The sequence below is a fragment of the Hydrogenophaga atypica genome, assembly GCF_042665215.1.
GTDB lineage: Bacteria > Pseudomonadota > Gammaproteobacteria > Burkholderiales > Burkholderiaceae_C > Hydrogenophaga > Hydrogenophaga defluvii_A.
In genome coordinates this window covers 275,361-385,994 of the sequence record NZ_JBHTCA010000004.1, presented here as the reverse complement: position 1 = coordinate 385,994, position 110,634 = coordinate 275,361, and the positions used below count along the sequence as shown (strand labels likewise).

111 protein-coding genes, 2 tRNA genes, 1 other RNA gene and 1 pseudogene (2 of these 115 running past the window's edge) are annotated in these 110,634 nt (G+C 63.9%); 74 read left to right on the top strand and 41 right to left on the bottom strand.

Features of this window, described 5'->3' with window-relative positions; translation table 11 throughout:
• Together ACFQPB_RS08630 and ACFQPB_RS08625 are read left to right on the top strand one after the other, a co-directional pair.
• Window positions 1–562: the 3' portion of an AEC family transporter gene (locus tag ACFQPB_RS08630; RefSeq protein WP_382221901.1), read on the top strand. Its footprint begins 434 nt before the window's first position; the window shows 562 of its 996 coding nt (coding positions 435–996); the start codon falls outside the window, past its left edge; the stop codon is at window positions 560–562.
• Window positions 563–586: 24 nt separating this feature from the next.
• Window positions 587–952 carry a DMT family protein gene (locus ACFQPB_RS08625; RefSeq protein ID WP_382198480.1) on the top strand — a complete coding sequence of 122 codons (366 nt, stop codon included), beginning with the start codon at window positions 587–589 and terminating at the stop codon, window positions 950–952.
• Here the strand turns inward: ACFQPB_RS08625 and ACFQPB_RS08620 are convergent, their stop codons facing one another.
• Window positions 953–1,399 carry an NINE protein gene (locus ACFQPB_RS08620; RefSeq protein WP_382221898.1) on the bottom strand — a complete coding sequence of 149 codons (447 nt, stop codon included), beginning with the start codon at window positions 1,397–1,399 and terminating at the stop codon, window positions 953–955.
• 7 nt (window positions 1,400–1,406) lie between these two features.
• Window positions 1,407–1,928 carry a GNAT family N-acetyltransferase gene (locus tag ACFQPB_RS08615; RefSeq protein ID WP_382221895.1) on the bottom strand — a complete coding sequence of 174 codons (522 nt, stop codon included), beginning with the start codon at window positions 1,926–1,928 and terminating at the stop codon, window positions 1,407–1,409.
• 176 nt (window positions 1,929–2,104) lie between these two features.
• Here ACFQPB_RS08615 and rpsP point away from each other — a divergent pair, with 176 nt between their 5' ends.
• The 4 genes from rpsP (at window position 2,105) to rplS (ending at window position 4,298) form a co-directional block, all read left to right on the top strand.
• Window positions 2,105–2,359, top strand: a complete 255-nt coding sequence (rpsP, locus tag ACFQPB_RS08610) for a 30S ribosomal protein S16 (RefSeq protein ID WP_382221892.1) — start codon at window positions 2,105–2,107, stop codon at window positions 2,357–2,359.
• Between the two features lie 66 nt (window positions 2,360–2,425).
• Entirely contained in the window at window positions 2,426–3,022 is a 597-nt protein-coding gene (rimM, locus tag ACFQPB_RS08605) for a ribosome maturation factor RimM (protein ID WP_382198473.1), read from the top strand.
• Window positions 3,023–3,036: 14 nt separating this feature from the next.
• Window positions 3,037–3,831, top strand: a complete 795-nt coding sequence (trmD, locus tag ACFQPB_RS08600) for a tRNA (guanosine(37)-N1)-methyltransferase TrmD (RefSeq protein ID WP_382221889.1) — start codon at window positions 3,037–3,039, stop codon at window positions 3,829–3,831.
• Window positions 3,832–3,941: 110 nt separating this feature from the next.
• Window positions 3,942–4,298, top strand: coding sequence for a 50S ribosomal protein L19 (gene rplS, locus ACFQPB_RS08595; protein WP_382198469.1), 357 nt, complete (start codon window positions 3,942–3,944; stop codon window positions 4,296–4,298).
• A gap of 123 nt (window positions 4,299–4,421) precedes the next feature.
• Here rplS and lapB read toward each other — a convergent pair whose 3' ends face one another.
• The 9 genes from lapB to gyrA form a co-directional block, all read right to left on the bottom strand.
• The gene (gene lapB, locus ACFQPB_RS08590; protein WP_382221886.1) at window positions 4,422–5,567 is read right to left on the bottom strand and encodes a lipopolysaccharide assembly protein LapB; all 1,146 of its coding nucleotides are present in this window, start codon (window positions 5,565–5,567) and stop codon (window positions 4,422–4,424) included.
• Window positions 5,557–5,808 carry a lipopolysaccharide assembly protein LapA domain-containing protein gene (locus tag ACFQPB_RS08585; protein ID WP_382221883.1) on the bottom strand — a complete coding sequence of 84 codons (252 nt, stop codon included), beginning with the start codon at window positions 5,806–5,808 and terminating at the stop codon, window positions 5,557–5,559. The genes lapB and ACFQPB_RS08585 overlap by 11 nt, the downstream gene beginning before the upstream one ends.
• Window positions 5,809–5,841: 33 nt before the next feature.
• Window positions 5,842–6,171: an integration host factor subunit beta gene (locus tag ACFQPB_RS08580; protein ID WP_382221880.1), complete on the bottom strand. Its 330-nt coding sequence runs from the start codon at window positions 6,169–6,171 to the stop codon at window positions 5,842–5,844.
• Window positions 6,172–6,297: 126 nt separating this feature from the next.
• On the bottom strand, window positions 6,298–7,977 hold the full coding sequence (rpsA, locus tag ACFQPB_RS08575; RefSeq protein WP_382198462.1) for a 30S ribosomal protein S1: 1,680 nt from the start codon (window positions 7,975–7,977) through the stop codon (window positions 6,298–6,300).
• Between the two features lie 158 nt (window positions 7,978–8,135).
• The gene (locus ACFQPB_RS08570; protein WP_382221877.1) at window positions 8,136–10,172 is read right to left on the bottom strand and encodes a bifunctional 3-phosphoshikimate 1-carboxyvinyltransferase/cytidylate kinase; all 2,037 of its coding nucleotides are present in this window, start codon (window positions 10,170–10,172) and stop codon (window positions 8,136–8,138) included.
• A complete protein-coding gene (locus ACFQPB_RS08565) occupies window positions 10,172–11,053 on the bottom strand; it encodes a prephenate dehydrogenase (RefSeq protein ID WP_382221874.1) in 882 nt (293 codons plus the stop codon). The genes ACFQPB_RS08570 and ACFQPB_RS08565 overlap by 1 nt, the downstream gene beginning before the upstream one ends.
• A gap of 2 nt (window positions 11,054–11,055) precedes the next feature.
• Window positions 11,056–12,153 (bottom strand): prephenate dehydratase, encoded by a 1,098-nt coding sequence (gene pheA / locus ACFQPB_RS08560; protein WP_382198456.1) that lies wholly within the window; start codon window positions 12,151–12,153, stop codon window positions 11,056–11,058.
• A 13-nt stretch (window positions 12,154–12,166) separates the two neighbouring features.
• Window positions 12,167–13,258, bottom strand: coding sequence for a 3-phosphoserine/phosphohydroxythreonine transaminase (gene serC, locus ACFQPB_RS08555; protein ID WP_382221872.1), 1,092 nt, complete (start codon window positions 13,256–13,258; stop codon window positions 12,167–12,169).
• Between the two features lies 1 nt (window position 13,259).
• Entirely contained in the window at window positions 13,260–15,914 is a 2,655-nt protein-coding gene (gyrA, locus tag ACFQPB_RS08550) for a DNA gyrase subunit A (RefSeq protein WP_382198452.1), read from the bottom strand.
• 259 nt (window positions 15,915–16,173) lie between these two features.
• On the opposite strand from gyrA, the gene ompA reads away from it, so the two are divergent.
• The 17 genes from ompA to ACFQPB_RS08465 all read left to right on the top strand — a co-directional run bounded on the left by ompA (window position 16,174) and on the right by ACFQPB_RS08465 (window position 29,465).
• Window positions 16,174–16,827 carry an outer membrane protein OmpA gene (ompA, locus tag ACFQPB_RS08545; protein WP_382221869.1) on the top strand — a complete coding sequence of 218 codons (654 nt, stop codon included), beginning with the start codon at window positions 16,174–16,176 and terminating at the stop codon, window positions 16,825–16,827.
• 69 nt (window positions 16,828–16,896) lie between these two features.
• Window positions 16,897–17,613 carry a bifunctional 2-polyprenyl-6-hydroxyphenol methylase/3-demethylubiquinol 3-O-methyltransferase UbiG gene (ubiG, locus tag ACFQPB_RS08540; RefSeq protein ID WP_382198448.1) on the top strand — a complete coding sequence of 239 codons (717 nt, stop codon included), beginning with the start codon at window positions 16,897–16,899 and terminating at the stop codon, window positions 17,611–17,613.
• The gene (gene gph, locus ACFQPB_RS08535) at window positions 17,610–18,281 is read left to right on the top strand and encodes a phosphoglycolate phosphatase (RefSeq protein ID WP_382221866.1); all 672 of its coding nucleotides are present in this window, start codon (window positions 17,610–17,612) and stop codon (window positions 18,279–18,281) included. Before ubiG ends, gph begins: the two co-directional genes overlap by 4 nt.
• Before the next feature lie 13 nt (window positions 18,282–18,294).
• Window positions 18,295–18,683, top strand: a transfer-messenger RNA (tmRNA) gene (gene ssrA, locus ACFQPB_RS08530).
• A 194-nt stretch (window positions 18,684–18,877) separates the two neighbouring features.
• Window positions 18,878–20,122 (top strand): tyrosine-type recombinase/integrase, encoded by a 1,245-nt coding sequence (locus ACFQPB_RS08525; protein ID WP_382221863.1) that lies wholly within the window; start codon window positions 18,878–18,880, stop codon window positions 20,120–20,122.
• Window positions 20,123–20,747: 625 nt separating this feature from the next.
• A complete protein-coding gene (locus tag ACFQPB_RS08520) occupies window positions 20,748–21,026 on the top strand; it encodes a hypothetical protein (protein ID WP_382221860.1) in 279 nt (92 codons plus the stop codon).
• Window positions 21,019–21,243 carry a helix-turn-helix transcriptional regulator gene (locus tag ACFQPB_RS08515; protein WP_382221858.1) on the top strand — a complete coding sequence of 75 codons (225 nt, stop codon included), beginning with the start codon at window positions 21,019–21,021 and terminating at the stop codon, window positions 21,241–21,243. Before ACFQPB_RS08520 ends, ACFQPB_RS08515 begins: the two co-directional genes overlap by 8 nt.
• A 315-nt stretch (window positions 21,244–21,558) precedes the next feature.
• Window positions 21,559–21,798, top strand: a complete 240-nt coding sequence (locus ACFQPB_RS08510; protein ID WP_382221855.1) for a hypothetical protein — start codon at window positions 21,559–21,561, stop codon at window positions 21,796–21,798.
• Entirely contained in the window at window positions 21,795–22,052 is a 258-nt protein-coding gene (locus tag ACFQPB_RS08505; RefSeq protein WP_382221852.1) for a hypothetical protein, read from the top strand. Before ACFQPB_RS08510 ends, ACFQPB_RS08505 begins: the two co-directional genes overlap by 4 nt.
• On the top strand, window positions 22,049–22,327 hold the full coding sequence (locus ACFQPB_RS08500) for a hypothetical protein (protein ID WP_382221850.1): 279 nt from the start codon (window positions 22,049–22,051) through the stop codon (window positions 22,325–22,327). Before ACFQPB_RS08505 ends, ACFQPB_RS08500 begins: the two co-directional genes overlap by 4 nt.
• A gap of 3 nt (window positions 22,328–22,330) precedes the next feature.
• The gene (locus ACFQPB_RS08495) at window positions 22,331–22,612 is read left to right on the top strand and encodes a hypothetical protein (protein WP_382221847.1); all 282 of its coding nucleotides are present in this window, start codon (window positions 22,331–22,333) and stop codon (window positions 22,610–22,612) included.
• A 126-nt stretch (window positions 22,613–22,738) separates the two neighbouring features.
• A complete protein-coding gene (locus tag ACFQPB_RS08490) occupies window positions 22,739–23,446 on the top strand; it encodes a hypothetical protein (RefSeq protein ID WP_382221844.1) in 708 nt (235 codons plus the stop codon).
• Window positions 23,447–23,624: 178 nt separating this feature from the next.
• Complete coding sequence (locus ACFQPB_RS08485; protein ID WP_382221841.1) at window positions 23,625–23,849, top strand: helix-turn-helix transcriptional regulator; 225 nt, start codon at window positions 23,625–23,627, stop codon at window positions 23,847–23,849.
• Window positions 23,846–24,151 (top strand): hypothetical protein, encoded by a 306-nt coding sequence (locus ACFQPB_RS08480; RefSeq protein WP_382221839.1) that lies wholly within the window; start codon window positions 23,846–23,848, stop codon window positions 24,149–24,151. The genes ACFQPB_RS08485 and ACFQPB_RS08480 overlap by 4 nt, the downstream gene beginning before the upstream one ends.
• Complete coding sequence (locus ACFQPB_RS08475; protein WP_382221836.1) at window positions 24,133–24,417, top strand: helix-turn-helix domain-containing protein; 285 nt, start codon at window positions 24,133–24,135, stop codon at window positions 24,415–24,417. The genes ACFQPB_RS08480 and ACFQPB_RS08475 overlap by 19 nt, the downstream gene beginning before the upstream one ends.
• Window positions 24,414–27,368, top strand: a complete 2,955-nt coding sequence (locus ACFQPB_RS08470) for a DUF927 domain-containing protein (protein ID WP_382221833.1) — start codon at window positions 24,414–24,416, stop codon at window positions 27,366–27,368. Before ACFQPB_RS08475 ends, ACFQPB_RS08470 begins: the two co-directional genes overlap by 4 nt.
• Before the next feature lie 840 nt (window positions 27,369–28,208).
• Entirely contained in the window at window positions 28,209–29,465 is a 1,257-nt protein-coding gene (locus tag ACFQPB_RS08465; protein WP_382221830.1) for an Hsp70 family protein, read from the top strand.
• A gap of 18 nt (window positions 29,466–29,483) precedes the next feature.
• Here ACFQPB_RS08465 and ACFQPB_RS08460 read toward each other — a convergent pair whose 3' ends face one another.
• Genes ACFQPB_RS08460 through ACFQPB_RS08450 form a run of 3 tightly spaced genes read right to left on the bottom strand, consistent with a single transcriptional unit; the run spans window position 29,484 to window position 33,150 of the window.
• Window positions 29,484–31,658, bottom strand: a complete 2,175-nt coding sequence (locus ACFQPB_RS08460) for a TRAP transporter permease (protein WP_382221827.1) — start codon at window positions 31,656–31,658, stop codon at window positions 29,484–29,486.
• Between the two features lie 20 nt (window positions 31,659–31,678).
• Window positions 31,679–32,173: a DUF1850 domain-containing protein gene (locus ACFQPB_RS08455; protein ID WP_382221824.1), complete on the bottom strand. Its 495-nt coding sequence runs from the start codon at window positions 32,171–32,173 to the stop codon at window positions 31,679–31,681.
• Entirely contained in the window at window positions 32,170–33,150 is a 981-nt protein-coding gene (locus ACFQPB_RS08450; protein WP_382203581.1) for a TAXI family TRAP transporter solute-binding subunit, read from the bottom strand. Before ACFQPB_RS08450 ends, ACFQPB_RS08455 begins: the two co-directional genes overlap by 4 nt.
• 205 nt (window positions 33,151–33,355) lie before the next feature.
• On the opposite strand from ACFQPB_RS08450, the gene ACFQPB_RS08445 reads away from it, so the two are divergent.
• Window positions 33,356–34,354: a LysR family transcriptional regulator gene (locus tag ACFQPB_RS08445; protein WP_382221822.1), complete on the top strand. Its 999-nt coding sequence runs from the start codon at window positions 33,356–33,358 to the stop codon at window positions 34,352–34,354.
• An 83-nt stretch (window positions 34,355–34,437) separates the two neighbouring features.
• The gene (locus tag ACFQPB_RS08440; RefSeq protein ID WP_382221820.1) at window positions 34,438–35,622 is read left to right on the top strand and encodes an NAD(P)/FAD-dependent oxidoreductase; all 1,185 of its coding nucleotides are present in this window, start codon (window positions 34,438–34,440) and stop codon (window positions 35,620–35,622) included.
• Window positions 35,623–35,639: 17 nt separating this feature from the next.
• On the opposite strand, the gene ACFQPB_RS08435 is transcribed toward ACFQPB_RS08440, so the two are convergent.
• The 4 genes from ACFQPB_RS08435 to ACFQPB_RS08420 are packed head-to-tail and all read right to left on the bottom strand — an operon-like array spanning window position 35,640 to window position 37,496.
• A complete protein-coding gene (locus ACFQPB_RS08435) occupies window positions 35,640–35,786 on the bottom strand; it encodes a hypothetical protein (RefSeq protein WP_382203586.1) in 147 nt (48 codons plus the stop codon).
• 52 nt (window positions 35,787–35,838) lie between these two features.
• Entirely contained in the window at window positions 35,839–36,261 is a 423-nt protein-coding gene (locus ACFQPB_RS08430) for a DUF6691 family protein (protein ID WP_382221818.1), read from the bottom strand.
• Window positions 36,258–36,731, bottom strand: coding sequence for a YeeE/YedE family protein (locus ACFQPB_RS08425; protein ID WP_382203590.1), 474 nt, complete (start codon window positions 36,729–36,731; stop codon window positions 36,258–36,260). Before ACFQPB_RS08425 ends, ACFQPB_RS08430 begins: the two co-directional genes overlap by 4 nt.
• 9 nt (window positions 36,732–36,740) lie before the next feature.
• Window positions 36,741–37,496, bottom strand: a complete 756-nt coding sequence (locus ACFQPB_RS08420) for a pseudouridine synthase (protein ID WP_382221816.1) — start codon at window positions 37,494–37,496, stop codon at window positions 36,741–36,743.
• Between the two features lie 155 nt (window positions 37,497–37,651).
• Here ACFQPB_RS08420 and ACFQPB_RS08415 point away from each other — a divergent pair, with 155 nt between their 5' ends.
• Window positions 37,652–38,314 carry an SOS response-associated peptidase gene (locus ACFQPB_RS08415; protein ID WP_382221813.1) on the top strand — a complete coding sequence of 221 codons (663 nt, stop codon included), beginning with the start codon at window positions 37,652–37,654 and terminating at the stop codon, window positions 38,312–38,314.
• Window positions 38,315–38,330: 16 nt separating this feature from the next.
• On the opposite strand, the gene ACFQPB_RS08410 is transcribed toward ACFQPB_RS08415, so the two are convergent.
• Window positions 38,331–38,948, bottom strand: coding sequence for a pyridoxamine 5'-phosphate oxidase family protein (locus ACFQPB_RS08410; protein ID WP_382221810.1), 618 nt, complete (start codon window positions 38,946–38,948; stop codon window positions 38,331–38,333).
• 113 nt (window positions 38,949–39,061) lie between these two features.
• On the opposite strand from ACFQPB_RS08410, the gene ACFQPB_RS08405 reads away from it, so the two are divergent.
• From ACFQPB_RS08405 to ACFQPB_RS08395, 3 genes are read left to right on the top strand one after another with little or no spacing between them, the layout of a single operon-like run.
• Complete coding sequence (locus tag ACFQPB_RS08405) at window positions 39,062–39,814, top strand: tRNA-uridine aminocarboxypropyltransferase (RefSeq protein ID WP_382221807.1); 753 nt, start codon at window positions 39,062–39,064, stop codon at window positions 39,812–39,814.
• On the top strand, window positions 39,811–40,755 hold the full coding sequence (locus tag ACFQPB_RS08400) for a M14 family metallopeptidase (protein ID WP_382221804.1): 945 nt from the start codon (window positions 39,811–39,813) through the stop codon (window positions 40,753–40,755). Before ACFQPB_RS08405 ends, ACFQPB_RS08400 begins: the two co-directional genes overlap by 4 nt.
• Before the next feature lie 17 nt (window positions 40,756–40,772).
• Window positions 40,773–41,807, top strand: coding sequence for a sensor domain-containing diguanylate cyclase (locus tag ACFQPB_RS08395; protein ID WP_382221801.1), 1,035 nt, complete (start codon window positions 40,773–40,775; stop codon window positions 41,805–41,807).
• Between the two features lie 14 nt (window positions 41,808–41,821).
• Here ACFQPB_RS08395 and ACFQPB_RS08390 read toward each other — a convergent pair whose 3' ends face one another.
• Window positions 41,822–42,139: a DUF2322 family protein gene (locus tag ACFQPB_RS08390; RefSeq protein ID WP_382221798.1), complete on the bottom strand. Its 318-nt coding sequence runs from the start codon at window positions 42,137–42,139 to the stop codon at window positions 41,822–41,824.
• A 296-nt stretch (window positions 42,140–42,435) separates the two neighbouring features.
• Here ACFQPB_RS08390 and ACFQPB_RS08385 point away from each other — a divergent pair, with 296 nt between their 5' ends.
• Genes ACFQPB_RS08385 through ACFQPB_RS08375 form a run of 3 tightly spaced genes read left to right on the top strand, consistent with a single transcriptional unit; the run spans window position 42,436 to window position 43,550 of the window.
• Entirely contained in the window at window positions 42,436–42,738 is a 303-nt protein-coding gene (locus ACFQPB_RS08385; RefSeq protein ID WP_382203619.1) for an ElaB/YgaM/YqjD family protein, read from the top strand.
• A 13-nt stretch (window positions 42,739–42,751) separates the two neighbouring features.
• Window positions 42,752–43,225 (top strand): phage holin family protein, encoded by a 474-nt coding sequence (locus ACFQPB_RS08380; RefSeq protein WP_382221795.1) that lies wholly within the window; start codon window positions 42,752–42,754, stop codon window positions 43,223–43,225.
• The gene (locus tag ACFQPB_RS08375; protein WP_382221793.1) at window positions 43,215–43,550 is read left to right on the top strand and encodes a YqjK family protein; all 336 of its coding nucleotides are present in this window, start codon (window positions 43,215–43,217) and stop codon (window positions 43,548–43,550) included. The genes ACFQPB_RS08380 and ACFQPB_RS08375 overlap by 11 nt, the downstream gene beginning before the upstream one ends.
• A gap of 29 nt (window positions 43,551–43,579) precedes the next feature.
• On the opposite strand, the gene ACFQPB_RS08370 is transcribed toward ACFQPB_RS08375, so the two are convergent.
• Window positions 43,580–43,906, bottom strand: a complete 327-nt coding sequence (locus tag ACFQPB_RS08370) for a hypothetical protein (RefSeq protein WP_382221790.1) — start codon at window positions 43,904–43,906, stop codon at window positions 43,580–43,582.
• Window positions 43,907–43,993: 87 nt separating this feature from the next.
• On the opposite strand from ACFQPB_RS08370, the gene ACFQPB_RS08365 reads away from it, so the two are divergent.
• Window positions 43,994–44,998 (top strand): phosphotransferase enzyme family protein, encoded by a 1,005-nt coding sequence (locus tag ACFQPB_RS08365; protein WP_382221787.1) that lies wholly within the window; start codon window positions 43,994–43,996, stop codon window positions 44,996–44,998.
• Between the two features lie 49 nt (window positions 44,999–45,047).
• On the opposite strand, the gene ACFQPB_RS08360 is transcribed toward ACFQPB_RS08365, so the two are convergent.
• Together ACFQPB_RS08360 and ACFQPB_RS08355 are read right to left on the bottom strand one after the other, a co-directional pair.
• Window positions 45,048–45,311 carry a Txe/YoeB family addiction module toxin gene (locus ACFQPB_RS08360; protein WP_382221784.1) on the bottom strand — a complete coding sequence of 88 codons (264 nt, stop codon included), beginning with the start codon at window positions 45,309–45,311 and terminating at the stop codon, window positions 45,048–45,050.
• Complete coding sequence (locus ACFQPB_RS08355; protein ID WP_382221782.1) at window positions 45,308–45,556, bottom strand: type II toxin-antitoxin system Phd/YefM family antitoxin; 249 nt, start codon at window positions 45,554–45,556, stop codon at window positions 45,308–45,310. Before ACFQPB_RS08355 ends, ACFQPB_RS08360 begins: the two co-directional genes overlap by 4 nt.
• A gap of 259 nt (window positions 45,557–45,815) precedes the next feature.
• On the opposite strand from ACFQPB_RS08355, the gene ACFQPB_RS08350 reads away from it, so the two are divergent.
• The 3 genes from ACFQPB_RS08350 to ACFQPB_RS08340 all read left to right on the top strand — a co-directional run bounded on the left by ACFQPB_RS08350 (window position 45,816) and on the right by ACFQPB_RS08340 (window position 50,064).
• Window positions 45,816–47,639 carry a DEAD/DEAH box helicase gene (locus ACFQPB_RS08350; protein WP_382221779.1) on the top strand — a complete coding sequence of 608 codons (1,824 nt, stop codon included), beginning with the start codon at window positions 45,816–45,818 and terminating at the stop codon, window positions 47,637–47,639.
• A gap of 89 nt (window positions 47,640–47,728) precedes the next feature.
• The gene (locus ACFQPB_RS08345) at window positions 47,729–48,448 is read left to right on the top strand and encodes a hypothetical protein (protein WP_382221776.1); all 720 of its coding nucleotides are present in this window, start codon (window positions 47,729–47,731) and stop codon (window positions 48,446–48,448) included.
• A gap of 5 nt (window positions 48,449–48,453) precedes the next feature.
• Window positions 48,454–50,064, top strand: a complete 1,611-nt coding sequence (locus tag ACFQPB_RS08340) for an ORC-CDC6 family AAA ATPase (RefSeq protein ID WP_382221773.1) — start codon at window positions 48,454–48,456, stop codon at window positions 50,062–50,064.
• 82 nt (window positions 50,065–50,146) lie between these two features.
• Here the strand turns inward: ACFQPB_RS08340 and ACFQPB_RS08335 are convergent, their stop codons facing one another.
• Together ACFQPB_RS08335 and ACFQPB_RS08330 are read right to left on the bottom strand one after the other, a co-directional pair.
• The gene (locus tag ACFQPB_RS08335) at window positions 50,147–51,976 is read right to left on the bottom strand and encodes a glutamine--tRNA ligase/YqeY domain fusion protein (RefSeq protein WP_382221771.1); all 1,830 of its coding nucleotides are present in this window, start codon (window positions 51,974–51,976) and stop codon (window positions 50,147–50,149) included.
• 44 nt (window positions 51,977–52,020) lie between these two features.
• A complete protein-coding gene (locus tag ACFQPB_RS08330; protein WP_382221768.1) occupies window positions 52,021–52,635 on the bottom strand; it encodes a DUF924 family protein in 615 nt (204 codons plus the stop codon).
• Between the two features lie 80 nt (window positions 52,636–52,715).
• On the opposite strand from ACFQPB_RS08330, the gene ACFQPB_RS08325 reads away from it, so the two are divergent.
• From ACFQPB_RS08325 to ACFQPB_RS08295, 7 genes are all read left to right on the top strand, one after another.
• Window positions 52,716–53,771, top strand: a complete 1,056-nt coding sequence (locus tag ACFQPB_RS08325; RefSeq protein WP_382221765.1) for an acyltransferase family protein — start codon at window positions 52,716–52,718, stop codon at window positions 53,769–53,771.
• 107 nt (window positions 53,772–53,878) lie between these two features.
• Window positions 53,879–54,298 (top strand): hypothetical protein, encoded by a 420-nt coding sequence (locus ACFQPB_RS08320; RefSeq protein WP_382199238.1) that lies wholly within the window; start codon window positions 53,879–53,881, stop codon window positions 54,296–54,298.
• A 140-nt stretch (window positions 54,299–54,438) separates the two neighbouring features.
• Window positions 54,439–56,019, top strand: coding sequence for an efflux RND transporter periplasmic adaptor subunit (locus ACFQPB_RS08315; RefSeq protein WP_382221762.1), 1,581 nt, complete (start codon window positions 54,439–54,441; stop codon window positions 56,017–56,019).
• A 13-nt stretch (window positions 56,020–56,032) separates the two neighbouring features.
• Window positions 56,033–56,752 carry an ABC transporter ATP-binding protein gene (locus ACFQPB_RS08310; protein WP_382221760.1) on the top strand — a complete coding sequence of 240 codons (720 nt, stop codon included), beginning with the start codon at window positions 56,033–56,035 and terminating at the stop codon, window positions 56,750–56,752.
• A complete protein-coding gene (locus tag ACFQPB_RS08305; protein WP_382221757.1) occupies window positions 56,749–57,981 on the top strand; it encodes an ABC transporter permease in 1,233 nt (410 codons plus the stop codon). Before ACFQPB_RS08310 ends, ACFQPB_RS08305 begins: the two co-directional genes overlap by 4 nt.
• Window positions 57,982–58,008: 27 nt before the next feature.
• Window positions 58,009–58,617, top strand: coding sequence for a YceB family lipoprotein (locus ACFQPB_RS08300; protein ID WP_382221754.1), 609 nt, complete (start codon window positions 58,009–58,011; stop codon window positions 58,615–58,617).
• 3 nt (window positions 58,618–58,620) lie between these two features.
• Window positions 58,621–59,448, top strand: a complete 828-nt coding sequence (locus ACFQPB_RS08295; RefSeq protein ID WP_382221751.1) for an undecaprenyl-diphosphate phosphatase — start codon at window positions 58,621–58,623, stop codon at window positions 59,446–59,448.
• Here the strand turns inward: ACFQPB_RS08295 and ACFQPB_RS08290 are convergent.
• From ACFQPB_RS08290 to mutS, 4 genes are all read right to left on the bottom strand, one after another.
• A complete protein-coding gene (locus tag ACFQPB_RS08290) occupies window positions 59,402–60,409 on the bottom strand; it encodes a diguanylate cyclase domain-containing protein (RefSeq protein ID WP_382221748.1) in 1,008 nt (335 codons plus the stop codon). The two genes, ACFQPB_RS08295 and ACFQPB_RS08290, sit on opposite strands and share 47 nt — an antisense overlap.
• An 88-nt stretch (window positions 60,410–60,497) precedes the next feature.
• Window positions 60,498–61,370, bottom strand: coding sequence for an alpha/beta hydrolase (locus tag ACFQPB_RS08285; RefSeq protein WP_382221745.1), 873 nt, complete (start codon window positions 61,368–61,370; stop codon window positions 60,498–60,500).
• Between the two features lie 5 nt (window positions 61,371–61,375).
• Entirely contained in the window at window positions 61,376–62,200 is an 825-nt protein-coding gene (locus ACFQPB_RS08280; RefSeq protein ID WP_382221743.1) for a proteasome-type protease, read from the bottom strand.
• The gene (gene mutS / locus ACFQPB_RS08275) at window positions 62,197–64,812 is read right to left on the bottom strand and encodes a DNA mismatch repair protein MutS (protein WP_382221740.1); all 2,616 of its coding nucleotides are present in this window, start codon (window positions 64,810–64,812) and stop codon (window positions 62,197–62,199) included. The genes ACFQPB_RS08280 and mutS overlap by 4 nt, the downstream gene beginning before the upstream one ends.
• Window positions 64,813–64,974: 162 nt before the next feature.
• Here mutS and ACFQPB_RS08270 point away from each other — a divergent pair, with 162 nt between their 5' ends.
• Together ACFQPB_RS08270 and ACFQPB_RS08265 are read left to right on the top strand one after the other, a co-directional pair.
• Complete coding sequence (locus ACFQPB_RS08270; protein ID WP_382221738.1) at window positions 64,975–66,504, top strand: integrase arm-type DNA-binding domain-containing protein; 1,530 nt, start codon at window positions 64,975–64,977, stop codon at window positions 66,502–66,504.
• Complete coding sequence (locus ACFQPB_RS08265; protein WP_382221736.1) at window positions 66,494–67,150, top strand: hypothetical protein; 657 nt, start codon at window positions 66,494–66,496, stop codon at window positions 67,148–67,150. Before ACFQPB_RS08270 ends, ACFQPB_RS08265 begins: the two co-directional genes overlap by 11 nt.
• Window positions 67,151–67,161: 11 nt before the next feature.
• On the opposite strand, the gene ACFQPB_RS08260 is transcribed toward ACFQPB_RS08265, so the two are convergent.
• On the bottom strand, window positions 67,162–67,530 hold the full coding sequence (locus ACFQPB_RS08260) for a hypothetical protein (RefSeq protein WP_382221733.1): 369 nt from the start codon (window positions 67,528–67,530) through the stop codon (window positions 67,162–67,164).
• 187 nt (window positions 67,531–67,717) lie between these two features.
• Between ACFQPB_RS08260 and ACFQPB_RS08255 the strand changes: the two genes are divergently transcribed.
• The 8 genes from ACFQPB_RS08255 (at window position 67,718) to repC (ending at window position 82,139) form a co-directional block, all read left to right on the top strand.
• Window positions 67,718–71,251 carry a helicase-related protein gene (locus tag ACFQPB_RS08255; protein WP_382221731.1) on the top strand — a complete coding sequence of 1,178 codons (3,534 nt, stop codon included), beginning with the start codon at window positions 67,718–67,720 and terminating at the stop codon, window positions 71,249–71,251.
• A 159-nt stretch (window positions 71,252–71,410) separates the two neighbouring features.
• Entirely contained in the window at window positions 71,411–72,838 is a 1,428-nt protein-coding gene (locus tag ACFQPB_RS08250; protein WP_382221728.1) for an AAA family ATPase, read from the top strand.
• A 2-nt stretch (window positions 72,839–72,840) separates the two neighbouring features.
• The gene (locus ACFQPB_RS08245; protein ID WP_382221725.1) at window positions 72,841–73,431 is read left to right on the top strand and encodes a retron system putative HNH endonuclease; all 591 of its coding nucleotides are present in this window, start codon (window positions 72,841–72,843) and stop codon (window positions 73,429–73,431) included.
• A gap of 18 nt (window positions 73,432–73,449) precedes the next feature.
• Window positions 73,450–76,398 carry a DUF1156 domain-containing protein gene (locus tag ACFQPB_RS08240; protein ID WP_382221723.1) on the top strand — a complete coding sequence of 983 codons (2,949 nt, stop codon included), beginning with the start codon at window positions 73,450–73,452 and terminating at the stop codon, window positions 76,396–76,398.
• Between the two features lie 20 nt (window positions 76,399–76,418).
• Complete coding sequence (locus tag ACFQPB_RS08235; protein WP_382221720.1) at window positions 76,419–77,567, top strand: AAA family ATPase; 1,149 nt, start codon at window positions 76,419–76,421, stop codon at window positions 77,565–77,567.
• A gap of 23 nt (window positions 77,568–77,590) precedes the next feature.
• Window positions 77,591–78,091: a hypothetical protein gene (locus ACFQPB_RS08230; protein WP_382221718.1), complete on the top strand. Its 501-nt coding sequence runs from the start codon at window positions 77,591–77,593 to the stop codon at window positions 78,089–78,091.
• Window positions 78,092–78,103: 12 nt separating this feature from the next.
• Complete coding sequence (locus ACFQPB_RS08225) at window positions 78,104–80,941, top strand: ATP-binding protein (protein ID WP_382221716.1); 2,838 nt, start codon at window positions 78,104–78,106, stop codon at window positions 80,939–80,941.
• A 100-nt stretch (window positions 80,942–81,041) separates the two neighbouring features.
• The gene (gene repC, locus ACFQPB_RS08220) at window positions 81,042–82,139 is read left to right on the top strand and encodes a replication protein C, IncQ-type (protein WP_382221713.1); all 1,098 of its coding nucleotides are present in this window, start codon (window positions 81,042–81,044) and stop codon (window positions 82,137–82,139) included.
• Window positions 82,140–82,332: 193 nt separating this feature from the next.
• On the opposite strand, the gene ACFQPB_RS08215 is transcribed toward repC, so the two are convergent.
• Window positions 82,333–82,782, bottom strand: coding sequence for a conjugal transfer protein TraD (locus ACFQPB_RS08215; RefSeq protein WP_382221710.1), 450 nt, complete (start codon window positions 82,780–82,782; stop codon window positions 82,333–82,335).
• Between the two features lie 151 nt (window positions 82,783–82,933).
• On the opposite strand from ACFQPB_RS08215, the gene mobQ reads away from it, so the two are divergent.
• The 3 genes from mobQ (at window position 82,934) to ACFQPB_RS08200 (ending at window position 86,366) form a co-directional block, all read left to right on the top strand.
• On the top strand, window positions 82,934–84,046 hold the full coding sequence (gene mobQ / locus ACFQPB_RS08210; protein ID WP_382221707.1) for a MobQ family relaxase: 1,113 nt from the start codon (window positions 82,934–82,936) through the stop codon (window positions 84,044–84,046).
• Between the two features lie 229 nt (window positions 84,047–84,275).
• A complete protein-coding gene (locus tag ACFQPB_RS08205; RefSeq protein ID WP_382221704.1) occupies window positions 84,276–85,040 on the top strand; it encodes a hypothetical protein in 765 nt (254 codons plus the stop codon).
• 183 nt (window positions 85,041–85,223) lie between these two features.
• Entirely contained in the window at window positions 85,224–86,366 is a 1,143-nt protein-coding gene (locus ACFQPB_RS08200) for an ArdC family protein (protein ID WP_382221702.1), read from the top strand.
• Here ACFQPB_RS08200 and ACFQPB_RS08195 read toward each other — a convergent pair.
• The 4 genes from ACFQPB_RS08195 to earP form a co-directional block, all read right to left on the bottom strand.
• Window positions 86,363–86,806 carry a hypothetical protein gene (locus ACFQPB_RS08195; RefSeq protein ID WP_382221699.1) on the bottom strand — a complete coding sequence of 148 codons (444 nt, stop codon included), beginning with the start codon at window positions 86,804–86,806 and terminating at the stop codon, window positions 86,363–86,365. The genes ACFQPB_RS08200 and ACFQPB_RS08195 overlap by 4 nt on opposite strands.
• A gap of 327 nt (window positions 86,807–87,133) precedes the next feature.
• Window positions 87,134–88,006, bottom strand: coding sequence for an LOG family protein (locus ACFQPB_RS08190; protein WP_382221697.1), 873 nt, complete (start codon window positions 88,004–88,006; stop codon window positions 87,134–87,136).
• A gap of 91 nt (window positions 88,007–88,097) precedes the next feature.
• Window positions 88,098–88,652, bottom strand: coding sequence for an elongation factor P (gene efp, locus ACFQPB_RS08185; protein WP_382199220.1), 555 nt, complete (start codon window positions 88,650–88,652; stop codon window positions 88,098–88,100).
• Between the two features lie 71 nt (window positions 88,653–88,723).
• Entirely contained in the window at window positions 88,724–89,785 is a 1,062-nt protein-coding gene (gene earP / locus ACFQPB_RS08180) for an elongation factor P maturation arginine rhamnosyltransferase EarP (protein WP_382221695.1), read from the bottom strand.
• 17 nt (window positions 89,786–89,802) lie between these two features.
• Here earP and uvrC point away from each other — a divergent pair, with 17 nt between their 5' ends.
• Genes uvrC through ACFQPB_RS08165 form a run of 3 tightly spaced genes read left to right on the top strand, consistent with a single transcriptional unit; the run spans window position 89,803 to window position 93,251 of the window.
• Window positions 89,803–91,785 carry an excinuclease ABC subunit UvrC gene (gene uvrC, locus ACFQPB_RS08175; RefSeq protein ID WP_382221693.1) on the top strand — a complete coding sequence of 661 codons (1,983 nt, stop codon included), beginning with the start codon at window positions 89,803–89,805 and terminating at the stop codon, window positions 91,783–91,785.
• A gap of 15 nt (window positions 91,786–91,800) precedes the next feature.
• Window positions 91,801–92,367 (top strand): CDP-diacylglycerol--glycerol-3-phosphate 3-phosphatidyltransferase, encoded by a 567-nt coding sequence (pgsA, locus tag ACFQPB_RS08170; protein ID WP_382221690.1) that lies wholly within the window; start codon window positions 91,801–91,803, stop codon window positions 92,365–92,367.
• Complete coding sequence (locus tag ACFQPB_RS08165) at window positions 92,364–93,251, top strand: DMT family transporter (RefSeq protein ID WP_382221688.1); 888 nt, start codon at window positions 92,364–92,366, stop codon at window positions 93,249–93,251. The genes pgsA and ACFQPB_RS08165 overlap by 4 nt, the downstream gene beginning before the upstream one ends.
• Here the strand turns inward: ACFQPB_RS08165 and ACFQPB_RS08160 are convergent.
• Window positions 93,208–94,200, bottom strand: a complete 993-nt coding sequence (locus ACFQPB_RS08160) for a LysR substrate-binding domain-containing protein (protein ID WP_382221685.1) — start codon at window positions 94,198–94,200, stop codon at window positions 93,208–93,210. The genes ACFQPB_RS08165 and ACFQPB_RS08160 overlap by 44 nt on opposite strands.
• Before the next feature lie 66 nt (window positions 94,201–94,266).
• On the opposite strand from ACFQPB_RS08160, the gene ACFQPB_RS08155 reads away from it, so the two are divergent.
• The 6 genes from ACFQPB_RS08155 (at window position 94,267) to ACFQPB_RS08130 (ending at window position 98,994) form a co-directional block, all read left to right on the top strand.
• Window positions 94,267–95,145, top strand: coding sequence for an alpha/beta fold hydrolase (locus ACFQPB_RS08155; protein WP_382221682.1), 879 nt, complete (start codon window positions 94,267–94,269; stop codon window positions 95,143–95,145).
• An 11-nt stretch (window positions 95,146–95,156) separates the two neighbouring features.
• Entirely contained in the window at window positions 95,157–96,257 is a 1,101-nt protein-coding gene (locus ACFQPB_RS08150; RefSeq protein ID WP_382221679.1) for a tartrate dehydrogenase, read from the top strand.
• Window positions 96,258–96,503: 246 nt separating this feature from the next.
• Window positions 96,504–96,776 carry an HU family DNA-binding protein gene (locus ACFQPB_RS08145; protein ID WP_382199202.1) on the top strand — a complete coding sequence of 91 codons (273 nt, stop codon included), beginning with the start codon at window positions 96,504–96,506 and terminating at the stop codon, window positions 96,774–96,776.
• A 22-nt stretch (window positions 96,777–96,798) separates the two neighbouring features.
• Window positions 96,799–96,874, top strand: a tRNA-Val gene (locus tag ACFQPB_RS08140).
• Window positions 96,875–96,949: 75 nt separating this feature from the next.
• Window positions 96,950–98,860 (top strand): SurA N-terminal domain-containing protein, encoded by a 1,911-nt coding sequence (locus ACFQPB_RS08135; RefSeq protein WP_382221675.1) that lies wholly within the window; start codon window positions 96,950–96,952, stop codon window positions 98,858–98,860.
• Between the two features lie 58 nt (window positions 98,861–98,918).
• Window positions 98,919–98,994 (top strand) — tRNA-His (locus ACFQPB_RS08130).
• Window positions 98,995–99,159: 165 nt separating this feature from the next.
• Here the strand turns inward: ACFQPB_RS08130 and ACFQPB_RS08125 are convergent.
• The 3 genes and pseudogenes from ACFQPB_RS08125 to ACFQPB_RS08115 form a co-directional block, all read right to left on the bottom strand.
• A pseudogene (locus tag ACFQPB_RS08125) lies at window positions 99,160–99,294 on the bottom strand (helix-turn-helix domain-containing protein); the annotation flags it as partial.
• Window positions 99,295–99,367: 73 nt separating this feature from the next.
• Window positions 99,368–100,102: a GntR family transcriptional regulator gene (locus ACFQPB_RS08120; RefSeq protein ID WP_382221669.1), complete on the bottom strand. Its 735-nt coding sequence runs from the start codon at window positions 100,100–100,102 to the stop codon at window positions 99,368–99,370.
• 9 nt (window positions 100,103–100,111) lie between these two features.
• A complete protein-coding gene (locus tag ACFQPB_RS08115) occupies window positions 100,112–101,215 on the bottom strand; it encodes a glutathione S-transferase N-terminal domain-containing protein (RefSeq protein WP_382221666.1) in 1,104 nt (367 codons plus the stop codon).
• A 107-nt stretch (window positions 101,216–101,322) separates the two neighbouring features.
• Between ACFQPB_RS08115 and ACFQPB_RS08110 the strand changes: the two genes are divergently transcribed.
• From ACFQPB_RS08110 to ACFQPB_RS08100, 3 genes are read left to right on the top strand one after another with little or no spacing between them, the layout of a single operon-like run.
• Window positions 101,323–103,443, top strand: a complete 2,121-nt coding sequence (locus tag ACFQPB_RS08110; protein WP_382221663.1) for an acetate--CoA ligase family protein — start codon at window positions 101,323–101,325, stop codon at window positions 103,441–103,443.
• Window positions 103,440–104,438 (top strand): Bug family tripartite tricarboxylate transporter substrate binding protein, encoded by a 999-nt coding sequence (locus ACFQPB_RS08105; protein WP_382221660.1) that lies wholly within the window; start codon window positions 103,440–103,442, stop codon window positions 104,436–104,438. The genes ACFQPB_RS08110 and ACFQPB_RS08105 overlap by 4 nt, the downstream gene beginning before the upstream one ends.
• On the top strand, window positions 104,435–105,805 hold the full coding sequence (locus tag ACFQPB_RS08100) for a DUF1254 domain-containing protein (RefSeq protein WP_382221657.1): 1,371 nt from the start codon (window positions 104,435–104,437) through the stop codon (window positions 105,803–105,805). Before ACFQPB_RS08105 ends, ACFQPB_RS08100 begins: the two co-directional genes overlap by 4 nt.
• Before the next feature lie 54 nt (window positions 105,806–105,859).
• Here ACFQPB_RS08100 and ACFQPB_RS08095 read toward each other — a convergent pair whose 3' ends face one another.
• Window positions 105,860–106,015 (bottom strand): hypothetical protein, encoded by a 156-nt coding sequence (locus ACFQPB_RS08095; RefSeq protein ID WP_382221654.1) that lies wholly within the window; start codon window positions 106,013–106,015, stop codon window positions 105,860–105,862.
• 63 nt (window positions 106,016–106,078) lie between these two features.
• Window positions 106,079–106,810: a phosphatase PAP2 family protein gene (locus ACFQPB_RS08090; RefSeq protein ID WP_382221651.1), complete on the bottom strand. Its 732-nt coding sequence runs from the start codon at window positions 106,808–106,810 to the stop codon at window positions 106,079–106,081.
• Between the two features lie 185 nt (window positions 106,811–106,995).
• Here ACFQPB_RS08090 and ACFQPB_RS08085 point away from each other — a divergent pair, with 185 nt between their 5' ends.
• The 6 genes from ACFQPB_RS08085 to ACFQPB_RS08060 form a co-directional block, all read left to right on the top strand.
• Window positions 106,996–107,247: a phosphopantetheine-binding protein gene (locus ACFQPB_RS08085; RefSeq protein ID WP_382221649.1), complete on the top strand. Its 252-nt coding sequence runs from the start codon at window positions 106,996–106,998 to the stop codon at window positions 107,245–107,247.
• Window positions 107,247–108,500 (top strand): beta-ketoacyl-[acyl-carrier-protein] synthase family protein, encoded by a 1,254-nt coding sequence (locus tag ACFQPB_RS08080; protein WP_382221646.1) that lies wholly within the window; start codon window positions 107,247–107,249, stop codon window positions 108,498–108,500. Before ACFQPB_RS08085 ends, ACFQPB_RS08080 begins: the two co-directional genes overlap by 1 nt.
• Before the next feature lie 24 nt (window positions 108,501–108,524).
• Window positions 108,525–108,806 carry a phosphopantetheine-binding protein gene (locus ACFQPB_RS08075; RefSeq protein ID WP_382199195.1) on the top strand — a complete coding sequence of 94 codons (282 nt, stop codon included), beginning with the start codon at window positions 108,525–108,527 and terminating at the stop codon, window positions 108,804–108,806.
• A 52-nt stretch (window positions 108,807–108,858) separates the two neighbouring features.
• Entirely contained in the window at window positions 108,859–110,208 is a 1,350-nt protein-coding gene (locus ACFQPB_RS08070; protein ID WP_382221643.1) for an AMP-binding protein, read from the top strand.
• On the top strand, window positions 110,195–110,500 hold the full coding sequence (locus tag ACFQPB_RS08065; RefSeq protein WP_382221640.1) for an ApeI family dehydratase: 306 nt from the start codon (window positions 110,195–110,197) through the stop codon (window positions 110,498–110,500). The genes ACFQPB_RS08070 and ACFQPB_RS08065 overlap by 14 nt, the downstream gene beginning before the upstream one ends.
• An 83-nt stretch (window positions 110,501–110,583) precedes the next feature.
• A protein-coding gene (locus ACFQPB_RS08060) for an LpxL/LpxP family acyltransferase (protein ID WP_382222020.1) crosses the window boundary here: on the top strand, window positions 110,584–110,634 show its start. It continues 786 nt past the right edge of the window; 51 of the gene's 837 nt are visible here — the first part of the coding sequence; its start codon is at window positions 110,584–110,586; the stop codon falls past the right edge of the window.

The following is a 110,634-nucleotide window of genomic DNA, read 5'->3' as shown; positions in this document are numbered from 1 at the left end:
TTCGGTGCATGCGCTGGTGCTGCTGACGGTGATCACCATCGTCTTCGAACTGGTGGTCGCCCGAGAAGCGAGGGCGTCGGGGGCGGCTGCCACGTCGCTGTGGGTGACGGTCGGTGCGGCCGTCAAGAGCACCGTCATCCACCCGATTCCGCTGCCCATTCTGTGTGGGCTGTTGTACGGCCAGACGGGTTGGGGGCTGCCCGTCGTGGTGGACAAGCCGCTGCAATTGCTGGCCAATGCGTTTGGCCCCATCGCGCTGTTGCTGGTGGGGGTGACCATGGCGCGCACCCGCGTCGCGGGCCTGTGGCGACACACCTTGTGGGTGACCGCGCTGAAGAATTTGGCGCTGCCCGCCTGTGTGGCGTTCAGTGGCTGGGTGTGGGGTTTGACCGGCCTGCCCTGGACGGTGATGGTGGTGGCCGCCGCGCTGCCGGTCGGCGCCAATGTGTTCTTGTTTGCGCAACGCTACCAGGTGGCCGAAGACGTGGTGACCGCCAGCGTGGGGGTGTCCACCGCCATGGGTTTGGTCACGCTCAGCGTGGTCATGTGGTTGGTGTCCTGAGGGCGTCGTTTCACTGGAGTGGCCATGATCACCTTTTTGCAATCCCTGCCCGTGTCGGTGCAGACCGTGGGTCTGCTGATCGCCTCCAACGTGTTCATGACCTTTGCCTGGTATGGCCATCTGCGCAGCCACGCGGCATCACCGTGGCTGGTGGCTGCGCTGGTGAGCTGGGGTATTGCGCTGTTCGAGTACCTGCTGCAGGTGCCCGCCAACCGCATTGGCCACACCCAGTTCAGCGTGGCCCAGCTCAAAATCATGCAAGAGGTGATCACGCTCAGCGTGTTCGTGCCTTTTGCTGTTTTCTACATGAAGGAGCCACTCAAGCTCGACTTTCTGTGGGCCGGCCTGTGCATGGTGGGCGCGGTGTACTTCATGTTCCGCAGCAACTGATCACTGGCTTATTTTTCGCGCTTCCTCAACTTGGTATTCGAAGTAGTGCTGGAAGCTGAAAGCCAGGCTGGCCATCAGCGAGCCGGCACCCACCAGCAGCGACACCACAATGGCCGTGATGGTCAGCCCGTTGGTGTTGCCGGCACCACTCTCAGCCGAGGTGCTGTAGCGCGCATTCCAGCGTGCACGGTCTGTCAGCGCGTAGACGATGGCCGTCAGACAGGTGCTGGCCACGGTGAAGCCCAGCAGCGGGATCAGCAGCCATGACAGTTTGTCGTCCTGCCCCAGGCTTTGCAGGCGCTCCACGCCCCACAGACCCAGCGCGGTGGGCAGCGGGTAGAGCCAGCCCAGGGTGTCGCCCAGGCCTTTGAGGTAGAAGCGGTGCAGGCCCAGCGGGCCACCCAGCAAGGCCAGCCAGGCGGCGACGGTTTTGTTCTTGGTGTGCATGGTGTGCTTATTCTGGACGCGTGCTGTCGCCTTCGCCCAGGCTTTTCTCCATCAGCACGATGTCCAGCCAGCGGTCAAATTTCCAGCCGCAGGACTTGACGACGCCGACCCGTTCGAACCCGAGCGCGGCGTGCACGCCCACCGAGCCGGCATTGGACGAGTCGCCGATGACCGCCATCACCTTGCGCACGCCACCGGCTTGCAGCTTGGCCAGCAGCTCGGCCAGCAGCGCGCGGCCCAGGCCTTTGCCGGCCGCTTCGGGGGCCAGGTAAATCGAATCTTCAACCGAAAAGCGGTAGGCCGGGCGGGGCTTGAACCAGTTGCCGTAGGCAAACCCGATGACGTTGCCTCCGTCTTCCAGCACCAGCCAGGGCAAGCCTTTGGACAACACGTCCGCGCGGCGGGTGAGCATGTCGGCCTCGGTCGGTGGCGTGGTCTCGAAGGTGCCCGTGCCGTGCAGCACATGGTGGGCATAGATGCGGGTGATGGCGGCAATGTCGTGGTCGGTGCTCGGGCGAATCAGGGGCATGGCAGGTGGTCGTTCGGTCGGTATGGCGCACAACGCCGGTGAAGGCTATAATCGCGGGCTTTGCGGCGTTTCGCTGACCGGGTGGTCAGTCGTGTGTCTCAAGCGTTGCAAAATTTTGCGGTGCCAGGTCCTCTCCGAAAGAGTTGCGTCTGTCACCACCACCCGAAGGATAAATCATGGTCGTCATTCGACTCTCCCGCGGCGGCGCAAAAGCCCGTCCGTTCTACAGCATTGTTGTGGCCGACAAGCGCGACCGCCGCGATGGCCGCTTCATCGAGCGCATCGGTTTTTACAACCCGCTGGCCCGTGGCGGCGAAGAGCCCCTGCGCATCGCCCAAGACCGCCTGACCTACTGGACCGGCGTGGGTGCACAAGCCTCCGACACCGTGGCCCGCCTGGTCAAGCAACACGCTGCCAAGGCCGCTGCCTGATCGTGTGATCCCACAGGCCCCGTGCTTTTCGCCCGGGGCCTGTTTCTTTTTGAGCGCCCCACACGCATGATTGCCGGTTTGACCCCAGCCTCCTTGCCCGCCGACGCGGTGGAAGTGGGCCGCCTGGCCGAAGCCTGGGGCATCAAGGGGTGGTTGCATGTCCACTCCCACAGCGCCGATCCGCAGGCGCTCTTCTATTCCAAAGACTGGTTTCTGTGCCCACCCGAGGGCCGCTACGCCCGTGGCTTTGCCGCCTTCGACGGCGTCGTTTCGGCGCGCGTGGATGAGATCAAGGAACACGCCAAGGGCCTCGTGGCTTTGCTCGCCGGCCTGCCAGACCGAACGGCCGCCGAAGCCCTCAAAGGCGCCCGCATCTTCATCTCGCGGCAGCACTTTCCGCCTGCCGAAGATGGCGAGTACTACTGGGTCGATTTGTTGGGGTTGGACGTGGTGAACCGTGAAGGGGTGCACATGGGGGTGGTCAAAGACCTCATGCCCACAGGTCCTCATTCCGTCTTGTGCCTGGACTACACACAAGGCCCCGACGCGGGCGAGGACGCCGGCAAGCCTGCCGAGCGTTTGATTCCTTTTGTGTCGGTTTACGTCGACAAGGTCGACCTCGCCGCGCGCTGCATCACGGTCGATTGGCAGACCGACTACTGAGGCTGGAACGCGCCATGCGCTTCGACATCCTCACCCTGTTTCCCGAACTGTTCACGCCGTTTCTGCACAACGGCATCAACCGCCGTGCGTTCGAGTCAGGCCAGGTGGAGGTGCACTTCTGGAACCCGCGCGATTTTGCCGATGGGCAGTACCGCCGCGTGGACGACCGCCCATTTGGCGGCGGCCCCGGCATGGTGATGATGGTCGAGCCCTTGTCGCGCTGCCTGGACGCCATCCGCATGGCGCGCCAAGCAGCCGAGGCTGAACCGTCCGATGCGCCTGCGCCTGTGGTCCTCTTTTCACCTGCGGGCCAACGCCTTGATCACCCGCAGGTGGCGCGTTGGGCCGAGGGGCGGGGGGCTGTTTTGGTGTGTGGCCGCTACGAGGGCTTGGACCAGCGTTTCATCGACACCTATGTCACGCACCAAATGAGCCTGGGGGATTTCGTTTTATCGGGGGGCGAGATCGCCGCGCTGGCTTTGTTGGATGCGGTGGCGCGCCTGTTGCCCGGCGTGCTGGGCGATGCCGGCAGCCACCAGCAGGACAGCTTCAACCCGGCCTTGAACGGCTTGCTCGACTGCCCACACTACACCCGGCCCGAGGTGTGGCAAGGGCCTCATGGCGCTCAGGCCGTGCCCGAGGTCTTGCTCTCGGGGCACCATGCCCGCATCGAACGTTTTCGGCGCGAAGCCAGCTTGGCGGTGACCGCTGAGGCGCGGCCCGATGTGCTGGCGGCCGTTCGTGCCCAAGGTGGGCTGAGCAAAGCCGACGAGTTGTGGCTTGCCGGGCGCCAGTCAGACAGGCTATAATCGCGGGCTATGCGGTCCTCTGCTCGGCCGCCCTGACCGTTGTCCGTGTGTTCATGGCTTTGGATTTGGGGCCTTTTGTGCAGCGCGTGCATGACCATCAACAGGAAACCATGAACCTCATCCAGACCCTTGAGCAAGAAGAAATTGCTCGCCTGAACAAGGAAATCCCCACTTTTGCGCCTGGCGACACCGTGATCGTCAGCGTGAGCGTGGTGGAAGGCACCCGCAAGCGTTTGCAGGCTTACGAAGGTGTGGTGATCGCTCGCCGCAACCGTGGCCTGAACTCCAGCTTCATCGTCCGCAAGATCTCCAACGGCGAAGGCGTGGAACGCACCTTCCCGCTGTACAGCCCTCGCATTGCCAAGATCGAAGTCAAGCGCCGCGGTGATGTGCGCCGCGCCAAGCTGTACTACCTGCGCGATCGCAGCGGCAAGTCGGCCCGCATCAAGGAAAAGCTGGGCGCGTAAGCAACCCGGTCCTCAGAAAAAACCGCTGCATCGCAGCGGTTTTTTTTTGCCTTCTCACCCAGCACACGGAGCGTTGTGTTATGGCCGGGGATGCCGCCGAAGGCGGCGCGGGGGGCGGTTACCTCACAGTTCTTCCACCCGGCGGGTGGGGTAACTGTCCCAGTTCTGGCAGCCGGGGCATTGCCAGAAATACTGCTTGGCCTCAAACCCGCAGGCGGCGCAGCGGTAACGTTTGAGGGGTTGGGTGGCCTGGTCGAGCGCGCGCAACACCAAGGCTTGCTGCTGGGTGCCGCCCAGCGATTCGCCCGCCAGCCAGCGCGCCGCCATCACCAACGAAGCTTCGCTTTCGAGATGGCGCAGGTAGGTGCCGCGTGCGATGGTGGGGTCGGTGCTGAGGCCGGCAATGGCCTCGGTGACATCAATGGACGGTGGCGTGGGTTGCAGCTGTTCGAGCCGCGCCCGCACAGCCTGGCTTCGCCCGGTCTGCTGCGCCAGTTGGGCCATGGGATGGGCCACCAAGGGCAGGGTTTGAGGGTGGGTGGCGGTCAGGGCCAACAGCGTGTCCAGCGCCGCATCCGGTTGTTGTTGCGATTGCTGCAGCGCGGCGATTTCCACGTGGGGGCGGGGCGCATCGGGCGCGCGTGTGCGGGCTTGCTCCAGCAGTTGCATGGCCTCGTCCGTGGCTTGGCGTTTGCTGGCCGTCGCGGCCATTTCGCACAAAAAATGGCTCAGGCGCAGTTGGTAGGCGCCGGTGTGTTCCTTGTCGAGTTGCTCGGCCATGGCGATGGCCTGTGGCCAGTCGCGTGCGCGCTCGAAGATGCCCAGCAGCGCCTGTCGCGCTTCGTCAGCGAAGGCGGAATGTTCCAGTTGACGCAGGGCGGCTTCGGCGCGGTCCAGCAGGCCGGCTTTGAGGAAGTCCAGCGCCAGCGCGTGCTGGGCGCGGTCGCGGTCTTTTTGGGACAGGTCACCCCGTGCCAGCAGGTGTTCGTGCACGCGCACCGCGCGGTCGTAATCGCCTCGGCGGCGGAAGAGGTTGCCCAACGCAAAGTGCAGTTCGGAAGTGTCGGGGTCGTTTTGTACCGCTTCGATGAAAGAGTCGATGGCGCGGTCTTGTTGCTCGTTGAGCAGTTGGTTGAGCCCGCGAAAAACCGCCTTGGGGGCACGCCTGCCCTCCAGCCGCCATTGGTGCAAGTCAAAACGCGAGGCGAGCCATCCGGCGGCAAAGGCCAGGGGCAGGCCCCACAGGAGCCAGGTCAGATCAAGATCCATGGAGCGGCTTGGCGGGAGGTGGGGCCGTTCGGGTGCGCCGGGCCTGCAGCCAGACGGGCAGCATCACCAGCACGCCCATAGCCACACCGAGCACCAGCGCAATGAGCAGCACCAGCACCAGTGGCGCCTGCCAGTAGGCGCCAAAGAACAGGTGCACATGCACCGGCGCCTGGTTGTTCAGCGCAAAGGCGAAGAGGGCAAAAAAAATGGCTGCCTTGAGCAGCCACATGAGGTATTTCAAGTCATCCCTTTCGTGGCGGGATGATTGTAGTCGTCAGGCGTTCACCAGGGTCGTGTCGGCGACGGTGTTCAGCATGGCCGACGTCCGGGCATCGACCTGCTCGCGCAAGGCTTTGCCGGGTTTGAAATGGGGCACACGTTTTTCGGGGATGGCCACCTTCTCGCCCGAGCGTGGGTTGCGGCCCATGCGAGGCGAGCGGTGGTTGACCGAAAAGCTGCCGAAGCCACGGATCTCGATGCGGTGGCCGTTGACGAGGGCCTCGCTCATCGCGTCCAGGATGGACTTGACAGCGAATTCCGCATCGCGCTGGGTCAACTGGCCAAATCGCTCGGCCAGGGCTTCAACAAGATCGCTACGGGTCATGACGTTCGCTTGGCGCTCACATGACCTGGCCGCTGCGCGGCTCGATGACCAAATGACGATGGGGTCATGGGGTGCACAGAGGGCACCTGGTCATTCGAGCTGCGCCGCAGCGAGGTCATTGCGTCATCACTTCTCGTTGTTGTCCAGCTTGGCGCGCAGCAGGGCGCCCAGGCTGGTGGTGCCGGCGTTGCCCGAAGACTGGCTCAGGGTGGCCATGGCTTCTTGCTGGTCGGCTTGGTCCTTGGCCTTGATGGACAGCTGGATGTTGCGGGTCTTGCGGTCGATGTTGACCACCACAGCCGTCACTTCATCGCCTTCTTTCAGCACGTTGCGTGCGTCTTCCACACGGTCGCGGCTGATTTCGGAGGCACGCAGGTAGCCCAGGATGTCTTCACCCAGGTCGATTTCAGCGCCCTTGGCATCCACGGTCTTGACCTTGCCTGTCACCACGGCACCCTTGTCGTTGATCGACACGAAGGTGGTGAAGGGATCGCTGTCCAGCTGCTTGATGCCCAGGCTGATACGCTCGCGCTCGACGTCCACGGCCAACACGATGGCTTCGACTTCCTGGCCCTTCTTGTAGTTGCGCACGGCGGTTTCGCCAGGCTCGTTCCAGGACAGGTCGGACAGGTGCACCAGACCGTCGATGCCGGCGGCCAGGCCGACGAACACGCCGAAGTCGGTGATCGACTTGATGGGGCCCTTGACGCGGTCGCCGCGCTTGGTGGCTTCGGCAAACTCGTGCCAGGGGTTGGCACGGCACTGCTTCATGCCCAGCGAGATGCGGCGCTTGTCTTCGTCGATCTCCAGGACCATGACTTCGACTTCGTCACCCAGGGAAACCAGCTTGGAGGGCGCAACGTTCTTGTTGGTCCAGTCCATTTCGGACACGTGCACCAGGCCTTCGATGCCCGGCTCCAGCTCGACAAACGCGCCGTAGTCGGCGATGTTGGTGATCTTGCCGAACATGCGGGTGCCTTGCGGGTAGCGGCGCGAAACGCCCATCCACGGGTCGTCGCCCATCTGCTTGAGGCCCAGCGAGACGCGGTGCTTCTCGGTGTCGAACTTGAGGATCTTGGCGGTGATTTCCTGGCCGGCCTGAACGACTTCGCTCGGGTGGCGGACACGGCGCCATGCCATGTCGGTGATGTGCAGCAGGCCGTCGATGCCGCCCAGGTCCACGAAGGCACCGTATTCGGTGATGTTCTTGACCACGCCCTGGACAATCGCGCCTTCGCGCAGGGTTTCCATCAGCTTGGCGCGCTCTTCGCCCATGGAGGCTTCCACCACGGCGCGGCGGCTCAGCACCACGTTGTTGCGCTTGCGGTCCAGCTTGATGACCTTGAATTCCAGGGTCTTGTTTTCGTAGGGGGTCAGGTCCTTGGTCGGACGGCTGTCCACCAGCGAGCCCGGCAGGAAGGCGCTGATGCCGTTGACCATGACCTTGAGGCCGCCCTTGACCTTGCTGGAGGTGGTGCCGGTGACGAACTCGCCGGATTCCAGGGCCTTTTCCAGGGCCATCCAGGAGGCCAGACGTTTGGCCTTGTCGCGGCTCAGCAGGGTGTCACCAAAGCCGTTTTCAACGGAGTCGATGGCCACGGACACGAAGTCGCCCACTTGGACTTCGAGTTCGCCCTGGTCGTTCTTGAACTCGGCGAGCGGAACATAGGCTTCCGACTTCAGGCCAGCGTTGACGACCACGTGGCTGTGTTCGATGCGAACCACCTCGGCGGTGATGACCTCACCGGAGCGCATTTCGGCGCGCTTGAGGGATTCTTCAAACAGGGCGGCAAAAGATTCAGACATGGGGTTTCCTAATCTGCAGACGGGCCAGCGTTTTTGAGGTGCCGGGGTGACCGGATGCAGCGTTGACAAATGCGCGGGATGCGCGGGTTGGTTGAATGAACCATCGGGCCTGCGGGCGGTGTGAATACCCGGCGGGGCTTTCTGGGCCGGTGCGGCCCTTACTTTTGCAAGTTAAAAGGCCGCGTGCCTTGCCACCACAACAGCACCTGCGCCACCGATTGCTCGACGTCCAGGCTGGAGTTGTCCAGCAGCTTGGCATCTTCGGCGGGCTTGAGGGGGGCGTCTTTGCGGGTGCTGTCCCGCAGGTCGCGCGCTTTCAGGTCTGCCAAAAGACTGTCGAGTGTAGCCGAAATCCCCTTGGAAATCAACTGCTTATGGCGCCTGTCGGCACGTTGCTCGGCGCTGGCCGTGAGGAAGACCTTGAGCGGCGCCTGGGGGAAGATCACCGTGCCCATGTCGCGGCCGTCGGCCACTAGGCCGGGCAGGCGCGCAAAACCGTGTTGCAGGGCCAGCAAGGCCTGGCGCACGGCCGGTACGGCCGACACGCGGGACGCGGCCATGCCGGCGGCCTCGGTCCGGAGGGCGTCGGTGACGTTGTCGCCGTCCAGCCAGATGCTGTCGCCATCAAAACGCACCTGAAGCGCCTGCGCCAGGGCGCCCATGCGGACGCCGTGTTCGGGGTGGGCCAGGTCTTCGCTGGCGGTGGAGAGCCCGGCGCGTTCCGCGGCCAGGCCCACCAGACGGTACAGCGCGCCCGAGTCCAGCAGGTGGTAACCCAGGGCCTGTGCCACGGCGGCGCCCAACGTGCCTTTGCCCGAGGCGGTGGGGCCGTCGATGCAGATCACCGGCACGGCGCCCGCCACCGGTGTGACCACCTCGAACAGGGTTTCAAAGTAGTCGGGGAAGGTTTTGGCCACACATTTGGGGTCTTCGATGCGCACCGGCACCCGGTCGGGGTTGAAGGTGGCGAGCGAGAAACACATGGCCACGCGGTGGTCGTCGTAGGTGTGGATGGACGCGGGCTTCCAGCCGCCCGCCGCCAGCGGTTCGATGCGGATGAAATCCGCACCTTCTTCCACCGTTGCGCCCAGCTTGCGCAGCTCGGTGGCCATGGCGGCGATGCGGTCGGTTTCTTTCACGCGCCAGCTGGCGATGTTGCGCAACCGGGTCGGGCCGTCGGCGTAGAGCGCCATCACGGCCAAGGTCATGGCGGCGTCGGGGATGTGGTTGCAGTCGAGGTCGATGGCTTTCAAGGGCCATGCACCGCGCCGGATGTGCAGGTGGTTGGGGCCGCCCGTGATCTGTGCGCCCATGGCCTGTGCGGCTTCCACAAAACGGATGTCGCCCTGGATGGACGCCAGGCCCACGCCTTGCACGGTGATGCCGGTGTCGCTGGCGATCGCGCCCAGGCCGATGAAGTAACTGGCCGAGGACGCATCCCCTTCCACGAACACGTCGCCCGGCGAGCGGTAGCGGCTGCCGGCCGGGATGGTAAAGCGTTGCCATCCGTCGCGCTGCACCGCCACGCCAAATTGCGCGAGCAGCTTGAGCGTGATGTCGATGTAGGGCTTGGAGATCAGTTCGCCAACGACGTCGATCACCACATCCTTGCTGGCCACCAGCGGAAGCGCCAGCAAGAGGGCGGTCAGGAACTGGCTGGACACGTCGCCGCGCACGCGGATGGGTTGACCCAACTGGAGCGTTCCCGTCTGGCCTGTGCCCAGGCGCAGCGGTGGGTAGCCCTCGTTGCCGAGGTAGTCCACCGGGCAGCCCAGTTGGCGCAGTGCGTCCACCAGGTCACCGATGGGGCGTTCGTGCATGCGGGGCACGCCGCGCAGATCGAACTGACCCCCGTGCTGGGTGGCCAGCAAAGCCAGTGCGGCGCACAGCGGGCGCATGGCTGTGCCGGCGTTGCCCAAAAACAAATCGGCGCTGCGCTGGGGCAAGCTGCCGCTCAGGCCGGTGATGGCCAGCGTGCCGTCAGCTTGTGCGTCCACGCCGCAGCCCAGGGTGCGCAGGGCCGTCAGCATCACCTGGGTGTCGTCCGAGTCCAGCAGGTCGTGCACCGTGGTGCGGCCTTCGCTCAAAGCGGCCAGCAGCAGCACGCGGTTGGAAATGCTTTTGGAGCCGGGCAGGCTCACGGTGCCAGCGGCACTTTGCAGGGGCGGCAGGTCAAGGAACGGTATGTCGTACATCAGTCGTCGGTGTTCTTTGTGGCTGGCATCTGCCACGGGCTGCGCAGCGAGCGGGCCTGTTCGATCAGGGGCACCAGCAGGTCGGCACGTTGTTCGCTCACCGCCTGCTCCAGCACGTCGAGTGCGGCGCGGAAGTGGCGGCTCTGGGCCAACACCTCGTCGCGGTTGGCCAGCAAAATGTCACGCCACACGCTGGGGTCGCTGGCGGCTATGCGGCTGAAATCCCGAAAGCCTGGCCCTGCCATGGCCATGAACTGCTGGCCCTGCGGTTGCGAGGCCAGGCCATTGATGTAGGCAAAGGCCAGCAGGTGGGGCAGGTGGCTCACCGCCGCGTAGGTGGCGTCGTGCTGTTGCGGGCTCATGCGCAACACCTGCGCCCCCAAGGCGCGCCACAGCTGTTCTGCCCGGTCGGCGTGTGTTGGGCTGGTGTGTTCGGTGGGGGTGAGGATGACCTGGCGGTTCACGTACAGGTCGGCGTCGGCATGTTCTACGCCGGCCACTTCCTTGCCCGCAATCGGGTGGGCGGGCACAAAGCCGGTCAGGTGGTCGCGCAGCACGCGTTGGGCGGCCGCGACCACGTCGCTTTTGGTCGAGCCCACGTCCATCAGCAGTGTCTGGGGTGTGAGCAGGTGGCGTATGGCCTTGAAGGTGTCTTCGGTGGCGGCCACCGGCACGGCCACCAGCACGATGTCGGCGCCCGACACCGCCAGCAACGCCGACGGTGCCTCCACGTCGATCACGCCCAGTTGCCGGGCCTTGGCTGTGGTGGTGGGCGACTTGCTGTAGCCCACCACCTGCTTGACCAAGCCGGCCCGCTTCAGTGCCAGGGCGAACGAGCCGCCCATGAGGCCGCAGCCGATCAGGCCCAGCTGTTCAAACATGTTCAGTCTTGCACCGGGTAGGCCCCGAGCACCTTGTAGAAGGCGCACAGGCCCTTCAATTCGGCCAGCGCCGCTGCCACATTGGGCTGCGACGGGTGACCGGCGATATCGATGTAGAAGTAATACTCCCACTGGCCCGATTTGGCCGGGCGCGACTCGAAACGGGTCATGGACACGCCGTTGTTCTTGAGCGGTACCAGCAGATCGTGCACGGCGCCCGGGCGGTTGGGCACCGACACCACCAAGCTGGTGCAGTCTTTGCCCGAGGCGGGAGGCATGGCCAGCGTCTGCGGCAGGCAGATGATGGCAAAACGGGTGCGGTTGTAGGCTTCGTCCTGGATGGCGTGGGCCACGATGTGCAGGCCGAACTGGGCGGCGGCGCGTTCGCTGGCCAGGCCGGCCCAGGCCGGGTTGGTGGCGGCCAGACGCGCACCTTCGGCGTTGCTCGACACCGCGCGGCGCTCGGCATGTGGCAGATGCTGCGACAACCAGCCTTGGCACTGGGCCAGCGCCTGCGGGTGGGCCATCACGACCTCGATGCCGTCCAGGCTGTTGACTTGGCGCAGCAGGTTGTGGCGGATCAGCAGACTGACTTCGCCCACCACATGCACGGGCGAGCGCAGGAACAGGTCCAGCGAGCGCGCCACCACCCCTTCGGTGGAGTTTTCCATCCCCACCACGCCGTACTGCGCGGTACCGGCCGCCGTGGCGTGGAAGACCTCGTCGAAGTTGGCGCAGTAGATCATGTTGGCCGCGCTGCCAAAAAATTCGATGGCGGCCTGTTCGGTGAAGGTGCCTTCCGGCCCCAGCACGGCCACACGCTGCGGTGCTTCGAGTGCGAGGCAGGCCGACATGATTTCGCGCCAGATGGCGGCCACATGCTGGTTGAGCAGCGGGCCCTGGTTGGCGTTCTGTATCTTGTCGATGACCTGCGCCACGCGGTCGGGGCGGAAGAAAGGCGAGCCCTCGGCCTTTTTGATTTCACCCACCTGCTCGGCCACATGGGCGCGCTGGTTGAGCAGGCTCAGCAGCTGTTTGTCGATGCTGTCGATTTGCACGCGCAGGGCGCCCAGCGCTTCGGACTGGATGGGTTGGCTCATGGCAGTGTTTTGGTCAAGCCTGTTCTTTTTCGAAATCGCGCAGGTAGTCCACCAGCGCCTGAACGCCTTCTATGGGCATGGCGTTGTAAATGCTGGCGCGCATGCCGCCCACCGACTTGTGGCCCTTGAGTTGCAGCAGACCGCGCGCTTTGGCGCCGGCCAGGAAGGCCTCGTTGCGGCTTTCGTCGCGCAGGAAAAACGGCACGTTCATGCGCGAACGGCAGGCCTTGTCCACCTTGTTCACGTAGAACGAGGAGGCATCGAGGTAGCCATACAGCAGCTCCGCCTTGGCGATGTTGCGGCGCTCCATTTCGGCCACGCCGCCCTGGGCCTTGAGCCACTGGAAGGTGAGGCCGGCCATGTAGATGGCATAGGTGGGCGGGGTGTTGTACATGGAGCCGTTGTCGGCCACCGTCTTGTAGTCAAAAGCCGTGGGGCAGGCGGGCAGGGCGTGGCCCAGCAGATCTTCGCGCACCACCACCAGCGTCACGCCGGCGGGGCCCACGTTCTTTTGCGCGCCGCCGAAAGCCAGACCCACGCGGCTCCAGTCGACGGGACGCGACAAGACGTGCGAGGAGAAGTCGATCACCAGTGGCGCGTCGCTGCCCAGGGCTTTCAGGTCGGGCAGGCTGTGGAATTCGACACCATGGATGGTCTCGTTGCTGCACAGGTGCACGTAGCTGGCGTCACGGCGCAGTTGCCAGGTGGCCGGATCGGGCAAGGTGGTGAAGTGGCTGTCCTCAGCGCTGGCGGCCACGTGCGCCTGGCAATAACGCTGCGCTTCCTTGGCCGATTTCTGGCTCCAGCTGCCCGTGAGCACAAAGTCCACCGCGCCGCCGCGCGAGAGGTTGAGCGGCACGATGGCGTTTTCGGCCAGACCACCACCCTGCATGAACAGAATTTTGAAATGAGTCGGCACCGCCAGCAGCTCGCGCAGGTCGGTTTCGGCCTGCGCGTAGATGGCACCAAATTCTTTGCCGCGGTGGCTCATCTCCATCACGCCCATGCCGCTGCCGTGCCAATCCAGCATTTCGGCGGCGGCGGTGCGCAGCACGGCCTCAGGCATGGCGGCCGGGCCGGCCGAGAAGTTGTAGGGGCGCGTCATCTCAGGCCTCCGGCGTGGCAGCGGCATCGTCGTCGCTGCCGCCTTCTTCGGGCGCGGTGTCATCGCGCACGTTGGCGTCGTTTTCCACAATGCGCTGCAAACCGCTGAGCGACGAGCCCTCGTCCAGCGCGATCAGCGTCACGCCCTGGGTAGCGCGGCCCAGTTCTCGGATTTCGCTCACCCGGGTACGCACCAGCACCCCCTTGTCGGTGATCAGCATGATCTCGTCGTCGGCATGCACCAGGGTGGCGGCCACGACCTTGCCGTTGCGTTCGCTTTGCTGGATGGCGATCATGCCTTTGGTGCCCCGGCCGTGGCGCGTGTACTCGCCAATCGGGGTGCGTTTTCCGTAGCCGTTGACGGTGGCGGTCAACACGCTTTGCTGCTCGTCCTCGGCCACCAGCATGGCGATCACGCTTTGGCCGTCTTCGATCATCATGCCCCGCACGCCGCGCGCGTTGCGGCCCATGGGGCGCACGTCGTTCTCGTCAAAACGCACGGCTTTACCGCCATCGCTGAACAACATCACGTCGTGCTGGCCGTCGGTCAAGGCAGCACCGATCAGGAAGTCGCCCTCGTCCAGGTCCACGGCAATGATGCCGGCCTTGCGCGGGTTGCTGAATTCGTCCAGCGCCGTCTTCTTCACCGTGCCCATGCTTGTCGCCATGAACACGTAGCGGTTGTCGGGGAAGCTGCGCATTTCGCCGGTCAGCGGCAGCACCACGTTGATCTTCTCGCCCTCTTGCAGCGGGAACATGTTGACGATGGGCCGGCCACGCGAACCGCGCGAGCCCGAGGGCACCTCCCACACTTTGAGCCAGTACAGCCGGCCCCGGTTGGAGAAACACAGGATGTAGTCGTGTGTGTTGGCGATGAAGAGCTGGTCGATCCAGTCGTCTTCTTTGGTGGCGGTGGCTTGCTTGCCGCGCCCGCCGCGCTTTTGCGCGCGGTATTCGCTCAAGGGTTGGCTCTTGATGTAGCCCGAGTGCGAGAGCGTGACCACCATGTCGGTGGGCGTGATCAGGTCTTCGGTGCTCAAGTCCTGGGCGCTGTGCTCGATGAGGCTGCGGCGCGCGCCCAGCTTGGTCTGGCCAAATTCCTTGCGGATGTCGGCCAGCTCGTCGCCGATGATGGTGGACACACGCTCCGGGCGGGCCAGGATGTCCAGCAGATCGTCGATCTCGGCCATCACCTCTTTGTATTCCGCCACGATCTTGTCCTGCTCCAGGCCGGTCAGGCGCTGCAGGCGCATTTGCAGGATTTCCTGCGCCTGCGTTTCGGACAAGCGGTACAGGCCATCACCACCCATGCCAAAACTGCGGTCCAGGCTCTCGGGGCGGTAGTCGTCGGCGTTGATGACGCTGCCATCGGCCTTGGCGCGGGTGAGCATTTCGCGCACCAACTGGCTGTCCCAAGCGCGGGTCATCAGCTCGGCCTTGGCCACCGGCGGGGTGGGCGATTCGCGGATGATGCGGATGAACTCGTCGATGTTGGCCAGCGCCACCGCCAGGCCTTCCAGCACATGGCCGCGTTCGCGCGCCTTGCGCAGGTTGAACACCGTGCGGCGGGTCACCACCTCGCGGCGGTGCTCCAGGTAGACCTGGATCAGGTCTTTGAGGTTGCACAGGCGGGGCTGACCGTCGATCAGAGCCACCATGTTGATGCCGAAGGTGTCTTGCAGCTGCGTCTGCTTGTACAGGTTGTTGAGCACCACCTCGGGCACTTCGCCGCGCTTGAGCTCGATCACCACCCGCATGCCGTCTTTGTCGGACTCGTCCTGGATGTGGCTGATGCCCTCGATCTTCTTCTCGTGCACCAGTTCGGCAATGCGCTCCAGCAGCGTCTTCTTGTTCACCTGGTACGGAATTTCATCGACGATGATGGCTTGGCGCTGGCCCTTGTCGATGTCCTCGAAGTGGCACTTGGCGCGCATGACCACACGGCCACGGCCGGTGCGGTAGCCGTCCTTCACGCCGTTGATGCCGTAGATGATGCCGGCGGTGGGGAAGTCGGGCGCCGGGATGATCTCCATCAGATCGTCGATGGAGGCCTCGGGGTGCTTGAGCAGGTGCAGGCAGGCGTCCACCACCTCGTTGAGGTTGTGCGGCGGGATGTTGGTGGCCATGCCCACCGCGATGCCGGCCGAGCCGTTGACCAGCAGGTTGGGCAGGCGCGTGGGCAACACCAGCGGTTCTTTTTCGCTGCCGTCGTAGTTGGGCCCGAAATCGACGGTTTCCTTGTCGATGTCGGCCAGCATTTCGTGGGCGATCTTGGCCAGGCGGATTTCGGTGTAACGCATGGCGGCCGCGCTGTCGCCGTCCACCGAACCGAAGTTGCCCTGGCCGTCCACCAGCATGTGGCGCAGCGAAAAGTCCTGCGCCATGCGCACGATGGTGTCGTACACCGCGCTGTCGCCGTGCGGGTGGTACTTACCGATGACGTCACCGACGATACGCGCCGATTTTTTGTACGGCCGGTTCCAGTCGTTGTTGAGCTCGTGCATTGCGAACAGCACCCGGCGGTGCACCGGTTTCAAGCCGTCGCGCGCATCGGGCAGCGCACGTCCCACGATCACGCTCATCGCGTAATCGAGGTAGCTGCGCCGCATTTCTTCTTCTAAACTGATCGGCAGGGTCTCTTTGGCGAACTGGGTCATATGGGGCGAACTCGGTGTGCGGGCGCAATCCACCATTCTAGTGGGCTGACCGATGGGCCCAAACCTGCGCCGATCTCGGCCCCAGTGTGGTGCGCTCGCAACAAATTACGCACTTCAATCCTCAAGTAAGTTTCACGCCGCCAGCCAATTCGGAACGGCTGCGGGCTTGTGGCAAAATAAATCTCAACGTTTTAAGTGGTGGTCACTTGAGGCGTCGTCATTCATCGCAGAAGCCCTGCGCCTTCAATCAGAGGAAAACATGCAAAAACTGAACAAAGTGGCAATGCTGTTCGCAACGGCTGCGCTGGCAACTGCTGCAGGTGCACAGACCGTCGACAACTGGCGCAACGGCACCAGCGAACTGGTGTGGAAAAACGGCACGAACGAACTGTGCTGGCGCGACGCCTCCTGGACCCCCGCCACCGCCGCTCAAGGTTGCGACGGCGCCATCGTGCCCGCTGCTCCGGCTCCCGCCCCGGCTCCTGCAGCCGCTCCTGCTCCGGCACCGGCCCCCGCTCCTGCTCCTGCTGCTGCTCCCGCAGCACCGGCTGCCGCCTCCAAGGTGACCTACGCCGCTGACGCCTTCTTCGACTTCGACAAGGCTGTGCTCAAGCCCGAAGGCAAGGCCAAGCTGGACGACCTGACCTCCAAGGTCAAGGGCATCAACCTGGAAGTCATCATCGCTGTGGGTCACACCGACTCCGTGGGTGGCGATGCTTACAACCAGAAGCTGTCGGTCAAGCGCGCTGAAGCTGTGAAGGCCTACCTGGTGTCCAAGGGCATCGAAACCAACCGCGTCTACACCGAAGGCAAGGGCGAAGCCCAGCCCGTGGCTGACAACAAGACCAAAGAAGGCCGTGCGAAGAACCGTCGCGTGGAAATCGAAGTGGTCGGCACCCGCGCCAACAAGTAATCCTCTGGATTGCTCCGAAAAAACCGCGCCTTGGCGCGGTTTTTTTATGGCGCAAGGGATAATTCCCCAATGAATGCAACTGTGAATGCCGATCCGGCCGAACTGGCCAAGTTTTCCGACCTGGCCCACCGTTGGTGGGACCCCGAAAGTGAATTTCGGCCCTTGCACCAGATCAATCCCCTGCGGCTGGCGTGGATCGAACAGCTTGCCGGTGGCTTGGCCGGCAAACAGGTGTTGGATGTGGGCTGCGGCGGTGGCATCTTGGCCGATTCGATGGCGCGCAAAGGCGCCGAGGTGTTGGGCATCGATCTGGCCACCAAGGCCTTGCGCGTGGCACAGTTGCACGCACTGGAAGCGCAAACCCAAGGCGTCACCTACCGCGAAGTGGCCGCCGAAGCACTGGCCGCCGAGAGCCCAGCGCGGTTCGACGTGGTGACCTGTATGGAGATGCTGGAGCACGTGCCCGATCCCGCGTCGGTGGTGGCGGCCTGCAGCACCTTGGTCAAGCCTGGCGGCTGGGTGTTTTTTTCCACCCTCAACCGCAACCCCAAATCCTTCATGTTCGCCATCGTCGGCGCCGAATACGTGCTCAACCTGTTGCCGCGTGGCACCCACGAGTACGCCAAATTCATCCGCCCCAGCGAGCTGGCGGGTTACTGCCGTCGCGCCGATCTCACACTTGAACACAGCAAGGGCATGGCCTACAACCCGCTGACCCGCCGGTACTGGCTCAACCAAGACACCAGCGTCAACTACCTCATCGCCACGCGCAAGGTGGCTGTGTGAGCCGATTTGCTGGCGTGCGGGCTGTGCTGTTCGACCTGGACGGCACGCTGATCGACAGCGCGCCCGACCTGGGCGCGGCTGCCGATCAAATGCGCGTGGCGCGGGGCATGGCCTCTTTGCCGCTTGAAAACTACCGGCCTATGGCTGGCTCGGGTGCCCGCGGCATGATTGCCGTGGCTTTTGGGCACGGCACCGACCACCCGGAATTCGAGGCCTTGCGGCAGGAGTTTTTTGCCAACTACGAGGCCCGCATGACCCGCCTCACGCGACCTTTTGGCCGAGTGCCCGAGATGCTGGCCAACTTGCAGGCCGCCGGGTTGCCCTGGGGCGTGGTCACCAACAAGGCCGAGCGCTTCACCTTGCCCCTCACCGCGGCCATGCCGCTGTTTGCGGCGGCCGGTGCTGTGGTCTGTGGCGACACCACGCCCCACCCCAAACCCCACCCGGCGCCATTGCTTGAAGCAGCGCGTCGCATGGGGCTGGATGCTGCCGAATGTGTCTATGTGGGCGATGACGAGCGCGACATCCTGGCTGGGCGTGCGGCTGGCATGCCAACGGTGGCCGCCCGGTACGGCTACCTCGGTGCAGCGGCCGATGTGGCGGCTTGGAATGCAGACGCTGTCATCGCCCGGCCCGACGAGCTCTTGAAATTGTTGCGTATGGCTTAAACTAGGGATCTCAGGGGCTGCACTGGTTTCGACGTGGGTTCGGACGCGCAGCAGGGCATGTCGAGGTTCTGTCACCTCGTTAATCAGCAGAAAAAAACTAACTGCAAACGACGAACGTTTCGCACTCGCCGCTTAATTGCGCGTGAGCCTCGCAACAGCAAGCCAATAGGCTGGGCAAGGGTTGTGGTGCCGCAAGGCAACACAGTCCAGGCTGCGGGGTAATTTCATTTGGCTGGACTGGCGTCGGGCAACTTGCCGTCGGTCGAGACTCAAGGTTGCTGGCGTCCCACGCAGCGTGCCACTGCGCGGCGTGGGAAGCGAGATCCAAAACAGACGGCTACACATGTAGAACTGCTCGAAGAAGGCTTGCGGACGGGGGTTCAATTCCCCCCAGCTCCACCATTACAACGTCCAAGGGCGTTCGCCAACATCCGGTGAACGCCCTTTTTCATTGGGAAATCAAGGGTTTGTCGTTCGCATAGGTCCGGGGTAGTTCGCTTGCAGCCAGACCAAAGCGGGGGTACAGATGGGGGTGCAAATGGCCATACCCCCTAGAATTTGGGCTTCTGTACCCCCACCGCCTGGAGCTGTACCCCATGCTGACCGATGCCCAATGCCGCAACGCCACGTGCCCGCCAGATCGCAAGCAGGCCCGATTTGCCGACGCTGGCGGCCTGTACCTGCAGGTAAGCCCCGCTGGGTCCAAGCGGTGGTTTCTGAAGTACCGCACCGAGGGCAAGGAAAAACAGCTCGCGTTGGGCAGCTACCCCGATGTGAGCCTGACCGCCGCCCGAAAGGCCCGTGACGCCGCCAAGCTGCAGAAGGCGGCCGGGGTGGACCCGGTACAGGCCCGAAAGCTGGACAAGCTCAAAGGCACCCGCGAGGGTGGCGACACCTTCAAGGCCGTGGCCCTGGAGTGGCACGGCAAACAGGTGGACGGCTGGAGCCCCAGCCACGCCGAACGCACCCGCCGCCAGTTGGAGCGCGACCTGTTCCCATGGCTGGGCGACCGGCACATGGCCGAAGTTGAACCCATGGAGCTGCTGAGCGTGCTGCAGAAGGTGGAGGAACGCGGCGCCGTGGAAACGGCCGACCGCGCCCTGATGCTGGCCCGCCAGGTGTGGGAATACTGGCTCCCCACGGCCGACAAGGCACAGCGCAACATCACCGAGGGCCTGAAAAAGCGCCTGACCCCCTACCGGGGCAAGAGCTTCCCCGCCATCGTGGAGCCCCAGCGCTTTGGCGAGCTGCTGCGCGGCATGTACGCCTACAAGGGCGGCCCCATCGTGCGCACCGCCCTGCTGCTGGCGCCCATCCTGTACCAGCGCCCCGGCAACCTGCGCATGATGGAATGGGCCGAACTGGACCTGGACGCGGCCCTGTGGACCATCCCCAGCGCCAAGATGAAGCGCACCAAGGACGAAAAAGAGCAGGGCGAACCCCACGTGGTGCCCATGCCCACCCAGGCCGTGGCCCTGCTGCGCGACCTGGAGCCCCTAACCGGCCGGGGGCGCTACGTTTTCCCCGGCCAGCGCGACCACGAGCGGCCCATGTCCGACAACTCAGTGCGCAGTGCCTTGTACGGGCTGGGCGTGGGCAAGGAACAGAGCTGGCACGGTTTCAGGGCCAGCGCCCGCACCATGCTGGTGGATCAGCTCGACCTCGATCCACTGGCCATCGAAGCCAACCTGGCCCACGCTGTGAAGGATGCCAACGGCCGCAGCTACAACCGCACCAAGTACCTGGCCCAGCGCTACGCACAGATTCAGCAGTGGGCCGACTACCTGGACACCCTGCGCCAGGGCGGCCAGGTGGTGCCGCTGCCCCAGCGGGCCGCCTGACAAGCCCCAGGCCCACCCAAAAGCACCAGCCAGCCGCCCACCGAGGCGGCTTTTTTGCGCCAGTTGTGGGGTGCTGGGTGATTTGCTTCGGCACCTTTCCAGCCAAAACACCGGGGACACCGGGGACAAAAACGAAGAAGTGAGGATTGATGCGGGTTTGGCTGGGGTAGGGCACCGGGGACAAAGCGGGGACAAACCGGGAACAAAGCGGGGACAGTATCAGTATGTGAAAGAAATTCACTCATTCATACCTATAAAGCCCCGGTTTTCCCCCTCCCTCAAGCCTCCGGCCTGGCCGGCTTCACTTGTGCGGACGTTCTCGGAAATGAGCGCGGGAGGGCCTTCCCCTGGCGCCGTCTTTCCGGCGTGCTGGCGGTGCCTTGTGGATAACTTTTCAGGCGAACAGCAGACGCATGCACACGATGATTTGCACGAAAAACAGGCAATGTGGATAAGGTGCGCAAGCCCTTGATTTGATTGAATATTCCCGATAATGTGCAAAAGTTGTGCACATTTCGCATATTCTACGACGGGCGTTATGTTCAATAGTGTGCGAAAAAATACGTATCGGCACATTAACGGGCAAACCCGCTATCATCACCGACACAGAGGAAAGGTGCAACCCGTGACCCTTGATGAATTCGACGCGGCCCTGGCCGCCCTTGGCTGGAAGGTGGCCGACTTCTGCCGCATGACTGGCCTACACCGCAACACCCCCAGCCGCTGGCGCACCGAGGGCGTGGAGATACCCGCATGGGTGCCCCAGCACCTTGGCCTGTTGCTGGACGTGAAGCGCCTGCACGCCGTGGCCCAGGTGCCCACCACCGACAAGGCGGCCGGCTGGCTGGCGCAAGACCTGCAGCGGCTGCATGCCGCCTACCTGGAGCCCCCGACACATGACTGACGCCGCAATCCTTGCCGAGCTGCGGCGCCTGCGTGAAGCTGTTGACCTGTTGGTGCGCTACATCGGCCCACGCTTGACGCGTGAACAGGTGTGCTTGCGTCTGGACGTGAGCCGCAACACGCTGACCAGACGCCTGGAGCTGGGCCAGTACCCACGGCCAGGGAAGGACGGCAAGTGGCTGCTGTCCGAGATCATGGCGTGGGAAGCCCGGCACTGATCGCCTGCCACCTTGGCGCCCAGCCGCCCGCCGTGCTACAGTGCGGGCAAGCCGAAAGGCCCGGTGCTCGAAACACCTTACGAAAAGCGGTGCAACCTCCCCGACAGCGAGGTTTTGTCACGTCCATATTCCGGCGCATGGCCCCAGGCCGTGCCCCAGGTGCGCCCCCAGCGGGCCGCCAAGGTTTTGGGCGGGATGGCCAGAGTGGCAACACCTGGCGCACGGACTTTTCGCCGTGTTTCGAACATCCCGTCCACCCGCTGCCCGTCGAAAGGCTGCGTGTGGGTTTGAAGTCTCGAAAAGGAGCCTTACCCCATGACCACGGTCATTCCCATGGCCGGCCGCCGCGCCGCCGCTTTCCCCCTGCCTTCCACCCCCGAGCTGATCGGCCTGCACGTGCAAGCCGAAAACGCGCTGTCCACCGCACTGCACGAACTGCGCCGCCTGGACGCCACACCCGCCACCCTGCGCCTGGCCACGGCCCGCGCCACAAGGGCCGCCACGCTGTTGAAACGGGCCAGCGAGTGCGTCAATGGAGTGGGGGTGCAGCCATGAAACTGCGTATTGCCTTCGACCTGGACAGCGCCCGCCTGCCCCACTACACGGACGAACACCTGGCGCAGTTGTGGCACGTTACCCAGGCCAACCCCGCGCCCTTTGGCGACCGTGACGCTTGCCACTTTGCCGAGCTGGTGGGCCGTGAAATCGTGCGCCGCTGGCTGGCCGCTGCGCCCGTGGCCATGTGGACGCACCAAGCGGCCCACGTGGCGCCGCTGCGTGCCGCTGAGGGTGTGGGGGTGCTGTCATGAGTCAAGCCCAACAAGTCAAACCCCCACTGTCTGAAACCGAGCATTGGGAGCTGTCGCAGATACGCGCCACGCTGCGCCTAGCTGCGTTTGCGGTGGAGGCCGAGCGGGTGCTGCGCGATCTTGAGAACGGGGCGCGGCGTGACCCGAACATGGGGCGCCTGTTGGACGCTTGGACCGAACAGCGCCTGCAGTGGACCGAATACGCTGGCGCGGCACCGTTGGTGCTGGACGGCTTGTATTGCCGTCTTGGCGTGATGCTGGACCTGGAGGGCTGACCCATGTCTGAGCACATCAACCCCGAACAGGCCCGCGCCCTGGTGCGTGAGATCACCAGCAGCGCCTGCAACATCGCCACGCTGGCCGGCAAGGCGTTTGACACCGGCGCCGATGGTGACGCATTGGGCGCCTACCTGGACGCCATTGAACACGCCGCGCAGCGCGTGGGCTGGCTGTCTGAGCTGGCCAGCGCACAGTTGGGTGAACGCACCGCAGTGGTGGGCTTTGATGCCGCCGCCTGGCTGCTGCCCAGGCCCTGCCAAGCCCGAACGGTGGAGGGCTGAACCATGCACGCCACCGCACACGCCTGCACAATGAACAGGCCCCAGCTAGGCCCGCGAACCGAAAAGCGGGAGCTCCCTGCCCGCCTGCTGGGGCTTTCTTTCAGGGGCGCATCCACGGGAATGCTAATGACGAAACAAGACGGGCCCCACCTGGTGGGTGTTGATGGCGCTGCGCATGCTGCGCCGAAGCCTGATGCTGTGCCGGAGGATGACCAGCTTTGGCGGCAGGTCGTTGGCTGCCTGGACAAGTGGGTGGAATGGGCTGCACCAGCTAGCCAGGGGTGTGTGCTGACACCTGTGCAGTTTCTGGCGGTGGTTTTGTGGGTTATAGGACCCGAAGAACCATCGGATGCGACCGCCAAACTTATCGTAAACAGGTGGGCGCGTGCGCTGAGTGTTGCGCACTCCCGAGGCGAAGTCATTACGTTGCACCCCGTGTGTTTGCTGCCTTTGGGGCGTGAGGAATCGCCCGCTGACTGTGTGCTGTCTATGGGGCACTTGCAGGAGTTTCTTGATTCCATGCCTATCGGCTTTAACCTGCGAAAGACATTGGAGTCTTGGCGCGACGAATTGGCGCAACCTTCGGGCGAAAAGAGAACGCTTGAACAAGTGGCCAAAGACCGAAAAGCTGTCAAGGGCACGCGGTGGAAACAGGCTGATAAGCAGGTGGTGGCCGATGCTGTGAACGAGACCAGCATTTCTGCCGTGGCCAAGGTGCTGGGCCTTCGTGAATTCGCGGTGCGCAATGTCACTGAGGGCTTGAAACCGACCGGCAGCACTGGCGGCAATGGGCGCCCGCCGAAATACGGTTGGGCCAACCAATTGAGCCGCTAGACGGCTTGCTTGCTTCCTTGCTTTTCCTTGCTGGTGCCTGGCGCACTTGCGAGGCGGGCCGCTGCATTGCGGGCGGCAAAGAAAAAGCAATAGGCGGGCAATCCTTGCTTACGCGGTAATTCCTTCACGCCCCGTCCGAACCGTGACGCATCAGGGCGGATACGCAAAGGAACCGACCATGCAACTTGTCCACGCTCAGAAACCCGTTGTGCCCCGTGATCGTCTTCTGCGCCTACCCGAAGTGGTGGCTCTCACTGGCACATCCAAGACCACGATTTACGACCTCATGAAGGCCGGCAAATTCCCCGCACGCACAAAGATCACTGCCCGCATGGCGGTGTGGAGTGAGGCCGCCGTGTTGACCTGGATTCAGGCCCGAATCACCGAAGGGGCTGTGCAATGAAGGCGCCCCACCTGGAAGCCTTGGCCGGTGAGCTGGCCTGCGAGGGCCGGCACTGCGCGGCGGCTGAAAGCATGCTTGACACCCTGGTGCGGGGCTTTGCTGCCTACCTGGCCGGCCGTGTTGAAGCTGGCGTGGGTATTGCGGCCGACGACATGCCGCGCCTGTTGGAGAGCTTCGGCATGGTGGAACAGCACCACGGCCGCACCGCCTTCCACCGTGAGCAGTACCGCAAGGCAGCGGGCAAGGTGCTGCACCGTGCCCGCCAGTTGGGCAAGGGGGCGGCATGTCTGCCGAAGTGCTGACCGCCAGGCCCTACAACGGCATTGCCTCACAACGGGCCGCCATCCTGGCCACGCTGCGGCAAAGCCCCGCAACGGGGGCACAACTGATCCGGCAATGCCACGCCCCCGACCCCACGGCCCGCATCCATGAGCTGCGCACCGAAGGCCACCAGATCGAAACCCAATGGACCGACCAGCGCAACCCTGACGGCAGTGTCAACCGCGTGGCCCTGTATGTGCTGCACGGCAAAGACGACCGACAGAGGGAATTGGACTTGAACGCATGAACTCTCACACGCCTATCACGCCCGAACTGATCCGCGCTGCGCTGGCCTACGTGCCGGCTGGCCTGCCCCGCGATGAATGGGCGCGGGTGGGCATGGCCATCAAGGCCGAATACCCGGACGGCACGGGATTCGACCTGTTCGACGCATGGAGCGCCAGCGATGCCGACCGCTACGACAAAGCCGGCGTGCGCTCCACCTGGCGCAGCATCAAGGCCGGTGGCGGTGTGGGCGTGGCCACGCTGTTGCACCTCGCCAAGGAACACGGCTTCACGCTGCCCAAGGCCGGCCAGGCACCGGCCGCGCCCATGCCTGCCGAGCTGGCCGAACGCGAGCGCCAGCGGGTAGAGCGCCAGCGCCAGGAACAGGCCGACACCGAGGCCCGCCACGCTGCCGCCGCTGCCGATGCGCTGGCGCAGTGGGAGGCCGCCAGCGAGGCCGGCGCCAGCCCTTACCTGGTGCGCAAGGGTGTGCAGGCCCACGGGGTGCGATTCGCGCCTGGTGGCTGGCTGCTGGTGCCCGTGCGCGATGCGGCCGGCACGCTGTGGAACCTGCAGCGCATCGCACCCGAGAAACCCGCCAGCGGTGCGCCGGAAAAGCTGTTCGGCAAGGGTGGCCGCAAGTCGGGGCTTTTTCACCTGGTGGGCGACGTGGGCACCGCGCCGGCCGTGCTGCTGGTTGCTGAGGGCTACGCCACGGCCGCCAGCCTGTTTGAAGCCACGGGCTACCCCGTGGCGGTGGCGTTTGATGCCGGCAACCTGCAGCACGTGGCCCGTGCCCTGCGCCAGGCGCACCCTGCCGCGCTGCTGGTGGTGTGTGGCGACGACGACCGCGACACCGAGGCACAAACCGGCACCAACCCCGGCCGCATGAAGGCCAGCGCAGCGGCCCAGGCGGTGCGCGGCCTGGTGGTGTTGCCCGAGGGCTTGCCCGATGGTGGCAGCGACTTCAACGACCTACACCAACACGTGGGCGGTGCCGCTGGGCTTGATGCCGTGCGGGGGCTTGTGCAGGCCGCCATTGATGCCCACGCGGCCGAACAGCAAGCCGCCCAGGACGCGAAACAGGCCAGGTCCAAGGGCAGGGCTGGGCCAGCCCCAACAAACGGCGCCAGCGGCCCGCCTGCGCCTCCCACTGCGCCACCTGGTGCGCCTGAATCGCCACCCGACAAGCCCGCGCCCGAGTGGGACCGCTTCATGGTGGTGGATGAAGGCGTGTTCCACCGTGGAGTGGACAAGGACGGCGAACCGACCAAGCCCGAATGGGTGTGCAGCCGCCTCGATGTGGAGGCCCTGACTCGCGACCAAGACGGCCACGGCTGGGGCTACCTGCTGAACTTTGCCGACCCGCTGGGCCGCCCCAAGCAATGGGCCATGCCCGCCCGCATGCTGGCCGGCGACGGCGGTGAATACCGCGCCACGCTGTTGAACATGGGCTTGCGCATTGCCACCAGCCCACGCGCCCGCAACCTGCTGACGCAGTACATCCAAACCCGCAGCCCCGACGATTACGCCACCTGCACCGACCGCGTGGGCTGGCACGGCCGCGCCTTTGTGCTGCCCCATGAAACCGTGGGCGACGATGCCGAGCGCATCGTGTTTCAGAGCGAGAACGCCCAGGAAAACACCTTCCGCGTGAAGGGCACGGCCGAACAGTGGCGGGAGCGTGTGGGCGCCCTTTGCGCCGGCAATTCGCGCCTGGTGTTCGCGGTGGCCTGTGCCTTTGCCGGCCCGCTGCTGCGCCCTGGTGGTGTGGAGAGTGGGGGCTTTCACTTCCGTGGCGACAGTTCCAGCGGCAAGACCACGGCCCTGAAGGTGGCCGCCAGCGTGTACGGTGGCCCCAGCTACCTGCAGCGCTGGCGAACAACTGACAACGCCTTGGAGGCCATTGCGGCCCAGCACTGCGACGGGCTGTTGATCCTGGACGAGCTGGCCCAGGTGGACCCCAAGACGGCCGGGGAGTGCGCCTACATGCTGGCCAACGAACAGAGCAAGGCCCGGTCCACCCGCAGCGGTGCGGCCCGTGCCCGTCTGTCTTGGCGCCTGCTGTTCCTCAGTGCTGGCGAATTGGGCCTGGCCGACCACATGGCCGAAGGCATGAAGCGCACCCGCACCGGCCAAGAAGTGCGCATGGCCGACATACCGGCCGACGCTGGCCAGGGGCTGGGGGCTTTCGAGAGCCTGCATGGCCTGGACGGTGGCGCCGCCTTCTCGCGCCAGGTGGTGGGGCAGGCGGGCACTGTGTACGGCGCCACGGGCCGCGCCTGGCTGCAGTGGCTGACCGAGAACGCAGACGGCCTCAAGGCCCGCATTCGAGACGCTGCGGGGCGCCTGGCCGGCCAGATCGTGCCCGAGGCCGCCAGCGGCCAGGTCGAGCGCGTAGGCGCCCGCTTTGCCCTGGTGGGCGCGGCCGGTGAACTGGCCACCGCTGCGGGCCTCACGGGCTGGGCAGTGGGTGAGAGTGAACGCGCCGCCCGTGCTTGCTTCAATGCCTGGCTGGCCGCACGTGGTGGCATCGGCAATGGCGAGGTGACGGCCATGCTGCGCCAGGTGCGCCGCTTCCTGGAGGCGCACGGGGAAGGGCGCTTCACCTGGTGGCACCGTGCGGCCGACGACCACAACAGCAAGACCCTGCACCGCGCCGGCCTGCGCCGCATGATCAACGACCGAGGCGAGCCCATCAAGACGAACCACGACCACGCCGCAGACTATGGCGACCGCATGCCGGCCGCGTTCGGTGAAGGTGTGTCGGTCGAATACTTCGTGCTGTCCGAGGTGTTCAAGGGTGAGCTGTGCCAAGGCTTCGACGCCCAGGCCGTGGCCGCCGTGCTGGCAGAGCATGGCTGTCTGGTGGTCAAAGAGAAGGGCCGGCACAGCGTCAAGGAACGGTTGCCCGGTGTGGGCCTGGCCCGGTGCTACCGCATCACTGCCAACATCTTCGACCTTGATCTGTAGGCCCTGCCTGCGGGGCTTGCTGGGCCGCCGATAGGCGGGGCGGCCGGGGCTTTTTTCGCGCTGCTGTGCCCGGTTTGTGAGGGTTCCAGCACCAAGGAACAGGGCGCCCGGTCAAGTGCTGGACGTGTGCGAACGACCCCGGAAAGATTTGTCCCCGGTGTCCCCGGCTGTTTTGGGTTTGTCCCCGGTGCCACCGGGGACAGAATTCCTCAATGGTGACAAGGACTTACGCGGGTTTTTCCGATTTGTCCCCGGTGTCCCCGGTAAAAAAGAACAAGAGCCGAAAGAAAAAGCCCCGCGCCGGGTGTCTGGCCGGGGCTTTTTGGCGCCTGTTCGGCGCTGGCCTGGTGGTGGGCCAGGCGCGGGGGAGGGGGGTTGCGAAGGTCTGAGACGCACACCCCCTAGACCGATCGGTCCCCTTCATTCGCGGCGCCGCGAAATGGACAGGGGGGAGGGGGTAAACAAGTCTGGGCGCCCATGTCCTAGACCGATCGGTCCCCCGGATTTTTGTGCGCGAGGGTTTTGGGAGGGGGGGTACTCCCCACATCAGTGGCCAGGTGAATGCGCTCCGGGCTGCTGCCCGACCTGGTGCTGGCCGACGATGGCAGGGAGGTACACTCCCGCCCCGGTCTTGTGCTGGTGCCCACACCTCAAAAATGGGGGTACCAAAGACAAAGCGGGGGTACAAATGGGGGTACAGCGGCCAGATGAAAAACGAAGAATCGTTATTTCATGCGGGTTTCAGAGGTTCTTTCAATTGACCCCAGCCCATCACACCTAAGACCAACCGGTTCGCCAGTTGGTCTTTTTTCTTGTTTTGCCGTTCCACGGCCCGTTTTCATGACCTCTCTGCAGCCCGGCACGCTCGGCATCGACTTCGGCACCTCCAATTCGGCCATGGCGTGGGCCGATGCGCACGGCGTGGCGCGCCTGATTCCGCTGGAGGGCGATGCGGTGTCCATGCCCACGGCGGTGTTCTACAACGCCGAGGACCGCAGCACTCACTTCGGTCGCGACGCGGTGGCGCAGTACCTCAGTGGCACCGAAGGGCGGCTGATGCGTTCGCTCAAGAGCTTGCTGGGCAGCCCGCTGCTGCTGGAAACCACCGTCATCAACCACCAGCAGGTCAGCTTCCAGGACATCGTGGCCACGTTTTTGGCGGCCTTGCGTGACCGCGCCGCCACCACACTGGGCCACGCGCCGCGCCAGGTGGTGATGGGGCGGCCGGTGTTTTTTGTCGATGGCGATCCGCAGCGCGATGCGCAGGCGCAGCAGTCGCTGCTGGACGCCGCCCTTGCGGTGGGTTTTGAGCAGGTGTTGTTCCAACTGGAGCCGATTGCCGCCGCGCTGGACTACGAGCGCCGCCTCACCCGCGAGGCCACGGTGCTGGTGGTGGACATCGGTGGCGGCACCTCCGACTTCACGGTGGTGCGCCTGGGGCCGCAGCGCATGGCGTTGACCGACCGCAGTGGCGATGTGTTGGCCACGACCGGTGTGCACATTGGTGGCACCGACTTCGACCACAAACTGAGCCTGGAAAACGTGATGCCGCTGCTGGGCTACCGCCACCTGGGGCCACAAGGCCGCGAGGTGCCCAGCCGCGTGTTCTTCGACCTCTCCACCTGGCACCTGATCCAGTGGCTGTACCAGCCGCGCGCCATCAGCCAGGCCCAGGCGCTGCGAGCCAACTACGCCGATCCGGCGCTGCACGTGCGCTTGATGGAGGTGCTGCGCCAGCGCCACGGTCACCACATTGCGCACGAGGTGGAACTGGCCAAGATCCGCTGCTCGCAGTCGGGTGGCGACACCGAGGTGGACCTGTCCTGCATTGCACGTGGGCTGTCCGCGCCCATGGCGGCGGCCGACATGGCGGACCAACTGGCCGGCCAGCTGGCGAGGGTGGTGGCGTGCGCGCGCGACTGTGTGACACAAGCGGGGCTGGCCATGGCCGGGCTCGACGCGGTGTACCTGACCGGCGGCTCATCGGCACTGCGGCCTTTTCAGCAAGCGCTGCAAGCCGCGTTCGACGGCGTGCCCTTGGTTGAAGGCGACCTGTTCGGCGGCGTCGCATCGGGCCTGGCCTACACCCGGATCTGACGGGTGTAGGCCCGCCCGCTACGCGGCCTGCGGCCGCGCGTGGTACAGCAGCACGCCCAGCACCACCGGGATGCTGACGGCCGCCACCCAGGGGTTGGCAAAAATCAGCGACAGCGAGAACACGTTGAGTATCCAGAAGCCCGCTTTTCCGATGGGCCGTGCCACATAGCCGGTGTAGGCGGCGCCCAAGCCCATCACCGCCACCACCGAACAGGTGGCCGCCAGCAAGAAGGCCGGCCAGGTGAAGTCCAGCAGCAGCAGCGAGGGCGAATAGACAAAGGCAAACGGCACCAGCGCCTTGCCCATGGACAGCCGGAAGGCGGTCATGCCGGTGCGCATGGGTTCGCTGCGGGCAATGCCTGCCGCCGCAAAGGCGGCCAGCGCCACGGGCGGTGTCACGTCGGCCAGCACACCAAAATAGAAGACGAAGAAGTGGGTGGCCAGTTGTGGCACGTCCAGTTGCGCCAGCGCGGGCGCCACGATGGCGGCCAGGATGATGTAAGTGGGCGTGGTGGGCACGCCCGAGCCCATGATGATGCAGGCGATGGCGGTAAACAGCAGGCCAAACAGGATGGTGACTTGCTTCAGATCGAGCAACTGGAACACATCCAGCGCCACCAACGCCTGCGCGGCCACGCTGGAGACATCGACCACCCACGCCGAGAACTTGAAGCCCATGCCGGTGAGTGTGGTGATGCCCAGCACAAAACCCACACAGGCGCAGGCTGCACCAATGCCCAGCGCGGCCTTGGTGCCCATGTCCAGGCCCTGCACCAGCGCGCGTGGCCCCACGGCGATGCCGGTCATGCCTTTGCCCAACGGGCCCAGCAGGCGCGGGATCCACGAACACGCCACGGTGAGGGTGATGCCCCAAAACGCCGCCAGAAACGGGGTGTACTGCATCAGCAGCAAGGTCACCATCACCACCAGCGGAATGAACAGGTGCCAGGAGCTGCGCAGCACCAGGCCGATGCTGGGAATCTCCGACGGGTCCATGCCACGCAGCTTGAGGCGCTTGGCCTCCAGGTGCACCATGTACAGAATGGCAAAGTAGTGCAGGATGGCCGGCACGATGGCGATCAGGATCAGCTGGTTGTAGGGGATGCCCAGCGTTTCGGCCATGATGAATGCGGCCGCACCCATGATGGGTGGCGTGATCTGGCCGCCACATGACGCCGAGGCTTCCACCGCCGCCGCAAAGCGGGGCTGGAAGCCCACCTTTTTCATCAGCGGAATGGTCATCACCCCGGTGGTGACGGTGTTGGCAATGGCCGAGCCGGAGATCATGCCGAACAGACCGGAAGACACCACGCTGACCTTGGCGGGCCCGCCCGAAAAGCGCCCGGCCGCAATGGTGGCCAGGTTGACGAACAACTGCCCCAGACCGGTGAGCTGGGCCATGATGCCGAACAGCACGAAGTGAAACACGAAGGTGGCCACCACACCGACGGGTATGCCGTAGATGCCCTCGGTGCCCTTGTACAGGTGGGCCACGATGCGCGGCAGGCTGTAGCCCCGGTGGCCCAGGCCGCCGGGCAGGTAAGGGCCCAGCAAGCCATAGAAGATGGTGGCAATGGCCAGCAGCGGCAGAAAAATGCCCATGGTCCGGCGTGTGGCCTCGATCACCATGGCAATGGCAATCACGCCCATCATCAAATCCAGTGGCGTGTGGTTGCCGGGCCGCTCGATGAAGATGTCTTGAAAGAACACCAGCAAATAGAGCGAAATGCCCGAGGCCAGCACCGCGAACACCCAATCGCGCCACGGTATGTGTGTGGTGCTGCCGTCGTACGCCCGAAACGGCAGGGCCAGGCCGGCAATGGCCACCAGCACACCCATGAAGGCGTAACGCATGCCGTCCGGTACCGGCTCGTTCAGGCCGGCCAGCAGTTGGGTGCCCATGAACAGGTAGAACGCCACCAGCCCCAGTGACACCAGCCACTCCCACGGGCCCGGCAGGCGCTTCTGGCGCGGGAACACCAGAAAACACAGGCCCAGCACCACCGTCAGGTGGATGGCGCGGTGGGCAATCTCGTTGTGCAGGCCAAAGCCTGCCGTGTAGTAGTGCCAGGCCGCCAGGCCCGCGCACAACACCAACACGATTTTGGCGCTCCAACCTGTCAGGCGGCGGAAGCTGGCTTCGGGGTCGAACTGTTCGATCAGGCGATCGACTTCGGCTTGGGTGGTGCTCATGGTTGTTCTCGTTGTTCGGTTCATTGGGCGGTGTCTGGGCAGCCACGCGCGCGCAGCTGAATGGCTTGGGCGCTCAGGTCGCCGAGCAGCACCGGCGCGTGGCCGGGCACTTGCACCCGCATGTGCTGGGCGGGCAGCGGGCGCACCACCAGCGGCGCCACCACACGGTCCAGCGTCAGGCGTGAAAAGCCGCGCTCTCCAGACTGCACACGTTCAAGCCGCTCGCCGGGCCCCGGCGCCGATGGCAGGCCGTAGCCCTCGCCATCGAACTGCTCTTCCACCAGGTGTGCACGCCAGCCGTTGGCCCCTGTGCGCCACTCGTAGCGGTCCAGCACGGGCGTGCCCAGCACCGAGTGGGTGAAGGCCACGTCGGCACGTGGCTGGGCTGGATCCAGCGGCAGGCGCATCAACTCACGCTGGCTGCGGTGCTCGCTGAGCACCAGCTCGCAGGCCTGGCCGATCAGTGGCAGGCACAGCGCCAGTGCCAGCAAGGCACCGCGCCGTGCCCGACTCACTTCACCAGGCCTTTTTCTTTGAAGTAGCGCACGGCACCGGGGTGCAGCGGCACGCTGGCCACTGAGGTGGCGGTGTTGAGCGCAATGTTTTTGCCCTGCACGTGGACCTGGCCCATGATGGCCGTGTTTTCGTACAACGCCTTGGTCACCTCGTAGGCCACGTTCTCGGGCACGCCGTCGTGGCTGGCCCAGATGGCCATCACGGCCAGGGTGGGCACCGCTGCGGTCTGGCCCTTGTAGCTGTTGGCGGGCAGGTCCACCTTGGTGTAGTAGGGCTGTTCCTTGAGCAGGGCGTCCACTTCCGGGCCGCTCAGGGGAATGACCTTGAGCGCGTGGCTTTGCGCGAAGTCGGTCACGGCGGCCACCGGCACCCCGCCGGTGATCAAGGTGGCGTGCAGGTTGCCGTCCTTGATCTTGTCCACCGCCTGGGTGAAGGACGAGCTGTCTTCCTTCACGTCGGTGCGGGCCATGCCATTGACGCGCAGCAGGTCCGTCACCAGCTGGTACTGGCCCGAGCCGGGGGCGCCCGACGAGATGCTTTTGCCCTTGAGGTCTTTGACGCTGTTGATGCCCGAGTCTGCGCGCGTGATGAGCTGCACGGTTTCGGGGTACAGCGCGCCCAGCGCGCGCAGGTTTTTCAGCGGCGCATTGGCGAACTGGTTTTTGCCGTTGTAGGCGGCGTCCAGGATGTCGGCTGCGACGAAGGCCGACTCGATGTCCTTGGTGCCCAGCAGCTTGGCGTTGCCCACCGAGGCACCTGCCGCTTCAGCGGTGGCGGTGATCTTTTTGCCGTCCACCGTCGCTTTGTTGGAAATCAACTGCGCCAACATGCCGCCCAAGGGGTAATAGGTGCCACCCGTGCCGCCGGTGGCAATACCGAAGAACACCCGTTGTTGGGCCACGGCGGTGCCGACAAGTCCAACGGAGGCGGTGGCAGCGGCCACCAGGGTCAGGGCAATGCGTCGATTGAATGTCATTCGATTCTTCCTTCGGGTTGGGGAGGGGAACACACAACTTACCAGAGGTGGCGGCTTGCGCCAAGGTGTCTGGCCAGCCAGGGCGGCTACAGTGTGGAGCCGAACGTGCATGGTCTCCCAGGCTTCGCCAAATCTGATGCTCAATATCAAGAATCCCAAAACAAGCGACCCGCTCCCACCTCGAAAAAAGCGCCAGCCCGACAAGGTGACGCCGCCTTCGTGGGAACAGCTGGGCAGTTGGGTGGCGCTGGTGGAGAGCGGGTCGGTGTCTGCCGCAGCGCAGCGCCTGGGCATTTCGCAGGCGGGTGTGTCCCAGCATGTGCGCCAGCTTGAAGATGGTTTTGGCACCTCCCTGCTCGACCGCTCCACCCGCCCCGCGCGGCCCACCGCCAGTGGCCAGCGCCTGTATGAGCAGGCTCGCGATCTGCTGACCCGTGCCGGGCAGATGGCCGACGCGGTGCGCCTGCTGAGCCGCAACAAACGCTCGTTGCTGCGCCTGGGTTGTGTCGATTCGTTTGCCGCCACCATCGGCCCCGCCATGGTGCGTGGGTTGGCCGGCTGGGTGCAGCGCCTGCGCCTGATGTCAGGCATCAACCCGGAGCTGGCCGACCAATTCAGCCAACACCAACTCGATGTGCTGGTGACCACCGACGACCCCCGCCCAGTGGCCGGCCAGCTGTGTGTGCCGCTGTTTTCCGAGCAGTTTTTGCTGGCCTTGCCGCCCCGTCTGCAGGTGCCACCGCTGGCTTCGCTGGCCCAGTTGCATGGCATGCGCCCATTCATGAACTACAGCACGCGCTCCAAGATGGGCGCCTTGGTGGACGCCTACCTTGGCAGGCACGCACCTGGGGTGGAACGGGTGTTTGAGTTCGATGCCACCGACCCGCTGCTGAGCCTGGTCAGCGAAGACCTGGGCATTGCACTGACCACGCCGCTGTGCCTGTGGCAATCGCGTTTTCACGCCCAGGGTGTGCAGTTGATGCCGCTGTCCGCGCTGCGATCGCAGGGCAAACCGTGTCCGCCGTTGTCGCGCACCTTCTGGCTGGTGTTTCGGCCCGACGAACTGGGCCCGCTGGCCAACGACATCGCCGCCATGGTGCGGGTGGCCGCGCGCGACCTGCAGCGCCAGATCACCGTCGAACTCAAGCTGCCGCCAGAGATGATCAGCATCGAAGACGCGGCGCCCAGCGCAGCGATTCCTTGATGCAAATCTTCAACCGGCACAAAACAAACCGCGGATTCGCGCAGCCCGCATAAGCTGGCGCTCTGTTTGATACGGAGGCCGCTGTGGCAACTTGGGATGCGATTGTGATCGGCGCCGGTGTGGTGGGCACATCGGTGGCGTGGAACCTGGCAGCGCTGGGGCAGCGCCGCGTCCTGGTGCTGGAGCGCGGGCAAATCGGCGCGGGCACCACCTCGCAATCCAGCGGCATCTTGCGCACCCACTATTCAGTGGTGGAGAACATCGAGCTGGCACAGCGGTCCTGGCACAGCTTCGAACACTTTGCCGAGCTGCTGCAGGACGACGACGCCTCGGCCGGTCTGGTGAAGTGTGGCTACCTCATCGCCGTGCCCGATGGCCCCAAGCTCGCACCTTTGCGCCAAGCCCTGGCGGCACAGCAGGCGCGTGGCATCCCCATCCAATACCTTGACGCGCAACAGGCCACTGAGCGCCTGCCCATCTGCCGTTTCGACGATGCGGCACTCATCGGCTTCGAGCCCGAAGCCGGGTTTGCCGACGCCTACTTGGTGGCCACCAGCTATGCCCGTGCGGCGCGCCGGTTGGGCGTGCGTTTTATGGAGGGCGTGGCGGTGCAAGGCCTGGTGCGCGACGGAGACCGTGTCACTGGGGTCGTCACTGATGCCGGCGTGTTCCACGCCCCGGTGGTGGTCAGCACCCAAAACATGTGGGCCAGCGAGTTGCATGCCTGGAGCGGTATCCACGTGCCGCTGGCACCCGAGCGCCACCGCGTCATTGCGCTCGAAGGCCCTGAGGCCTACAGCTACCAGATGCCGGTCTACAAAGACCTGGGCTCGCCCGGCATGTTGTACTGCCGCAGCTACGGTGGGCGACAGATGTTGGTGAGCGAAGGCACCGCAGGCGAGGTGCTGGCCGGCCCCGACAACGAACAAGGCGACGTGCCCATGGACTACGTGGCCGAGCTGGGCGAGCAGGTGGCTGAGCGTTTTCCGTCGTTTGCCGAGGCTGGCCTGGCATCGGCCTGGACCGGCGTGTACGACGTGACCCCCGACTGGAACCCGGTGTTGGGGTCGGTGCCCGACGTGCCGGGCCTGGTGGTGGGGTTTGGCTTTTCAGGCCACGGGTTCAAGCTGTCGCCCGCCGTGGGGCGGGTGCTGGCACAGGCCGCGCTGGGCCTGCCCACCGATGTGTCGCTGGCGCCCTACGCGCTGGCGCGTTTCAGAGGTGGGCGCCTGCTGCAGGGCGCCTATGGGCAGGGCGCTGTGTCCTGAGCAGGATCGCCGCAGGCTCATTTGTCCTTGATCTTGCCGCGCGGAATCACCGCTGTGGTGGGTGCCACCGGGCGGTCGGATGCGCCCGACGGGGTGTCGCGAGGCCCGCTGTCTTTTTTGGGCTTCTTGACCATCTTCTCTTTTCGCTGTTCGCCTTTGGCCATGGGGCCTCCGTGTGTGTGGGTGGGGTGCCGAATGTGGCACCAGCAGGCGATGTTACCGCGCCCGCAGCCCCTGCACCAAGGCGCCCAGGGTGATGCCACCGAGCGCCCACAACAGGTCCCAGTTGCCGATGCCCAGGCCGGCAATTGCGGGCCCGGGGCACACGCCACACAGGCCCCAGCCGATGCCAAAAACGGCCGCGCCCAACACCGTGTCGCGGTTCATGTGGGCCACATGCCAGTGGAAGTGGCCACCCTGCAGCGGCTGTTTCAGCATGTGCGGCAGCAGCTTGAAGGCCAGCAGCGTGACCACCACGGCGCCACCCATCACCAGCATCAGGCCGAAATCGCTCAGGCGCAGAAAACTCAGCACCACCTCAGGCTGAACCATGGTGGACAGCGCCAGCCCGAAACCGAACAGCGCTCCCGCCAGCAGCACGGCGAGCAGTTGGCCCGGGGTCATGTGGGGCGCTTTCATGGCAACCACCTCGCCACCAGGTTGGCGGTGATGAAGGCCGTGGCCATGAAGGTGAGCACCGCCACCAACGAGGGCCATTGCAGCGAGCCCAGGCCACAAATGCCGTGGCCCGAGGTGCAGCCATTGCCCAGGCGCGCGCCATAGCCCACCAGAAACCCGCCCACCACCAACTGCCACACCGGCACGCTGGTGCTGCCGGGCGTGCCGTCGCCCAGCGCCAGCCACCACAGCAGCGCGCCCAGCACCAGGCCGGCCGCATACACCAGGCGCCACAGCCGCGAATCGGTGTAGCGCGCCTGCTGAAAGTAGGGGCGCCGCACCACGTAAGACCAGGTGCTGGAAAACACGCTGCTCATGCCACCCACGAGGCCGGTGAAAACGAACAACAGTGCCACACCGGCACCTATGAACAGGCCACCCAGCAGGTAGTGCTGCCAGCCCAGGGGGAAGAGGTTGAGTGTCATTTCCATGGCGCGCGATTATCCGTTGGCCTGCCCTACCCATACCCCCTGCAGTTGTAACAGGCGCTGCCAGTCCAGCAGATCAGGGTGGGGCACCGTGGCGCCCGGTGCGAGCAAGCCGCTGTGCAGGTGCAGTGCCTCGCCGCTAAAGGGGTGGACCAGTTGCAGCAACTGGGCGTGCAACCACAGCCGCTGGAGCCCCAGTTGTTGTGCCCACCAACGGTTGAGTGGGCCTTTGCCGTGGGTGGCGTCGCCAATGATGGGGTGGGCGAGGTGCTTGAGGTGGCGCCGGATCTGGTGGCGTCGCCCGGTGTGGGGCAGGGCCTCCACCAGCGAGGCGCGGGTGGTGGGGTGGCGCGTGTCGGCCGCAGCCGGCCATTCCAGGCAGGCCAGGCGCTTGAAGTCGGTCTGGGCGGGCTGCGCGGGGGCGTCGGGTGGCGCATCGTCGGGGCGCAGGGCGTGGTCCACCTGCGCTGCTTCGGGCGCCCAGCCGCGCACCAGGGCCAGGTAACGCTTGTGCACCGTGTGCTGCTCAAAGGCCTGGGCCAGGCGGCGTGCGGCTTCCGGGTGCAAGGCCATCAGCAGCACGCCACAGGTGCCTTTGTCGAGCCGGTGCACCGGGTATACCAGTTGCCCCAGTTGGTCGCGCAGGGTTTGCAGCACAAAACGGGTTTCGCCCGCGTCCAGCCCGGTGCGGTGCACCAGCCAGCCGGCGGGCTTGTGCACCGCCACCAGGTGGTCGTCGCGCCAGAGCACGGTCAAGGGGTTGTTCATGGTCAAAAGCAAGGGACTGCCCACGATTTGAGCACGCCCCGCCGGCCCAATGTTGGCGCGGTCTCGCGCAGATGTCCCCGTGCTTGTCCACAGCTCCGTTCACAGTCTGTGGGTACAACTTGGAGGGCCGGATGGCGGTCGGCTAGCATGGTCACATGACTGTCCACTACGAATCGCTCCCAAACGCCGCCTTGTACTCCGAAGCCTTTGGCCTGTCGGCGCCAGCCGAGGCACCGCCGCGCGACATGTGGCCGCGCAAGCCCGGTGTTTTCATTCGCAAAACGCCCAGCGAAGGCGAGGAGGCGACGGGGCGTGAACTGGTGGCCGGGCAGTTTGGCCTCGTGCCGCCGTGGGTCAAGTCGGCGTCCGACGCCAAGCTGCGTTCACCCAAGTTGGTGACCGCACGCGCCGAGACGGTCACCACCTCCAAGAACTTTCGCGATGCCTGGCTCAAGGGCCAGCGCTGCATCGTGCCCATGATGGCGTTTTTTGAGGACGACCTGCGCAGCGGCAAACCGGTGCCCACCCGCATTGCCCGCGTGGACGGTCAGCCCATGGGCCTGGCCGGCTTGTGGGAGCGTTGGGCCGGTGCCGATGGGGCCGAGATCATCAGCTTCACGCTGCTCACCCTCAACGCCAACAACCACGCGCTGATGCACCGCTACCAGCACCCCGGCAGCGAAAAACGCATGCCGGTGATCCTGGGCGAGGGCGCCTACGACGCGTGGCTCAACGTGGCGCACCCCGAAAAGGCGCGCGAGTTCATGCGCGCGTATGCGGCCAACTGGCTGACGGCGAATCCGGTGGAGAAAAAGTAGCCACCACGTGTCGGCGCTACAGCGTCTGCCGGTAGCGCTCCAACATCTGCGCCTGGGTTTCGAACACCGCGTCGGCGCCCATGCGGTCGCCCACCTGGTCGCGCAGCATCTCGCCCATGCTCGGCAGCACCGCTCGGTCCACGTGGCGGCTCGCGTCCCACAGGGCGGAGCGCATCAAGGCCTTGGCGCAGTGCAGGTAGGCGGCCTGCACCGTCACCCGTATCACCAGCTTGGGCACGCGGCGCTCGTCGGTGCACAGCGCGCGGTCGGCTTCATCGGCGCTCAAAACGGCGCGCCCATTCACCCGCAAGGTTTCGTCCACGCCGGGCACCAGGAACAGCAAACCCACCTGGCCGGTCGCGACGATGTTCTCCAGCGTGTCCAGCCGGTTGTTGCCGGGCGCGTCGGGGATGAGCAGGGTGTGCGCGTCCACCACTTTGGCAAAGCCGGGCGCACCGCCGCGCGGCGACGCGTCCATGGCACCCACGGCGTTGGCGCTGGACACCACCAGCAGCGGCGACAGGCCAATGAAACGCGTGGCATGCACGTCGAGCTGGGTCATCTCCTTGTGGACCGAGCGCTCGCGGGCGGGGTCGTAGAGGGCGCGAAGTTGGGCCAGGGTGTCGATGGTCATGGGCGGCGCTGTCATGGGTTGGACATGCGCGGCATGATGGCAGATTCCGTTGTGCCAGCTTGCGTCTATATTTGCCACATGCCCTGTCCACTGTTTGCCGGCCCCACGCCGCCATGAGCCACGCCGTTGCCCGCCTGCGTGCACAGCGCCTGGCCGCCAGCTCCAAGCCCTTCGTCACCCGTGGCTCCGGCAGCACCCGGTGCGAGACCTGCCGCCTCAAGCTCAGCCACTGCGTGTGTGCCCTGCGGCCGGCGCCCGCGGTGCGGGCGGGCGTCTGCCTGATCATGGCCGACATCGAGCCGCTCAAGCCCAGCAACACCGGCTGGCTGATCGCCGACCTGGTGCCCGACACCTGGGCCTTTGGCTGGTCGCGTGTGGCGGTTGATCCGGCCCTGACCACGCTGCTGGCCGACCCACAATGGCAGCCGTATGTGGTGTTTCCGGGCGAATACGTGGCGCCCGAGCGTGTGGTCACCGCGTTGCCCGCAGCGGCGCACCACACCGGCAAACGCCCGCTGTTCGTGTTGCTCGACGGCACCTGGTCGGAGGCGCGCAAGATGTTCCGCCGCAGCCCCTACCTTGACCACCTGCCCGTGCTCAGCTTGCAGCCCGGGCACGATTCGACCTACCGCTTGCGCCGCTCCGCGCACGCACAACATTTCTGCACCGCCGAGGTGGCCGCACAGTGCCTGGCGCTGGCCCACGAGCCGCTGGCGGCCGACACCCTGGCCGCCTACTTCGATGTGTTCAGCGCCCACTACCTCAGCGCCAAGCGCAACCTCCGGCTGGCCCTGGACACCGAAGCGCACGCCCGCCTCGCGGCCTTGACCGCACAGGCGCTGGCGCCCGAAGTTGTGCCCGCATGACCGACCTTCACAGCTACCCCATCGGCGCCCCTGGCCAGCCTTGGGGGCCAGCCGAAGTCACCGCCTGGCGCGCGCGGCAGGTGCGTCAGAGGTCGTATGCCGACGATGTGCTCGCGGTGGTGCGGGGCTGGCGCGAGCGCTTTGACGTGCTCACCTACGGCGAGGTGGCTTACGGCGACGAGCGTTTCCCCTTGCTGGCCATCCGCCCAGCGCCGTGGAGGCCTGGCCTGCCCGCCGTGCTGGTGACCGGTGGTGTGCACGGCTACGAAACCAGCGGCGTGTTGGGTGCCCTGCGTTTTGCCGATCAGCACGCCCAGGCCTGGACGGGGCGGGCCAACCAGCTCATCGTGCCGTGCATGAGCCCCTGGGCTTACGAGCGCATCCACCGCTGGAACTTCGAAGCCATCGACCCCAACCGCCACTTCCGCGCGGGCACCGCCGTGCAGGAATGTGCCGCCTTGTTGCGCCTGGTGGCGCCGCTGCGTGGCCAGTTCGTGGCACACATCGACCTGCACGAAACCACCGACACCGACGAGTCCGAGTACCGCCCGGCGCTGGCGGCGCGCGATGGCAAGGTGTTCGAACCCGGCCACATTCCCGATGGCTTCTACGTGGTGGACGACACCGAACGCCCGCAGCCGGCCTTTCAGCAAGCCATCATCGACGCAGTCAGCGCGGTCACGCACATCGCGCCGGCCGACACACGCGGTGACATCATCGGCTCGCCGGTGGTGGCGCCGGGTGTCATTCGCTACCCGTTGCGCGCGCTGGGTCTGTGTGCTGGCATCACCGGCGCCCGGTGTGTGAGCACCACCGAGGTCTACCCCGACAGCCCCCGCACCAGCCCCGAGGCCTGCACCGCCGCCCAGGTGGCCGCCGTGCAGGCAGCCGTGGGTTTTGTGGTGGCGCAAGGCCCCACCTCGTGCGACACGTCGGCCTGAACCAGCATCCCAGCGCCATGTCACTCAACCGGCAACACGCCTTTCGCAAAATCTACCCGCTGCGCGTTTTTGGCATGGCCCTGGGCGGGCTGCTGGTGTCGTCAGTGCTGTACGAACAGCAGGCCGGCTGGCCGCTGTGGGCAGTGATGGTGTTGACCTGCTTGTTGTGGCCCCACCTTGCCTTGCTGCACGCTCATTTCGCGCGCGATCGGCACCGGGCCGAATCGCTCAACCTGCTCGTCGATTCCGCCATCGCCGGTGCCTGGGTGCCGCTCATGCATTTCTGCCTGCTGCCCAGCGTGTTGTTGGTCATGGTGACCACCTTCGACAAGATCAGCACCGGCATCCGCGGCTTGTGGCTGAGGTCGCTGCCGGTCATGGTGGGCACAGCCTTGTTGCTCACCCTGTGGCTGCGTCCCGCGCCGCAGTGGGACGCCTCCTTGCTGGTGGTGCTGTGCAGCCTGCCACTGCTCATCGCGCACACGCTGGCGGTGAGCATGAGCAGCCACCGCCTGATACGCACCGTGGCCCGGCAGAACCACTTGCTGGAGGAGCTGCGCCGCATGGATGCCCACACCGGCCTGCTGGGTCGCGAGCCCTGGATGCAGATGGCGGTGGAGTGCCACGAGGCCTTTCGTGCCAGCGGCCAGGCGGCCTGCCTGATGATGATCGACATCGATCACTTCAAGCTCGTCAACGACCGCCACGGGCACACGGCGGGCGACGAGGTGATACGCGCCGTGGGTCTGATCCTGCGCCAGTCCATCCGGCCCAGCGACTTCGCGGGCCGCTACGGCGGCGACGAGTTCGCCGTTGTTTGCCCGCAGGCGCGCTTGGACGATGCGCTGGCCATTGCCGAGCGCATCAAAAGCCGCATCGAGGCCATCCGCGTGCGCCATGTGCCCGAGCTGCGTGTGACCTGCAGCATCGGCGTGGCGCTGCTGCGCCCCGGGCACACCGATGTGCGCGACTGGATCAACGAGGCCGACGCCGCGCTCTACCACTCCAAGGACGGCGGGCGCAACCAGGTGCGTGTGGTGGAGCCCGCGTGAACCCTTTCCCCGCCTCAGGCCGGCACAACGCGCACCGCGTGGCTGGCCGTGCCCTCGGCCCAGGCCAGCAGGCGGTCGATGTTGGGGTGGGAACCGGGGTGCGCCCGCGCTGCCGCCGTGTGCTCGCAGAACAGGGCCAGGCCTTGCGCGGCGGCGGCCGGTGTGATGACCCCACCGTGTTGTTGGGCCAGCGCGTGGTACACCGCCACCGACCCCGCCTTGCCCGGCTGGTTGGGGATGCGGTCCAGCACCTGGCCGCTGGCGTCCAGCAGTTCAATGGCGGCGACGTGGGCGATGGCGGGCAATTGCTTGAGCTGGTCGGCGAAGTTCATGGGTTGTAGTGGCAGAACGATGTAAAACCCGGCCGAGCTTACCGCCGTTCAGCCGGTGGCAACCATGTTGAGGCCGCCCGGTGATGGTGTTGGTGGGCGGTGCGGTCGGCCATCTGCCGTGCGAGCGCCATCTATGACGCGGTTGTCGCCGCAGAAACACGAACCCACAGGCGTTTTCGTTCGGAACTTTAGGACATGAACTCCGAACAGACTTGCTGTGACGCCTGTGATTGCACGGGCACACTGGCCCGCGTGCTTGCCGCGCTTCCCATTTTCAAGGAGTTCTCATGAGTGATCTGTCCACCGCCCAAAAAGACAAACTGATGGCCGACCTCAAGCAGGTGATGGCTGACGCCGAGGCCTTGCTGGCCGCCACCGCTGGCGACACCAGTTCGGGCATGGCCGAGCTGCGCGGTCGCGTCACCGACACCTTGTTCAAGGCCAAAGACGGACTGATCCACGCGCAGGAGGAGGTTGTCGATCGTGCCAAGGCCGCCGCCCGCGCCACCGACCATTACGTGCACGACCATCCGTGGCAGTCGGTCGGTATTGCCGCCGGTGTGGGCCTGCTGCTGGGCATGTTGATCAGCCGCCGCTGAGCCGCGGCAACCCATGGCCAACCATTCCTCGGGGCCGGCTGCCCCCACGGCCGGCGCGGCCCTTCAGTCCTCGTTGCGCTCGCTGGGCGCAACCTTGCTGGGCATCGCTCACACCCGGCTGGAATTGCTCTCGCTGGAGCTGGAGGACGAAAAGCAGCGCCTCCTGGGCATGCTCGCGTGGGGCTTGTGTGCCCTGGTGCTTGCCAGCCTGGGGCTGGTGTTTTTGGCCGGCTGGCTCACCGTGTTGTTCTGGGACACCCACCGCCTCCTGATCCTGGGTGCCTTTGCGGGCGTGTTCATGCTGCTGGCGGTGTTGGCTGTGTGGCGGGTGCGTTCCTTGTGGGTCGCGTCCCAGGGTTGGTTGTCGGCCAGCCTGGCCGAGCTGGAGGTCGACCGCCAGGCCCTGGCCGCTGGCCTTGCCCCCGCCGCGCACGCCACGCCAGGCGGCAACGATGACGCTCAGCCGGGGGCTGCCCATGGCACATAACGCTGCCGAACGCGCCGCACGCAAACGGCTGCTGCAGGCCCGCTCGGCGGTGCTGCGGCTGACGTTGAGCCACCAGCTTGGGCAGGGCTTGCAACCTGCCCTGCGCACGCTCGACCGCGCCGACAGCGCCTGGCGCTGGCTCAAGGCCCACCCGCTGGTGTGGCTGGGGGCGGGCGCCGCCGTGCTGGTGTGGCGCCCGCGCGGCGTGCCCGTGCTGGCCGGCCGGATGTTGGGCCTGTGGCAACTGTGGCGCCAGGTGGCGCCTGTGGCCCAGCCTCTGCTGCGGCGCTGGCTTGCCAAGTCGCCACGTTCTACACCGCCCTGATGGCGGCTGCCCACCTGCGTGCTGCCGCCTCAGGCCTGCCACACCCCAAACCCGGCCGAGCGCAGATCGATGCCTATTTCCACCTCGCGCTCGGCGGCCTCTTGGTACGGCATGGGGTTGAAGCCCTCGTACAGGTCGGGCAGCAGGCGCAGGCCGTACTTGAACACGTAGGTGTTGGCCTGTATGCCGGCCTTGTGCTTGTCAAAACGCACGTCTGGGTCCAGCCCCGTCATGCCCACGTACACACAGGGCTTGCCCTCCACATAGCCGGGGTTGCATTTGCGGAACTTGGGCTCGAACAGCACATCCTTGTGCAGTTCGATCACGTAGACGTGGTGGTGGGGGCGGCGGGCCATGGCAGTTGAACTGTAGACGCAGCGGCGGCCCGGCAGCAGGCGCAGGCCCCGTCCCTATAATCGCGCCCCTTTTACAGGGAGAAGCCCATGGCCATCGAGATCGCGCAGTCCACGCCCACCGCAGCGGCCATTGGCCAGTGGGTGCAAGCCCGCTACGCCTTGGGCGAGGTGGTGGCGGGCGAGTTGCTGCGCCGGAGCTTCAACCAGGTGTACCGGCTCACGCTGGCCGACGGGCGCCACGTGGTGGCCAGGCTGTGTGCCGAGCGTCCGCGTGGCGAGCCCAAGTTGCCATTCGAGGCCGAGGTGCTGCGGCACCTGCGTGTGCAGGGTTGCCCCGTGGCCACGTGCCTGCCCACCGCCACCGGCGGCGTGGCCGTGCGTGTGCCCTTGCCCGAGGGCGAACGCCCCCTCATGCTGTTTGAGTACCTGGACGGCGAAGCCACCGCCGAGGTGCCGGCCAACGTGTTGGCGTTTGGCCGGGGTTTGGCGCAGCTGCACGTGGCGGGGGAGGGCCTGCAGAGCAACGCGAGCCACTACACGCTCGATCTGGATTACCTGCTCATGCACCCTCTGCAGCGCCTGCTGCGCGCGCCCACCATGACGGCCGACCTGCGCCCCGCGTTTGAAGCCTTGGGCCAGCGCCTGTTGAAGCGAATCCACGCCCTGGGGCCACTGACCCAGGTGCTGTGCCACGGCGACGCACACAGCGACAACAACTTCATTGCCGTGCGCGACAACGGGGAACGCGAGGCCGTGTTCTTCGATTTCGACGAATGTGGCCCCGGTTACCTGGCCTACGAATTGGCCGTCTACCCCTGGTGGCTGCACCCGCGCGCGGTAGATGGCGCCTGGAGCGACAAAGCCGCCGAACGCTGGCGTCACTTCATCGCTGCCTACCGCAGCGTGCGCGCCCTGACGGAAGCCGACGAGGCCGCCTTGCCCCTGTTTGTGGCCGTGCGCCAGTTCTGGCTGCTGGGCGAATACGCCGGGCGTGTGCCCGTGTGGGGCTCGCAGGCCATGTCCACCGGCTACCTGCAGCGGCAGGTGAAGCTGTTGGGGCAGTGGGAGGGTTTGGAGTTGCCGATGGCTTGAGGGCTACTGTCCCATCAAAGTCAGAAAACGGTCGTACATGGGGCTCTCCCTACTCGTAATGCGACCACATGCGCAACACCTTCACCGTGTGCTCTGCTTCCAGCACCTGATAGACCAGCCGGTGCTGTATGTTGATGCGGCGGGAGTATGCCCCCGCCAAATCGCCCACGAGCTTTTCGTAAGGGAGAGGGTTTTGAAACGGGTTCGCCCGGACGACGGCCAGCAGTTCCTGCGCTTTCGGCTTCAATCCGCTGGCGGCCAGCTTTTGTGCGTCTTTCTGTGCGTGCTTGGCAAAGACGAGGCTCCAGCTCACCAGTCCAACTCCGTGGCGCAACCGTCCACCGGCTCAGCCATGCCCTCCTTGATCGACTCGCGCAGGCCCGGCACCGACAGCAGGTACAGCGTTTCCTGAATGGCCTGCCAATCCTCGGCAGACACCAGCACCGCGTCGTGTCGCTTGCCCACGATGGTCACAGGCTGGTGCGACTCCGCCGTCTGGTCCATCAGGCGGTACAGGTTGGCGCGGGCTTCGCTGGCGGTGAGGGTGGTAGCGGTCATGGGGTTTCCAAAGGATGAAGAAGCGTACGTTTTTGAGTACGAAAAGTCAATGCAAACGCAATCGTTGTTGCCCATCTAAGGCCACAGGCTTGTCGCCCAACCCTGTTCAGTAAACCGAAGTCACATCGGAGCCGCGCCCCTGTGTTCTTTTCTTGACAGTACGCGCTCCGTGTGTAAAAAATCGCAAAATTGATACAAAACAATGGAGGAGCGGGACCTGGCTTGTTTAACGGCCGAGGCGCCCGACACACCACACACGATGGCGACACTGATACCCGCGCTGGGCAGTTGCCTCTCGCGCATGACCAGCGGCGAAAAGCGGCTGGCCGAGCGCCTGGAGCAGAAGCTGGAGGACGACTACCTGCTCTGGTACGACGTGCCCATCGGCCCCAAACAAACCCATCCCGACTTTGTGGTGCTGCACCCGCGCCGGGGCTTGCTGATCCTGGAAACCAAAGACTGGCGGCTCGACACCATTCGCCACGCCACCCGCCAAGCCTGGGAGATTGCGCCCGACGGGCAGCTCAAGGTGGTCATCAACCCGCTGGCGCAGGCGCGGCACTGCGCCATTCAGGTGGTCAACGCGCTGGAGCGCGACCCGCAACTGGTGCACCCCAGCGGCCCACACCAGGGCAAGCTGGCATTTCCGTGGGGGCACGGCGTGGTGTTCACCCGCATCACGCGCAAGCAGTTTGAAGCGGCGGGGCTGGGCGAGGCCATTGAGCCGCATTACGTCATCTGCTCCGACGAGATGACCGACACCGTGGACGCAGAAGCCTTTCAGCAGCGGCTGTGGCACATGTTTCCGCACGCGTTTGGCAAGGTGCTGTCGCTGCCGCAAATCGACCGCGCCCGCTGGATCATGTTCCCCGAGGTGCGCGTGCCCGTGCAGGGCGCCCTGTTTGCCGACGATGCAGCGGGTGACGGCGAGCCCGAACTGCCCACCATCATGCGCGTGATGGACCTGCAGCAAGAGCAACTGGCGCGCAGCCTGGGCGATGGTCACCGCGTCATCCACGGTGTGGCCGGCTCGGGCAAAACCATGCTGCTGGGCTACCGCGCCGAACACCTGGCCAAAGCGCAGACCGCCGCCAGCAAACCCATCCTCATCCTTTGCTACAACGAGCCGCTGGCCCGGCAGATTGCGCGCGTGATGGCCGCCAAAGGCATCGCCGACCGTGTGCACGCCGTGCACTTCCACAAATGGTGCCGCGACCAACTGGTGGCCTACGGGCAAGCGCTGCCCGCCAACAACCTGCCGGTGGAACTGAAGATGGCCGACATGGTGCAACGTGTCATCACCGGGGTGGACCGCCGCCAGATACCCAGCGGCCAATACCGCGCCGTGCTGATTGACGAAGGCCACGACTTTGCGCCCGAATGGCTGCGCCTCGTCACCCAAATGGTGGATCCCACCACCAACAGCCTGCTCGTGCTGTACGACGACGCGCAAAGCATTTACGAACGCGTGCAGAAGAAAAACTTCAGCTTCAAGAGCGTGGGCATACAGGCGCAGGGCCGCACCACCATACTCAAAATCAACTACCGCAACACCAAGCAAATCCTGCAAACCGCCAGCCTAGTGGCAGCCGACTTGCTGACCGCCGAAGACAAAGACGACGACGGCGTGCCCCTGCTCAAGCCCGTGAGCTGCGGGCGCGACGGCGAAGCGCCCCTCATCATCCGCCTGCCCACCCTGCGCGAAGAAGCCGCCGCCGTGGCCGACCACCTGAGCGCCGCCCACAGCGAAGGCCACGCCTGGGCCGACATGGCCATACTCTGCCGGCGCTGGAGCGACTTGGACATGTGCGCCGACGTGCTGGCCCGGCGCGGCCTGCCGCACCAAGTGCGCAAGAAAACCGGCCAGTTCGACCCCGGCCACGACAGCATCAAGGTGATGACCCTGCACGTGAGCAAAGGCCTGGAATTCCCCGTGGTGGCCATGGTGGGCGTGGGCCACATGCCGGCGCCGGGCGAAGACGAGCGCGACGAGGCCCGGCTGTTTTATGTGGGGGCTACGCGGGCGACGCAGCGGTTGGTGATTGGGGTGAGTGGGAGCGGGAAGTTTGCTGCGCGGCTGTAAGCAGTCGGTAATGCTTGCCCTAGTTGCAGTTGCAGTTAGTAATAGCTTGATTACGGTGTTTTCCTTTCGTGGTATTTTTGGGGACTACAGTGAATTTGATAAAATATTATGGTGATTTGGTGGGGCGACAGGGTTTAATTGTGGCTGGATTGAATTCGAATAAGAAGTCTCTTGAGACCTTTACTGCCGCTCATAATTATCTGACGGATTACGAATCGCTGAGGGTGGCAATAGATGATCGTCCTGAGAAGGCGGTTGCTGATTTAGCCTTGAAGGAGTATCAATTTTCCCTTTTGGCGCTCGCTTCAGGTCAGTACAGATATGCATTTGGCGGACTGAGGCTATTTTTTGAGTTGATGCTGTCTGTGGTTAGATTTTCCGCGCATGAAATAGATCTCAGAATGTGGCTGTGTGACTCAAAAGATATAAATTGGGAGTCTTTGAAGAATTTAGATTCCGGAGTTTTTTCGGTCAATTTTATGCGTGCCTTTAATCCGGCATTTGCTGAATTTGGAAGGCAATTCTCTGCGATATCTGAGTCGGTTTACCGAGAGTGCTCAGAGTATGTTCACGGCAACGCAGGGACGCATACTCTATTGCCTAGTGAGATCGCTTTCGATGAAACTGCTCATTTGGCTTGGTGTGAAAAATCTGCTGCAATGCGGCAAGCGATTGTGTTTGCATTTGCTGCGCGCTATCTCAACTATGTGAGTCCAGAAGGGATGAGAAGAATGGAATCTGTTGTTGTCGATGTTGTTGGGTACCTGTCACCAGTTCAGATGGTGTACGGAAAATCTTGTGAGGCTTAAAGAAAATGGCAGATTTTTTCTTTAGAACAGAGGATATTCGGCCGGATGAAGTTCTGACCTATTTTGTGGAAACGACCAAAGATAGGCAAATTGTTGATGAATTGAAAGGCAGAAATCCTGTAATTCTGGTCGGTAGTCGGGGCGTAGGTAAGTCTTTCCTTTTACGTGTTGCGCAAAAAGAGTTAATGGACTCTTTTGGGTCGGATCATGTTTTTCCAGTTTATATCAGCTTCGTACGAAGCTCGCTGCTTCAGTCTTCCGATCCAGATCAATTTAAAAATTGGATGCTCGCGCGCATCTGTTCGTCAGTAATCAGAGGTCTGGAGAAGGCAGGTCTTCTCGGTAGTCTTCCCAAGAGTATTGGCCTGCTGGTGGGAGCTGGGACAACTTCATTAGGTGGCCAGACCAAAGTGGAGGAAATTGCTGAAGCCTATGAGGCTTCTTGGAAGTCTCCGCAGGTCGACGTCAACTCAGCCGGCCTGCCAACTTTGGATAACTTTAAGGATGCTTTGGAGGATCTTGCCGATACTCTAAATATTTCTCGATTCGCTTTGTTTTTTGATGAGGCGGCTCATATATTTTTGCCAGAACAGCAACGACAGTTTTTTACATTGTTTAGGGATTTGCGATCCCATTGCATTACCTGCAATGCGGCTGTATACCCTGGAGTAACGGCATTCGGCGAGACGTTTCAGCCTGTTCACGACGCCACTATGCTGACTGTTGATCGTGACGTTCTTTCTTCCGACTATGTCGAGAATATGAAGGAAATTGTTCAAAAGCAGGCTGATAGTGCGCTGTTGGTTCAAATCGCACAAAATGGAAAGAATTTTTCAATACTCGCTTACGCTTCTACTGGCAATCCGCGATTGCTGCTCAAGACAATTGCTAGATGTCCGAAAATAAATTCGCAGCAGTTAAATGAAACCATTCGAGACTTTTACCGTACGGAGATATGGTCGGAGCATTCAACGCTCTCTGAAAAATATATTGGCCACAAACCGCTCATCGATTGGGGGCGTGAATTCATCGAGAATCAGGTTCTTCCAGAGCTAAAGCTGAAGAATGAGCAGTATTTGAACTCCGACAAAGCCACTTCAGCTTTTTTCTGGATTCACAGGGATGCCCCAGAGGCTATAAAAGAGGCGTTGAGAGTTCTTGCCTATACGGGTGTGGTGGTTGAGCATGCTGTGGGAATTAAGGCCAGCCGGGCGGAAATCGGTAAGCGCTACCTGGTTAATCTTGGTTGTCTTTTTGCACTTGAGGTTGCGCCGGCGAGTACAGCATTTGAAATCACAAAAGAACTGACGCCTAAACGTATGACGGAATACGGGGCAAATCACTCTGCCTTCAAGAGATTGACCGATCAGGCTGCCATGAGTGCAAATCACAGCATAGCCCTGGCACTTACAGCTCAGCTTGACAGGCCTGCCTCGGTTTTGGACTTAACCCCGTGGCAGTTGGAGAAGTTAGGTGAGCTTAAGCTGGTCACTGTGCGCGATGTGTTGAATGCTTCTGAAGAGAAGCTAAAGGAGGCAAACTATGTTGGGGATGTGCGAGCAAGGCGAATGAGAAACGCGGCGGTGGGTGCTGTTCTAGAGTATTTGTCTGGTTAGGCTTCTATAAATTAAATTGTTCTGGCAATAAAAAACCGGCAATCCAATATGGAGGCCGGTTCTTTTTTATCTGGGTTATTTACTATTTCCCCCAACTGTCCTTCAACCCCGTCACCCGGTTGAACACCACTTTCCCGCCCATGCCGTGGTCCGTGCGGTCCGCGACAAAGTAGCCGTGCCGCTCAAACTGGAACTTCTGGTCGGCCTGGGCCTGGGCCAGTGAGGGCTCCACGTAGGCGGTGACGACCTTGAGGCTGTCCGGGTTCAGCGCGTCCAGGAAGTTCTTGCCGCCTGCGTCGGGGTGCGGGTCGCTGAACAGGCGGTCGTACAGGCGCACTTCAGCGCTCACGCCGTCGGCCACGCCCACCCAGGTGATGGCGGCTTTGGCTTTCACGCTGTCCGCGCCGGGGGTGCCGCTCTTGGTGCCGGCAATCACTTTGGCGTGCACTTCGGTCACCTTGCCATCCGCGTCTTTGGCGCAGCCGGCGCATTCGATGACGTAGCCGCCTTTGAGGCGCACCACATTTCCAGGAAACAGGCGCTTGTAGCCCTTGGGCGGCACTTCTTCAAAGTCTTCGCGCTCAATCCACACTTCCTTGCCGATCTTGAACACGCGGTCGGGCGGTGGGGTTTGGCCTTCGGCTATTGCCGAGTGGGGCAGGGCGGGCTGGGTGCAGTCCTCAAGATAGTCGTCAGAGCCGAAGGCTTCTGCCCAGTTGGTCAGCACCAGTTTCACCGGGTCCAGCACGGCCATGCCACGGTGGGCTTTGTTTTCCAGGTCTTCGCGCAGGCAGCCTTCGAGCGTGCTGTAGTCGATCCAGCTGTCGCTTTTGGTCACGCCAATGCGTTCGGCAAACAGTTGGATGGCCTCGGGCGTGTAGCCCCGGCGGCGCAGGCCCACGATGGTGGGCATGCGGGGGTCGTCCCAGCCGCTCACCTTGCCTTCGTTCACCAGTTGCGCCAGCTTGCGTTTGCTGGTGATGACGTAGGTGAGGTTGAGGCGCGCAAATTCGTACTGGCGCGGCGGCGGGGCTTTGAGCAGACCGCCTTCTGCCAGGCGCTCCAGCAGCCAGTCGTAGAAGGGGCGCTGGTCTTCAAACTCCAGCGTGCAGATGCTGTGGGTGATCTGCTCCAGCGCGTCTTCAATGGGGTGGGCAAAGGTGTACATCGGGTAGATGCACCACTTGTCGCCGGTGTTGTGGTGGGTGGCGCGGCGGATGCGGTAGATGGCCGGGTCGCGCAGGTTGATGTTGGGCGAGGCCATGTCGATCTTGGCGCGCAGCACGGCGGCGCCGTCGGCCAGCTTGCCGTCGCGCATTTCGCGGAAGCGGGCCAGGTTCTCGGCGGGCGTGCGGGTGCGGAAGGGGCTGTCCACGCCGGGCTTGCCAAAGTCGCCCCGGTTCACGCGCATTTCTTCGGCGGTTTGCTCGTCCACGTAGGCGTGGCCGGCTTCAATCAGGTGCTCCGCTGCGCGGTACATGAAGTCGAAGTAGTTGCTGGCGTAGTAAAGGTGGTCTTCCTTCTTGCCGCCAAAGTCAGACGCCCAGCCAAAGCCCAGCCAGTGCACGGCGTCCACGATGGCGTCCACGTACTCCTGCTCTTCCTTCTCGGGGTTGGTGTCGTCAAAGCGCAGGTGGCACACGCCGCCGTAGTCGCGCGCCAGGCCAAAGTTCAGGCAAATGCTCTTGGCGTGGCCCACGTGCAGGTAGCCGTTGGGTTCAGGCGGAAAGCGGGTGCGGATCTTGGCGGGGTCGGGCGTGCCGGCCTGGTGGTGGGCGGCGTCGCCGGGGCTGCCGCCCCATTGGCGGGTGGTGTAGGTGCCTTGGGCCAGGTCTTTTTCAATGATCTGGCGCAGGAAGTTGCTGGCCTTGGCATCGGTGTCGGCGGGAGTGGGGTGCGCGTTGGAGCTCATCCCCAGATTCTAGGCGTCGGCTCCGCCGACGCCAGGGGCGCGCCCTATTGACCGAAGCGCGGCCCGTCCTTCAAGAATTCAAGCTCTTCCGGCGTGCTGTTGCGGCCCAACACCGCGTTGCGGTGCGGAAAGCGGCCAAAGCGGGCCACGATGTCGCGGTGCAGGATGGCGTACTGCAGGTTGTTGGCCAAGATGTCTTTCAAACCTTCGGGCGCGCCCGCGTGCAGGCGCTCAAAACAGGCCACGCAGGCGTTTTGCTGCGCCAGTGTTTCGGCGTGCATCAGCGGCATGTACACAAACAGGCGGCCGGCGCGGGGCAGGGCCGCGTCTTCGCCCGCGTCCAGCGTGCGCTGGCTCAGCGCCTGGGCTCGGGCGTCGCCGGCAAAGGCGTGGGCCTGGCCTCGGTAGACGTTGCGGCTGAATTGGTCCAGCAGCAGGATGAGCGCCAGGCGGGCCATCGGGTCGGCCTCCCAATCGGCCAGGCCGCCGGCCATGGCCTCTTCCACCAGCGGGCCAAACTGGGCGCGGATGTTGGCGTCCACTTCGGCGCCCCCCTTGAACCACAGGTCGCCCCGGTGGGGTTGGGGCCAGTCGGTCAGCGGGTCGTCGCCCAGCCAGAAGTGCAAAACCTGGGCGGCGGCGGGGGGCAAGGTGGTCATGGCAGCGTGTTCAACAAAGGGCATCACGGCATTCTAGAAGTGGCGTGTAACATCCGCCGCGCTCTGTCACGCCGCCCACCATGTCCAACGCCCCTTCCCGCCTGGCCCTCATCGACGCCCTCAAGGCCGTGGCGTCGCAGTTCATCGTGCTGCACCACCTGGCGTTTTATGGGCCCATGTCCGACTTCACGCACAAGTTGTGGCCCGGCCTCATCACCTGGCTGAGCCAGGACGCGCGCATGGCGGTGCAGGTGTTTCTGGTCATCAGCGGGTTTTTGTCGGCCCGTGCCTTGGCGCCCCACGGTGTGTTGCGGGGGCAGCACCCACTGCGGCTGGTGCTGTCACGCTACATCAAGATCAGCCTGCCCTACCTGGCGGCGCTGCTGGTGGCCATCGTCTGCACCGAGGTGGCCCGGCGCTGGATGGCGCACGACTCCATCCCCGACACACCGGAGCTGTTGCAGTTTTTGGCGCACGCGCTGCTGCTGCACAGCGTGCTGGGCATGGATGCGCTCTCGGCCGGCGTGTGGTACGTGGCCATCGACTTCCAGCTCTTCACCCTCTTTGTGGCCGTGTTGTGGCTGGCACGCAGCCTGGCCAACGGTGCGGCGCGTGCCACCGCGTGGGCCGTCATGCTGTTGATGGCGGTTTTGGCGCTGGCCTCCCTGTTCTTCTTCAACCGCGATTCGGACTGGGACAACTGGGCCTTGTATTTCATGGGCGCTTACACGCTGGGCGCCATCACCTGCTGGGCCAGCCTGCCGGGCCAACACCGGGCGTGGCGCTGGTTGGCGGCGGTGCTGGTGCTGGCCACGGTGCTGGCGCTGGCGGTGGACTTCCGCGAGCGCATTGCGCTGGCCCTGGTGGTGGCGCTGCTGCTGGGTGTGGCGCAGTGGGGCGGCTGGCTGGCCAGCTTCCCGCGCAGCCGGGTGCTGGCTTACCTGGGCCAAATCTCGTACTCGGTGTTTTTGCTCAACTTCCCGATTGGGCTGGTGGTGAACGCGGCCTTCACCCGCTTTGCCCCACCCGACCCCGTGGTGCAAACGGTGGGGGTGCTGTTGGCGTGGCTGGCTTGCAATCTGGCGGGCGCGCTGTTCTACCACCAGGTGGAGCACCGGCTGCGGCGCCTGGGCTGAAGCCGTTACGTTTGCTCACGGTCTTGACACTTGGAGGTGGATTGTCAAGACCGGGCTGAGGTGCAATACGGCAACGGGCTTCAGGCCTGCTTCAACCGGAGACCCTCATGACTTCTGACCGACCTTCAACCGCATACCGACCATGGCTGGGCCGTGGCCTGGCCTGGGTGGCCGGCCTGTGCGCCCTGGGAGCCGCCAGCGTGGCGCAGGCCCGCGATGTGAACTGGTCCATCGGCATCGCCTCGCCCGGCGTGTCGGTGGGTGTGTCCAACCACCGCCCGGTGGTGGTGTACCCGCAGCCGGTGTATGGCCAACCGGTCTATGGCCAGCCGGTCTACGTGCACCCGCAGCCCGTCTACCAGGTGCGGCCCATGCCGGGCTATGTGCAGCCGGTGGTGGTGCACCCCTACCCGCCGGTGGTGGTGTACGGCCCGCCCGGCCACGGCCACAAACACAAGCACCGCCATGGGCATCGCCATGGAAACGAACGCTGGGAGCGTGACGACGACCACCGTCGTTGGCGTTGATTTTTTCTCGTTGGTTTTCCAAGGCTCCCGCTGCGCGCAAGTGCAGCGGGTTTTTTCATTTCTGCGCCACTTTGCACCGCCTTCACACCGCTGAAACCCCTGCGGCATGAACAGCGACCGGGGGTTTCTACAATTTGGGCATGAACCTCAAGAAGTGGAGCGCCACGGCGCTGGTGTTGGTGGCGGCGGCTGGAGCGGGCTGGTGGTGGATGCAGCGCGGCGACGCGCCCGCCGTGAGCTACCGAACCGCCAAGATCGAGCGCGGTGGGCTGCAAGCCACGGTGTCGGCCAGCGGTGCGGTCAACCCGGTCACCCAGGTGTCGGTGGGCACGCAGGTCAGCGGCCAGATTCGCGACCTGTACGTGGACTACAACGCCGAGGTGAAGGCCGGGCAGCTGATCGCCCAGATCGACCCCGAAACCTTTGAGTACCGCGTGCGTTCGGCCCAGGCCGACCTGGACGCCGCGCGCGCCAACGTGCTCACCGCGCAGGCCAACGCCGCTGCCAGCCGCGCCAACCTGTCGCGCGCGCAGACCGACCTGGCCGAAGCCCAGCGCAGCCACGACCGCAACCTCAACCTGGTGGCCCAGGGTTTCATCGCCCAGAGCGAGGCCGACCGCACCCGCGCCCTGGTGGCGTCGGCCACCGAAACCATCAAATCGGCCCAGGCGCAGCTGGGGGTGAGCGAGGCGCAAATCAAATCGGCCCAGGCCACGGTGGCGCAGCGTGAAGCGGTGTTGGCCCAGGCCGGTGTGGACCTGGGGCGCACCCGCATCAAGTCGCCGGTGGACGGCATCGTCATCAAACGCGCGGTGGAGCGTGGCCAGACGGTGGCTGCCAGCCTGCAGTCGCCCGAGCTGTTTGTGATCGCGCAAAACCTGTCGGACATGCAGGTGGATGCCAGCATCGACGAGGCCGATGTGGGGCGCATCCGCACCGGCCTCAAAGCCACGTTCACGGTGGATGCGTTTCCGGGGCAGAGTTTTGACGGCGAGGTGCTGCAGGTGCGCAAGGCCGCGCAGAACGTGGCCAACGTGGTCACCTACATCGCGGTGGTGCGTTTTTCGAATGCGGCAGGGCGCTTGTTGCCGGGCATGACGGCCAACGTGCGCATCCTCACCGACGCGCGCGAAAACGTGCTCAAGGTGCCCAACGCCGCCCTGCGCGTGCGCCTGCCGGGCGTGGAGCCGGCCGGTGCGGCGCCGGCTGACGCAGCGGCGCCCGTCGCTGCAGCAGCGGGCAGCGGTGCTGGCGGACGCAACCCCATGACCGAGTTGCGCGACCGCCTGGTCCAGCAACTCAAGTTGACGGAAGACCAGATTGGCAAGGTCGATGGGATTTTTGCCAGTGCCCGCCCCCAGTTTGCGGCGCTGCGTGAATTGCCCGAAAAAGACCGTCCCAAGGCGCGCGAACGCATCATGGTCGAGGTGCGTGCGCGCATCACCGATGTGTTGAGCCCCGAGCAAAAGCCGCTGTACGCGGCCTTGGTGGCCGAACAGTCGGGGCGGCAGAGCACACGCGGGCGTGTGTTTGTGCTGGGTGCCGATGGCAAGCCACAAGCGTTTGATGTGCGCCTGGGCATCAGCGATGGCAGCATGACCGAATTGATGATGCCCGCCAACTCGCCCTTGGCCGACACGCTCAAGGTGGGCGCCGAAGTCATTGTGGGCACCCAGTCCGCCGCACCGCGCGCAGCGTCGGGCCCGCGTTTCTCGTTCTGATCGGCGCACACCCATGGCACTGATCGAGGTCGAGCACCTGCGCAAAAGCTACACGCTGGGCGGGCAGACGGTCCGGGCGCTGGACGACGTGAGCCTGTCCATCGATGAGGGCGAGTTCGTCGCCATCATGGGCGCTTCGGGGTCTGGCAAGTCCACCCTGATGAACATGCTGGGCTGCCTGGACAGGCCCGACAGCGGCAGCTACCGTTTGGCCGGCGAGCCGGTGCAGGCCATGGGCAAAGACGCGCTGGCGGCGGTGCGCAACCGGCGCATCGGTTTTGTGTTCCAGCAGTTCAATTTGTTGCCCCGCACCTCGGCACTGGAAAACGTGGAGTTGCCCATGGTGTATGCCGGCGTGAAGGCTGGCGACCGCCACCAGCGCGCCCTGACGGCGCTGCAGCGCGTGGGCCTGGGCGAACGCACCGGCCACACGCCGGCCGAGCTCTCGGGCGGGCAGCAGCAGCGGGTGGCGATTGCCCGCGCGCTGGTCAACCAGCCGCAGCTCATCCTGGCCGATGAACCCACCGGCGCGCTCGACTCGCGCACCAGTGACGACATCATGCAACTGCTGGCGCAGCTTAACGCCCAGGGCATGACGGTGGTGCTGGTGACCCATGAGCACGACGTGGCGGCCTGGGCGCGGCGGCGGCTGGTGTTTCGTGATGGCCAACTGGTGGAAGACGCGCGCCAGCCCGGGCGCGTTGCGGCTGCTTCAGCCCAGGAGACCGCATGAACACGCTGGCCGCCGTTCGAAGCGCCTGGCGTGCCCTGCGCGCCAACCTGCTGCGCAGCCTGCTCACCATGCTGGGCATCATCATCGGCGTGGCCGCCGTCATCACCATGATCGCGGTGGGGCAGGGCGCCACCGACCGTGTGCAGGAATACATGAAGGTGCTGGGCTCCAACATCATGCTGGTGTTGCCCGGTGGCGCCAACACCGGCGGTGTGCGCCAGGGCGCGCAGACCGCACAGGGCCTGACCGAAGACGACGCCACGGCCATCGCGCTGGAGGTGCCCGAGGTGCAGGTGGCCGCGCCCAGCTCGCGCGCCACCGTGCAGGCGGTGTATGGCAACAGCAACTGGAGCACGCCGGTGTTTGGCGCCACCAACGACTACCTCGAAGCGCGCGACTGGCCGCTGGAGAGCGGTCGTCTGTTCGAGGCCGCCGAGCAGCAGGGCGCTGCCAAGGTGGCGTTGATCGGTTCGACGGTGGCCCGTGAGCTGTTTGGCGACCAGGACCCGATTGACCAAGTGGTGCGCTTGCGTTCGGTGCCGGTCACCATCGTGGGCGTGTTGTCGTCCAAAGGGCAGAACTCCTGGGGATCGGACCAGGACGACATCATGATCGTGCCCATCAGCACCTTCCGCAACCGACTGCAGGGCGGCACGGCGGGGCGCATCAAGCGGGTGGCCACCATCTCCGTCAAGGTGCGCGACGGTGCCGACATGAAGGTGGCCGAAGAAAGCATCACCGAATTGCTGCGCCAACGTTTTCGGGTGCAACCGGGGGCCGACGAGCCCTTCCGCATCCGCAACCTCACTGAAATGCTGCAGACGCAGGAGGCGTCCAGCCGCACCATGACCATGCTGCTGTCGGCCGTGGCGGGCATCAGCCTGGTGATTGGTGGCATTGGCATCATGAACATCATGCTGGTGAGCGTGACCGAGCGCACCCGCGAGATTGGCCTGCGCATGGCGGTGGGCGCGCGTGGGCGCGACATCCTCTCTCAGTTCCTCATCGAGGCGGTGACGCTGAGCCTGGTGGGCGGTGCTGTGGGCGTGCTGCTGGGGGCGGCAGCCACCTGGGCGGTGGGCGAGTTTGCCGGCTGGAAGGTGAGCATGACCCTGGACTCCGTGTTGCTGGCCGCCGGTTTTGCCGCGTTTGTGGGCGTGTTTTTTGGTTACTACCCGGCGCACAAGGCTTCACGTTTGTTGCCCATTGAGGCCCTGCGGCACGAGTAGACTCCAGGCTTCCGGTTTCTCCCACCCATGCGCGTTCTGCCCCTCCCCCTGCGTTTTGCTGCCGCTCCATTGGCCCGTTGGCACGTGCTGCTTGCCCTGCTGCTGGCGGGCTTGGTGCTGGTGTTGGGAGGCTGTGCCGCGCTCACCGGGCCGCGTGTGGTTTCGGTGTCGGAGGCGCAGCTTGCGCAGCGCATTGCCGAGCAGTTTCCGGTGCGTCGCCGTTACCTGGAACTGTTTGATCTCACCCTGTCGGCGCCGCGTGTTCGCCTCATTCCGGCCGAGAACCGCGTGGGCACCCGCATGGACTTTGCGTTGGGCGACTTCTGGGGCGATTCACGCCGTTTTGACGGGGCGCTGTCCCTGAGCTACGGGCTGCGCTTTGAACCTTCCGATGCCAGTGTGCGCATGACCGATGTGCGCGTGGAGGCCTTTGACGTGCCGCGCCTGAGCGGCCCCATGGCCAACCAGGCGCAGCGTTTGGGTGCGCTGGTGGCCGAGCACCTGCTCAACGATTTCAGCCTGCACCGCTTCAAACCCGAGGACCTCCAGTCCGCGCAACGCCTGGGCTTGCGCCCCGGTGTGCTGAAGGTGGTGCCGGGTGGGCTGCAACTCGAACTCACTTCCCCTTCCCACTGATTCATGGACCCAGTTTTGTTGCTCAAGGCCGCCGTTTTGGGGGTGGTCGAGGGGCTGACCGAGTTTTTGCCCATTTCATCCACCGGCCACCTGATTCTTGCGGCAGCGCTGCTCGACTTGCAGGGCGACAAGATCAAGCTGTTCGAAATCGTCATCCAGACCGGGGCCATCATGGCCATCGTCTCGCTGTACTTTCAGCGGCTGTGGCAAACCGCCAAAGGCCTGGCCACCGAACGCGAGGCCCAGCGCTTCACCGCCAATGTGCTGATCGGCTTTTTGCCCGCGGCCGTGGCCGGCGTGATGTTCATTGGCTTCATCAAGCAGGTGTTGTTCAGCCCCATCGTGGTGGCCTTGGGTTTCATCGTCGGCGGGGTGATCATTCTGTGGGCCGAACGCCGGCAGGCCGGTGTGCCGGCCCGGGTGGACAACGTGGACGAACTGCGCTGGCGCGACGCCCTCAAGGTGGGCCTGATCCAGTGTGTTGCGCTGGTGCCTGGTGTCAGTCGCTCGGGTGCCACCATCATCGGGGGCATGCTGATCGGCTTGTCGCGCAAGACGGCCACCGAATTCAGCTTTTTCCTCGCCATTCCCATGTTGTTTGGCGCAGCAGCGTACGACCTGTACAAACACGCCGGGCTGTTGAGCACCGCCGACCTGCCGCTGTTTGCCGTGGGGCTGCTGACGTCTTATGTGTCGGCCTGGGCCTGTGTGCGCTGGCTGCTGCGATTTGTGGCCAGCCACACCTTCGTCCCGTTTGCCTGGTACCGCATCGCGTTTGGCGGCTTCATTCTGCTGTCGGCTTGGGCAGGCTGGATTCGCTGGACGGCGTGAACACCGCCACCCGGTCGCCGCCGCTGCGCGAGGCCTGCTGGCGGGCCTGTGCGGCATGTGCCTGCAGATCGGCCAGGTCGTCCCCGTGGGCCGGGTACATGGCCATCCCGATGCTGGCCGAGACCTGAAGCCAGTGGCCGTCCACCACCAGCGGTTCGTTGATGTGGTGGCGCAGTTTGTCGGCCACGGCCAGGGCGTCTTCGGTGCCCTCGACGTTTTCCAGCAGCAGCACAAATTCGTCGTTGCCGGTGCGGGCCACCGAGTCCGACGCCCGGGTGCAGGTGGCCATGCGGCGCGCGGCCTGGCGGATCACGTGGTTGCCCATCTCGACACCCAGCGCCTCATTGATGGGCGCCACACCTTCGAGCGACACCTCCATGAGCACAAAAGCGCTGCGGTTGCGTCGCGCTGAGGCCAGCGCATGCGACAGCCGATCGGCCAGCAGCGCGCGGTTGGGCAGATCGGTCAGCGGATCGCGCTGGGCCATCACCCCCAGTTGCGACTGCGCCTGTTTGAGCGGCTGGATGTCCATCACCACGCCGGCCAGGGTGTCGGCCTGGCCGTGGGCGTCGCGCGACAACACGCGCCCGCGCCACAACAGCCAGTTCCAGCTGGCAGGCCCCCGGGCGAAGCGCACCTCGCAATCGAGGTGATCACTTTTGCCCGCCAGCGCATCCCGCCAGGCACTGCGCCATGGGTCGAGATCCTGAGGGTGCAGAAGCAGCTCCATGGCCGCGAGGCTGCTGTGGCCGGCGGCGCCGGTGTCTTTCAGGCCAATCAGCGTGCCCGAGCGTGTGTCCAGCACAAGACGCTGGGTGCTGGAGTGCCAGTCCCACAGGCCGGCCTGCGTGCAGTCGAGCGCGTTGTTCAGGCGTGCCAGTTCGGCGGTGGTATCCGTTGCGGTGGGCTCCACCGGTGGGGTGGCCCGGGGCGTGGCGCTGGTGCGCCGGTTTTGGGTCATGGTGTCAGCAAAGCTCTTCTTGCTCGAAGCAGCGAGGTAGGCGCAATTGTGACCAACTATTTCACATTTACCTTTTGTTCACAATATGTTACGCCGCTTGGGCCGGTGTTGCGCTCATGCCGGAGAGCACGTCCTCGATCAAGGCGGCGGTTTCCTGCGGTTGCTCCATGGGGAACAGGTGGCTGCCTTCCAGCATGCGCAAGCGTTCGGGGTGCTGTTTGCCCACCACTTTGTGTGTCATCGCCATGCCCACCTGCTGCATCTCTTGCGAGTGCGTGCCACCAATGAAGGCCACCGGGCATGGCAAGGGGTGGCGGCGCAGCAGGCGGTCGAGGTGGTGGGGCAGGGTGTTGTAGATCGCCGTTTCGATGTCGCGGTCGAAGTCCAGCACCCGGCGCACGCCGTCGGCGGTGGGCTGGTCGTGGGTGCAGTGGGTCACGTAGTCGCGCAGCACCTGCGGGTGCCAGCGCGCAAAGGCACGCTTGTGCTGAAAGTGGGCCAGGGCATCGTCCAGGCTGGGCCACTGGTGGCGGCGGCGGCGGCTGATTTTGCCGGGTGAGACCGAGCCCACCAGCTGCGCGCCCTTGATCAAGGCCAGCGTTCGCGCACGCCAGCCGCCCAGCAGCGGTGAGTCAAGCAGCAATACCCCTTGCACACCTTTGCCACCCAGCTGCGGGTGTTGGGCCGCGCACATCACGCTCACAAACCCGCCCAGCGAATGACCCACAAGAAACGCCGGGCCCCGGTGCTTCTCAACCTCGGGGCCGGCGAAGTCGGCCAGTTGCTGCACCAGATGGGGCCAGTTGCTGGTGACGGGATAACGCGGGTCGTGGCCAAACTTGTCCAGCGCCTTCACCGCAAAGCCGCGCGCGCGCAGCGAGCGGAACATCAGGTTGTAGGTGGCGGCGGGAAAGCTGTTGGCGTGGGCAAAAACGATCAGCGGGGTCTGGCTGTGGGGCATCGTGTTCAGATCAACTTGTCCTTCGGGGTGCTGATCTTCTTGAGCGCACGGCGTGCGCTGCCCGTCATCAGGGGCACGGCGGTGTGGCTGCCGTCCCAGGTGGGGTGTTCGATGCTGTCGAACACCTCGCGCAGCTTCTGGCCCCAGGTGTTGTGCAGCATGCGGAAGTAGGGGTTGTTGTCGTCGATGCAGACGATGCGGTCGCTTTTGAGCTGATCGGCTTCGTACACCACCAGGTCCAGCGGCAGGCCCACCGACAGGTTGGACTTGAGCGTGGAGTCCATGGACACGAGCACACATTTGGCGGCTTCGTCCAGCGGCGTGTTGGGTGTGATCACGCGGTCCAGCACGGGTTTGCCGTACTTGGATTCACCGATCTGGAAGAAGGGCGTCTCGGCCGTGGCTTCGATGAAGTTGCCCGCCGAATAGACCTGGAACAGGCGCATGCCCTCACCGGCCACCTGGCCACCGAAGATCATGGAAACGTTGAAATCGACCCCGGCGCGCTTGAGCGATTCGCCGTCGCGCTCGTACACGTGGCGCACGGCGGCACCCAGCACGCGCGCGGCATCGAACATGCTTTTGGCGTTCCAGATGGTGATGGCTTCATCGGTTTCCGGGTCCTTGAGCTGCTCCACTTGCAGGATTTCGCGCACCGACTGCGAGATGCTCAGGTTGCCCGCCGACAGCAGGCACATGAAGCGCTCCCCCGGCTTCTCGTAGACGATCATCTTGCGGAAGGTGCTGATCTGGTCCAGGCCCGCGTTGGTGCGTGAATCGGACAGGAACACCAGCCCGGCATTGAGTTTGACGGCGACGCAATAGGTCATTTCTTTTTGCTCAGTTTTTTCAGTGTGTAGACCAGCTCCAGGGCCTCCCGGGGGCTGAGTGTATCGGGGTCGATCTGGGCAAAGGCCCGGTCCAGCGCGCTGGGTTCGGGCTCGGCGGTGGCCGGCGGCGGGGCGAACAGATCGACCTGGCTTTGCGCCTGCTGGCTGTGGGCCTCCAGCGCGGCCAGCGCGTGTTTGGCGTGGCTCACCACCGCGCCAGGCACGCCTGCCAGGCGCGCCACCTGCACGCCGTAGCTGCGGCTGGCCGGCCCGGGTTCGATCTGGTGCAGGAACACGATGTCGCGCCCGCCCGACTCCACCGCACTCACATGCACGTTTTGTGCCGCGTGGTGGCTGGCCGGGAACTCGGTCAGTTCAAAGTAGTGCGTCGCGAACAAGGTGAAGGCGCGCACCTTGTCGTGCAGGTGGGCGGCGATGCCACCGGCCAGCGCCAGGCCATCGAAGGTGGACGTGCCCCGGCCGATCTCGTCCATCAGCACCAGGCTTTCGGGTGTGGCGCTGTGCAGGATGTGCGCGGCCTCGGTCATCTCCAGCATGAAGGTGGATTGGGCATTGGCCAAGTCATCCGCCGCACCGATGCGGGTGTGGATGGCGTCCAGCGGGCCCAGGCGGCAGCTTTGTGCGGGCACGTAGCTGCCCATGCTGGCCAGCAGCGCGATCACGGCCACCTGGCGCATGTAGGTGCTTTTACCGCCCATGTTGGGGCCGGTGATGATTTGCATGCGGGCCTTGGGGCCCAGCACCGTGTCGTTGGCAATGAAGCTGCCACCACTGGTTTCATTCAGCCGAGCCTCCACCACCGGGTGCCGGCCGGCGCGGATTTCGATGCACGGCTCGGGTGTGAACTGTGGCGCCGTCCAGTTGAGCGTGAGCGAGCGTTCGGCCAGCGCACACAAGGTGTCCAGCGTGGCCAGCGCACGGGCCACGCGGTCCAGCGTGGGCAGGTGGGCTTGCAGCGCGTCCAGCAGCTGTTCGTACAACCATTTCTCGCGCGCCAGTGCACGTTCCTGGGCGCTCAAAGCTTTGTCTTCAAACGCCTTGAGTTCGGGCGTGATGAAACGCTCGGCGTTTTTCAAGGTTTGGCGGCGGCGGTAGTCGTCGGGCACCTTGTCGAGCTGGCCCTGCGTGACCTCGATGTAGAAGCCGTGCACCTTGTTGAATTGCACGCGCAGGTTGGCGATACCGGTGCGCGTGCGTTCACGGGTTTCGAGGTCGAGCAGAAAGCCGTCGCAGTTGGTCTGGATGGCGCGCAGCTCGTCCAGCTCAGCGTCAAAGCCGTGGTTGATCACGCCACCGTCGCGCACCAGCGCGGCGGGTTCGGGCAGCAGGGCGCGGTGCAGCAGCACGGCGCCGTCGGGCGGCGGTTGCAGGTCGCCAGCCATGGCCAGCAGCAGGCTGGGCGCGTGGCCTGCTGCCAAGGTGGCGTGCAACTGCTGTGCCAATTCGGTTGCCTGCGCGAGCGTGTGGCCCAGCGCCACCAATTCGCGTGGACGCACCTGGCGCAGCGCGGTGCGGGCGGTGATGCGCTCCACATCGGCCGCGCCTTTCAAGGCATCGCGCAGGCGCTCGCCGCGAAAACCCTCGCGCAGCCAGCCGATGGCGGCCAGGCGTTGGCGCGCGGGTTCGCGGTCGCGTGGGGGTTCGAGCAGCCAATGGCGCAGCAGGCGGCTGCCCATGCCGGTGCGGCAGGTGTCGAGCAGCGAGAACAGCGTGGGCGCCGTCTCGCCGCGCAGGGTGTGGGTGAGTTCGAGGTTGCGCCGGGTCATGGCCGGCAACTCGATCAGCTCTTGCGGCCGCGCCACCTGCAACTGGCGCACGTGGGCCAGCGCGCGGCCCTGGGTGTGTTCGGCAAAGTCCAGCAGGGCCGAGGCGGCGGCGTGGGCCAGCGGCAGGTCTTGTGCGCCCCAGCCGGCCAGGCTGCCGGCGTCGAGTTGGGCCAGCAGCTTTCGTTCGCCCAGCGCGGGGTCGAACTGCCAGGCGGGGCGGGGCGTGAGTGTCGGACGGCCACTGCCGGGCAGGCCAAACCCTTGTTCAAAGGCCGGCGGCGCGTCGGCGCTGTAGAGGATTTCGCTGGGGTCCAGGCGTTGTTGCCAGGCCGCCCAGTCGTCCTTGTCGCACTGTGCCAGGTGCACCGTGCTCTGGGTCACGCTCATCCAGGCCAGGCCCAGTTGGGCGCGCGGACCGTGGTGCACCGCCAGCAACAGGGCCTCGCTTTTGTCCGACAACAACTCGGCGTCGGTCAGCGTGCCGGGCGTGACCACGCGCACCACCTTGCGCTCCACCGGGCCTTTGCTGGCGCCCACTTCGCCCACCTGCTCGCACACGGCCACCGATTCGCCAAGCTTGATGAGGCGCGACAGGTAGCTCTCGACCGAGTGGAAAGGCACACCTGCCATCACCACCGGCTGGCCGGCCGACTGGCCACGTTTGGTCAAGGTGATGTCGAGCAGGCGCGCGGCTTTTTCGGCGTCGTCGTAGAAGACTTCGTAAAAGTCGCCCATGCGGTAGAACACCAGCGTGCGCGGGAACTCGGCTTTGATGGCCAGGTACTGCGCCATCATGGGGGTGTGGTTTGAGAAGTCATTCTCCATGGCTTGTTTTTGTTCGTAAGCTGTTGAATTTTCTATGTTTTTTGTCACTACTCAGCTTTCTTGTTTTGCCATGAATCGCATAGAACCACATAGAACCGCCACTTTTGCGTAGCAAGAATGTAGCAAAATAGAGACCCTCATCACGCAATTTTGGGTGGGTATATGCGCTTCATCTTCACACGCGACAACCTCAAAAAGCTGACCCCGTCCGTGCGCCCTGTGGTGGCAAACGGCAAGATGGTCGGCCTGACTGACGTTGACCAGCCCAAGGCTTACATTGTCTCTGACAGTGCGCCCAACACGCCGCCAGGCCTGTGCTTGTATGTGGGGACGAAGCGTAAGACCTTCTACCTCCAAGTCCGCGTGGGGGGCAAGGTCACGAAGGTGGCCTTGGGTGACTATCCCCGGCTTAATGTGAACACCGACGACCCCCTCACAGATGTCCGACAGATTGCGGGGGATGTTCGTTTCTCGATGAAGCGGGGTGAAGACATTCAGGAACTCCGTGCCGAAGAGCGGGGAATTGTGGCCACCACACTGGGCCACGTCATGTCGAATTACTTGGAGCAGTACAAGAAGGGGAAAGACCCCCGGCCCAATTCGGTAAAAGCCATTGAGGCGGCCATCCGTCGATTGAAACCGTGGCTTGGAAAGTCGCTGCGCACGATCGGCGTGAAGTCTGTTCAAGAAATCTGGCAACGCATTGCCAAGGAGCAGGGACATCGCACCGCAGCAGAACAGACGTTGATGTGGTGCCGAGCTGCGTTCAACGTGCACATTGAAGACCAGCAGGCCAACCGAAACCGGGCATCTTTCGATGGCGAGCTGTTGGTCAACCCGTTCAACATTGCCCGCAGACACATGCGTACTCGCGCAGAGTTGGAAGCTGAGTACGAAGACCGGAAAGTCCGCAACCCCTTGGAAAACACTCCCGAGAAGCTCGGGACATGGCTTGATGCGCTCTGGGCAAAGCGCCAGCGCAACCGCGATGCCGTGGACTACATGCTGCTGACCTTGCTACTCGGTGCACGCAAGAGTGAGACGGCCAAGCTGGTTTGGCGTGATCAGCTATTGGCGGAGGGCTTGGACGAGACGGAATTCAGCGTGCTATCGCTGCCCGAGGGGGCGGAATGCGGCCAAGTTACTTTCAGGGGAACGAAGTCCGGCACAACCCACAGCGTGCCGCTCGGACGCTTTGCCACCTGGTTGATGAGATTGCGTCAGCAAGAGCAGCCGAGCCAGCTGTACGTTTTCCCGTCATCGTCGAAGAACCCCAAGACCGAATCTGCGTACTACAACAGCCCCCGCGAGTTTGTTGCCTCCTTGCGGTCAACGTTGGAAAAAAAGAGCTTACAGCTGGCTTGGGGTGAGTACGTCGCAAGACGGGACCCGGAGATTGCCGCGTCAGTAGAAGCCCAAGAGGAGTTTGAGCGGAGATACCGACCCCAGTGGGTGTTCACCATGCACGATCTCAGACGGACCTTTTGCACCGTCGCCGTGAATATCGAGGGCATGCCTTATGCTGTTGTCCAGCAGCTCATGAATCACGGGCAAATGGGCAACGTGACCGCGCGATACGGTAAGCCCAGTCAGGACACCCTGCGCCGATACATGCAGAAGCTAGAAGACGAAATACTCCGGCATGCCACAGTGCTGCTGAGACTTGATGGGGAGGCAGTCAGTGAGCATTGAAGATATGGATGCGGGGCAAAACGCTCTGCTTGCCGAGGTCATGGCACTTTCGTCGGAAGTGCGGCGGGTCAAGTTGCTCTCAGCCGCAAAAGCCGCGCTGATGCTCGATATGTCTGTGAGCACGCTTGAAAAGCGGCGCAAGAAGTTGAAGCCACCGCCACCAGCACCCAACTGGGCTGGCGGTAAAAAAGGCGACGAGGTGAAGTACCTGGCGAGCACCCTGGTGGAGTACATCGCGGGAGAGCCGATCAGCCAACCCAATCCGTACCCGTCCATGGAGCACCTGCCGATTGCCAAGAACGCAGCTGCCTCACGCAAAAACGGCCTGGGCATCCTCGGTATCAGGCGCCATCTAATGAAGTTCGGCTCCGTGACGGAAGTCGCTGATGACGATGCTGTCTGGCCGTTCTTTGTGGAGCAGCAAGGGTTGGTCATTGCACCTTGCTGGGAAAACGTCCAAACCACTGCGGAAATGTTCATGGATGACCGCATTGAAGTGGTTTGGATGGATTGGGTGGCCGCTCTCGCAGGCGTTTGGGTCGATGAAGCCGCGCGAGGCCACTGGTTGACGGTTGCCGAGGAAGAGTCTCCTGGCCTGTGTCAACGCGTGGACGAGTCCAGGCGTGCAAAGCTCCTGGCTCTCTGACAGGTTGCTCCTCAATCCCCCATGAGACCAGCGGGTATGTCGTGGTCTACCGGTGCAATAAGTGGCACCCCGTCCAGTGCCATGCGAACCCTGGCAGCCACCAATTCCGGAAGCATTGTCTCGATGAGTTGCTGCAAGTCCGGCAACAGTGTCTGAGCTTTGGAAACGAGGTTCGGAAACCTGCGATACGCCTCAACACCCTCTGGGGTCGCAAACGCTTCCAGCGCGGTGCGCGCTGAAATCAGAGGCTTGTGCAGCAGCAGGTAGTCATGGCGAATTCGGGGGGAGGGTGCGCTGCTTGACATGTTAGTTGCGGTTGAAAAGTCGTTGTGCGTCCATTCTCGGCGGATTCCGATGCCACAGACCAGGGGCATGGCCAACGTGTTTTTGTCGTGAGTTGGAAGCTCGCTGGCGGAGTGCGCCGTGACACGCTTCAATGGTGCGTTCTGCCTGCTAGACTGACCCGCCGATCAGGCGCTTGGGGGAGTGCACTGGGTTTGCGCCTTGCTCGTCCCTGCCAAGGAGTCAGTGCCTGATGTAACCACCGTTCAACGCACTCAGGCGCGCATGCTCAAACTCGAAGAAATCGCTAAGGACGCGCAAATCACCGGGCTGGTCCCGGATGAAGTCGTCAAGGTTGTCAACGTCGAAGAGATAGGCCCCAGCGCCCGCCTTGTGGCCTACCGCAACGCCCAAGGCAAGCTCGATGAGCAGACCATCTTCCGCCACGACGAGCATCGCTTGTCCCTGGCCGTGGCAGGCAAGGCATGGGCTTTCGATGCTGAGCCCGCTGCTTTCAAGCTAGCGTTGGAGGCGTATCGCATCAGCTTGGCGCACCTGTTCGACCCCCTGATGGCGGTGCACACCTCCAACGTCGAACCCCTGCCGCACCAGATTTCCGCCGTTTACGAAACCATGCTCCCGCGCCAGCCGCTGCGCTTTGTGCTGGCCGACGACCCCGGAGCAGGCAAGACCGTGATGGCGGGCCTGCTGATTCGAGAAATGACCCTGCGTGCCGATGCCCGGCGCGTGCTCATCGTCTCGCCCGGCTCCCTGACGGAGCAGTGGCAAGACGAACTGCGTGAGAAATTCGGGCTGGACTTCGAGCTTTTCAGCCGCGAAAAGCAGGAGCAGTGCCACAGCCGCAACTACTTTGCCGAACAAGACCGCCTGATTGCCCGCTTGGACCAACTTTCGCGCAACGAGGAATACCAGCAGCTGCTGGCGCAGACCGAGTGGGACCTGATCGTGGTGGACGAGGCCCACAAGATGTCGGCCAACTACTTCGGCAACAAGGTCAACGAGACAGGCCGATTCAAGCTGGGCAAGTTCCTGGGCGGCCTTACCCGCCACTACTTGCTGATGACGGCTACACCCCACAACGGCAAGGAAGAAGACTTCCAGCTCTTCATGTCGCTGCTGGACGGCGACCGCTTCTACGGCAAGTTCCGCGAGGGTGCCCACAAGGTGGACATCACCGACATGATGCGTCGTATGGTCAAGGAAGAGCTGCTGCGCTTTGACGGCAAGCCGCTGTTCCCGGAGCGCTGCGCGTACACGGTCAACTACACGCTGTCAGATGCCGAGGTGCTGCTGTACGACCAGGTCACCGACTACGTCCGCAACGAAATGGACCGTGCGGACCGGCTGGATGGCAAGCGCAAGGGCACCGTGGGCTTTGCCCTGACCCAGTTGCAGCGCCGACTGGCATCCAGCCCGCAGGCCATTTACACGTCGCTCTCGCGCCGACGCAAGAAGCTCGAAGCGCGCCTCGACGAGCTGCAACTCAAAGCCCGCGCCGACGTGCTGCGCGAGAACCTGGGTGAATACGTCGTTAAGCGACAGCTGGACTTGCCCGAAGACCTGGATGACGCTGCCGACGAACTCAGCGCCGAGGAATACGAAGCAGTGGCCGACCAGGTGGTGGACCAGGCCACTGCCGCCGAGACCATTCCTGAGCTGCAAGCCGAAATCCTGATCCTGCGGGAGTTGGAAAGTGCCGCTGCATCCGTTGTGCAATCGCGCAGCGACCGCAAGTGGGAAGAGTTTTCGCGCCTGCTGCAAGACGAGCCCGAAATGCGCACCGCCGATGGCCGCCGCCGCAAAATCATCGTGTTCACCGAGCACCGCGACACGCTCAATTACCTGCTACTGCGCATCCGCGACACGCTGGGCAGCGAACAGGCTGTGGTCACCATCCACGGCGGCATCAACCGCGATGACCGGCGCAAGGTGCAAGAGGCGTTCCGCAACGACCCCGACGTGCTGGTGCTGCTGGCCACCGACGCAGCGGGCGAGGGCGTCAACCTGCAAAACGCCAACCTCATGGTCAACTACGACCTGCCCTGGAACCCCAACCGCATGGAGCAGCGCTTTGGCCGCATCCATCGCATTGGCCAGCGTGAGGTGTGCCACCTTTGGAATCTGGTAGCGGCCCAGACCCGTGAGGGCGAGGTGTTCAACTGCCTGCTTGAAAAGCTGGCCGTGGAGCGCGAGGCCTTGGGCGGGCGGGTGTTCAACGTGCTGGGCGAGGCTTTTGACAACATCTCGCTCAAAGACTTGCTCATCGACGCCATCCGCTATGGCGAAAAGCCCGAAACCCGCGCCCGGATGGAGCAGGTTATCGGCCAGGCGCTGGACACCCAGCACCTGAAAGACCTGATGGCCCGCAATGCCCTGGTCGAAAACCACATGAGCCTGGACGACCTCTATGCCATCCGCGAGGAGATGGACAAGGCCGAGGCCCGCAAGCTCCAACCGCATTTCATCAGCGCATTCTTCCGCGAGGCATTCCGGGTGGTGGGTGGCGAGCTGCGCGACCGCGAGGCGGGCCGCTACGAGGTGCGCCACGTTCCTGCTGATGTCATGGAGCGCGACCGTGTGATCGGCCACACCCGCACCCCGGTGCTGAAAAAGTACGAGCGCATTTGCTTCGACCGCGAGCACCGCACCATCTACGGCAAGCCCACAGCAGAACTGGTGCACCCAGGCCACCCCCTCATGGCAGCCGTGACCGACCTGGTGCTGTCCAGCCACCGCAGCCTGCTTAAACGCGGCGCCATTCTGGTGGACCCGCACGACGACAGCACAGAACCCCGCGTGCTGTTCATGCTCGACCACAGCGTGCGCGAAACAGCAGCCCCCAACGGCGGCACCGTGCGCGATGTGTCGCGCCGCTTGCAGTTTGTGGAAATGACGGCGGACGGCACCGCCACCCCCGCACCGTTTGCCCGCCACCTTGACCTGGTGCCCATCACCACAGCCCAGGCCACCCAGGTGGCCGACGTGTTGCAGGCCGATTGGGTAACCCACCACATAGAAGCCCGTGCCCTGGCCTACGCCGTCGAACACCTGGTGCCCGAGCACACGCAAGAGGTTGCCAGCCGCCGCGAGCGCCAGGCCGATAAGCAATTGGCAGCGGTGCGCGAGCGCCTGGTCAAAGAAATCCAATACTGGTCAGACCGCGCCATCCGGCTGGACATTGACGTGCGCGCAGGCAAGCAACCCCGTCTGCAACCCGAGAACGCCCGCCGCCGTGCCGAGGAGTTGAGCGCGCGCCTCAAACAGCGCACCGCCGAACTCCAAGCCATGCGCAGCGTGGCGTCTGGCACACCCAACGTGATCGGCGGGGCGCTCGTCATCCCCGCAGGGTTGTTGGCCCAGCGCAGCGGTGTGCCCAATTTCAGCGTGGACGCAGCAGCCCGTGCCCGCATCGAGCGCATTGCCATGCAAGCAGTGTTTGACGCCGAACACGCGCTGGGCCACCGCACCAAAGACGTATCTGCCGAAAAGTGCGGCTGGGACATCACCGCCTACGTCGAGCAGCCCGAGGGGCTGGCGTTAGAGCACCACATTGAAGTCAAAGGCCGCGCTAAGGGGCAGGACACAATCACCGTCACCAGCAACGAGATTCGCCACGGGCTGAACCAGAAAGACAAGTTCGTGCTGGCTGTGGTGGTGGTGGACGGCGACAGCGCCGAATCGGTGAACTACGTCCCCATGCCATTCACCCAGGAGCCAGATTGGGCCGAGGCGAGCAAAAACCTTGACCTTGGGTTGCTGCTGGGCAGAGCCTTGGAGCCCAAGGTGTTCCATGGGTAAGCAAGGGCGCCACAAAGAGAGATGCCCCAGAGCTTGCGCTGCTGGGGCATCGGACCGGAGATGCTATCTCCGGTGGGGTTAGAGTATCAGGCTATGCAAATTCTAATAGGCCAAAGGCAATCCAGGGGCCGCAACTTTGCTTGAACTGAGGGCTGCGCCATGAGATTGAAGACCGTCACACTGAAAAATTTCCGTTGCTTTGAATCACTGACGCTGGACCTGCACCCACGCCTCACAGTGATTGTGGGTGAAAACGGGGCGGGTAAAACGGCAGTGCTAGATGGTATTGCCAGTGGCTTGACCCCGGTCCTCACCCACCTGTCTTCTGCCGATCAGCGCTTAACGGGTCGCGGCATCAAGGACGCAGATTTTCGTATTCAGTCTTCGACGGGAGTGCGAGGGCGAGAGCAGTGGAGCACTGCTGACTTCGCGCAAATCATGTCCACTACCTGGGGTGACCTCCAATGGGACTACTGGCGTCCCTCTGGCGGTGGCAAAGGCAAGAAGCCTGCCGAGACATGGGGCGAGACGGCGCTCAAAGAGCATCTGCACGCCATCACGGCCAGCTACAAGACGGACGCACCGGCACTCACACCCGTCTTTGCCTACTATGGTGCGAGCCGAGGTCATATCGAGGTTCCTGAACGCCTGCGTTCCGCGAAGCACAATTACGAGCACCCCACGGCCGCACTGGTGGATTGCTTCAACCCACGGAGCGATTTCCGGGAGATGCTTGCGTGGTTTGATCAGGAAGAATCCGCCGAGCTTCGGAAAAACAAGGGTGTCAGCAGTGAGGACTACACACCCTTGGAGTCGCTGGAAGCGTTGCGGGCCACTGTTGTTTCACTGCTAGGGGAAGCCTACCGGAACCCACATTTCAACGCACGCCATAAGTTCATGTTGGAGCGGTCCAGCGACGGTGCCGAGCTGCTGGTGAACCAACTTAGTCAGGGCTACCAAAGCATGTTGGCACTGGCGATGGACTTTGCACGACGACTTGCCATTGCCAACCCCCATCTTGAATATGGCAATCAGTTTGCAAGCCAGCAACTGATCATGCAAGTGGTCTCTGTATTGGAGGGTCAAGACCCCGGTATCTTCGAGCCCTTCCAGCATGCTTTGGCCATGAGCGCACCGGCCATCATGCTGGTGGACGAAATCGACCTGCACCTTCACCCGACCTGGCAACAGCGTGTGCTAGGCGATTTGATGCGTACCTTTCCATTAACGCAGTTCATCGTCACTACGCACAGCCCACAGGTGCTGACTACCGTACCGCGTGAAAACATCCGGGTTCTTGATCAGGGCGAAAATGGGCTCATGCGCGTGCGGACACCGGATTTCAGCCCGCTGGCCCATGAATCGGGTGACGCCTTGGCCAAAATCATGGGCACCCATCGGGAGCCACCCTTGCCGTTGCAAGAGGAAATTCGGCGCTACGAGCAATTGGTGCGTGTTGGCCAAGAGCAGACCGAAGAGGGCCAAACCCTCCGAGCGGCGTTGGATGCAGCGGGCTACCAATTTCATGAAAGCGACCTCACCACCTGGCGCTTTCTAGCTGCACGAAAAGCAGGCGGGGCGAATTGACCATGGTGGAGCTGCAACACCGCGCAATCCCCACGCCTGCGCTTACTGCTTTTGTCGCCGCCCACCCAGGCGCTGCTGTGGCCGACTTCGACAGTGAGCCATTCGCACCAGTCAAGCGCGCAGTCAAAGCCGATCTGAATCAGGATCAGGACGGCCTGTGTGTTTATTGCGAAAGCCCGTTGGAACCAACAGGCGGGCAGGTTGAACACATCAAGCCCAAGGCGGGAGGCAATGGCCACCCGCACCTGTGTTTCGCTTACACCAACTACGCTCACAGTTGCATCAACCCAAAGACCTGCGGCCAAAGAAAGGGCAATGGTCTGCTCCCCATCGAGCCTGGCCCTGGCTGCAATACCCAGTGGACCCTGTCCACTGACGGCACTATCGAGCCCATTGTCGGCCTGACCCGAAAGCAACTGCATCCCGTTCGTCAAACGCGGGATATGCTGGGCCTGAACGCCGACTCCAATCTCGTCGATGAACGCCAACGCTGGCTTCGCAATGCCCTGGCTGTGTTGCAGCAGACGCCCGGCGATATCCATATCTTTTTGCAATCCGCACCGTACCGCCACATGCTGGCCACAGTGCTGTAAGCCCGATCAGTGCTTTCCATGTCTATCCGCTCCCCCAAGAAACTCATCGAAGTCGCCCTGCCGCTGGACGATATCAATCGTGCTTCTCAACATGAAAAGTCTGTTCCCCGACGCGGGCATCCTGCAACATTTCACCTGTGGTGGGCGCGCCGCCCGCTGGCTGCGGCGCGTGCCGTCATCTTTGCCCAAATGGTGAACGACCCCGGTGGCGAGCGCGGCTACTACGCGGGCAAAACCCGCGCCCAGGCCGATGCCGAGCGCGAAGAGCTGTTCCACATCCTGCGCGACTTGGTGAAATGGGAAAACACCAACAACGAAGAAGTGCTGGCCCGCGCCCGCGCTGCCATTGCCCAAAGCTGGCGCGAGACCTGCGAGCTGAACAAAGGCAAACCCGGCTTTGACCCCGACGTGCTGCCCGCCTTCCACGACCCCTTTGCCGGTGGGGGCGCGCTGCCCCTAGAAGCCCAGCGCCTGGGGCTGGAAAGCTACGCCAGCGACCTGAACCCCGTGGCCGTGACCATCAACAAGGCCATGATCGAGATACCGCCCAAGTTCGCGGGCCGTGCCCCGGTGGGGCCAGCCATCGAGGCCGAGCGCGGCACCAAGAAGGCGACGAAGGACGCTTTTGACGACTGGAGCGGTGCCCGCGGCCTGGCCGAAGACGTGCGCCGCTACGGCGCGTGGATGCGCGAACAGGCCCAGCAGCGCATTGGGCACCTGTACCCCAGCATTGAAGTAACTCCTGAATTAATAGCTGGAACCGCTTTATCCACGGGCGCTACAGGCCAAAAAGACCATCAAAACGCCGGACTGACCGGATTGCAGCCGGGCCAGCAGCTCACCGTGATTGCCTGGCTGTGGGCGCGCACCGTGAAAAGCCCCAACCCGGCCTTTAGCCATGTGGACGTTCCTCTCGCCAGCAGCTTTATTTTGAGCAGCAAGGCGGGCAAGGAAGCCTGGGTGCAGCCGGTGGTGGAGGGCGACAGCTACCGTTTTGAGGTGCGCACGGGCAAGCCGCCGGAGAGTGCCAAGGCTGGAACGACAGCGGGCAAGCGCGCCGCGTTTATATGCCTGATGTCCGGGGTGCCCATTGATTACAAATACATCCGGGCGGAGGGCGCTGCCGGGCGTATGGGGGCGAAGCTGATGGCCATCGTGGCTGAAGGGGCACGCGGGCGTATTTACCTCGCGCCGACGCCAGAGCAGGAGGAGATCGCTCGCCAAGCCGTGCCTGGCTGGAAGCCAGAGACAGCATTGCCTGAGCGTGCTCTCAGTTTCCGAGTTCAAGAGTACGGGATGCTGACCTGGGGCAACCTCTTCACTCCCCGCCAACTTGTCGCGCTATCCACGTTTGCCGATCTAGTGCCCGAAACCATCGCCCGCATCCGCGCCGACGCCCTGGCCGCAGGCATGGCCGACGATGGCCGGGGGCTGGACGCTGGCGGCAACGGCGCTACGGCGTATGCGGAGGCGGTGATTGTGTATTTGTCTGCAGCCCTTAGTAAGCAAGCTGATTGGTGTAACTCGCTGAGTAGCTATATACCGGCCATTGAAGGGCTAGGACATCTATTCAGCAAGCAATCCATACCGATGGTTTGGGACTACATCGAAACAAATGTTTTCTCAAACTCTGCTGGCAACTACCTCAACCACATTGAATGGGTTGCTCATGCAATTGCGACCTTGCCCGCCTCTACAAACAGCATGGCACTTCAATGTGACGCCCAAGGTCAGCAGATAACAGCAAGTAAGGTGGTTTCTACCGATCCGCCGTACTACGACAACATTGGCTACGCTGACCTGTCCGACTTCTTCTATGTCTGGCTACGCCGCAGCTTGCGCCCCATCTTCCCCAAGCTCTACGCCACGCTGGCCGTGCCCAAGGCCGAAGAACTGATTGCCACGCCCTACCGCCACGGCAGCAAGCAGGCAGCAGAGGTGTTTTTTCTGGATGGCATGACAGCAGCCATGCACAACCTGGCCGCGCAGGCGCACCCGGCCTTTCCGGTCACCATCTACTACGCCTTCAAGCAAAGCGACACCAAGAAAGAAGGCGGCACACACAGCACCGGCTGGGAAACCTTTTTGGAAGCCGTGCTGCGCGCCGGTTTCACCCTCACCGGCACCTGGCCCATGCGCACAGAACGCGATGCGCGCTCCATCGGCATTGGCACCAACGCCCTGGCCTCCAGCATCGTGCTGGTCTGCCGCCCGCGCGATGCCGCCGCCGACACCATCAGCCGCCGCGACTTCCAGCGCCAATTGCGCGAACAGCTGCCCGAAGCGCTGGAAACCATGATTGGCGGCACCAGCAGCCAAAGCCCGATTGCTCCTGTGGACTTGGCACAGGCCGCTATTGGCCCCGGCATGGCGATATTCAGTCAGTACGCTGGCGTGCTGAACCAGGACGGCACCCCCATGCGCGTGCACGACGCGCTGGTGCTTATCAACCGCGAAATCACCGAGTACCTGACCCCCGACGCGGGCAGCTTTGACGCCGATACGCTGTTTTGCAACAGCTGGTTCGAGCAGTACGGCTGGGCCGAGGGGCCGTTTGGCGAGGCCGACGTGCTCGCCCGTGGCAAAGGCACCAGCGTGCAGGGAGTGGCGCAGGCGGGCATTGCCGACAGCGGTGGTGGCAAGGTGCGCCTGCTGCGATGGGCCGATTACCAGGCGGGCTGGGACCCCAAGCTGGATGCCCGCAACCCCGTGTGGGAGGCCACGCACCACCTGATTCGCGCGCTCAACACCCAGGGCGAAGCCGCAGCCGGTGCCCTGCTGGCCGCCATGCCCGACAAGGCCGAGCCCATTCGCCAACTGGCCTATCACTTGTACACCCTGTGTGAGCGCAAGAAGTGGGCCGAGGACGCGCGGGCCTACAACGAACTCATCACCGCCTGGCATGCCGTGCTGGAAGCCAGCCGCGAGCAGGGGCCGCGTGGGGAACAGTTGGGGTTTGATGCCTGAACGCGCAGCAAGGAACAAAGATGCTCAAAGCACTCAAAGTCAGTAATTTCACGGTGTTTGGTAGCGACGTGGAGTTCATGTTTTCACCAGGCTTGAACGTCATCGTGGGCGAGAACGGTGCGGGCAAGACCCATGTGCTCAAACTGGGCTACCTGTTCTCCCGTGCGTGGCCCGATCTAACCGCCCAACGGCTTGCTGTGAACAAGGAGCGTGCGCAGGCGTACTTGGCGGAGCGCTTGGCCGACTTGTTTCAAGTGTCCGATCTTTCGGCCTTGATACGACGCAATGCCAAAGGCGGCGCGGTGCTGCAAGCACAGGTCGATGGTCACATTCCCACCGTGCAGATTCGCATGGCAGATGAGCCTGAGTTCACCTCACCAGGGTTGCCGGAGGCTATGCCGTGGAAGGTGCAGATTCAACGAAAGGACCAGGCTGGCCTGCTCAAAGCCACGGTGCTGCCAGACGAAGTGCCAGACGCCGCAGCGCGGAATGCTTTTTTGCCGCAGCAGGTGCTGGTGCCCAGTAAGGAGATGGTTTCCCTGTTTAAGGGGTTGATTGGACTGTTCGACAAGTACCGTGATTTCCCGTTGGACATCAGCTACCGCGATTTGGCCGTCGCCATGTCCACATTGGAGCCACGCGACAGACCGCCTTTGATGTCGGATGTGGCCCAGCGCATGCAGAGCCTGTTGGGCGGAGACTTGAAGCTGGAAAAGGGAGAGTTGGTCTTCGAGCGTGCTGACGGATCGCAGATGGACATTTCTCTGATGGCAGAGGGCTATCGCAAGCTGGCTATGCTGATTTATCTGCTGCGCTATGGTGTGGTGGAGCGTGGTTCTACCTTGTTCTGGGACGAGCCAGAGGCCAACCTCAACCCCGCCGCGTTGAAGCTGCTGGCCGAGGCCTTGTATGCACTGGGTAGCGCTGGGGTGCAGGTGGTTGTGGCTACGCACAGTCTCTTTTTGCTGCGCGAGTTCGAGATTTTGCAGATGGGGTCAGCGCAAGGACATGCCAACCAGGTTCCCAACAAGTACTTTGGCTTGGGTCGCCAGAAGAAAGATGGCCCGGTTTCCGTGACCCAAAGCACGGACATCGCCGACATCGAGCCTTTGGTTCTGTTGGACGAGAGCTTGCAGCAGAGCGACAGGTACATGGAGGCGAACCCATGAGCCAGACGGCAGATGTGGATGGAATGCGCCTGACCATGCCTGCGGGGTGGTGGGTTTGGAAGTACGACGATTCCGATTTTCACCAGACGCAGTTCCAGAACTTTGCGGGTGGCGTCAAGGCCATGGATGCCATCGCGCTCGACCCTGCTGCACAAACCTTGTGGCTGATCGAGCTCAAAGACTACCGGCAGAACAAGCGGCGAAAACCCAGCTCCGTATTTGCCGAAGTGGCGGGCAAGGCACGCGATACCTTGGCAGGTTTGGCGGTTGCGCGCGTCAGTGCGCAGGCGCAGCAGGAGCGCGCGGTGGCGCAGCAGGCGCTGGGGTCCAGGGAAATTCGTGTGGCGCTGCAATTGGCCCAATCAGCGCGGCCCCACCGGCTGTTTCCGCAAGTGGTAGAGCCCGCCGATGCGGGTCTCCAATTGCGTAGAGCGGTCAAGCAAGTGGACGCGGCACCGGTTTGTGCCGTTGGTAGCTTGGGACAACACAACAACATGCTGCCGTGGAATACGGTTGCCATTTGAAATACGCACCTCATGACAATCAAGCCCTGGCGCGAAGTCGCCCACCCCCACAAGGACGTGCTGGAAGGCACTTTCAAGCAAAGCGAATTCGCGGCTGACATCTCGCAGGTGCAAGCTGGCACTGCGGAGCCTGAGTACCGGGATGCCGAGAAGTTTTTTGCCCGCACCTTCATCACCGAGGGCATGCGCCTGCTGCTGCAAAGTGTGGCCGAGCGGCTGTCGGGCCGGGGCGGCGACCCGGTGATTCAGCTGCAAACGGCCTTTGGTGGAGGTAAGACCCATACGCTGCTGGCGGTGTACCACCTGGCCAGCCGCCAGTGCCCGACCGAGAAGCTGGCAGGCATCCCGCCCATTCTGGATGCCGCAGGCGTGACGTCGCTGCCGCAGGCACGGGTGGCGGTGATTGATGGCATCAAGTTCTCGCCCAGCCTGCCGCGTTCGCATGCGGGCACCACGGTGAACACGCTGTGGGGCGATTTGGCGGTGCAGCTGTTGGGGACCGAGGGCTATGCGTTGCTGGCCGAGGCCGATCAGGCGGGTACATCCCCCGGTAAGGACGTGCTGACGACGCTGCTGCAACGCGCGGCGCCGTGTGTGGTGCTGCTGGACGAGCTGGTGGCCTATGTGCGCCAATTGGAGCCGGGCAAGAGCTACCCCGGCGGCACGTTTGACAGCAACATCACCTTCATCCAGGCGCTGACCGAGGCGATGAAGAGCGTGCCCAACGCCATCTTGTTGGCATCGCTTCCCCAGTCAGAAACCGAGGCGGCAGGCACGCAGGGGCAGCGCGCGCTGGATGTGCTGGAAAAATATTTTGGCCGCGTCGAATCGGTCTGGAAGCCGGTGGCGGCGGAAGAGGCCTTCGAGATTGTGCGCAGGCGGCTGTTTGACACCGTGGGCGACCCAGCGCAGGTGAACGCCACGGCACGGGCTTTTGGCGAGCTGTACCGACAGAACCCGACCAAGTTTCCTGGCGAGACGCAGGAGGCGCGCTACGAGGAGCGCATTGCGCACGCCTACCCGATTCACCCGGAGGTGTTTGACCGGCTGTACGAGGACTGGTCCACGCTGGACAAGTTTCAGCGCACGCGCGGGGTGTTGCAGTACATGGCCATCGTCATCCACAGGCTGTGGGACAGCCGTGACAAAGACCCGCTCATCATGCCGGGCTCGTTGCCACTGGACGATGCGCTGGTGCGCAACAAGAGCATCCACTACCTGCCTAATGGATGGGAGCCGGTGATTGAGCGCGAAATGGATGGCCCGCGCTCAGCGGCGGCAGACATTGACGGGCACGACACCCGATTTGGCAGCTTGCAAGCCGCGCGGCGCGTGGCGCGAACCATCTTCTTGGGGAGTGCGCCGTCTAACGCTGCGCAGGCTGTGCGCGGCATTCGGGTGGATGGCATCTTGCTGGGTGCCGTGCAGCCAGGGCAGGCCGTGGGCACGTATGAGGATGTCATCAAACGCCTGCGTGATCGGCTGCATTACCTCTACGGTGAAAAGGACAGCTACTGGTTTGACACGCGCCCCAACCTGCGCCGCGAGATGGAAAGCCGCAAGGCCAACCTGAAAGACGCTGACGACGTGATGCCGCTGCTGCGCGACCGCGTGGGCAGGGTGTTTACTAAGGGCAACCACTTTGCCGCCATCCATGTGTTTGTGCCGTCTGCGGATGTGCCCGATGAGTTTGGCCTGGGGCCACGGTTGGTGGTGCTGCCGCCCAATGCGGGTTACCGCAAGCAAGATGAGTCGTTGGCCTTGTTGGCGGCCACCGAGGTGCTGGAAAAGCGGGGCGATGCGCCACGGCTGAAACGCAACCGCCTGATTTTCCTGGCGCCAGATGGTGACGCCGTGCAGCGCCTGCGCGATGCCGTGCGAACCTATCTGGCATGGAAGTCCATCGTGGAAGACGTGCAAAACCGCCGTATCGACCTGGGCACCTACCAGGCCGATCAGGCCAAGCGCGCCATGGACGGTGCTGAGGATGGCGTCAAGCAGATGGTGCGCGAGACCTATCGCTGGCTGATGGTGCCCACCGAAGAGATGGTGCGGGGCAAGCTGGCTTTGCGCTGGGAGGCCGTGGCCTTGTCGGCGTCTGCACCGAGCGTGGTCGATGCGATTGAAAGCAAGCTCAAAGAGGAAGAATGGCTGGTGAGTGCGTGGTCGCCCGTCCACCTGAACCGGGTGTTGAACCAGTGGTACTTCAAAGAGGGCGTCACCGAGGTCTCGGCTTTGAAGGTGTGGCAAGACAGTTGCCAGTACCTGTACCTGCCACGCCTGCTGAACTCTGATGTGTTTGTGCAGGCAGTGACGGCAGGCTGCGCCAGCCGTGACGGGTTTGGCTACGCGGCAGGCAAGGATGGTGACCGTTGGCTGGGGTTTTCCTTCGGCCACTCTGCGTTGGTCACCATGGATGCCGACACCGTGCTCATTAGCCAGGCGGCGGCCATCGAGTACCAACAGAAGCTGGATGCGGAGCAGCGCGAGCGTGTAGCACAGCAAGCGGTGCCTGCCAATGTCGGCAGCGGTGTGCCTGGCACGCCATTGCCCGGCCAGCGTCCGGTGGCGTCCAAGTCCGAGGCAACCACGGCGGCGACGGCTGCGGTGGCACTGCCCAACCGGTTCTTTGGACTGGTGGAGGTGGATGCCACGACGGCAACCATGGACTTTTCGACCATCGTGAACGAGGTGATTCAGCACTTTGCGGCTCAGAGTGGGGTGGATGTCACCGTCACCGTCGAAATTGAGGCCCGCACGCGCGATGGTTTTGAGGCAGGCTTGCAGCGGACCATCAAGGAGAACTGCGGGGTGCTGAAATTCCGCTCCGCCAACTTCGAGCAGGAATAGCCTGCTGTCACTGGCGGGGGGCGATGACGATGCGTTGGGGCGGAATGTTTGCGTGAACCTAAATCTGCTTGCTACTTTGGATCAGCACAAAGGAGCAAGCATGAGCAAACTAAAAAAAACCACATCGCCCCAGCCGCGTTGTCCGAGCGACGCCAGCCGCTACGTGGTCGATTACATGGACCACGCCCCCGTGTGGCCCGCAGTCATCTTCGCGCAGGGGCTGTTTCGGCCAACCCAGAACGGGGCGCCGGTTGTCCCGCTGGAAATCGAGTACGCGACGACCATCCAAAAGCAGCGGGTGGAGTACGTCTTCCGCAGTCCAGAGGCCTTGAACATCGTTGACCAGACGGTTTTTCTGCACCTGTGCCAGTTGATGGCTGCTGGTAATCGGGTGCACCTGGCGCCTGACCATGAGAGATACCCCGTGTACTGCGCAGCGCTTGGCGCTTCGGGGCTGTGGAGCGACCAAGGCATTTCGGTGTTGGTTGTCAAACTGTCTGACATTGCCCACGGCATAGGCTTGACGCGCACCGGCACCAATGCGCGGAGCGTGCTCGCATCTCTCAACAGGCTTTCCCAGCTCACCATGCATCGGCAGATGCATGGCCCCAGCCATACGGGGGAGGGGGCTAGTCGGTTCCTGGCGTTCACATGTTCAGACACCCATGTGCGGATAGCGATAAGCGTTGAGGCTGCTTGGTTCGCCGTGAGGCGCCAGGGCGTTGCCTGGGTCAACATGCGAGAGCATCGCTCATTGAAGAGCAAACCAGCCAAGCGGCTGCATGCTTGGCTCTCTGCATGGGCGTCGCCCGTGGAGCGTAAGTCCATCGGTCTCGACAAACTGCTGGTCAATGTGTGGGGAGGCCCACCAGCCCATGCAGATGCCCGCAAAGACCGGATGCGCACACTGCGCCAGGCTATCAAGGAAGTCAGCGAGTTGCGGGGATGGTCTTGTGACCTGTCTGCGAACGGCAAGCAAATGCTGGTTCGCAAGCCCCGGTTCGCGGGCACTCTTGCGCAAGCCGAGCAAGATGCTCAGAGTGCGAGCGATGCGCACACCGCTGCAACCCCCACCGCGCCCGCTGGCACCACCCCCGCAGTCGCTACCACGCCCACCAATGTCGTCGCCACGCCCACCGCCAATCGGCAGGAACCGGCGCCCAGTGCGGAGTTGGAGGGTATGGAGTTCGCGCTCTAAGAACCATCAGGAAAGTTCAAGACTTTCCATGGTGTGGGGCGAAGCCCCGTCGCACCTATGCTCCGGTGCATCGCCCGGGGGTTACACGCCTTGTGATTTTGGGTGTGTCGTACGAGCCAAGGAATAGAGGTGATATCACTTTGATACCACCTGGCCGCCTGCGGAGCAGTGGCACTTCAACCGGCGGAGGTTGTCAGCGCTTGGTCTTTTTCAGCGCTTGCAATCCGTCATTGCGCAGACGCTGCCGACTTGGCACCGAAACGACGTCGTTCTCTGGTTGATTCAGCGTTGATTCCAGCCACAACAGCGCTCCGAGGATCAGGGCGCGGTCGTATGCCGTCGATTGGGCGGCGAGTCCACCACGCAACGGCGTCGAATCGTCGTCGTTTGGTGGTTGATGGGCTTCGGAATGCGGGATGTCGAGCCCTGCTTTCTTGACCAAGGCACCGAGCACGATTTTTTCGTGAGCGTCGATGCGCCGTTGTAAGCGCTGCGCATGTGCTCGCCCCACGCGGTCCAGATGCTCAGCCCGAGCCTGCAATTGCGCAGCTTGATGCCGGAGTGTTGCTTCGCGCACACGCAATCGCGCCAGTGAGGGCGGGGCGCTTGGTTGAGCGGTTGTTTTTTGATGTTGAACGGTCATGTTTGTCTCCCTGTGATTGTTCTGCCCTCCTTCTTATTGCAGAGGGCAATTCAATCTGGCAGTTTGAGATGGAGACAGTCAAGCATTACAGGGAAGGCAAGCCCCACAAGCGCACTTATACAAACTCCGTTTGTGTGCGCCCGGCGGGGCCTTGAAAACAGCCGCTGCAAGAGCCTGTGCCGCCAATCGCGGACACACGCAGCGCCATCGCCACCACCTTTGCCTGATCGTCGGCAAAGGAGGGGCGATGGCGATATTTCATTTTGCAGCACAGGTCATCTCGCGCAGCGACGGCGGTAACGCGGTCGCCGCAGCTGCCTATCGGGCAGGTATGCGGTTCAGTTGTGCCCGCACGGGGCTTGTGTTCAACAGCACCCGCAAACGCGAAGTGGCATACCGCGCAATCCTTGCACCGCAGGGTGCCGCCGCTTGGGTTTTTGACCGCCCACAGCTGTGGAACCAGGTCGAAGCCACAGAGACAAGGGCCAACAGTCAGTTGGCCCGCGAGGTCGAGGTTGCACTCCCCATCGAACTTACCCATGCGCAGCACATTGCGCTCCTTCACGGGTACGTGAACGAGCACTTTGTGAGTATGGGCATGGTCGCGGACATTGCGCTGCACGCAAAGACCGGCAACCCCCATGCCCACATCATGCTGACGCTGCGCGACGTAGAGGCAGAAGGCTTTGGTGGCAAGCGTCGGGACTGGAACAGTCCCGCCTTGGTGACTCGATGGCGCGAAGCCTGGGCCAATGCCTGCAATGCGGCCTTGGAGAGTGCTGGGCGCGTTGAGCGCATAGACCACCGCAGCAATCTGGGCCGAGGCATTGACCTCCCCGCCACGGTGCACCAGGGGCGTCGGACCCATGCCAACGCAGAAGCTTGGAATGCGCGCGCGGAATACAACGCTTGGGTGCAGACCCAGGTCGAACTGACCAAGGTTCGCGCCGATGTGGCGCGGGTGCAGTCCCAGATTGTGGACTTGACCAGCACCATTACCGAAGCCTTGGCAGAGCGCGATGCCAAACGGGCGGGTAGTGCGTCCAGCGCCACCATCGTGCCCACGGCACCTGCCACCCCCATCACACCCCGTATCTGGACGCCCGCCAGCGATGTGCTGACACGGGATTTTTCAGTCGCGGGAGTCATCGCCCGGCGCTCATCCGGCGCCTGCGGCCCCACGAGTCCCATCCACCGTTCAACCCCGCAGCCCGAGGTCTCGCATGTCTCGGACGGCTTTATTCAAGGAGACAAACCATGCTGATATCACTTCTGTTCCAGCTCATCGCCGCAATTTTTGTAACCCGACCGCCAGGCATTCAAGCGGGGCAATGGAGCCCTCACGCCCGTGATGCTGTCCGCACGTTGGAGCGCAGGTACTTTGGCATTCCGATTCCTGCACGGCCTGTGTCGCGTGCTCCGACCCGTCGGGATTGGGTGCATGCACCCGCGCCGGTGACCCCGGAAGTGGAAGGAGAGTGGACATGCAAGTAATGAGCACACTTTCTCCAACAAGAGAGCAGCCCCAAGCTGCTGTGGTACTGCCTGCGGCACCCAAGGTCTGGATGCCTGCGCATTACTTTCATCGCGTGCACGATCCAGCCAGTTTTGCTTGGCTTGAACGCCTGTCGCCCATGGTCGCCACGCAGTCGCCGCCCCTTGGCAATTGCTTTGGTCTGGAAGTGGCCTACCTGGCACTCGACCTGCTGCACTGGTTTCCGAGCGAAACCGTGCTGGCCATCCCGTTCTTGGAAGCCGTGCCGCCAGAGTACTTTTTGGTGTGCAGTTCTGGTGGACAGCGGTGGTGGTGTTTTGTTGTGCTGCGAAATCGCGCCGAGAAAGCGTGTGCACTCGTTTTCGACATCGACCCATCGGTGCTGCTTATTGCAGGTCTTGGTCTGCGCGAAACCCATATCGAGGCAGCCACCGAAGCCGTCACATGTGGGCGCGACTTTTCATTGGCCCCGAACGCGGCAGTGCTGTGCCCCATGGATCAGCGCCCTATCCGCTACGAGCGGTTGAGTCCTGCTACGCAGGAATATTTCTGTCTCAGTGAGGGGGCCGCAATGGGCAGCGCACCAGCAGCGCCCCCCGGTCTTGCAGACCTTTTGACGCCGCGCAGTTTGCCGCAGACCGCCGCGATGGAGGTTTCCATTGGCAGTCGGACGCTGGGGTTGCGCATGCGCGTGAACGACGACGATGCTTTGATGCGGTTCCTAGACTCGCTGGGCGGTGACAGTGCGGGAGGTGTCCTATGAATAGCAGACCCCAATTTATCTCGCTGACCCCTGACCTGGCGCGAGCACTCATAGAAGAGATGCAGGCCGTGCTGGATGGTGAGGCCAGCTATTTCCATGCAGAGCTGTGGACCGATTCCGGCCTGCAAGTCGGAGTGCACTTGTCGGGGCCAGAGGATGTTGTGGAGGAAGGAGGGCCGTACCATGAGTGACGCCAAATCTTCTCGACGTTCCAAGCCCACGGTGAGGAGGGACCTGTACCAGGAGGTCACGGACAAGCTGATAGCTGCCATTGAGGCGGGCACTGCACCGTGGCAACGCCCCTGGCAAGACGTGGCAGCGGCGGGCGTACCCATGAACGGCAGCAGTTCGCGCCCGTACAACGGGGTCAACGCCCTGCTTTTGATGATGACTGCGCAAGCGGAAGGCTATTCTGACAACCGTTGGTTCACGTTCAAGCAAGCCAACGCGATGGGCGCCAAGGTCAGGAAGGGAAGCAAGTCCACCCCCGTGTACTTCTTCAAGATGCTGGATGCCAAGGGGCGTGAAGTGCCGGGTGATGGCACTGCGCCCCGAGAGGGGCAGGGGGGCACCACCGATTCCCCTCGGCAGATTCCATTCCTGACGGAATACCGTGTGTTCCATGCGACTCAATTGGAGGGTTTGGCGCCTTTGCCTCAGCCAGAGCGCCCGTGGACCCCGCTGCAATCCGTGCAGCAGTTGGTCGAACGCTTGCAGCCGGAGATTCGCTATGGTGGCAATAGGGCGTTTTACGCGCCAGGCCCAGGCCGAGACTTCATCCAGATGCCGCCAGAAGGGGCGTTTGCCAGTGCGGAGGAGTTTGCTGGGACGTTAGCCCATGAACTGGGTCACTGGACGGGTGCTGAGCACCGTCTCAATCGCAAGTTCGGCGTGTGGGGTACAGAAGCCTATATGCAGGAGGAGCTGAGGGCCGAGATTTTTAGCGCCTGCCTTTGCGCTGAGCTTGGGGTCGCCACTCCGATGGACAACCACGCTGCGTATGTTGGCGCCTGGCTGAAAAAGCTCCGGGAGGACAAGTTCGAGGTGTTCCGGGCCGCCAAAGATGCGCGTCGGATGGTGGATTTCGTAATGGGGCGGGGCGGTGCCCCAGTGATAGCAGCGCCTGCATCTGATTCAGCACCCGCCATGCTTTCAGCAAACCTTTGTCCAAAAGCGGTGGCTTCGGGAGTGGAAGGCCTGCTATTGAGTGCCCGGAAGGCCGCACGACGTGGTACCGCCGTACGGCGACATGGTTTTGTGCCCGTGTCCGAGGCGCTAGCGGAGCATGCTGCACCAGGGCCCAGTACAGGGGGCACACAACATTAAGGCAATGGGTTGTAGTCCACCTTCGGAAAGGTATAGGTTAGCGCTAAATCGACGCCCCAATACAGCATGCCCAGCTTGGTGGCAGTCAATTTGGCTGCCTCAAAGTCGGATGTCCGCAGGACTGCTCTCACCGTGCTGTGGATGTGAGAAGGTGGCATGAAAGCGAGTGCACCGAAAGGCATCCAGTCTGCAATGCTATTCAGCAGCTCCTGGTCCGTCATGTCTGGGTTCTTGGTCACGTCTGGGTCTCTGAACGTCTTTGACCAGACAGTAATCCCTGGGCACACGTACTCTGGGTCGATTTTCCACTGTCGGTTCCTGTACACCATGCATGGAATACGGCGCAGTGCACACGCCTCCATCTCAGCGCTTGGATTGCGCATGTCACTGATCTTCCACGGTTGAGCGGCAAGAGTCGCAAGAGCTTTTTTGTTTGTCATGTTTTCATCCTTTCAAGTTAATGACAGGATGAAGTTTTGACCTGCGGGTCCTAAAAGTGAAGAAACGGAAAGGACCGGAATTCCTATGTAGCCAGGATGTAGCAAAAAAACTCAGAAATCTCCCGTTTCATAGGGAAAAATTCAATTTTTTCAATACTGCTGCATCATGGGGGTGTGCTGTTCCAGCGGCGCGGACAGGGCTTGTTCGGTCAGCGTCGGGGTGGCGCTCATGTCAGTGCCGCCCGGCTGTCCGAAGGCACTGATGCGCCCCCTTGGGGGGCAGCGATACGCGAAGCGATGAGCGAGGGGACAGTTTCATTTCAAGGGTCAGACAGCGGGCAATTGGTAGAACTTGCGCAGCCCTTCCCAGGCCTGCAGCGGGTCATCGACGTAGTGGAAGAGTTTGAGGTCGGCTTCCGAAATCGTGCCTTCGTCCACCAGCACGTCGAAGTTGATCAGCCGTTTCCAGAAATCGCTGCCGAACAGGAAGATGGGCACGGGTTTGGCCTTGCCACATTGCACCAGGGTGAGCACCTCGAACAGCTCGTCCAGCGTGCCAAAACCGCCGGGAAACGCCAACAGGGCCTTGGCGCGCATCAGGAAGTGCATCTTGCGCAGGGCGAAGTAGTGGAACTTGAAGCTCAACTCGGGCGACACGTAGGGGTTGGCCTGCTGTTCGTGCGGCAAGGCGATGTTCAGGCCGACGGTGGGCGCGCCGACATCGTGTGCACCCCGGTTGGCGGCTTCCATGATGCCGGGCCCGCCGCCCGTGGAGATGTAGAGCTGGTCTTTCACTGGGCAGCGCTGGCTGTATTGCGCGACATGGCGGGCGAAGGTGCGGGCGTGTTCGTAGTAGGCAGCGTTTCGCACAGCCGTTTGCGCCTTGCGGATGGCCTGGGCATCGCCACCGCGCTGGGCGTGTTCCAGCTCGTGTTGTGCGTCTTCCGGTGAACGGAAGCGGGCGCTGCCAAACACCACGATGGTGTTGTGAATGCCGCGCGAGGCCTGTTCGAGATCGGGTTTGAGCAACTCCAGTTGAAAGCGGATGCCACGGGTTTCGCGACGCAGCAGGAATTCGGGGTCGGCAAAGGCCAGTCGGTAGGCATCGGCTGTCAGCGGGTTGCCCTGATCTGCGTGCGCCTGCAGCTCGGCCCAGGCATCGGCCAGCCGGGTTTCGTTGAGGTTTTGTGTGGTTTCCATGCGATGACTGTATCAAGCCAGTAGGTGGTGCCACTGCGCGCAGAAACAAAAAGGGCTCCATGAAGGAGCCCTGTCTGCCGAGTGGCATGGATCAGACGCGCTTGCGGTATTCGCCGGTGCGGGTGTCGATTTCGATCTTGTCGTCTTGCGACACGAACAGTGGCACGGCCACTTCGAAGCCGGTGGCGATCTTGGCAGGCTTGAGCACCTTGCCGGACGTGTCGCCTTTGACGGCGGGTTCGGTCCAGGTGATCACACGCTCAACGCTGGTGGGCAGTTCGACCGAGATGGCCTTGCCGTCGTAGAACACCACTTCGACCGACATGCCGTCTTCGAGGTAGTTCAGGGCGTCGCCCATGTTCTCGGCTTCCACTTCGTACTGGTTGTAGTCGGTGTCCATGAACACGTACATCGGGTCAGCGAAGTAGGAGTAGGTGCACTCCTTGTGTTCCAGAATGATCTGGTCCATCTTGTCGTCGGCCTTGAACACCACTTCGGTGCCCATGTTGTTCAACAGGGCCTTGAGCTTCATGCGCACGGTGGCAGCGCCACGGCCGCCACGGGCGTATTCGGTTTTCAGGACGATCATCGGGTCCTTGCCGTGCATGATGACGTTGCCGGCGCGGATTTCTTGAGCGATTTTCATGGTGGGGCGGGTAGTGCGAGGGGCCATCCGGCCCCGGTGTCAGACCGTCGTGGACGGCAAAGCCCTTGATTTTACGGGATATTTGCGACGATTTTGAGCAGTTGCGTCACGAGGTCGTCTTGCGAAAGGAGCTTCTGGCGCGCCGCCGCGATGGCTGTCGTCCACCGGGATGGGGCCATTGGCGGCAGTGAGGCGGGGACGTCGGCGTTCCAGAACAGGTGCTGTGCCCGCATGTCGGGCGGTGCGTCCAGCCAGTCCAGAAAGGCCTGCAGTTTGGCCTGGTGGGCGCCGTCGTGCTGCGGGTAGATGTGCCAGACCAGTGGCTTGCCGGCCCACAGCGCGCGCACCAACGAGTCCTCGCCACGCACCATGTTCAGGTCGCTGGCCCACAGCATCTGGTCGAACTCGAGCTGGCTGCAATGGGGGCGCCAGGTGATGTGCAGCGGGCCGTGGTCAGCACCGTCCCCCAGGTGCTGGCGCACGGCAGCAGTGGGCCTGCCGGGCGCCACCAGCAGGTGCGTGGTGGCTTGGCCTGGTTGGCGCAAATGGTCCAGCCACGTGCCCAGGTTGGCGGGTTCGTAGCAGAACAGGCTGACGACCTGCTCGCCCGCCCAGCCCGGCGCATGGGTTTGGAGCCACGTGCCGCGATCGAAGCGGGCTTGCCGCGCTTGCAGGTCGTCTTCGCGCAGCAGCCCACCGGTGGCTGGCGTGAAGCCGGGGTAGAAGAAGTGTTTGGTGCGGCCCGTCAGCGGTCCACACATCACCGGGGAAGGCAGGCCGTGCATGCGTTCCACATAGGCTTCGGCGCTCAGGTATTCCAGGTTGATCCACGGCCCTGGTTGGGGCGCCACGGCCAGCACCCACGCGTCTGGGATGTCGCAGCCAAAGGCTTCGACCAGCACGTCGCCGGGCGGCAGGCCGGTGGGGGGCTCGCCGTGCCAGTGCCGCACGTCCACGCCCTCCGAACCACGGGGGGCCATCCAGGCCAGCGCCGAGGGGTCGTCCACCCACAGCCGCACCCTGTGGCCACGCTCGGTCAGTTGGGCGGACAAGCGCCAGCACACGCCCAGATCGCCGTGGTTGTCCACGACCTGACAGAAAACATCCCATAGCAGCGAAGGCATGGTGGGCATTGTCCACAATAGCGCCCATGTCCGATGTGCTCCCCGATCCCGAACCCACCGCCGCCCACAGCGATGCCTTGCTGGCCGAGGTGGCCGCCTTGCCGGCGCTGCCAGGCGTTTACCGCTACTTCGATGCGGCCGGCGGCCTGCTCTATGTGGGCAAGGCGCGCAACCTCAAGAAGCGCGTCAGCAGCTATTTCCAGAAGAACCACGACGGCACCCGCATCGGGCACATGGTCAGCAAGATCGTGCGCATGGAAACCACGGTGGTGCGCTCCGAGGCCGAGGCGCTGCTGCTGGAAAACAACCTCATCAAGACGCTGAACCCGCGCTTCAACATCCTGTTCCGGGACGACAAGAGCTACCCCTACCTGCGCTTGAGCGGACGCTGGCCGGCGCGCGGGCCACAAGATGGCCGCGCCCACCCAGGCGACTACCCGCGCATGAGCTACTACCGGGGCGCGGTGGACAAAAAGCACCAGTACTTCGGCCCGTACCCCAGCGCGTGGGCGGTGAAGGAGTCCATCCAGCTGCTGCAAAAGGTGTTCCGCCTGCGCACCTGCGAAGACACGGTGTTCAACAATCGCACCCGGCCCTGCCTGCTGTACCAGATCAAACGTTGCACGGGGCCCTGTGTGAACCTGGTCACGCCTGCGCAGTACGAGGAAACCGTGCGCCACGCTGCGGCGTTTCTGCTGGGCGAAACCCAGTCGGTGCTGGACGAATTGCAGGCCCGCATGATGGGCCACGCCGACCGGCTGGAATTCGAGCAGGCGGCCGACATCCGCAACCAGATGACGGCGCTGTCGCGTGTGCTGCACCAGCAGGCCATGGACAACGTGTCGGACAAGGACGTGGACGTGCTGGCCGTCAAGGTGCTGGGCGGCCGCGCGTGTGTGAACCTGGCCATGGTGCGCGGTGGGCGCCACCTGGGCGACCGGCCGTACTTCCCCTCGCACGTGGAAGACGCTGCGGTGCTGGCGGTGCTCGACGCCGACGAAGGTGTGGCGCCGGTGCCCGTGGAGCAACAGGTGCTGGAGGCCTTCATCGCCCAGCACTATGTGGACAGCGCGCCGCCGCCCACGCTGGTGTTGAGCCACCCGGTGCGTGTCGAACTGGTGGCCGCCTTGAGCGAGCAGACCGGCGTCAAGATTCACACGGTGCACCAGCCGCGCGAGCAGCGCCGCGCGTGGCTGGAGATGGCGCAGACCAATGCCGACATCCAGCTGGCGCGTTTGCTGGCGGAGGAGGGCTCGCAGCAGGCCCGCACGCGTGCGCTGGCCGACGCGCTGGACCTGCCCAACGAGGCGTTGGACAGCTTGCGCATCGAGTGTTTCGACATCTCGCACACGGCGGGTGAATCGACCCAGGCCTCGTGTGTGGTGTTTGAGGGCCACAAGATGCAGGGCAGCCAGTACCGGCGCTTTCGTGTCGAGGGCATCACCCCGGGCGACGATTACGCCGCCATGCGCCAGGTGCTCACCCGCCGCTACACCAAGCTGGCCGAAGCCGCGCGCGAGGCCGGTGGTGCGGAGGCTGCGGGCAGCGTGGCCGGGCAGCGACTGCCAGACCTGGTGCTGATCGACGGCGGCAAAGGCCAGGTGGGCGTCGCGCGCGAGGTGTTCGAGGCGCTGGGCCTGGAGCTGGGTCGCATCGTCGGTGTGGAAAAGGGCGAAGGCCGCAAGGTGGGGCTGGAGGAGCTGGTGTTTGCCGATGGGCGCGAGAAGGTCTACCTGGGCAAGGACTCGGCCGCGCTGATGCTGGTGGCGCAAATCCGCGACGAGGCCCACCGCTTCGCCATCACTGGCATGCGCGCCCAGCGCGCCAAGGTGCGCACCGGCGGCAGCCAGCTGGAAGACATCCCCGGCGTGGGCCCCAAAAAACGCGCGCGGTTGTTGCAGCGCTTTGGCGGCGTGCGTGGCGTGGCGTCAGCCAGCGTGGAGGACATGGTGACGGTGGAGGGCATTTCGCGTGAGCTGGCGGAGGTCATCTACCGCGCTTTGCACTGAACGCATAATCGCCCCATGTTCTTCAACCTCCCGACCCTGCTGACCTGGGCACGCATTGCGGCCATCCCGCTGATCGTGGGGGTGTACTACATCGACTTGCCGCTGGCGCAGGCCAACCTCATTGCCACGGTGCTGTTCATCGTGTTCGCGCTCACCGACTGGGCCGACGGTTACCTGGCGCGCAAGCTCAACCAGACCTCGGCCTTCGGTGCCTTTCTCGACCCGGTGGCCGACAAGTTTCTGGTGTGTGCCTGCGTGCTGGCGCTGGTGCACATGGACCGCGCCGATGTGTTCGTGGCCCTCATCATCATTGGCCGCGAGATCGCCATTTCCTCCCTGCGCGAATGGATGGCCATCATTGGCGCCACCAAAAGCGTGGCGGTGCACATGATCGGCAAGGCCAAGACCATGGTGCAGATGATCGCCATCCCATTTCTGCTGTTCGATGGTCGCCTGCTGGGCCTCATCGACACCCGTGTCTGGGGCACCTGGTTGATCTGGATCGCAGCCGTGCTGACTGTTTGGTCCATGGTGTATTACCTGCAGAAAGCGCTGCCCGAGATCCGCGCCCGCAGCCGATGAGCGAGGCGCGCGACAACGCGTGGCTGCGCGCCATGCCGGTGGTGTTCGTGCTGATCTGGAGCACCGGCTTCATCGTGGCACGTTACGGCATGCCGCATGCACCGCCCTTCAAGTTCCTGGCCTGGCGTTACGCCTTGTCCATCCTCTGTTTTTTGCCCTGGATTGTGTTGGCGCGTGTGCGCTGGCCACAAACACGCACGCAGTGGCTGCACCTGGCTGTCACCGGTGTGCTGATGCACGCGGGCTACCTGGGGGGCGTGTGGGCGGCGGTCAAGGCGGGCATGGGCTCCGGCTTGTCGGCCCTGGTGGTGGGCTTGCAGCCGGTGCTCACCGCGTTGTGGCTGTCGGCCAACGGCGGGCAGGTCAACAAGCGGCAATGGTTGGGCCTGCTGCTGGGTTTTGCTGGCCTGGTGCTGGTGGTGTCGCGCAAGTTTGAGGGCGGTGGCCCGGGCGACCAGGCCACGTGGTTGAACCTGTCGTTTGCCGTGGGGGCGCTGCTGTGCATCACCGTGGGCACGCTGTACCAGAAGCGTTTTGTGGCGCCGTGCGACGTGCGTTCGGCCAATGCCGTGCAGCTGGGGGCTGCGTTGTTGGCCACGCTGCCGTTGGCGTTGATGGAGCCCGAGGCCATGGCCTGGAACGGGGAGCTGGCTGGCGCCATGGCCTGGTCGGTGCTGGGGCTTACCCTGGGCGGCAGTTCGCTGCTCTACATGCTGATCCAGCGAGGCGCGGCGGCCTCCGTCACCAGCCTCATGTACCTGGTGCCACCCTGCACGGCGCTGATCGCCTGGGTGTTGTTCGCCGAGCCCATCACCGCCGCCACACTGGCCGGCACCGCGCTCACCGCTTTTGGCGTGAGCTTGGTGGTGCGCGCTTCGCGCTGACGGGCCGCCAGGGCTCTTCAGCAAAACGCTGGGCCAGAAAGTCCACCAGCAGGCGGATGCGCCGGGGCACCTGGGCCCGGTAAGGCGCCAGCCAGTGCACGTCCGCGTCGGGCATGGACCACTCGGGCAGCACCCGCACCAGTTCGCCGCTGGCGAGTTGGGGTGCGATGTCCCACAGGCTGCGCAGCATGAGGCCGTGGCCGGCCAGACACCAGTCGCGCACCATCTCCCCCGAGTTGCTGGACAGCGGCCCGGCCACGGGCACGTGGTGCACGTGCGGATCGCCCGATCGCTGCAGCCGCCAGTGGTCGAAACGCTGCTGGCTGGCCACGCCGCCGTCTTTGCCGCCCCAGCCGCCGTTCTCGCGCACCACCAGGCAGGCGTGTTGCTGCAGATCGTTGGGGTGGTGCGGTGTGCCGTGCTGGGCCAGGTAGGCCGGCGCGGCCACCAGCACGCGCTGGTTGCTGGCCAGTTTGCGCGACACCCATTCCCCCGCGCGGCCACCCGGCGCGTTCCACAACCAGATGGCGCCGTCAAAGCCTTCCAGCGCGAGGTCGGGCAGGTGTTCGGTGAGCTGCAGCTGGACGTGCACGGCGGGAAAGCGGCGCTGGAAATCGGCCAACGCCGGACCCAGCCAGCGACGCCCAAAACCGAAGGTGGCGGCCAGGCGCACCGGGCCCGCGGGTTCGAGCCGGCGCTCACGCAGCTCGGCCTCTGCCAACGCAAAACCTTGCAACAACTGGGCCGCGTGTTGGCACAGGCTGTCCCCCTCAGCGGTGGGGCTCACGTGGCGCGTGGTGCGCTGGAACAGGCGCAGGCCCAGGGCTGCCTCCAGTGCGGCCAGCCTTTTGGTGACCACGGGGGCTGCCAGGTGCAGTGCACGTGCCGCCCCGGCGAGGCTGCCGTGCTGGCGAATGGCCAGCACCAGTTCAAGATCGGCTCGGTCCAATTGTTGCCTTGATGGAAAGATTGGCTTGCCCAATTGTTGCCGATGTTGCGCGTAAGCTTGGGCGCCATGTGGGAAACATTCAAAGCGCTGGTGGTGGAACGCAACGGTGTGCGTCTGCAGGTGCGCGTGGCCGGTGATGGCCCGCCCCTGTTGCTGCTGCACGGCCACCCGCAGTCCATGGCCATGTGGCACAGCGTGGCGCCCACGCTGGCCCGCCACTTCGCCGTGGTGCTGATGGATGTGCGGGGCTATGGCGATTCGTCGCGCCCCGCGCCCGACGCGCAACACCTGGCCCACAGCAAACGCGAGATGGCGCTGGATGCGCTGGTGGTGATGCAGCACCTGGGCTTCGATCGCTTTGGCGTGCTGGCCCATGACCGGGGTGCACGCGTGGCGCACCGCCTGGCGACCGACCACCCTGAGGCCGTGAGTCGCCTCATGTTGCTCGACATCGCGCCCACGCTGGCGATGTACGCCCAGACCAGCGAGGCGTTTGCGCGCGCCTACTGGCACTGGTTCTTCCTGATCCAGCCACCGCCTCTGCCCGAGGCCTTGATTGCCAGCGACCCGGTGCGCTACGTGCGCAGCGTGATGGGTGCGCGCCACGCGGGTTTGGCCGCGTTCGATGCCGCTGCGCTGGCCGACTACGAGCGCTGCGCCGGGTTGCCCGGCACCGCCACGTCGATTTGTGAGGACTACCGCGCCAGCGCCACCATCGATCTCGAACACGACCGCGCCGATGTGGCGGCGGGCCGCCTGCTGTCCATGCCGCTGCATGTGTTGTGGGGCGAACACGGCGCGGTGGGGCGTTGTTTTGATGTGCTGTCTTTGTGGCGCGAGCGCGCGCTCCAGGTGAGTGGCCACAGCCTGCCGTGTGGCCACTACCTGGCCGAAGAATCGCCCGAGGCCGTGTTGGCCGAGGCCTTGTCGTTTTTCATACCCTGAAGGAGAACCCCATGAGCACCACCCACCGCATTGCGGTCATCGCTGGCGACGGCATTGGCAAGGAAGTCATGCCGGAGGGCCTGCGCGTGATGGAGGCGGCGGCCTCTAAGTTCAACATCCCGCTGCAGTTCGACCACTTCGATTTTTCGAGCTGGGACTACTTTGAGAAACACGGCCAGATGCTGCCCGACAACTGGAAAGACCAGATCGGTGGCCACGAGGCCATCTACTTCGGCGCCGTGGGCTGGCCCGAAAAGATCGCGGACCACGTCTCGCTGTGGGGCTCGCTGCTGCTGTTCCGCCGCGAGTTCGACCAGTACATCAACCTGCGCCCGGCGCGCCTCATGCCCGGTGTGACCGCGCCCGTGGTGCGGCGCGACGGCAGCCCGCGTTTGCCCGGCGAGATCGACATGATGATCGTGCGCGAGAACACCGAGGGCGAGTACTCCAGCATCGGCGGGCGCATGTACCAGGGCACACCGCGTGAGATCGTGATGCAGGAAACGGTGATGTCGCGTTTTGGTGTGGACCGCGTGCTCAAGTTCGCTTTCGAGCTGGCGCAGTCGCGTCCCAAAAAGCACCTCACCAGCGCCACCAAAAGCAACGGCATCGCCATCACCATGCCCTATTGGGACGAGCGTGTGGCCGAGATGGCCAAGGCCTATCCGGGCGTGAACGTGGACAAGTTCCACATCGACATCCTGACCGCGCACTTCGTGCAGCGCCCCGACTTCTTTGACGTGGTGGTGGCCAGCAACCTGTTCGGTGACATCCTCTCGGACCTGGGTCCCGCCTGCACCGGCACCATCGGCATCGCGCCCAGCGCCAACCTCAACCCCGACCGCACCATGCCTTCGCTGTTCGAGCCGGTGCACGGCTCGGCGCCGGACATTGCCGGCAAAGGCATCGCGAACCCCATCGGGCAAATCTGGTGTGGCGCCATGATGTTGGACTTCCTCGGGTACCGCGCCGCACACGACGCCGTGCTGGCGGCCATCGAGGCGGTGTTGTTGCCCGGCAGTGGCGCACCGCGCACCGCCGATCTGGGCGGCACCGCTGGCACCCGCGATGTGGGCCTTGCCATCGAGCAGGTGTTGCGCGCATCAGCCTGACGATTTCCTTACAACTCGATGGGCGTGCGAGCGCAAGCTTTGCGTCTAGAATGCCCGCTCGCTTGGCGCTCAGCGCACCCACAGGTCAGTGGCGTATTGACAGGCTCGGCGGCCCATAGGTGTAATTGTCAAACGCCTCGCCGTGCCTCGGTGCTGTGGGCGCAAGCCGGTTTTCTTTGCTTACGGCCGCAGTCTTCCCCTGCGGCCGTGGTTCATTCAACCAAATCCAATTTTGAGGGGCTTCTTGTGAACAAATCTGAACTGGTCGAACACATCGCCAACCAGGCCGACATCTCCAAGGCCGCAGCCACCCGTGCACTGGACGCCATCACCGGCGCCGTGCGCACCACGCTGAAAAAAGGTGGCACCGTGTCGCTGGTGGGCTTTGGCTCGTTTTCCGTCACCAAGCGCCCGGCCCGCACCGGCCGCAACCCGCGCACCGGCGCTGCGATTAAAATCAAGTCCGCCAAGGTGCCAAAGTTCCGTCCAGGCAAGGCGTTGAAAGACGCCCTGAACTGAGCTGGCACACCCTGTTGACAGGGGGTCCTTAGCTCAGTTGGTAGAGCGGCTCCTTTACACGGAGTAGGTCGGCGGTTCGAGACCGTCAGGACCCACCACCCACCCAAGGCGAACCCCGGTTCGCCTTTTTGCTGTTGCCCCCAGGGCTTCATGCCTTCACCGCAGGTTCACGCATGTTCGATTCGATCCGCAACCACAAAAAGTACCTGATGGGCTTTTTGATGATCCTCATCATTCCATCGTTTGTGCTGTTCGGCATCGAGGGATACAGCCGCTTCAACGAGGGTGGTCAGCGTGTGGCGCAAGTGGCAGGACAGGACATCACGCAGCAGGAGTGGGATGCCTGGCATCAGCGCTACGCCGAGAACGTGTTGGCGTCGTCGCCCACCTTGGACCGCAGATTGCTTGACACAGAAGCGGCGCGCTACAACAGCCTGCGCCGCCTGGTGGACGAGCGACTGTTGGCGCTGGCGTCGCAAAAAGACCGCCTGCTCACCAGCGATGCCCGCTTGGCACAGCAGCTGCAACAGGACCCCGTGGTGGCGTCGCTGCGCAAACCCGACGGCACGCTGGACATGAGCCAGTACCGGCAACTTCTCAGCACCCAGGGCATGACGCCTGAGATGTTCGAATCCGGTTTGCGCGCCGAACTGTCGCGCCGCCAAGTGCTGCAGGGCTTGCGCGCTTCGGGTTTTGTGTCCCCGGCCGTCTCCAAGGCCATGGGCGATGCCTACTTCGAACGCCGCGAGATCCAGTGGCGTCGCCTGTCGCCCCGTGATTTCGAGTCGCGTGTGCAGGTGACTGACGCCGATGTGGCCGAGTTCTACAACGCCAACAAGACCATGTTCCAGTCCACCGAGCAGGCCGACGTGGAGTACGTGGTGCTGGACTTGGACGCCGTTGCCAACGGCATCACCCTTGCCGAGGCCGACCTCAAAGCCTATTACGAACAAAACCTGGCCCGCCTGTCCGGGGGCGAACAGCGCCGTGCCAGCCACATCCTGCTGACGGTGGCGTCAGGCGCGTCGGCCGACGACAAGGCCAAAATCAAGGCCAAAGCACAGGCCTTGCGTGAGCAACTGCGTGCCACACCGGCCAAGTTTGCCGAACTGGCCCGTACCGAATCGCAAGACCCGGGTTCCGCCCGCAACGGCGGCGACCTCGACTACTTCGCCCGTGGTGCCATGGTCAAGTCCTTCGAAGACGCGGCTTTTGCGCTCGAAAAGGGGCAAATCTCTGACGTGGTCGAAAGCGAGTTCGGCTTCCACATCATCCAGGTCACTGACATCAAGAGCCCGCCCAAGCGCAGCTTCGAATCCATGCGTGCCGAACTCGAGCCCGAGTTGAAGAAGCAGCAGGCACAACGCAAGTTTGCCGAGGTGGCCGAGCAGTTCAGCAACCTGGTGTACGAACAGGCCGACAGCCTGACGCCCGCCGCCGACAAGCTCAAACTCAAGGTGGTCACCGTCAAGGGCCTCACGCGCGAGGGGCGGCCCGGTGTGTTGTCCAACCCCAAGTTGCTCGAAGCCCTGTTCGCGACCGACTCGGTGCAGAAGAAGCGCAACACCGAGGCCGTGGAACTGGGGGCCAACCAGTTGGCCGCCGCGCGCGTGATGCAGTACGCGCCAGCCGCCACCCAACCGCTGGAGGCCGTGGCAACGCAGGTGCGTGCCCGTTTGGTGGCTGAACGTGCCGCCGCCCTGGCCAAAGCCGACGGCGAAGCCAAGCTGGCTGCCTGGCGCGCCCAGCCGGGTGATGCCCAGCTGCCCGCAGCGATCACCGTTTCGCGCGACAGCAGTGAAGGCCTGCCCCTCAAGGTGCTGACGGCCGTGTTGTCGGCCGACCTCGCTTCTGGCCCGGCGTGGCTGGGGCTGGATGAGGGGCCGGCCGGCTACGTGATCGCCAAGGTCGTCAAGTCGGTGCCGCGCACGGCGCCTGCTGCCGAGGTGGCGCGCCAGGAAGCCAATGAGCTGGCAGAACTCTGGGTAGGTGCCGAGGCCGCCGCCTACATGGCCCACCTCAAAGCCAAGTACAAGGCCGAAATCAGCGTGCCCGAACCCAAGGTCAACGCGTCAGGATCGTGATCTCTGCGAGGACCGTGAAAAAACGAGCAAATCACACGCTATAATTGCAGGCTCTGCGGTGGCTGTAGCTCAGTTGGTAGAGTCCAGGATTGTGATTCCTGTTGTCGTGGGTTCGAGTCCCATCAGCCACCCCAAAGTCTTCTAAATCGCAGTTAAGGCGTTGATTTCCCAAGGAAATCAACGCCTTATTTGTTTGTATAAACATCAGTTGTTACACCGGTTGTCACAAAACCTGCTGTATCAACTCATGCGTCAAGTCGAAAAACATCTCTACGTCCGAGGCAAGCACACCACGTTCTACGGCTGATGGTGCTGGGGGATCGGTTGAGGACGGTCGCAATGTCGCGCAGGCTGTAGTTCTGCTGTAGCAGGCTGGCCATGGTCACCCGGTCTTCGGGATGGAGTTGCTGGTATTGCCGAGGTGTCGTTTGCATCTCCTGACCTTACGAGGTTTACAGGTGTTGCACTTCGGTTTTGAATTCGCCCTCCCTGGCGTCTAACCCGCTTTTAGCGCCCCGCATTGAGTTGGTAACGGAACCGGTCTCCCCGAGCGTAAAAATCGTTGTGCATGATGGGTGTATCTCGCCCATCGTAGGAAGTGATGTGAATCCGAAGCAAGGCCGCGTCGATCCGAGTCTTGAGCATCGCCGCCAACTCGGGCGTGGCGTTGATCGCTTCAAAATCGATGTGGGAGCGTGCCACCGGATAGCCCAGACGGCGGTTCAGGACGGTCAGCAGATCGTTCTCACCCAGGTCTTCCTTGACCATGGATTCGATCAGCCCGATGCTGCCGTAACAGTGTTGGAAGGCATGGACTTCGCCATCGACCACGCGTGTGATGGTGACCATGCCCAGTGGTGCCGACACCGGCAGGCGCAATGCCGCCGCCAGGGTGGGGTCGGCGGCAATGCGTTTGATGCCGGAAACCACACCGGTGGCCACATGGCCGCGGCGCCGCATGGTTTCGTAAAAGCCCGACAGCGGCCCCAGCTCCGAGCTGCCGCGCTTGGCCGCGCTCACAAAGCTGCCCTTGCCGTTGACCTTTTCAATCAGTGCCTGCTTCTGCAGGTCGGACAAGGCCTGGCGCACGGTTACGCGACTCACGCCGAACTGCTGCTCCAGCTCCGCCTCGGAGGGCAGCTTGGCGCCGGGCGCCAGCGCACCGCTGGCAATGCTGGCTTTGAGGCTGTCACGCACTTGCGCAAACAAGGGTGACGGGGAATCGGCGTCGGCGCGGGTCATGTGCTGAGTTTACAAAGGTGCCATCTCGGGCACTGGCAACTGCGCGGTGGGCCCGTCTGCGAGAAAAGGCATGCAGCCCGTCTCGGTCAGCAGCCCACGCACGCTGTCTTGCTCTGCCAGGGTCAGGCCCTGCCACTCGCGCTGTAGCCACACCAGGCATTTGTGTTTGTAGCGCTGACCGTGCACCAGCCAGCAGTGCCCTTCAATCAGCCGCTCCATTTGCTGCACACCTTGCTCAACCGCATCATGGCTGGTCTGCAGTAGCGGCAGGTGGTACTGCCCCACCAGCGCCAGAAGGGGCCGCACATGGGGTTCCCAGATGCTGCGGGGCGCCCAGTCGCCCTCGACGCCGCAGGCGTCGTCCAGCGATTGTGTCCATTGGTAGGTACGTGGCGCACGCTCGCGAAAGATCGCGCTGGCCGAGGGGTCGATGGCGCACTGCGACAGTTGTCCGTAGAGCCCGAAGTCGGCCAGCGCCGGGCGGTCACCAAACACGTACGGCATGTGTTGCACTAGGGCCTCCATCGCGTCCAGCAGGGCCTCGTAGAAGGCCATCAAACCAGCGTGGTTGTCGCCCGCCGCCACCTGGGCGCGCTGTTTCGTCTGCCTGCGTGTGAAGCGTTCGATGATGGCGCTGAAATCGGCAGGTTCGGCGGGGCCCAGCCAGCCATACATCTGGCGCGTGGCACAAAAGCGCTGGTTGGCTTCATCGCCCCAGCGCAGATCGAACATGGCGCTGACCAGCAGCTCGTCGCCCATGTCTTCGATGAGGTGCGACAACAACGCGACCGCGCGGTCCTCGGGCACCACCGAACGCACGCCTGGGTGACGCCGTTCCAGATCGTAGATCAAAGGGGTGGTGTCGGCCCTGTAGGCGCCATCGGGGTACTGCAGTACAGGGATGATGCCTTTGCTTGCCTCGGCCAGCTCGCCACCGGCACCGATGTAGCCACGCGGCACGATCCACAGGTGCGGCAGACGGCGGTAGCGCAGCAAGGCGCGCATCTTGAGCGAATAAGGGGAACCGGGCCCGCCCAACAAGCGGTAGCGGTCATTGGGGGCTGCGGTGACCATCGGCGCGGCGGCAGCGCTGGCCTCGGCAGTTGCTTGCATGGCGGACTCCTTTGTGTGCGGATCGAAACAGGTCAGGTGAAATACCTATATTGACCAATGCTAACAGGTAGATATACACTGATGCAACCCCGCTACCAACTGCCTCCATGTCCATCCGTCCCACCATCTCTCTAGACGCCCTGATGCGCCCCCGCTCCGTGGCCATCATCGGTGCCTCCACCCAAGCCCAGAAAGTGGGCGGCATGCCGGTGCGCCTGCTGCGCGAGTACGGATTCGAGGGGCGCATCCTGCCGGTGCACCCCGAAGCCAACGAGATCCAAGGCTTGCCGGCCGTGCCCAGCTTGCGCCATGCCGACGCGCCGGTGGACATGGCCATCGTCTGTGTGCCCCGCGCTTCCGTGCAGCAAGCGATTGCCGATTGCGTGGACACCGGTGTTAAAGCGGCGGTGGTGTTCACCGGCGGCTTTGCCGAAGCCGGTGACAGCGGCCTGGCCGATCAGCAGGCCATGGTGGCACTGGCAAACGGTGCCGGCATGACGCTGCTGGGCCCCAACTGCCTGGGCGCCATCAACCTCAAGCAGCGCATGTTTGCGACCTTCACCCCCGCTGCACTGGCGGGTGCGCCGCCGGCCGGGTCCATCGGCATGGTCAGCCAAAGTGGCGCGTTTGGTGCCTACGCCTACACACTGGCGCGGCAACAAGGCCTGGGCCTGTCGCACTGGATCACCACCGGCAACGAAGCCGGCGTTCAAGTTGCAGACGCCATCGACTGGATGGTGCGCGACCCGGACACCCGGGTCATACTGGCCTATCTGGAGGGCTGCAAAGATGGCCCCGCTCTGGTCGGGGCCCTGCGCGCTGCTCTGGAGGCCGGCAAGCCGGTGGTGGTGACCAAGGTCGGGCGCACCGCAGCGGGCGCACGGGCGGCCCTGTCGCACACGGCCAGCATGGCGGGTGAAGACACGGTGTTTGACGCCGTGTTCGAGGAATGTGGCGCCATCCGCGCTCACACCATCGAAGAATTTTTCCGCTACGGCCAACTGTTTGCCCAGGCGCCCATTCCCCGCAACAACGCGGTGGCCATCGTCACTGGCTCGGGCGGCGTGGGCACGCTGATGGCCGACCGCGCCGAAGACCTGGGCCTCGAACTGCCACCGTTCACCGAAGCCGAATCGGCACAGGTGACGACCGAGGCCTCGCTGGCCACCACCATCAACCCGATCGATGTGACCGGTCAGGTCATGAGCAACCTCAAGGTGTTTGAAGTGGCTTGCGACATCGCGGCCACCAACGGGCGCTACGGCGGGCTGGCCTTGTTCACCGCCGCCGGTGCCCTGGCGCCCCACTTCTGGGCCATGCTGGAGCAATGCGCCCGTCGCGCCGGGCAACAGGCGGGCGTGACCACCACCGTGGCCGGCATCATGAGCGCCGCACAGCGCAAAATCCTGGCCGAGATGGGCTGCCTGGTCTATGAAGAGCCCACTCACGCGATAGAAGCCCTGGCCATGTTGCGCTGCTATGCCACCGCCCGCGAGCAACGGCCAGCCTGGCCACAAGCAGACCTCAAGGCAAAGACGCAGCCAACACTGCAAGGCCAACCATCTGGCTCGCTGAGCGAGGCGGCCGCCATGCAGTTGCTGCAAGACCTTGGTATTCCAACCGTGCCGCAGGGCGTGGCCCACAGCGCGGAGGCCGCGGTGGCAATCGCCGAGCAATTGGGCGGGCCGGTTGCTGTCAAGGTGCTGTCTGCCGACATCGCCCACAAGAGCGATGTGGGGGGTGTGCGGCTCAATGTGCAGGGAGCCGACGCCGTCCGTGCCGCCTTCAACGACATCACCGCGAGCGTGGCTGTACGGGCACCCCAGGCGCGCGTTCAGGGCGTGGTGGTGGCCCGCATGGTCAAACCGGTGCTGGAGTGTGTGGTGGCCAGCCGGGTGGACCCGGTATTCGGGCCTGTATTGACCTTTGGCCTGGGCGGCACCGACGTGGAATGGCACCAGCGCATCGTGCTGGCCACCGCACCGGTGCCCCCCGAGCGCGTGCGCGCCTTGCTGGAGCGGCTGGACCTGACACGCCGTCTGGACGGCTGGCGCGGCGGCCCCCGGGTGACACCTGAAGCCCTGGTGGCTTGCATCTGCGCCATCGGCCAACTGGCCGCAAGCGCAGGCCCCGCGCTGCAAAGTCTGGAAATCAACCCCCTGATGGTCAACGAAGACGGTGTCTTTGCGGCCGATGCCTTGATACAACTTGAAGGAGACCCTGCATGAAACCCACCGCCCCCACCGCCCCCATCTGGCAGCGCCGCCAATTCGTCTGCGCCACCCTGGCGTCCGCAGTCGCACCGCAGGCCTTTGCGCAGAGCGATTGGCCGAATCGGCCAGTCAAACTCATTGTTCCCTCGGCGGCGGCCGGGCCCACCGACGCCTTCGCCCGCCTGTACGCTGATCAACTGAGTAAGACCTTCAATCAGCCCTTTGTGGTCGATAACCGCGCCGGCGCCAACGGCATGATCGGCAACGACCAGGCGGCCAAGGCCACACCTGACGGCTACACCATCCTGTTCAGCTATGCAGCGGCGATTGCGGTCAACCCATCGTTGCAAGCCAAAATGCCCTACGACACCTTCAAGGACCTGCAACCGGTCACGCAGGTGGGCGGATCGGGCACGCTGCTGGCCGTGGCACCCGACTTCCCGGCGAAGAATTTCAGTGACTTTGTCGCACATATCAAGGCGAACCCGGACAAGTACAACTACGGTTCCTGGGGCGTCGGCTCGGGCGGGCATTTGTCGATGGAGTTCATCAAACACGCCGCTGGTTTGAAGATGAACCATGTGCCCTACAAATCCATCCCACAGATCATTACCGACCTGCTGGGCGGTGTGCTGCAGGTGGGCTTTGTCGACCCCTTCACCTCGCTGCCCCACATCCGCGCCGGCAAGCTGCGCCCCATCGTGATTTCAGGCACCAAACGCGGCCCGCAATTGCCCGATGTGCCGACCTTGACGGACGTAGGTCACCGGTTCGAGGCCGACGCCTGGTTTGGGGTGTTTGTACCGGCCCAAACGCCCACCGCCATCGTCCAGCGCCTGAACCAGGAAATCAACCGCATCTCCCAACTGCCCGAGGCGCGGGCCCGTTTCACCGCGCTGAACATGCCGGATTCGCCGATCAAAACTGTCGAGCAGTTCACACAGACCATTCGCGGCGACGTTGATACCTGGTCACAAATCATCCGAGTCAATAACATCAAAGCCGAATGACGGCCAGCCTCCACCCTGAACTGCCGTACTGGCAAGCCCTGGCCACCCACGCGATGGTGTGGGCGTGGCCGCTGTACGAGATGCAGCGCATGCGCAGTGGCACATCACCACGGCGCACGCAGACCGATGGCTTTGCAGGCGACAGCCCACAGAGCAACTGGCGCTGGTGCAACGTCTTCAGCCACACACGCGAACGCCTCAAACCCGGCGGCAGCCGTGTGGTGATGCCCAACAACGACACCCTCTACAGCAACGCCTGGCTGGACTTGAGCGAAGGCCCGCTGGTGCTGGAAACACCGCCAAGCCTGGGGCGTTACCACGTGCTGGGTCTGCTGGATTACTACACCAACCCCTTCGCCCACATCGGCACACGCACCAGCGGCGATGGCCCGGTGCAGGTGCTAGTCACACCCCCTGGCTGGCGCGGCGAAGTGCCGGCGCCGTTTCGCGCCGCAGGCCGCCACATCCTGGCACCCACGCCCTGGGTGTGGCTGATCGGCCGGGTCATGGTGGAGAGTGATGCCGATCTGCCCGGCGCAGGGGCCTTGCAAGACGGACTGGGTCTGCGCAGCCTGACCGACTGGCAGGCCGGACGCTCTGGACGGGCCCGCCGTTTCGACGCTCGCCATGATTTCAAGCGCCCATTTGACTGGCAACATTTTCGCGCCCTCGTCAACGAGGCACTCGCCATGTGCCCACCACCAGCCCACGAAGCACCGCTGTTGCAGGCGTGGAAAGGGTTGGGACTGGGCGCCGGGCAACCCGACGATGTGTCCCAACTGCGTGCGGTGGTGAGGCAGGCGTGGGACATGGCGTCTGCCCATGTGCTGTCGCTGATGGAGATGCCCGCCGACCGACTCGGCCGGGACGAACCCCTGCGAGGCTGGATGCCCAGCCTGATGCCCCGGGCACCCGCTTTTGGTGGCGATGTGCTGCGCCGAGCGCACATCGCCCACCAGGCGATTGGCGCGCTCGAACCTGCCGAAGCCATTTACCCCCGCTGCGACACCGACAGCACCGGCCAGCCGCTTCATGGCGGCTACCGCTACCGCCTGAGCTTCCCGGCGGGGGAACTGCCACCGGTGGATGCGTTCTGGTCCATCACGCTCTACGATGCAGCCGACAAGATGCTTGTGGACAACCCGATCGACCGCTACGCCATCGGCGACCGCACACCCGGCCTGCGCCGGGACGCCGACGGCGGCCTCACCCTCTGGATTCAGCACGCCCCGCCCAGCGCCGAGCACGAGCGTTGCAACTGGCTGCCAGCGCCCGACGGTGGCTTCGTGCTCTGCCTGCGCGCTTACCTGCCACGCCCCGAACTACTGGAGGGCAGTTATGTGGTGCCGGCGCCCGAAAGGCAATAAGGGCTCAACCAGACGACAGACGGCGGACGGCCAGCTGTTCAGCCGCCTGCAGCGCTACCGGGCGTGTTTGGCTGCCGTGGCGCGGTTGTGCGTGGCGTACACAAACGGCAGCGCGAGCAGCGACCATTGCAACATGCAGGCTGTGCGGTAGACGTGGTCGGTCTCCACAAACATCGGGGCCGGATCGGCACCAGAGCGCACACCGTTCACGTCATGGCTCCGGTCGCACCGGGTGTTTGGCTCATTGAGGCGTGCGCCCGCACCGGGGCAGAATCAGGCCGTGCTTTTTGCCTGGGCCAGCGAGCCGGCGCCAAACACGAGGCCCATCACGGTTCCTGCCACCACGTCGAGTGCCACGTGTTGAAGGGTTGCCATGGTTGACCAAATGATGGCGGTGCACAGAACCAGCGACATCCATTGAAGGGCGGCCGGCGTCCTCAACTCTTTGAATATGCGCTGGAGCCAGCACAAGCTGAACACCGCGGATGCGACATGCAAGGAGGGACATGCGTTGCCGGCGCCGTCCACGCCTTTGATCAGGGCCAGGCCCGGATAGAGGCTCCAGTCGATGTTGACGGTGGGTGTGCGGGTGGGAAACCACCAGAAAATAGCCAATGACAACAGGCACATGCTGCCCATGCCCAATCCAAACCAGACCAAAGCGCGCTTGTTGCCCATCACCGCTGGTGCCAAGAAGACATACAGCCACAGTGAGAGGTAGACCGGAAATGCCGACGGGACAAATCCTATCCATTGGTCCAGCCAGATTTCTGGCATCACTGTTGCCGGGCGGTCGAGGTTGGCAAGTATCCAGAAGTAGGCCCAAAAAAACAGCAGCGTGATGGTGGTGCTGCCGAACGATTTAAGGGGCCAATCGATGGCAAAACGCCTGCCCATTCGAGCCAGCCAACCCGAGGTGTCGGGCGTGTTCGTTTCTGAGTTCGCGGCCCATGGGGAAAACGGCAGTTCGCGTGCGCGTGGTATCTCGCGCTGTGGGTCGGTCATGATGGCAAAAAGTGCGGCAACGGGCGATGTAACCCCACATTGTGACGGTTGTACAATCAATTTTGAGGAGAGGTCAGCCCGTTTGCGGTGCGCGCCAGGCTCGCGCTTTGAGCAATTCATCTGCTGGCAGGGCTTTGTAGGCGGGGGCGGCGTCGGCGCAATGCCCATCAAAAAAAATTCATCTCATGCAACCGACCGAACTGATTCGCCAATTTTTATTCGAGCGCCTGGGCGCGACACCTGATCAAGTTGTGAACGAGGCCTTGCTGGCCGATCTGGGTGTGGATTCACTTTTGCTCGCCGAGCTGATGTTTGAGGCAGAGGACCAGCTGGGTCTTTCGATCAAATCTGATGTGGCCGTTCCGAAGTCGGTGGGCGATATTGTCGAATTGATTGAGCGCCTGCTGGCGGTCAAAACCGCTGACGCTGCGCAGTGATGGATCGACGCCGTGTGGCCATCACCGGTCTGGGGGTGGTGAGTCCGTATGGGGGCGGCGTGGACGCGTTCTTCGAGCATTTGCTTGAAGGTCGTTCGGCGGTCCGTCTCGTGTTGACCGAAGACAAAACGCGACCTTTGGCCATGCCTTTTGTGGCCTGCCAAGGTTTTGATGCGGTGGCTGCGCTGGGCAAACCCCTGGCCATGATGATGGAGCGTTTTGCCCATCTTGGCGTGTCGGCCGCATTCGATGCCTGGCACGACGCCGGTCTGGAGCGGGTGCCTACCGACCCCGATGTCCGCAATGACTGGGCCTGTATTTGGGGCACCGCGTTGGGGGGCGTTCTGGCCTTTGAAAAAGGTTACCGCGACATGTGGCAAAACGGGCGTGATCGCCTCTCGCCCTTGTCGGTGGTGCTGGGCATGAACAACGCTGTCAACGCCCACCTGTCCATCCAGCTGGGGCTGGGTGGCATCAGCATGAGCCACACCGTTGCGTGTGCCTCGTCGACAGTGGCCATTGGGGAGGCGTTTCGCCGCGTGCGCTCGGGCGAGGCCACGGTGGCCATCACGGGTGGGTCGGACGCGACGCAGGCTTATGGTGTCGGCAAAGCCTGGGAGGCCATGCGGCTGATCGCGCCGGGCGACGTCGAGACCGCACCCATGGCTTGCCGGCCGTTTGCTGCCGACCGCGCCGGGTTGGTGCTGGGCGAGGGCGCTGCCGCGATGGTGCTGGAGGACTGGGACCATGCCGTGGCCCGCGGCGCCCGCATCCATGCCGAAGTGGTGGGCTATGGTGCGAGCTGTGACCGCAGCCACCTGGTTCGCCCCCAGGCCGAAGGCCAGGCGCGTGCTTTGCGTGCCGCGCTGTCAGACGGTGGTTTGAACGGCAGCGATGTGGGATACGTCAACGCACACGGCACCGCCACGGTGGAGGGCGATCCGGTTGAAGTTCAGGCACTCAAAACCGTGCTGGGCGCACACGCGCCTTCGGTGGCCGTGAGCGCCACCAAATCCATGCACGGCCACCTCATGGGCGCTGCCGGGGCCATGGAGGCCTTGGCCACTGTCTTGGCGTTGCGCCAACAGGCGATTCCGCCCACCGCCCATTTGTGTGGTCGCCTGGACCCCGCTTGCGAGGGTGTGGATCACGTGTTTGAAGGTCGGCGCCGGGTGCCGTTCGCGGTGGCCTTGTCCAACTCTTTTGCCTTTGGTGGCAGCAACGCCGTGTTGGCGTTTCGTGCGACTTCCTAAATCCAACTCTCTGCGAGCCGAGCCATGTCTCTAGTGTCCACCCAGTCCATCGATGATCTCTTGATCGAGGTCGCTGCGTTGATCATCGAAGCCCTCAATCTGGAGGTGTCGCCACAAGACATCAACCCAGACGATCCGCTGTATGGCGATGGTTTGGGTTTGGACTCCATCGACATGCTGGAAATTTCGCTGGTCATCTCCAAGCACTACGGTTTTCAGTTGCGCTCAGACAATGAGCACAACGATCAAATTTACGCATCGCTGCGGACGCTCACCGCCCACATTGCCAGCCAGCGAACCAAATGAGACCGGTGATGTTGGGGCGCCGCTGGACCGTCAGCGGTCAACAGGTGTGGGCATGACGACCTGCCCGTTGATCAGTGGCCGCGCCATGGACGATGTCATCGCGTGGCGTCCCGGCGGGCCCGTGCGGGTGCGCGCGTTCTTGAGCCACGCTCAGGCCGTCGCCGCCCTGTTGCCCCAGGGTTCAGGGGTGCTCAACCTGTGCGAAGACCGTTACCACTTTGCCGTGTTGTTTGTGGCCTGCCTGTTGACCGGCAAGACCAGCTTGCAGCCGGCGTCGCACGCGGTCGAAACGCTTCAACGCTTGGCGCACGACCACCCCGGCACGTTTGCGGTGGTTGACAGTGCGTTGGATGTGGCCGGTGTGACCTGCATCGATTTCCCCGACCTGAACACCTTGCCCTTGAGCGACGTGACCGTGATGCCCGAGATCGAGGCGGATCGGGTGGTCGCGATTCTGTTCACATCCGGTTCCACGGGCGTGCCCCAACCCCACGCCAAAACCTGGGGGCGGCTGGTGCAAAACGGCCAGGCCGAAGCCGCTGGCTTGCTTCTGGGCGACCACCCACCTGTGCTGGTGGCCACCGTGCCCGCACAGCACAGCTACGGTTTCGAGTCCAGCTTTTTGCTCGCCCTCCATGGCGGCTGCAGTTTCTGGAGTGGCAAGCCCTTTTACCCCCAAGACGTGGCGGACGCGTTGCACGCCGTACCGCGCCCGCGCATGTTGGTCACCACGCCCTACCACCTCTCCGCATTGCTTGCGTCCGATCTGGACTGGCCGGCGTTGGACATCTGCCTGTCCGCCACCGCGCCGCTGGGTGCCGACCTCGCTGTTCGCGTCGAGCAACGGGGTGGGGCGCCGGTGCACGAAATTTACGGGTCCACCGAATCGGGGCAGTTGGCATGCCGGCGCACAAGCGACGGCCCGCAGTGGCAATTGTTGCCAGGTGTGGTACTGGAACAGGACAACGACACCACCTACGCCCGCGATGGCCACGTGGAAGGCCGCGTGCCCCTGTCGGACATCATCGAACTCCAGCATGCAGGCGCGTTTTTGTTGCATGGCCGGCACGCCGACCTCGTCAACATCGCGGGCAAACGCAGTTCATTGGCGTACTTGAACCACCAACTGTGCGCCATCGACGGTGTGTTGGATGGGGCTTTTTTTCTGCCCGATGACAGCCATGACGAGGTGGGTGCCATCTCCCGTCTGACCGCTTTTGTGGTGGCACCTGGCATGTCGGCCGAGACCTTGCAGCGGGCCTTGCGCGAACGCATCGACAGCCTGTTCCTGCCACGTCCGCTGGTGTTTGTGGATGCGCTGGCGCGCAACAGCACCGGCAAACTGTTGCGAACCACGCTGCAGGCCCTGTACCGGGAGCGGGTGGCCCATGGCCATGCTTGAGCAGGTCTGGCGCGTGCCACTCGACCACCCCGCCTTGGCCGGGCACTTCCCGGGGCACCCAATTGTGCCCGGTGTGGTGGTGCTCGACCAGGTGCTGTGCCTGGCGCAATCCCATGTCGGTGGCGCCGTCAGCACATGGCAGGTGGGCCAAGTCAAGTTCGTCAGCCCGAGCGGTCCCGGCGACGAGCTCTCGTTTGTGCTAGAGGCTGGCGCGCGTGGTGGGCTTTCGTTTGTGGTTCGTTGTGCCGAACGCGACGTTGCGGTGGGCAGCCTGACACCTGGATCGCCGTGACCACCCACAACCCCCAGACCCAAGGGCCACAACCCGAGTGGTTGCGGCGCCAGGAGCGCAGCAACCTCGCCATCTTGCGTCTGATGGTGTGGATATCGCTGTCCTTCGGACGCCGAATGGGGCGTGTGGTGCTG

Coding starts and splice junctions, on each gene's coding strand:
- ACFQPB_RS08165 (WP_382221688.1), top strand. CDS start 92,364: ATGAGCGAGGCGCGCGACAACGCGTGGCTGCGCGCCATGCCGGTGGTG.
- ACFQPB_RS08290 (WP_382221748.1), bottom strand. CDS start 60,409: ATGACCCAAAACCGGCGCACCAGCGCCACGCCCCGGGCCACCCCACCG.
- ACFQPB_RS08500 (WP_382221850.1), top strand. CDS start 22,049: ATGAGTCAAGCCCAACAAGTCAAACCCCCACTGTCTGAAACCGAGCAT.
- uvrC (WP_382221693.1), top strand. CDS start 89,803: ATGTCCGATGTGCTCCCCGATCCCGAACCCACCGCCGCCCACAGCGAT.
- ACFQPB_RS08190 (WP_382221697.1), bottom strand. CDS start 88,006: ATGGAAACCACACAAAACCTCAACGAAACCCGGCTGGCCGATGCCTGG.
- ACFQPB_RS08380 (WP_382221795.1), top strand. CDS start 42,752: ATGGCCAACCATTCCTCGGGGCCGGCTGCCCCCACGGCCGGCGCGGCC.
- efp (WP_382199220.1), bottom strand. CDS start 88,652: ATGAAAATCGCTCAAGAAATCCGCGCCGGCAACGTCATCATGCACGGC.
- ACFQPB_RS08150 (WP_382221679.1), top strand. CDS start 95,157: ATGAGCACCACCCACCGCATTGCGGTCATCGCTGGCGACGGCATTGGC.
- ACFQPB_RS08080 (WP_382221646.1), top strand. CDS start 107,247: ATGGATCGACGCCGTGTGGCCATCACCGGTCTGGGGGTGGTGAGTCCG.
- ACFQPB_RS08465 (WP_382221830.1), top strand. CDS start 28,209: ATGACCTCTCTGCAGCCCGGCACGCTCGGCATCGACTTCGGCACCTCC.
- ACFQPB_RS08240 (WP_382221723.1), top strand. CDS start 73,450: ATGTCTATCCGCTCCCCCAAGAAACTCATCGAAGTCGCCCTGCCGCTG.
- ACFQPB_RS08510 (WP_382221855.1), top strand. CDS start 21,559: ATGACCACGGTCATTCCCATGGCCGGCCGCCGCGCCGCCGCTTTCCCC.
- ACFQPB_RS08350 (WP_382221779.1), top strand. CDS start 45,816: ATGGCGACACTGATACCCGCGCTGGGCAGTTGCCTCTCGCGCATGACC.
- ACFQPB_RS08135 (WP_382221675.1), top strand. CDS start 96,950: ATGTTCGATTCGATCCGCAACCACAAAAAGTACCTGATGGGCTTTTTG.
- ACFQPB_RS08250 (WP_382221728.1), top strand. CDS start 71,411: ATGAGATTGAAGACCGTCACACTGAAAAATTTCCGTTGCTTTGAATCA.
- ACFQPB_RS08370 (WP_382221790.1), bottom strand. CDS start 43,906: ATGGCCCGCCGCCCCCACCACCACGTCTACGTGATCGAACTGCACAAG.
- ACFQPB_RS08305 (WP_382221757.1), top strand. CDS start 56,749: ATGAACACGCTGGCCGCCGTTCGAAGCGCCTGGCGTGCCCTGCGCGCC.
- ACFQPB_RS08200 (WP_382221702.1), top strand. CDS start 85,224: ATGAGTGACGCCAAATCTTCTCGACGTTCCAAGCCCACGGTGAGGAGG.
- ACFQPB_RS08410 (WP_382221810.1), bottom strand. CDS start 38,948: ATGACCATCGACACCCTGGCCCAACTTCGCGCCCTCTACGACCCCGCC.
- ACFQPB_RS08230 (WP_382221718.1), top strand. CDS start 77,591: ATGCGCCTGACCATGCCTGCGGGGTGGTGGGTTTGGAAGTACGACGAT.
- lapB (WP_382221886.1), bottom strand. CDS start 5,567: ATGGATCTTGATCTGACCTGGCTCCTGTGGGGCCTGCCCCTGGCCTTT.
- ACFQPB_RS08570 (WP_382221877.1), bottom strand. CDS start 10,172: ATGTACGACATACCGTTCCTTGACCTGCCGCCCCTGCAAAGTGCCGCT.
- ACFQPB_RS08625 (WP_382198480.1), top strand. CDS start 587: ATGATCACCTTTTTGCAATCCCTGCCCGTGTCGGTGCAGACCGTGGGT.
- ACFQPB_RS08330 (WP_382221768.1), bottom strand. CDS start 52,635: ATGACCACCTTGCCCCCCGCCGCCGCCCAGGTTTTGCACTTCTGGCTG.
- ACFQPB_RS08310 (WP_382221760.1), top strand. CDS start 56,033: ATGGCACTGATCGAGGTCGAGCACCTGCGCAAAAGCTACACGCTGGGC.
- ACFQPB_RS08405 (WP_382221807.1), top strand. CDS start 39,062: ATGAGCCACGCCGTTGCCCGCCTGCGTGCACAGCGCCTGGCCGCCAGC.
- ACFQPB_RS08090 (WP_382221651.1), bottom strand. CDS start 106,810: ATGACCGACCCACAGCGCGAGATACCACGCGCACGCGAACTGCCGTTT.
- rimM (WP_382198473.1), top strand. CDS start 2,426: ATGATTGCCGGTTTGACCCCAGCCTCCTTGCCCGCCGACGCGGTGGAA.
- earP (WP_382221695.1), bottom strand. CDS start 89,785: ATGCCCACCATGCCTTCGCTGCTATGGGATGTTTTCTGTCAGGTCGTG.
- ubiG (WP_382198448.1), top strand. CDS start 16,897: ATGAATGCAACTGTGAATGCCGATCCGGCCGAACTGGCCAAGTTTTCC.
- ACFQPB_RS08205 (WP_382221704.1), top strand. CDS start 84,276: ATGAGCACACTTTCTCCAACAAGAGAGCAGCCCCAAGCTGCTGTGGTA.
- pheA (WP_382198456.1), bottom strand. CDS start 12,153: ATGAGCCAACCCATCCAGTCCGAAGCGCTGGGCGCCCTGCGCGTGCAA.
- rpsP (WP_382221892.1), top strand. CDS start 2,105: ATGGTCGTCATTCGACTCTCCCGCGGCGGCGCAAAAGCCCGTCCGTTC.
- ACFQPB_RS08320 (WP_382199238.1), top strand. CDS start 53,879: ATGACTTCTGACCGACCTTCAACCGCATACCGACCATGGCTGGGCCGT.
- ACFQPB_RS08430 (WP_382221818.1), bottom strand. CDS start 36,261: ATGAAAGCGCCCCACATGACCCCGGGCCAACTGCTCGCCGTGCTGCTG.
- ACFQPB_RS08255 (WP_382221731.1), top strand. CDS start 67,718: ATGCTCAAACTCGAAGAAATCGCTAAGGACGCGCAAATCACCGGGCTG.
- ACFQPB_RS08435 (WP_382203586.1), bottom strand. CDS start 35,786: ATGGCCAAAGGCGAACAGCGAAAAGAGAAGATGGTCAAGAAGCCCAAA.
- ACFQPB_RS08505 (WP_382221852.1), top strand. CDS start 21,795: ATGAAACTGCGTATTGCCTTCGACCTGGACAGCGCCCGCCTGCCCCAC.
- serC (WP_382221872.1), bottom strand. CDS start 13,258: ATGACGCGCCCCTACAACTTCTCGGCCGGCCCGGCCGCCATGCCTGAG.
- ACFQPB_RS08280 (WP_382221743.1), bottom strand. CDS start 62,200: ATGACCTATTGCGTCGCCGTCAAACTCAATGCCGGGCTGGTGTTCCTG.
- repC (WP_382221713.1), top strand. CDS start 81,042: ATGAGCAAACTAAAAAAAACCACATCGCCCCAGCCGCGTTGTCCGAGC.
- ACFQPB_RS08375 (WP_382221793.1), top strand. CDS start 43,215: ATGGCACATAACGCTGCCGAACGCGCCGCACGCAAACGGCTGCTGCAG.
- ACFQPB_RS08355 (WP_382221782.1), bottom strand. CDS start 45,556: ATGACCGCTACCACCCTCACCGCCAGCGAAGCCCGCGCCAACCTGTAC.
- rplS (WP_382198469.1), top strand. CDS start 3,942: ATGAACCTCATCCAGACCCTTGAGCAAGAAGAAATTGCTCGCCTGAAC.
- ACFQPB_RS08395 (WP_382221801.1), top strand. CDS start 40,773: ATGTCACTCAACCGGCAACACGCCTTTCGCAAAATCTACCCGCTGCGC.
- ACFQPB_RS08335 (WP_382221771.1), bottom strand. CDS start 51,976: ATGAGCTCCAACGCGCACCCCACTCCCGCCGACACCGATGCCAAGGCC.
- ACFQPB_RS08115 (WP_382221666.1), bottom strand. CDS start 101,215: ATGCAAGCAACTGCCGAGGCCAGCGCTGCCGCCGCGCCGATGGTCACC.
- ACFQPB_RS08100 (WP_382221657.1), top strand. CDS start 104,435: ATGACGGCCAGCCTCCACCCTGAACTGCCGTACTGGCAAGCCCTGGCC.
- ACFQPB_RS08620 (WP_382221898.1), bottom strand. CDS start 1,399: ATGCACACCAAGAACAAAACCGTCGCCGCCTGGCTGGCCTTGCTGGGT.
- ACFQPB_RS08515 (WP_382221858.1), top strand. CDS start 21,019: ATGACTGACGCCGCAATCCTTGCCGAGCTGCGGCGCCTGCGTGAAGCT.
- rpsA (WP_382198462.1), bottom strand. CDS start 7,977: ATGTCTGAATCTTTTGCCGCCCTGTTTGAAGAATCCCTCAAGCGCGCC.
- ACFQPB_RS08485 (WP_382221841.1), top strand. CDS start 23,625: ATGCAACTTGTCCACGCTCAGAAACCCGTTGTGCCCCGTGATCGTCTT.
- ACFQPB_RS08085 (WP_382221649.1), top strand. CDS start 106,996: ATGCAACCGACCGAACTGATTCGCCAATTTTTATTCGAGCGCCTGGGC.
- ACFQPB_RS08340 (WP_382221773.1), top strand. CDS start 48,454: ATGGCAGATTTTTTCTTTAGAACAGAGGATATTCGGCCGGATGAAGTT.
- ACFQPB_RS08215 (WP_382221710.1), bottom strand. CDS start 82,782: ATGACCGTTCAACATCAAAAAACAACCGCTCAACCAAGCGCCCCGCCC.
- ACFQPB_RS08415 (WP_382221813.1), top strand. CDS start 37,652: ATGACTGTCCACTACGAATCGCTCCCAAACGCCGCCTTGTACTCCGAA.
- ompA (WP_382221869.1), top strand. CDS start 16,174: ATGCAAAAACTGAACAAAGTGGCAATGCTGTTCGCAACGGCTGCGCTG.
- ACFQPB_RS08450 (WP_382203581.1), bottom strand. CDS start 33,150: ATGACATTCAATCGACGCATTGCCCTGACCCTGGTGGCCGCTGCCACC.
- ACFQPB_RS08365 (WP_382221787.1), top strand. CDS start 43,994: ATGGCCATCGAGATCGCGCAGTCCACGCCCACCGCAGCGGCCATTGGC.
- ACFQPB_RS08460 (WP_382221827.1), bottom strand. CDS start 31,658: ATGAGCACCACCCAAGCCGAAGTCGATCGCCTGATCGAACAGTTCGAC.
- ACFQPB_RS08105 (WP_382221660.1), top strand. CDS start 103,440: ATGAAACCCACCGCCCCCACCGCCCCCATCTGGCAGCGCCGCCAATTC.
- ACFQPB_RS08480 (WP_382221839.1), top strand. CDS start 23,846: ATGAAGGCGCCCCACCTGGAAGCCTTGGCCGGTGAGCTGGCCTGCGAG.
- ACFQPB_RS08615 (WP_382221895.1), bottom strand. CDS start 1,928: ATGCCCCTGATTCGCCCGAGCACCGACCACGACATTGCCGCCATCACC.
- ACFQPB_RS08400 (WP_382221804.1), top strand. CDS start 39,811: ATGACCGACCTTCACAGCTACCCCATCGGCGCCCCTGGCCAGCCTTGG.
- ACFQPB_RS08110 (WP_382221663.1), top strand. CDS start 101,323: ATGTCCATCCGTCCCACCATCTCTCTAGACGCCCTGATGCGCCCCCGC.
- ACFQPB_RS08245 (WP_382221725.1), top strand. CDS start 72,841: ATGGTGGAGCTGCAACACCGCGCAATCCCCACGCCTGCGCTTACTGCT.
- ACFQPB_RS08075 (WP_382199195.1), top strand. CDS start 108,525: ATGTCTCTAGTGTCCACCCAGTCCATCGATGATCTCTTGATCGAGGTC.
- ACFQPB_RS08300 (WP_382221754.1), top strand. CDS start 58,009: ATGCGCGTTCTGCCCCTCCCCCTGCGTTTTGCTGCCGCTCCATTGGCC.
- mutS (WP_382221740.1), bottom strand. CDS start 64,812: ATGGAGAATGACTTCTCAAACCACACCCCCATGATGGCGCAGTACCTG.
- ACFQPB_RS08315 (WP_382221762.1), top strand. CDS start 54,439: ATGAACCTCAAGAAGTGGAGCGCCACGGCGCTGGTGTTGGTGGCGGCG.
- ACFQPB_RS08285 (WP_382221745.1), bottom strand. CDS start 61,370: ATGCCCCACAGCCAGACCCCGCTGATCGTTTTTGCCCACGCCAACAGC.
- ACFQPB_RS08155 (WP_382221682.1), top strand. CDS start 94,267: ATGTGGGAAACATTCAAAGCGCTGGTGGTGGAACGCAACGGTGTGCGT.
- ACFQPB_RS08295 (WP_382221751.1), top strand. CDS start 58,621: ATGGACCCAGTTTTGTTGCTCAAGGCCGCCGTTTTGGGGGTGGTCGAG.
- ACFQPB_RS08580 (WP_382221880.1), bottom strand. CDS start 6,171: ATGACCCGTAGCGATCTTGTTGAAGCCCTGGCCGAGCGATTTGGCCAG.
- ACFQPB_RS08475 (WP_382221836.1), top strand. CDS start 24,133: ATGTCTGCCGAAGTGCTGACCGCCAGGCCCTACAACGGCATTGCCTCA.
- ACFQPB_RS08495 (WP_382221847.1), top strand. CDS start 22,331: ATGTCTGAGCACATCAACCCCGAACAGGCCCGCGCCCTGGTGCGTGAG.
- ACFQPB_RS08425 (WP_382203590.1), bottom strand. CDS start 36,731: ATGGAAATGACACTCAACCTCTTCCCCCTGGGCTGGCAGCACTACCTG.
- gyrA (WP_382198452.1), bottom strand. CDS start 15,914: ATGACCCAGTTCGCCAAAGAGACCCTGCCGATCAGTTTAGAAGAAGAA.
- ACFQPB_RS08325 (WP_382221765.1), top strand. CDS start 52,716: ATGTCCAACGCCCCTTCCCGCCTGGCCCTCATCGACGCCCTCAAGGCC.
- ACFQPB_RS08420 (WP_382221816.1), bottom strand. CDS start 37,496: ATGAACAACCCCTTGACCGTGCTCTGGCGCGACGACCACCTGGTGGCG.
- ACFQPB_RS08525 (WP_382221863.1), top strand. CDS start 18,878: ATGCTGACCGATGCCCAATGCCGCAACGCCACGTGCCCGCCAGATCGC.
- ACFQPB_RS08235 (WP_382221720.1), top strand. CDS start 76,419: ATGCTCAAAGCACTCAAAGTCAGTAATTTCACGGTGTTTGGTAGCGAC.
- ACFQPB_RS08065 (WP_382221640.1), top strand. CDS start 110,195: ATGGCCATGCTTGAGCAGGTCTGGCGCGTGCCACTCGACCACCCCGCC.
- ACFQPB_RS08195 (WP_382221699.1), bottom strand. CDS start 86,806: ATGACAAACAAAAAAGCTCTTGCGACTCTTGCCGCTCAACCGTGGAAG.
- ACFQPB_RS08270 (WP_382221738.1), top strand. CDS start 64,975: ATGCGCTTCATCTTCACACGCGACAACCTCAAAAAGCTGACCCCGTCC.
- pgsA (WP_382221690.1), top strand. CDS start 91,801: ATGTTCTTCAACCTCCCGACCCTGCTGACCTGGGCACGCATTGCGGCC.
- ACFQPB_RS08225 (WP_382221716.1), top strand. CDS start 78,104: ATGACAATCAAGCCCTGGCGCGAAGTCGCCCACCCCCACAAGGACGTG.
- trmD (WP_382221889.1), top strand. CDS start 3,037: ATGCGCTTCGACATCCTCACCCTGTTTCCCGAACTGTTCACGCCGTTT.
- ACFQPB_RS08390 (WP_382221798.1), bottom strand. CDS start 42,139: ATGAACTTCGCCGACCAGCTCAAGCAATTGCCCGCCATCGCCCACGTC.
- ACFQPB_RS08470 (WP_382221833.1), top strand. CDS start 24,414: ATGAACTCTCACACGCCTATCACGCCCGAACTGATCCGCGCTGCGCTG.
- ACFQPB_RS08490 (WP_382221844.1), top strand. CDS start 22,739: ATGACGAAACAAGACGGGCCCCACCTGGTGGGTGTTGATGGCGCTGCG.
- ACFQPB_RS08070 (WP_382221643.1), top strand. CDS start 108,859: ATGACGACCTGCCCGTTGATCAGTGGCCGCGCCATGGACGATGTCATC.
- ACFQPB_RS08565 (WP_382221874.1), bottom strand. CDS start 11,053: ATGTTTGAACAGCTGGGCCTGATCGGCTGCGGCCTCATGGGCGGCTCG.
- ACFQPB_RS08120 (WP_382221669.1), bottom strand. CDS start 100,102: ATGACCCGCGCCGACGCCGATTCCCCGTCACCCTTGTTTGCGCAAGTG.